The organism is Nocardiopsis sinuspersici, from assembly GCF_001998325.1.
In the GTDB taxonomy this organism is placed as follows: domain Bacteria; phylum Actinomycetota; class Actinomycetes; order Streptosporangiales; family Streptosporangiaceae; genus Nocardiopsis; species Nocardiopsis sinuspersici.
In genome coordinates this window covers 4,236,145-4,351,487 of the sequence record NZ_MCOK01000001.1, presented here as the reverse complement: position 1 = coordinate 4,351,487, position 115,343 = coordinate 4,236,145, and the positions used below count along the sequence as shown (strand labels likewise).

Sequence of the window (115,343 nt, the reverse complement as noted above, 5' to 3'; positions counted from 1 at the left end):
TCGAGGAGATCCTGCCGGTGGTCGACGCCACCCCCGACGACGGCGGCGACTTCGTGGACGCCTGCGTCCGGGCCAACGCCGTGCACATCGCGGACAGGCTCCGCGAGGACGAGGACCTGCGCGGGCTGGTCGAGTCGGGGAGCCTGGACGTCGTCCCGGCCCGCTACGACCTGGAGACCTCCGAGGCCGTCTGGCTCTGACGCCCGGGCCACTCCCGCCCCGCCGTCCACCGCACTCCCGTACCGCCGCACTTTCGCACCCGTCGCCCACCGCACTCCCGTACCGCCGCGCCGCCCACGCCCGGGACTCCTGCCCGGGCTCGGGCCACAGGGCCCGAAAACCCCACACGACGAGAGAGGTGATCGTCCGGAGCGCTCCGGACGATCACTTTTGTCTTCGGGGCGAACCGCGCATTCCACCCATGTTTCCTTTCTGGTGAAAGAAACTCCTTATCCCTGCCAAGCAGGCACAACGGGAAAAGTTAGTGAAAAGCCTGCGGTGCGGCTGCCCCTTCCTTATTCTCGTGATGTCCACAAAGGGCAGTTCGCCTGGTTCGCCAAGGGCCGTTGGAAGACCCGGCCCCGCTTCGCAAAGGATCGCCGTGCGCCTCGACCAGCAGATGCGGGAGATGCTCGAAACGCCCGGTGTGCACAGTGTCTGCCTCGTGGACTGGCGAGGCGGACACATCCTCATGCACGCCGGCGCCGACGACCGTGCCACGGACACGGCGGAGATCGTCCGGGCCATCCGCGGCGGTCCGCTGTGCGCCGCCCAGGCTCTGGAGGACGTGGTCGTCACCGACGCCGACCACCACCTGCTGTTCGCCGTCCTGGAGGACTCCGACCTGTGCGTGCAGGTGCGCATGAGCAGTACGGAGGGAAACCTCGGTTTCGCCCTGCGGGGGCTGCGCCGACTGGCGCGCACGGCACGGGTGCCCCCGCAGCCCCCACAGTCCCCGCAGCCCCGACGCGACTCCGACCACCCGCCCCGCCGCGGCCGGGACCGGCCCCGCCCCGCCGCCCGGGTCGCCGCGCCCGTGGACCGCAGGGTCCTGGAGCGCGTCGTCACCGCGCTCCGCTCGCTGTCCGTCGACGGTTCCCGGTCGGTGTCCGCGTGACCCCTGGCCCGTCCCGACGCGGTGTCGCGGTCCTGCGCCACTGGATGGCCGACAAGGCGTCGCGCCGACGTACCCGAAGGAGAGAGAAGGACATGACCAACATCGAGACCGGACTCAAGGAAATGATGGAGATCGACGGGGCGGTCGGTGCCGCCGTCGTCGACTACAGCAGCGGGATGGCGCTGGGAACCCTCGCCGCGACCAACTCGCTCGACCTCACCGTCGCCGCGGCCGGGAACACCGAGGTGGTCCGCGCCAAGATGCGCACCATGGACCAGCTCGGGCTCAACGACGCCATCGAGGACATCCTCATCACCCTGTCCGGCCAGTACCACGTCATCCGGCCCCTCACCAGCAAGAAGGGGCAGGGGCTCTTCCTCTACCTGGCCCTGGACCGCTCCCGGGGCAACCTCGCCCTGGCCCGGCACCGCCTCAAGGCCATCGAGGAGACCCTGGAGGTCTGACCGGGTGCTCCGCGGGGACCGGGGAGGAAGCCCCGGTCCCCGCGTCCGCGCCCTTCCCGCCGCCGTGCCCGCCTCGCCTCGGAACCCGTTTCCGGGTTCGTGGGCGATGGGGCAGAATGCCGGTGTCAGCCCCCGACGCCGCAGGGAGACCCGGTATGTTCCGGATCGTGATCAGCCGCCTCACCGACGACGGACTGCGCATCACCCCTGAGCGCAGAAGCACCGCCATGTCCGTCGACGAGGCGGTGGGCGCGGTCGAGGAGTACCTGCCCACCGTGGACACCGCGGCCTTCGGAAGCGGCGCCGTGCAGAGTTCCGTCAACCGGGTCAACGACTTCCGCCACGACGTCTCCACCGCGGACGGCGACCACTACCGGGTGGTCATCGCCCCCATGATGTGAGCCCTCGCGCGCCGCTCCCGGACCCGGCCGGCCGGGGCGGGCGAACCGTCGCGCCGGGCGGTCCGCCCGTCCGGGTCAGTCCGAGCCGAAGGCGGAGTCGAAGGAGGCCTCCGGCTGGTCGTAGGCCTTCGACCGGACGAAGTCCACCGCCTCGGCGGCCCCGACCAGCCGGTCCATGCCCGCGTCCTCCCACTCCACCGAGATCGGCCCCTCGTAGCCGATCGCGTTCATCGTGCGGAAGCAGTCCTCCCAGGGCACGTCGCCGTGCCCCGTCGACACGAAGTCCCAGCCCCGGCGGGGGTCGCCCCAGGGCAGGTGGGAGCCCAGCCGCCCGTTGCGGCCGTTGCCCACCCGCTTGCGGGTGTCCTTGCAGTCCACGTGGTAGATCCGGTCGCGAAAGTCCCACAGGAACCCGACCGGGTCGATGTCCTGCCACACCATGTGGCTGGGATCCCAGTTCAGGCCGAACGCGGGGCGGCGGCCCACCGCCTCCAGCGCCTTCTCGGTCGACCAGTAGTCGTAGGCGATCTCGGAGGGGTGCACCTCGTGCGCGAAGCGCACCCCCACCTCGTCGAACACGTCCAGGATCGGGTTCCACCGGTCGGCGAAGTCCCGGTACCCGGCCTCGATGACGTCCTCGCCCACCGGCGGGAACATCGCCACGTACTTCCAGATCGCCGAGCCCGTGAAACCCACCACCGTGGACACGCCGAGCCTCGCGGCGGCGCGCGCGGTGGTGGCCATCTCCTCGGCGGCCCGCCGGCGCACGCCCTCGGGCTCCCCGTCCCCCCACACCCGTGCGGGCAGGATGTCCCGGTGGCGCTGGTCGATGGGGTCGTCGCAGACGGCCTGGCCGAGCAGGTGGTTGGAGATCGCCCACACACCCAGCCCGTGGCGTTCGAGCACGTCCAACCGGTCGCGCACGTACGCGTCGTCGTCGGCGGCCCGGGTGACGTCGAGGTGGTCGCCCCAACAGGCGATCTCCAGGCCGTCGTAGCCCCAGGAGGAGGCCAGTGAGCACACCTCCTCGAAGGGCAGGTCGGCCCACTGTCCGGTGAAGAGGGTGACTGGTCGTGGCATGTCGGTGCCTTCCGTGCTCGGGTTCGGGTGCTCTGGGCTCAGTGGTCGTGGCCGCCTCCCGAGCCCGGGTCCCTCCCGCTCCCGGCCTCGGCGCCGTCGGGTCGGAGGGCCCCGCTGCCGGGTGCGGCGGGCAGGTACAGGTGGACGTGGCCGTGGCCGGTGTCCACGCTGGCCATGTCGAGGTGGGTAGCGGCCACCGACCACGAGTGGACCGCCTGGTCCCGCAGGTCCATGGCGATGTGGAGGACGTCCATGCGCAGGTCCTCGTCCTCGACCAGCGCGGCCCCGGCGTAGGTCTCCACCGACATGGACAGCAGTCGGACGGAGGAGGTCAGGCCCGCCTGGGTGGCCTCGTGGACGGTGCCGTCACCGGACGGCTCGCCGAAGTGCTCCGCGGCCTCCTGGACACTGGTGCGCCAGGAGTAGACCACCGAGGCCTCGGTCAGGTCCAGGGGCGGATGGGAGCCGTCGGTGGGCAGGAACTCCTCCATGGCCTCCACCACGGGAACCAGTTCCTCATGGGCGGTGCGGGTGTGGCCGACGAGTTCGCCGACGCGGTCGGCGTCGGGCCGGTGGGCGGCGGCCGCGCCGGGGGCGGACTCGGAACCGCCCCCCGCGGCGGCCTCACCGCTGAGGAGGACGATGACGGCGCCGGCCATCGTGAGTGAGGCCCCGGTCAGCCACCAGGTGGCCGGGGTGGTCGCCACCGGGTTCCGGTTCTCGGGGGTCCCCGGTGCGGGGTCGGAGGGGGACTGCTGTTGTGCGGACATCGTGACGTCTCCTGTTGGGGAGGGAGCCGCCCGACTTCAGTAGGCGCTTTCCGGTGGGCGCGGGACCGAGCGGGGGGTGCGGACGTTGCCATCCTGGCCTGTCGCCGGCGGTGGTGCGGACACCGCGGCGGGCGTGCCGCCCGGAGTCCGCACGGCTTCACGGAGGGGGCGCCGCCTGGCAAGGGGGTTCCTCCCGTCGGGTCAGGGAACGAAGGAAGGCCAGGCCGTCGACGGCGAGCGCGTCCTGGCTCGCCGCCAGCGGTCGCCAGACGGAGGCCGCCGTGGCGATGCTGGCATTGTCCGCCGTGAACGACTCGATCACCAGGGGGCCTTCGTACCCCGACGCGTCGAGCGCGTCGATGATCCCGGGCCAGTCCAGGTGGTCGGCGCCGGGGGCGCCCCGGTCGTTGGCGCACACCTGCACGTGCTTGACGTGTCCGGCGGCCCGCCTGATCGCCGCCGCGACGTCCCGCTCCTCGATGTTCATGTGGTACACGTCCAGGGCCAGCCCGCAGTGCTCGGCGGGCAGGTCGGCGAGCAGTTCCAGCCCCTGGTCCACCGTGTTGACCACGCTGGTCTCGTACCGGTTGAGCGGCTCCACGGCGAGGGAGACCCCCGCGGACGAGGCGTGCCCGACCACGGGGGCCAGCGCCTCGGTCAGCTCGGCGGCGATCCCCGCCCGCTCTCGCGGGGACATCCGCCAGGTGCGGCCGACCGAGGCGTAGGCCGGACCGGCGATGACGGAGGAGCCGACCGTCACCGCCGCGTCCACGACCCCTCGGAGATAGTCCTGTGTGGCCGACCGGGTGGCCGGGTCGGTGGCGACCAGCTCCCGGCCCGGTCCCATGACCAGTACGACACTGGCCGCCAGGCCCAGCCCGTCCAGCAGGGCCCGGGCGCGCCGGGGGTCCCAGTCACCGGCGTTCTCCACGGGGAGCTCGATCGTGTCGAACCCCCACTCCGCCACGCGGGGCGCGATCCGCTCCAGCGCGGCGTCGGTCAGCGGCGACGTCCACACCCACGTGTTGACCCCCAGCGCCCTCATCTACCTCTCCGTCCACGCCTCGGGGAAGCCCGGCAGGTCCTCGCCGCCGAACTTCGCGTAGTGCAGGGACGGCATGGCCTCGTTGCGCTCCAGGTACTCGTCCAGTTGGTCCTGGCGGACCGGCTCCTGCGGCAGGACCCACTCGGAGGGGACCTCCTCACCGCTGAGGATCATGTCGGCGGCCAGGATCGGGGTCCGCCACTGGAAGTTGGAGTAGACCGGCGCGATCGCGGTGAGGTCCTCCTCCTTCCACTTGCGCATGAAGCTCAGCTCGTCCTCGCCCGAGATCACCGGGTAGGGCTGACCGGCGTCCTCGAAGGCCTCCAGGGCGGCGACGGCGCCGTCCCCGGCGTCCATCCAGATGCCGTCGACCTCGCCGCGCTGGAGGTGCTGGGAGACCAGGTCCTTGATCTTGGCGCCGTCGCCCTCGGTGAACTCGTGGCCGAGCACCTCCAGCTCGCTGTCGGCGAAGATCTTCTGCGCCGCCGCCCAGCGGTGTTCGAGCACGTCCACGCCGGGCAGGATGCGCAGCGCCAGCACGGTCGATCCGGGCTCCAGCTCCTCGACCAGGAACTCGGCCGCGTCCGCGCCGAAGGCGTAGCCGCCGATCGGGTGGATGAAGGTGACCATGCAGTCGGTGTTCACGCCGCGGTCGAAGACCACGACCGGGACGCCGCTCTCGCAGGCGGTCTCCACGGCCGGGGTCAGGGTCGCGGTGGTGGAGGGCGAGATGATGATGACGTCGCAGTCCCCGGAGTCCACGAACGCCTGGATGTCGGAGATCTGCTGGTTGTCGTCGTCGGCGGCGTCGGACACCCGGAACTCACCGATGCGCCCCTCCTCTTTGAGGGCCTCCACCTGCTGCTCCATGGTGATGAAGCCGGTGACGCGCCAGGGGTTGGACACCGAGGCGTTGGAGAAGCACAGCGTCGCGTCCTCGGGCGCGTCGTGGACGAACTCGGAGGTGTCGATCCACTCGGGCTCGATCGCCTGCAGCCAGGGCTGGTCCTCGGGCCCCTCCGGGGTGATATCGCGCTGGGCGAGCTGGGCCTCGAACTCGGCCTCGTCGAACCACTCCTGGTCGGGGGTGAGCCCGGCGCCCTCCACGGAGTCGGTGGGGGTGTCCGTCGTACACGCCGTGAGCATCAGGGTCAGGCCGGCGGCGCCGGCGAGCAGCACGCGGGGGACGCGCATGGATTACCTCCTGGAAGTGCCGAGCGACCGCTCGGTCGGATGGTCCGGTCGCCGTCGCAGGCGCTCCGGCAGTCGAAGGTCGCCCCGGCGGGCGGCGTAGGCCACCGCGGCGATGATGATGAGCCCCTGTACCGAGGGCTGGATCGTCGAGGGCATGTAGAGCTGGTTGAACAGGGTGAACAGGGCCTCCAGCGTCAGGGCGCCCAGGACGGCGGCGACCACGGTGCCGCGCCCGCCGCCCAGTACCACCCCGCCGAGCACGACGGCGGTGATGGCGGTGAACTCCAGCCCGTCACCGACCTGCGCCGTGACACCGGCGTATCCGCCGATGAGGACGGCGGCGACGGTGGCCGTCAGGGAGGAGCCGACGAAGGCCATGGTGCGCACCCGCCACACCCGCACCCCCGAGAACGCGGCGGCGACGTCGTTGTCGCCCGTCGCGACGAGGGAGCGGCCGAAGGGCGAGCGCATGAGGAACACGGCGCCCACCGCCAGTACCAGGGCGATGACCAGCGCCCACGGGAGTTCGCCGAGGAGCGGCACGCCCTCGATCCCGTGGCGCCCGAGGACCCGGAAGGACTCCGAGAGCGCGCCGGTGGGCGCACCGCCCGTCCAGTAGCGGACCGCGCCGAACAGGATCAGCATCGTGCCGAGCGTGGTGATGATCGAGGGCACCCTGAGCAGCGTGGTCACCAGGCCGTTGACCAGGCCCACGGCCAGGCCGAAGAGCATCATGAGGCCGACCACCGGCAGGGTCATGGCCTCCTGGCCGTCGATGAGCCGCGCCGCGATCACCACCTGGGCGCCCACCAGGGATCCGACCGACAGGTCGAACTCCCCGGAGACGATCACCAGGTACTGGCCGATCGCCAGGATCACCAGCGGCGCGGCCTTCTTGGCGAAGGACATCAGCGGCGGACCCTCGAAGAACGACGGGTTCTGGGTGGCGATGACCACGAAGATCAGCGCCAGCAGCAGGGCGACGGTAGCCGTGCCGCCCCGGCCCAGCGCGGCGAGCGCGGCCGGTACGCGGCCGGGACCGCGCGAGCCGCCGGAGCCGCCCGGGCCGCGCACGTCCTGGGTGGGGGTCGGGGTCATCGTCGGCCTCCGAGGGGTTGCGGTGCGGAACCGGGGCCCCGGCCGTGGTCGGGTCCGCGGTCGGGATCGGGTCCGGGGCCCGCGCCGGACCCGGAGCCGGGATCGGACGTGGAACCCGGCTCCGTCCCCGTGCCGGGTCCGGGTGGCGCGGTGCCTCCGGAGGGGAAGCGCACCCTCCTGGCGGGGTGGCCGCGGCGGGCGTAGACCGCCACGGCGGCGATGACGATGACGCCGCGCAGCACGTCCTTGACGAACGGGTCGACCGCCAGCACGTTGAACACCGTGTCGAGCGTGGCGAGGATGAGCACCCCCGCGACCGTCCCGGCCACGCCGCCGCGCCCGCCGAGCAGGTAGGTGCCTCCCAGCACCACGGCCGCGATGGCCTCCAGCTCGTAGCCGCCGGAGTAGACCGTGGCGCTGCCGGTGCCGAACCGGGCGGCCAGCAGCAGGCCGGCCACACCGGCCGTGACCGAGCACAGCACGTGCGCGGTGACCGTGGGCACCCAGGAGCGGATCCCCGAGAGCCGGGCGACCTCGGCGTCGCCGCCCACCGCGTACATGTGGTAGCCCGTCCGGGTGCGCCGCAGGAACAGCACGGCCGCCACCGCCACGCCCAGCATCACCAGGGTGGAGACGGGCAGCACGCCGATCCGGGTGTAGCCGAAGGCCTGGAAGGCGGCGGGGACCGCTCCGGCCGGGCCCTGGAAGTTCGTGTCCAGGTAGCCCTTGATCACCAGCCCCATGCCCAGGGTGGCGATGAAGGGGTTGACCCGCAGCCCGGTCACCACCAGCCCGTTGACCAGGCCGATCAGCCCGGCCGCGCCGAGCGTCGCGCCCACGCCGAGCAGGACGCGGGAGGGGTCCCCCGCCATGGTGGTGGCCGCGATCACGGTGGACAGGGCGGCGACGTAGCCCACCGACAGGTCCAGGGAGCGGCACAGGATGACGAGCGTCTGGCCGATGGCCAGGAACCCCAGCAGGCTGCTGCGGGTGAGCAGGTCGACGGTGTTGGCGGTGGTGAACAGGTTGCCGCCCCGGGCGGCCACGAGGGCCGCGCTGAGCACGAGCAGCAGCACCAGGGCGAGGTAGACCAGGCCGGTGGTGCCCAGGCGCCACCGCGGGTTCCGGGGGAGGGGGGTCGGGGGGCGTGTCACGGGGCGGTCTCCTCCTGCCGTGCCGGGGAACCGCCGCCGCTTCCCCGGGGGGACGGCGCTTCGGGGGACGCGTCGCCGGCGGGCGCCGACGCCCGGGGACCGTGGGCGGCGGGGCCGTCCCCGCCCCCGTGGGGTGATCCGGTGGCCGCCGCCATGACGGCCTCCTCGCTGGACCCGCCGGGCAGCTCGCCCGCCACACGGCCGTCCCGCAGGACGACCAGCCGGTCGGACATGCCGATCAGCTCGGGCAGTTCGGAGGAGATGAGCACGATCGCCACACCCGCCGCCGCCAGCTCGCGCATCAGCCGGTAGACGGCCTGTTTGGCGCCCACGTCGATGCCGCGCGTGGGCTCGTCGAGCACCATCACGCCGGGTTCGGCGGCCAGCCACTTGGCCAGCACCACCTTCTGCTGGTTGCCGCCGGACAGGTAGCGGACCTCCTGGCCGTGGCCGCCGCGCGCGACCAGCTCCACCGAGGAGAGGATGCCCGGGAGCCGCCTGGCCCGCCGGGACGAGCCGAGGGGCCAGACCGCGTCCAGGACCAGGCGCCCGTTGGCCGCGACCGACTGGTTCAGCGCCAGTCCCTGCGTCTTGCGGTCCTCGGTGACCAGCACCAGCCCGGAGCGCACGGCCTGGCGCGGCGAGCGCGGGTCGACCCTTCGGCCGTCCACGGCGACCTCGCCGCGGGTGAAGCGCTCGACGCCGAAGAGGGCGTGGGCGACCTCCGTGCGCCCGCTGCCCTGGAGCCCGCCCAGGCCCAGGATCTCGCCGCCGCGCACCTCGAAGCCGATCCCGTCCAACTGGGTGTTGCCGCCGCCGGCCACCGACAGCCGCACCCTTCCCACGTGTTCGCCGTGCGGCTCCAGCCGCTCGGGGAAGACCGCCGAGACCGGGCGCCCCACCATCTTGCGGACCAGCTCGGAGGGGGTGATCCCGTCGGCGGGGACGGTGTCCACCCGGTACCCGTCCTTGAGGACGGTGACCGTGTCGGCCAGGTCGAAGATCTCCTTCATGCGGTGCGACACGTACAGCACCGCCACACCGCGCTCGCGCAGGCGGCCGATGATCCGGTAGAGCACCTCCACCTCGTGGTCGGCCAGCGCGGCGGTCGGCTCGTCCATGGAGATGATGCGCGCGTCGTGCGAGAGCGCCTTGACGATCTCCACGATCTGCTGCTCGGCCACCGACAGTGACCGCACCCTGGCCCGGGGTGCGATGCCCTCCAGGCCCAGGTCGGCGAGCAGCGCGGCGGTGGCCCGCTCCATGGCCCGGCCGTCCACCAGGCCGCGGCGGAGGATCTCCCGGCCCAGGAAGACGTTCTCGGCGACGGTGCGCTCGGGCAGGAGGTTGAACTCCTGGAAGACCGTGGTCACGCCCGCCCGCTGGGCCTGGACGGGGTGCTCGAAGGAGACCGGCCTGCCCTCCAGCTCGACGGTTCCCGCGTCCGCGCGGTGCACCCCGGCCAGCACCTTCATCAGCGTGGACTTGCCCGCGCCGTTCTCGCCGACCAGCGCGTGCAGCTCGCCGGGACGCAGCTCCAGGTCCACACCGTGCAGCACGCGCACGCCCAGGAAGGACTTGCTGACGCCGCTCATCCGGAGCAGGGGCTCGGTGGTCATCCCCCGTCCACCTCCGGGACGTCGGCCCAGCGGCGCTCGCGGGCCGAGGTCAGCACGGCCTCGGCCAGGACGGCGGCGCGCAGGCCGTCGGCGAACACGGGCAGGCCCTCGGGCGTGCTTCCCGCGATGGCGGCGCCGGTGTCGGCCACCAGCGCGTTGAAGCAGTCCTGGTAGCCCTGCGGGTGCCCCACGGGGGTGGTGGCCAGGCGCGCCGCGTCGGAGCTCAGCTCGGGGTCGTCGCGGGTGATGGTGCCGGTGCGGCCCCGGCTGCCCGCCCAGAGGGTCTCGGGCCGCTCCTGGTCGAAGACCAGGGACCCCTCGGTTCCGGAGACCTCCAGGACCAGGCGGTTCTTGCGGCCGGGGGAGACCTGGCTGATGACGGCTCCGCCGATCACGCCGCCCGCCGTGGCGAACTGGAAGGCCACCAGGTCCTCGGTGGCCACGGGGCGCCCGTCGCGGGTGTCGTTGACGCGGGAGGTCTGGGCGCTGACCGAGGTGATGCGGTCGCCGGTGACGAACTCCAGCATGTCGCACCAGTGGGAGCCGATGTCGCCGAAGGCGCGGGTGGGGCCGCCGAGTTCGGGGTCGACCCGCCAGTTGTCCTCCTCCGGGTACAGGAGCCAGTCCTGGAGGTAGCCGCCGTGGGCGAGGCTCACGCGGCCGATGGAACCGGCGGCGACCCGGGCCCGCGCCTCGCGGGCCATGGGGTGGAACCGGTAGGCGAAGGGGACGACGGCGACCAGTTCGGCCTCCTCCGCGGCGCGGACGAGGTGGCGCGCGGTGTCGGCGTCGGTGGCCAGGGGCTTCTCGCACACCACGTGCTTGCCGGCGGCCAGGGCGGCCAGGCTCAGCGGCGCGTGGAGGTGGTTGGGCGTGCACACGTGGACCACGTCCACGTCGTCGCTGTGGATGAGTTCGAGGGCGTCGGCGTGGGACCGGGCGACGTTGTTGGCGACCCGGAACCGCTCGGCCTTGTCGGGGGAGGAGCCCGTGACCCCGACGACCTCGCCGCCGGCGGCGCGGACGGCGTGGGAGTGGACCCGGCCCATGAAGCCGGTGCCGATCACCGCGGCGCGGTAGGCGTTCGGGGCGGTCGGCCCGGGGTCCGCCACCTCTCCCAGGCTTGTGACCTTCTTCACTGACATGCCGAGAACAGTACGCCGGACTTCTGACGATGGTCAAGCATAAGTTGAAGGGCTGACGCACAGTAGGCTGATGCCGACCGGTCAATAGATCCTGTGCTTCACTGTTCGTATGACGGAAGACGCGCTGACTCGCCCGGGGGGACAAGGCTTGACCGTCGCTCCGACCACCGCACCGGGTGCGGGAACCCTGCTCCAGCTCCTGCGCGACGGCAGGCCGCGCACCCGCTCGGAGCTGGCCTCGGTCACCGGTCTGGCCCGCTCGACCGTCACCCAGCGCGTGGACGCCCTGCTCTCCAGCGGACTCATCGGGCCGACGGGCGAGGCCGTCTCCACCGGGGGCAGGCCGCCCACGACCTTCTCCTTCCGGCCCGACGCCCGCGTGGTCCTGGCCGCCGACCTGGGCGCCACCCACGCCCGGCTCGCCCTCACCGACATGTCCGGGGCGGTGCTCGCCGAGGAGCGCGCCGACCTGGACATCGCTCTGGGCCCCGAGCCCGTCCTGGACTGGGTCGTGGAGAGGGGGCGCGGCCTGCTGGAGGGCGCGCGGCGCCGGGTGGACGAACTGCTCGGCCTGGGCATCGGCCTTCCGGGGCCGGTCCAGCACTCCACCGGGCGCGCGGTCAACCCGCCGATCATGCCCGGGTGGGACGACTTCGACGTCCCCGGCTACGTCCACGACCAGCTCAACGTGCCGGTCCTGGTGGACAACGACGTCAACATCATGGCGATCGGGGAGCACCACACCGCCTGGCCCGCGGCCAGCCACCTGCTCTTCGTCAAGGTCGCCACCGGTATCGGCTGCGGCATCGTCAGCGAGGGCCGCGTCTACCGGGGGGCGCAGGGGGCCGCCGGGGACATGGGGCACATCCACGTCCCGAGCGGAGCCGAGCGGCCCTGCCGCTGCGGCAACACCGGGTGCCTGGAGGCCGTGGCCAGCGGCGCCGCCCTGGCCGCCGCGCTCACCGGGGAGGGCGTGCCCGCGAGCGGGGCCCGCGACGTGGTGGAGCTGTCCCGCAACGGGTCGGTGCCCGCGCTGCGGGCGCTGCGCCAGGCGGGCCGCGACATAGGCGAGGTCCTGGCCGCGTCGGTGAACATGTTCAACCCGTCGGTCATCGTCATCGGCGGCGCGCTCGCCCTGGCCGGGGACCACCTGCTCGCCGGGGTCCGGGAGGTCATCTACCAGCGGTCGCTGCCCCTGGCCACCGAGCACCTGAACATCGTCTCGTCCGTGGCGGGGGAGAGCGCGGGCGTGGTCGGAGCCGCCGTCATGGTGATCGAGCACTGCCTGAGCCCCGAGCACGCGGACGCCCTCATCAGCGGGGCGCTCGTCAACGGGGCCTGAGGTGGTCCATCAGCTCCCGGAACCGGTCCCAGCCGTCCGCCTCCACCCCGTCCCCGATCCGGTACCAGACCAGCGGGGTCATGGGCGAGCCGAAGGCGGTGCCCGCCACCGGTGCGGCCAGCGCCCTCCTCCTGCCGGCCTCCAGCACTCCCTCGGAGCCCACGGCCAGGCCCACGGGGACGGACACACCCGCCCAGCGGGGCGCGTACGCCAGGTCGGCGCGCCCCAGCGCACGGTGCACGGTCATGCTGCGCAGGCCGTCCCGTGAGGCCAGCTCGCGCACGAGGGGTGTGAGGGCCTCCAGGTCCGGCTCCTCCCCGGACCGGTGCCCCACGGAGAACAGGATCCGCTCGCGCACCCCCGACGGCGTGCGCGACACCCTCAGGCTTCCGGCGAAGGGGCGCACCCCCTCCTCCCGGACACCGACGGCCTCCCGGGCGCTTCCGGGGCGTCCGGTGAAGGCCAGCAGGGTCTCGCGCGGGGAGCGGTGCCGCGCCATGGCCGTGACCTGGGCCGCGTCCCAGGCCCGGGACAGGGGTTCGCACACGCCCCACACCGCGGGAGGCGCCCCGGCCAGGTGCTCGGCGAGCAGTTCCACGGTGCCGCCCAGTTCGAGGTGCTCGTCGACCGGGTGGTCGACCCGCAGGTCCACGTGCAGGTGGGTGCCCAGGTCCTCGTCCGCCGACGCCCGGAAGGCCTCGTTCGGGCCCTCCCCGGCGTCCACCCCCGGGTCGGGCACGAACCCGGTAGCCGGGTCCCACACCAGCGGCAGGCCGTTGAAGCCGTCGTAGTGGCGCCCGTCCGGGGCCCGTACGGCCCACGTGGCTCCGGGGCGGCTGAGGAACCAGCGCAGCGCGTGCGTGACGAGGCTCGTGGACGGGGTGACCAGTTGCAGGCCGAGGCCTCGGCGGCCGTGCTCGGCCAGCGCGTCCACCAGCCAGCTGGACAGGGGGACCAGCGGCCGGTCCTGCACGAGTACGGCGTTCCTCGCGGTGAGGACGCTGACCGCCGGGTGGTCGGTGGCCCCGAGGAGGTGCGCGTCGTCCCGGGGCAGGCGGGACTCGGGTTCCCACACCACCCCGCCGTGCCGCTCGACCAGTGCGTGGGCGAACCGCCGTGCCGTCGCCGCCGTGTCGGTGCCGGGCGGTTCCGTCGCCCGGACCTCGACCCACAGGGGCTGGGCGGGAAGGCCGTCGCTGATCCCGTCGGTGAGGAGGCGGTCGGCCTCGGCGGACACCGCGAGCCGCTGCGCCGCCTGCACGGCCAGCACCAGGCGGCCGGATCCGTCACGCAGGTGGACCACGGTGCCCTCGGCGATGAGCCGGACCCGCAGGTCGGGGCCGGCGGCGGCCAGCGCGTCCATCAGGGAGCGGCGGCCGGGGCTCTCGGCGAGCAGGGCGACGACGTCGTGGCTCAAGGGGGTCCTTCAGGAACGAGGATTTTCGTGAGAGGCACGGGAAACGGGGGAAGGGGTGGTGCCCACGTTGTTGGGAGGGCCACCCGAGGAGTGGGAGGAGGACTTTGTCGCCCGGGATGTCTTCACAGGGCCCCCGTGTCCCTTCAGATGGGAAACTCTCCGTACCAGGAGCGTTCAAGGATGTGTTTGGGCAGGTAGCCGGATTCGACGTCGAAGTGGAAGGCGGGATCCTGCCCAGCAGTGTCGTAGGCCAGGCAGGCCAGAGCCAGAAGGGGGATGGAGGTTCCGCCTTCGATTGACTTGGCGCGTTCTTCGTTGGCGGTGCGGAAGGAGCGGAACAACTCCAGTCCTTCTGCCAGGGCTTCGTTGAACTTGTCGCTGTTGCGCCGCACCAGATGCATCAGGGTGTTCAACGGCGGGAAGGTCAGCTTGTTGAGGACCTCAGTGGTACCGATTTCCGCGTTCGCGGGGTCGGACAGTTCCATGGCCTTGAGGAGGTGTTCTCCCAGCCCGGGCCGGTTGAGGACGAAGGCCTGCAAGGCTTCGACCAGGTGGTAGATGTAGGGGTTGTACTGACTTCCCCGGCTCTCCCCGGCCTGGCGCAGGGTCTCGACGGGGATATGGCACAGGGAACGGTAGCGTTCCTGGTCACGGCAGGTCACCGCCAGGTAGAACGCGGTCAGCCAGTTGCCAGCGTTGGTGAAGTAGTCGGGTTCGACCGCGGTCAGGGTGCGTTCCTGGTGGTCGATCATTCGGGTGAGTCTGGTGCCCGGCTCGGTGGTGGAGACGGCGAGAGCGGCCTCGCTCATCTGCATATAGGTGACCCAGGCCTCCCAGGTCTCCAGCTTGTCCACATCGGTGTCCATGGATAGACACAACTCGGCCTGATCTTTAACTCCGCTCAGAGGGCCTCCCGCGTCAAAGGGCGAGTCGATCAGCCATTGCACATAGAATTTACGCCTTTCGGGAACCCTGGCGATGAACTGGGGGTAGTTGGGGTTGCTGATGTCGTGGCGCTCGATGCGGAACGTCAATTTATAGCTCTTCTTCTTGGGATTTCGAAAAGGCCAATGCTGTACCCGGAGTGCTTTTCTCCTTCTTCGGGTTCTTCGCCGAGGGTCTTCTGCTTTTGTTCTGGAGTGATGCCCTTTACTTCTGCATAGTAGAGCTTCCCTTGGGCTCGTGCTGTTTCGATCATTTCTGCTATGTCCAGTTCATTCGGCTCTCCAATCGGTTTCTCTCGGGCTCTCCTCTTCATGTCTTCCGTGGTCGCTTCAAGGTACTCGGGAGTCCCTTGGGAAACTCGCTTGGGCTGGTCGCCTACCGGAATGGTTCTCTCGCCAAGGGAGGTCGACTGGCTGCTCTTGGCCTCGACAATGAGGATACCACCATCCTTGAGGGGCCAAATTTGGTCGAACTGGTAGTTTCCGCTTTTTGGTGCCCCGGGGGTCTTGTAGGGTTCTGTGGCGTCGATTTCAGGAAGGTCAATATTCTTTCCGTCTTTTCCGGGGAGTGAGTGAAGGCCGTCGAACAGGTCCTTGACCGCTACCTTGGCGCCTTCTTCTCCGTACGTCTCGCTATCTTTGGTCATTCTGTTGTGGAGCGGACTGTGTTCTATGTCCGCCTGCAGTACTTCCGGATGGTCGCCAGGGTAGTCCTTGTGCTCCTCCCGCTTATCCTTAAGCTCCTTCTCTGCAACAAGATCCTCCTTGATGGCTTCTCTTCGCCGCTCGGCGTGCTCGTCCATCTCTGAGGTCGTGTTACTGCTGCTCTCGGCTGAGAAATAAACTCTGTCGTTAAGTGTGCGATAGTCGGGCGTGTCTGGCTCGGGCAACGTCTCCATGGCGAACCAGGGAGCAGAGCCGTTGATGCTGGTTAGCTGCGGAATTTTGAATCCGAAAATTTCACGCTGAATCCTGAATCTACTCCCATTGCTGTTGTAAAATTCGAGGAAGTACCTCTCTTCCCCGTTTGCAATTTTCTTGTTGAGGAAGTCTGTAAATCTCTTTGCGAACTCCTTGTGGGGCGTATCTGGCTTCAGTTCTATTTCTTGGGAAATTTCTCTATTGATATCCCTTCTGGATGTTCCGTCGAACTTCCTGGTCTGAAGATCGGCGTCCTTGTCTTCTTTGAACTCACTCTGGGGATATCCGTCTGAGTCCGAGCTGTGGTGCGGCGTTTCCGAGGGAGTGTCGCTGGAGCTGTTGTCGCCGTTGCGGGACACGGAATCAGAGGAGGACGAATCCGTGGTGCGGAGGTCGGTGGAGTCGTCGCGGGCGCTGTCCCGGTCCCCGGGAGTGTCTTCGTCCCGGGAGGGCGTGGTCTCCGTGCGGTTGGTGACGCCGGGCCTGTCGTCGCGCAGGTCGGTGCTGCGGTCATCGTGGTGATCGTCCGGGGTCTCGGGGAACCGTTCGCCGCCGACGCCGGTGAGGTCGAACCTGGCGTCCGGCGCGGAGCCCGGGAGGTCCCGGGAGGCGGCCAGGGTGTCCCCGTCCCCGTCACCGCCGACGCGCGCGAGGGCCCGGTCCGGCTCGTCGGGACCGTGCCCGGTGTTGGCGCGTTGTTCCGGGGTGAGCTCGCCGAGGTCGGGCATGTCCTCGGCGAACCACCCGCCCTCCCAGTCCGCGCCGGGGTCCTTCTTGGCGTCCGGGCTGACATCGGTGGTGTTCTCGGGGTCGTTCCTGACACCGGTCAGCCGGTCGAGCTCGTCCAGCAGTCCCTCGGTGTCGTTGATCTGCTGAACGGTGGGGTCCGTTTCGGCGCCCTCGCCCGACTCGCCCGACTCGCCGGAGGAGTCGCCCCCGACCCCGTTCGGGCGGGGCTTGCGCGCGGGCTGTTCGTCGGAGGTGTCGGAGACCGGTTGGCCCCTGGGGGCCTCGGGAGCCCCACCGGTGGACGGGGAGTCGTGGACGGTGCCGAGCAGCCGGTTGAGGGCGGAGTTCATGTCGGCGAACTGGGCGGACGTGGCGTTGCCGCTGGTGAACAGACCGGGATCCAGGTTGAACACGGGCGAGCCGCTGCCGCCGAAGCCGGGGATGTTCGCGGGCAGTCCCGTGTCCGCGCCGGACACGCCGTCGGATCCGCTCCCGGAGCCGCCGCGGCCGCCCATGCCGTCGAGGATGGCCATCCCGCGCCAGGCCATCAGCGGCACACCGACCACCGAGCCGATGCCCGTGGCCGACAGGGCCGCTCCGGCCGCCATGACGCCGATGTTGAGCACGGCGGTGCCGATCACGTAGCCGGGGCGGTCGCCCCATTCTTCCCAGGGCACGACCGAGTGGGCCAGGTCCTTCCACGCCGAGACGGCCACGTCGCCACCGGCCCAGCCGTAGCTGTCGGACTCGGCGTCGTACATGCCCGCCAGCGACGCCGCGGACTGCATGTTGTCCTCGTGGTACTCAAAGAAGGCATCGCCCCAGGACATCTCGAACCAGCCCTCGGAGCTGTGCGCGCCCACCATCGCGCCGGTGCCCTCGACCGCCCCGACACCGAAGTCCCACACCGCGTCGCCGACGTCCACCGCCCAACTGCTGTCGACCTCGGCCGGGGTGCCCCACTCCATGGGCACGCCGGACAGGTCGGCGTCGAGGCCGTAGACGAACTCGCCCGCGGCCGGGCCGTTCGCACCCACCTCGGAGCCCTCCACGAACTCGGTGCGTCCGTCGATGCCGATGTTGATCTTGTTGGCGCAGGTGCGTTCGGCCTCGTTGTACTCGGCGGTCAACCGGGCGGCCTCTTCGATGAGCGCCGTGTTCTTGTCGACGTTCTCGCTCTGGTCGCCGAAGAAGCCGTCGGCCTCGTCCCAGTCCTCGTCGTCCGCGATCTCGGCCAGGAAAGCCTCGGACCGGGTGGTCAGGCCGTTCCAGCGGATCTTGAGGCTGCGGACGCTCTCGGCGAAGTCCTCGATGGCCCCGGCCACACGGTCGGTGGCCATCTCGATGACGATGCCGCTGCTGGAGACCGGGGACAGGGCGCTGTAGAGGGTCTCTGCCTCGGGAGCGGTGTAGCACTCCGACAACCCGGCCCAGGAGGAGGTGATGTCCTCGCCGCTTCCGGCGACGTCGACTCCGGAGCCGCGCAGGCTGCGGGCCAGTTCCTCCAGTTCGGTGGGCACGGCCTCGGGAACGGCGAACGCCGAGGGATTGATCTTGCCGTCGCAGTCGATGGGAGGGCCGTCGAACACGGTGAGGGGCTCCTGGTGGGGGAGGGGAGGCGGGGGAAGGAGGTCAGCGGATCATGTTGGGGCCGCCGCCGGGCTGGGTCACGGGTTCTGGGACCACGCCCGCGTTGCTCTGGGCCTCCAGCGCCATCTCGTGGTTGCCGTTCACGTAGGCGGTGGTGGCGTCGCCGGCTCCAGTGAGGCCGCTGATGGTCTGGGAGACCATGTCGCCCATGACGCCGAAGTAGTGCCCGGCGAACTCGCCCAGGGCGATGCTGACCGGAACGCTCCTGACCCCGGTGCTGAGGTCGGTGAGGTGTCCCTCGATGTCCTTGATGTGGCCGGTCAGCCCCTCGGTGCCCTCCTCGTCACCGATGTGCGCGGCGGTGCTGGAGAGCACCGCGCCGACGTCTGCGGGCCGGATGTTCCAACCGGACACCTGGATCACTCCTTACGCGGACCGGGGGAGAGGGCTGCTCGCCGTGGGGGCACGGCGCCGTCCTCGCTCCGCGGGGACTCACCTTTGGTCCTGGAAGGTGTGCGGAGAGTAGGACCCGTCCTGATTCTGTCGTCACGTCGGACATTCCGCCCGTGGCGTTTCAGCGCTGGACACGGGGCTGGAGGGTGCTCCCGTGGCGATCGGGGGAGGTCAGGCAGGGTGCGAAGCGGCAGAGGGGCCGGTGTGGCCACATCCGGCCCCCTGGGGTGATCCGGGACACGGGGGTACGTCGCGGGCGCGCCGACTCCGTGACCAGGGGCAGGAGGGCAGGGAGGCCAGAGTGCCAGACTCCGTGACCAGGGAGCCCAGGGGCCAAGGGAGCCAAGGAGCCAGGGAGCTCAGGGGCCAAGGGGCCGAGGGTCAGGGACCAAGCTCCGTGGCCGGGGCCGGGGCACACCGCGGGGAACCGTCGACCGCGGCGCCGTGCCCTGTCCGTATCCCGGGGGCGTCCGTGCCCCGCCGTCCACGGGAACTCGGGGCGGTCCCGCCCGCAGAGGGCGGGGGCCGCGCCTTCACCGCTCCCCGGGGCCCGGACACGCGGAAGGGGGCGGAGCCGCTCGGCTCCGCCCCCCTCTGGCGCCACGGGTCAGGGGGACGCCACGGGTCGCCGGGGTCTCGGGCTACCCGGCGTGCTCGTCGCCCGGAGCCCTTCGGCTCTGCCTGGCCCGCTCCGCCTCCGCGTCCATCTCCTGGGCGCGGACCTGGTTCCTGCGGTACTCGTCCTGCCTGACGTCGGGAAGGATTCCCTCGTGTCGCAGAACGGGGTCCTCACCCTGCGGGGGCTCCTTCGGGTCCACGGGCTGCGTCTCGTCCCTGGGCATCGGCTCCGTCTCCCCGAGTGGCCTGACGTTGGCCTCCGACGCCCGCGCCGTGTGCGCGGGGTCGGTGGCCACCGACCTGCTGCTCAGGGTGGCCGAGCGCGCCACGCTCCGCAGGAGGGTGATGATCGCGATACCCGTGACCAGGTTGATCACGGCCGTGGCGATCTGGCTCGGCGTCCCGGCGGCCTCGCTGAACGGGGCGACGGCGGCGATCGCGGTCGCCAGGCCCAGGATCCAGCCGAAGAACTTCAGCGCCCTCGGTGCGCTGAGCAGCAGCAGGTGCATCAGACCCGTGGCCAGCAGGGCGGCGACGGCGGCCATGAGGGCGTACGCGACGGTGCTCGCGTCGCCCAGGTTCCCGGCGTCCTCGGGGGCGAGCACCGGGATTCCGAACACTCCGCGAAAGACCAGGGTGCCCGCGAAGATCACCAGTGCCGCGACGACGGCCGTGGCCAGCCCCCCCGACCACAGGCGTGTGGTGTTGACAGGTCGTTCATTTCCGATCTCGGTCATGCCAGTACCCCCAGATACTGTGCTTCGAGTTCCGGTACTACCCCGCATGTGTCCATGTACTACGGGTAACCGGGAAAACCCGCGTCGTGCCTGGTCAGCCCGCATGCCCTGGAACACCGGCGAAAGCGGTCACGGCTCCGCCCGCCGTCCCGCCGCCCCGCCCGACCACCTCTGCCGTCCGTCCACTCCCGGTGCTCAGCACGTGGAACACTGGAACCATGTCTCACTTCGCGCACGCCCGCGTCGACCTCGACGCGATCGCCCACAACGCGCGGCTGCTCCGCGAGTGCGCCGGCGGCACCCCGCTCATGGGAGTGGTCAAGGCCGACGGTTACGGGCACGGCATGCTCCCCGCGGCCCGCGCCCTGATCGCGGGCGGCGCGACCTGGTTGGGCACGGCCTTCATCGACGAGGCCCTCGAACTGCGCCGGGCCGGGCTCACCCTGCCCGTCCTGGCCTGGATCATCCCGCCGGGCGAGCCGGTCGCGGAGGCCGTCGAGGCCGACGTCGACCTCGGGGTGAGCGACCGCGCGGTCCTGGACACGGTGATCGCCGAGGCGGTGCGCCTGGGCCGCACCGCCCGCGTGCAGCTCAAGGCCGACACCGGCCTCAACCGCGGCGGGGTCAACCCGGCCGACTGGCGGAACCTGGTGGACGCCGCCGCCCGCGCCGAGGACGAGGGGCACCTGCGCGTCTGCGGCGTGTGGTCGCACTTCGCCTGCGCCGACGAACCCGGCCACCCCTCCATCGCGCTCCAGCTCTCCCGGTTCCACGAGGCGCTGGAGATCGCCGACAAGGCCGGCCTGGACCCCGAGGTCCGGCACATCGCCAACTCGGCGGCGCTGCTCACCCTCCCCGAGGCGCGGTTCGACCTCGTCCGCGGCGGGATCGCCGGTTACGGCCTGTGCCCGATCCCGGACTTCGGTGCGACCGGGCTGCGCCCCGCGATGACGCTGCGCTCGCGGATCGCCCTCACCAAGCGCGTCCCGGCGGGCAGCGGCGTCTCCTACGGCCACCGCTACGTCACCGACCGGGAGACCACCCTGGCCCTGGTGCCGCTCGGTTACGCGGACGGCGTCCCCCGCGCGGCCACCAACAAGGGCCCCGTCCTGCTCGGCGGCCGGTCCCGCGTCATCTCGGGAACAGTCTGCATGGACCAGTTCGTTGTGGATGTGGGCGACGACACGGTGGAGGCCGGGGAGTACGCGGTGCTGTTCGGCGATCCCGGAGAGGACCCGGGCGTCCCGACCGCCGAGGACTGGGCCCGGATCCTGGACACCATCCCGTACGAGATCGTCACCAGGGTGGGCGTCCGGGTCCCGCGTGAATACGTCGGCGCCCCGGCCTGAGCGGAGGCGGTACGCGGGGACACGCGCCGGGTCGGCGTGATCGGGCACGGCTCGGCCTCACCGGGCACGGCTTCGGCACGACCGCCCGACCGATCGCCGCGATCCGGTCACGGCTCCCCTCCGCCCCGCCTAATCTGGACAGGGAACGCGTTCCGACGCGCCCATCGGGACACGCCCGACCCGGCGCGTCCCGCAAGCCACGAACCGTCCACCACATCCGAACGAGCAGCGAGCCGATGACAGACGCGACAGCAACCACTCCAGGTGCGGACACCGTCGGTGAGGTCACCGCCGCCACCGACGAGGCCATGCGCACCCTCGGACGCGACCTCGCCGCACTCACCCGCCCCGGTGACCTGCTGATCCTGTCCGGGCCGCTCGGCGCGGGGAAGACCACACTCACCCAGGGCCTGGGCGAGGGCCTGGGCGTGCGCGGACGGGTCACCTCCCCGACCTTCGTCATCTCCCGGATCCACCCCTCCCTGACCGGAGGCCCCTCCCTGGTGCACGTGGACGCCTACCGGCTCGGCGGGGCCGACGAGATCGACGACATCGACCTGGACATGACCCTCCCCGACTCCGTCACCGTGGTCGAGTGGGGCGAGGGCGTGGCCGAGGGGCTCTCCGACGAGCGGCTGGAGATCCACATCGAACGGCACCCCGACGACACCCGCACCGTCCACCTGCGCGCCGTCGGCGCCCGCTGGACCGGTACCGACCTGCCCGGCACCGCCGCCGGGCGCGGATAGGCGGCCGCCCGTGCTTCTCCTGGCCTTCGACACCGCCACCCCGGCGGTCACCGCCGCCATCGGCGAGAGCGGACCCGACGGGGAGTTCACCCTGCGCGCCACCGCGAGCTCCGTGGACGCCCGCCGCCACGGTGAGCTGCTCAGCCCCACCATCGCGCGGATCGCCGAGGAGGCCGGGATCGCCCTGGCCGACCTCGACCACGTCGCCGTCGGCGTCGGCCCCGGCCCCTACACCGGCCTGCGGGTCGGGCTGGCCACCGCGCACGCCCTGGCCGAGGCCCTCGGCGTCCCCTGCCACGGGGTCGCCACCCTGGACGCCCTGGCCTTCGCCACCGGTCGCACCGAGCCCTTCGTCGCCATGACCGACGCCCGCCGCAAGGAGGTGTTCTGGGCGCGCTACGACGACCACCTCACCCGTGTGGGCGAGGTGCGCGTCGACCGGCCCGCCGAACTGGACACCGGCGGCCTGCCGCTGGTCGGCGGCGGTGCCCACATGTACGCCGACGTGCTCGGCGTCGGATCCGCCCCCGTGGACCCGCTCCACCCGGACGCCGCCGCCATGGCCGAGCTCGCCCTGCTGCGCCTGCGCCGGGGCGAGGAACTGCCCGAGCCCAACCCGCTCTACCTGCGCCGCCCGGACGCGGTGGAGCCCGGTGCCCCGAAGAAGGTACGCCAGTGGGTGAAGTGACCGAAACGACCGGTGTGACCGGTGTGCGCCTGCGTGAGATGACCGACGCCGACGTTCCGGCCGTCATGACCCTCGAACGCACCCTGTTCCCGCTCGACGCCTGGAGCGAGGGCATGCTCCGCGGCGAGCTGGCCGAACCCACCCGCCACTACGTGGTGGCCGCGTCCGGTGACGCGGTCGTGGGCTACGCCGGGCTGCGGTTCGTCCCGCCCGAGGGCGACGTGCAGACCATGGCCGTCTCCGAGCAGGTCTGGGGCAGGGGTGTGGGCGGCGCGCTGCTCACCGAGCTGCTCGACCAGGCCGCCCGGCGCGGCGTCACCCACATGTTCCTGGAGGTGCGCTCGGACAACCCGCGCGCACAGAGGCTCTACGAGCGGTTCGGCTTCGTGCAGATCGGTGTGCGGCGCGGGTACTACAACGGTGCGGACGCCCTCGTCATGCGGCGTGTCGCCGGGGAGGGAAGCCATGAGTGAGCGTGACCTGCCCCTGGTCATGGGGATCGAGACGTCCTGCGACGAGACCGGCGTGGCCCTGGTACGCGGCTGCGAGCTGCTCGGGGACTCCGTCGCCTCCAGCGTCGACCAGCACGTCCGCTTCGGCGGTGTGGTGCCCGAGGTGGCCAGCCGCGCGCACCTGGAGGCGATGACCCCGACCGTGCGGCGGGCCCTGGAACAGGCGGGGGCGAAGCTGTCGGACGTGGACGCGATCGCGGTGACCGCCGGGCCGGGCCTGGCGGGCGCCCTGCTCGTGGGCGTCTCCGCAGCGAAGGCCTACGCCATGGCCCTGGACAAGCCCCTCTACGGCGTGAACCACCTGGTGGGACACGTGGCCGTGGACCAACTGGAGCACGGGCCGCTGCCCAAGCCCGCGATCGCCCTGCTGGTCTCGGGCGGCCACACCTCGCTGCTGCTGGTCAACGACCTGGCCACCGAGGTGGTCTCCCTCGGCGACACCGTGGACGACGCCGCCGGCGAGGCCTACGACAAGGTGGCGCGCCTGCTGGAACTGCCCTACCCGGGCGGGCCGCCCATCGACAAGGCGGCCCAGAAGGGTGATTCCCGGGCCATCCGGTTTCCGCGCGGCAAGTGGGGCGACGGCACCTACGACTTCTCGTTCTCCGGGCTCAAGACCGCCGTGGCCCGCCACGTGGAGGACGCCGACCGCAGGGGTGAGCCCCTCGTGGTCGCCGACATCGCCGCCGCCTTCCAGGAGTCGGTGGTGGACGTTCTCACCCGCAAGGCCGTGGACGCCTGCGTGGAGCACGGGGTGAGCACACTGGTCATCAGCGGTGGCGTGGCGGCGAACTCGGCGCTGCGCGCGCTCGCCGAGCAGCGCTGCCGGGAGGCCGGCGTCGAACTGCGCGTCCCGCGCCCGCGCCTGTGCACGGACAACGGCGCGATGATCGCCGCCCTGGGCGCCGAGGTCGTGGCCGCGGGCCTGCCGCCGTCGGCCCTGGACCTGGCCACGGACACGTCCCTGCCGGTGGAGTCCCCGCTGGCGATATAGCGGATCGGCGTACACGTGCGGGGTGGGGAGCGGCTGCTTCCCACCCCGAGTGGTTCCGGTGCCCGGCGTCAGTCGAAGAGTTCCTCGGGGCTGTCGACCTTGGCCGACCTGTGGACCCGGGTCCTCAGAGTGTCGAGGTCGTCGCAGGATTCGATGCGCTGACGGGTCCTGTCGGAGACCTCGAAGCCTCGTGCGGTGAGGAAGAGGACCACGCCCTGGGCGAGTCCCTCTTCAAGGCCTTCCTCGCGGCCTTCCTCGCGGCCGATGCCGACGTACTTACGCGCGAAGTCGCTCTGCCAGTTGTAGGTTCCCACGGACATCAGGTCCTCTCCTTCTCCCGGACGTGCTGGTGCTCCACCACCACGGCCGGGACCTTCTCGGTGCCGTTGCGCAGTACCACGGCTCCGTCGCTGGTGTAGACGCGCGGTTTGCCGTCGGTGCACTCGGAGGAGGTCATGGAGGCCTCCGTGTGCTCGGGCAGTTCGAAGCCGGCGGCGTCGCGGAGCAGGGGGACGACCACCTCCGGGGCGTTCCGGATGAGTTGCAGGGGTATCTCGTGTTCTTCGCTGGGCACAGCACTCCTTGCTGTTGTTGTGAGGCCGAGGGGAATTCCGTGGCCCCAAAAGGTCAGTGGGTGAAGACGTAGGGGCGCAGACCCTGCGGGACGGTGGCCGGGTCAACGGCGAACTCGGCCCACACGTTGGTGCCCAGGTCGCCCCAGGGGACGAGCGGGTGGTGGCCCCAGGCGCGGGACAGGTTCTGGACCAGGAGCAGGCCGCGCTGTCCCTCCGCCCAGTCCCACTCGTCGCCGTCGCGCTCGACCGGGATGCGCGGGAGGCCGCCACCGCCGCCGGAGTCGCTGACCGAGAGGCGCAGGGCGGCGGGGCCGGGCAGGGACAGGGTGCGGACGACCTCGCCGTGCTCCGTGCCGGAGTCGGTGTACTTGACGGCGTTGGCGAACAGCTCCGACAGGCACAGTTGGAGGGCGGCGACCAGGTCGGGGTCGAACCCGGCGAGGTCGGCGGCCAGGTCGTTCCTGACCTGTGCGAGTTCGCGGAGGTTCCCGGAGTAGACGCGGTGCTCCCAGCGCACGGGGCCGCTCATGCCGGGATCTCCTCGCACCGCCGCCGCTGGTCGAGCCAGATGCGGGTCAGGTCGGCCAGTTCGGCGAACTCACCGGTCGTGTCGGGCCGTGGGGGCTCCGGGGGCCTGACCACCCCGAACCGGGGCGCGGGACCGGAGAGCAGGTCGCCGTCCGGGGCGGCCGACCACTGCTGGAGGATGGCGGCGGCGCGTTCCTGGACCTGGGCGAACCCGCGCGCCACCTCGTCGGTCTCGGGCCCGGGGCGGCGGGGCTGGGGAACGCGGGGCTCTGGGATGCGGGTCTGGGCCGTGCGGAGGCGCTCGTGGGCGGCGAAGTAGGGCCTGACCAGGGCGACGTCCTCGGCCGGAACGACCTCTCGCGGGGCTGCCAGACGCGGTGCGGGTGTGGGCGCGGGAAGCGGCGGGGGAGCGTAGCGGCGCACGCGGGTGGAGCGGCGGCGGCGACCGGCCACCGCGGAGTGGCGTCCGCACGGGGAGGAGAGAAAGGCGATCAGCGGGCCCAGGGCACGGCTGAGGAGGGCAGCGCTAAACTGGCGCATGCTGGCAATCCTTGTGTTTGAAGGGATGGAGTTGCTGGCCACGACCCCGGGCGGATTCCAACCGTCGCGGGGTCATTCGTGGTTTTGGAGAAAAGCGTAAGGCATTTCGAGTGTGGACGGCGCGGCTACCGCGAAGTAACGCGGAAAAGATTCTGGATTGGTGCGTTCTCCCAGGTGAGGTGGCTTGGGAGAATCTTTCTCGCTAAAAACACAAAAGCCTCTATCCGGGCATAGGGCACAGAAATGCCCCCGCTCCCACGACGGGGAACAGGGGCCGGATCGACGCGGTTAGCGGTCGCTCTTGACGGAGGAGAGGAAGCCGGACCAGGCGAGGCCCTCGAAGGCGAGGTGGCCGTGGTCGCGGTACTGCGTGTCGCGGACCAGGGTGTGCTCGGGGCCCTCGGCGACCTCCACACAGTTCTGGTGCGAGCCTCCGCTGTAGCTGCTCTTGTGCCACTGGACGTCACTCATGGCGCAAATCCCTCAATCGTCTCTTCGACCAGCCGCAGCGACTGGCCCGGTGGCATCGCCGCTGCCTGCAAGCGGTGGAACCTCAGCTTGAACTCTCCCACGGCGTCGGGATCGTGGATGAACTGGCCCTTGTGGGCCGATTCCGCGTACACGAGCTCCCGCTCGGGAGGAGGATCGAGCACCGTGAACGGTCCGACCAGTCCGGGATGTAGAGGTTCTTCCGTGATCTGCAAGGTTATCCGCTCACGTTTGGCGAGAGCATGGACGTACTCCAACTGCCCGCGCATGACGGGCCCGTGGTCGATCGGCTCGGTCAGGACCGCGCGGCCGATCACCACCATCATCACCGGGGTGTCCGCGCTCTGGAAGCGCTCTCCCCGGGCGATCCGCTCACGCACGCTCGCCTCGGTCCTCGCCTGCGGCTCCCACGGAGTGACGGCGCGCATGACCGCGGTGGCGTAGTCCGCCGTCTGGAGCAGCGAGGGAACCAGGAACGGGTGGAACTCCAGGATGGAGGCCGCCTTCTTCTCCAGCTCCTCCATCTGGCCCAGCCACGGGATCTTGCCCTCCTTGACGAGGTCCTCCCACAGTTGGGCCAGCTCGTCGCCGGTCCCGAGGGCCTTGTCCAGGGACGCCAGCACATCCCGCGCCGGGGTGGTCCGGCCGCGCTCCAGGTTGGACACCGCGGTGCCCTTCACCCCGAGGGCGCGGCCCAGCGTCTCCTGGGTCATCCCGCAGGCCTCGCGCCGCCGCTGGAGGACGCAGCCCCAGCGTTCCTTGATGTCGGTGCTCACCTTCGCCATGCCTGATATTCGCATACCAGAAATGGACAAAAAGGTACTACCGTTCTTTTCTTTCACGCGATGGATTTTCGCAGGAACTCCATCCGCGTGAATGGGATTTCGCGGAAACTCCATTGGAGGAGGCCGGGAGAGCGGCCTGCGGCCAAGCTGGTCTGCGACGGAGAAGCCCAGGTCGAGGGGAGCGGAAGCGATGCGGGACGGTGGCGGCGTGGGTGGGGAGAAGTGGAGTGCGGAACTCCCGAAGAGGATTCCATCCCGGGTTCCGGGCGTCCGAATGGTGAGTTGGGGATCGCTGCCGCAGCAGGTGGCCTCCGCCCGGCTGTGGTGCTGGCACGGCACCAAGCTCAGCTATGACCGGGCCTATCCCCTCATCGCGGTTCTGTCCGAGCTGCACACGAACGCCCTGCGCCACACCGCCTCCGGGGGTCCCTGCGGTCGCGTCCGCATGGAGATGGAGGGCTACCGGGGCATGTTCTGGCTCGCGGTGACCGACGACGGCGCCCTCCCGGGAGCGGTGCCCACCGTCCCCGACCTGGGGGCGGGCTTCGGCCTGCGCCTGGTCGACCGCCTGGCCGCCGGCTGGGGGTGGTTCGGCCTGCCGGGACACCCGATCACCGTGTGGGCCGTGGTGGACCCGCGCGGGGGTGGGTCCCCGGTGCCCGCAGGTGAGCCGGCGGACACCGCCCGGTTGGAGGTCCCGGTCCGGCTGGAGGTCCCGGCCCAGCGTGCCGCCGGGTGAGCCCTGTTTCCCGCCCTGCGGGTCTCGTGCCGTGGCCGCTTCCGGCCAGGTCCGAAACATCACCCCAGTTCACAGGGGCAGCCCGCCATACGTGTCTTCTTTCCTCGATATCGTCAGTTTCGGTAATCGGGTGAACACCGTGGATACTTCCGATTCTCCGGAACGTATCAGCAGCTCAGATGAGGGAAGCAGGTGAAGCCGTGTCGGATGGCACCGGTGTGAACGTTGACGATGCTCACGCGGGCGGAACGGCGTCGGCGGAGGCGGCGGCACGGCTCCGGGACCTGCCGACGGACTTCGACGAGGCGATCCAGGCTGCGAAGAACGCGGTCAGTGGTGCTCCAGGTATCACCGGGTGGATCGCTTTCGGAACGGACCACGAACAGCACATGATCGACGTCCGCAACCACGCGAGGACTCTGGCAGAGAACATCCAGGCAGGTTCCTACGAGGCCGCCGTGACGGACCTGGAGTCGTCGGAGGAGTACCACATCCCCATCAACGGCGCTCAGCTCTACTGATCACCCTTCCCCCACGTACCTTTCCCCAGGAGCCTCATCTTGTCCGCGCTCAGCTACATCGAATGCGAGATCGACCGCGGCACCGTCGCCTCCGCCAGGGATACCTTCGAGGAGCTCTTCTCCCTGATCAGCGGCCGTTCCGTTGAGTACAACACGATCACCACGTCCGTGGGTTTCGAGTTCTCCGACCTGATCGGTGAAAGCCTCAGAGGTGCCGCGAACGAGAACCAGTTCGCCTGGAGCAGCTCGATGCTGGCCTGTATCCACGCCTACGGCGTCCTCGAGAAGATCAGTACCGACGTCAAGTGGTACGAGGACAGGATCGAGGAGATCAAGGAGAACCTCTCCACGGCCCTCGCGAACTCCGCCGAGCCGGACAACCTCAACATCTCCCAGCGGATCATCGAGTCGCACAACTTCCAGGCCGAGGAGGCGTGGCGGGACCTGGAGACCAGGTGTGACGAGATCCAGGAGAGACTGAAGGAGGGCCCCACTCCTGAGAACATCCGGGCTCTCGCTGACGGGGGTTACTTCGGAGCGAACGAGAACATCGGGTTCTACACGACGGGAGACTTCGAGTACTACCACGTCGATGAGGGCCAGGCCGAGGTCATCGCGACCCATATCGGCGAAGCGGTCCTCAACGGCAACGAGGTCAGTATCGATGCGTTGGAGAACAACCCCGAGTACCTCGCGCTGATCTCCGCTGTGGTGACGCGTGGACTGACGGCCCAGCAGAACGGGGAGAAGCTACTGGGCGGAGAGGTCGAGTTCATGGAAACTCTATTTGGAGATCTCGATGCGGCTTCAGGTAATTCAAGTTTTCTGACATTTGCCAATCAGGTGAGTTCTAGCGAGCATATTAGTGATTCGCTTCGCGAAGAGCTAAACCGTGCCCTATCCAATACCATGCTAGTCCTCTCGGACGAGGATATCGGTGGTGGGATGGAGTATCTTCCCCAGGATGTCCAGGACACTGCCTTTGGAGACAAGGTAGATATGTTCGGGATGCAAGACGAAGGTGATATCGATGCACAGGTTTCAGAGCACGATAGCTGGCGCGATAGCTTCTCCGTACTAGGTGATTTCCTAAGCCACTCAGGGCCAGGGATGAAGGGTGGGACAGAGTTCTCCACTGCTCTCCTCGCATCCAGTGCTGCGGATCTTATTCATGGAGAGGCCTGGAGTAACCCGACTGACGGTGAATATCTCCAGAGCATCATTGAAATTGCCAGTCGGAACCCCGAAGCGAATAACATCATAATTACAGGTGAGGATTTTGAAGGGAGCGAGTATCAGTATCATCCGAATCATGAGCATCTAACGCATGAGCGGATTATCGAGACTCTTTATACGCATTCGTGGCCGGATGACGGAGCTGCGGTTAGCGGCATCACTGACTGGATGGGGGAGCAAGCTGATGGCGATGAAGTCGAGCAAGAACGTGCGGGAGAAGCTATGGTCGCATTGATGGAAATATTTAGTGACCCTTCATTTAGTGATGCCCTTTCGGGAACGGGGCACTCGGTCGAGGGTCAGGTAACAAATCCCGACGGCACTGTGGTTGACATGGAATGGGATAACGTATCAGCGGGGCACTTGAACCCAGAACTTGCCTGGGCATGGTCAGATCTCTTTAGCTCATACATCGATGATTTCGCTAGTGGATACGGCACAAATTCGGGTAGTTCCGGTGTTCCCGAGGGGCAGGACCAGACGAGGTGGGACCCGGACCACGGTCTTCTGCTGGTTCCTTCCGATAGGGCAGATTTTATTCAGCAAATAATGGGAGATGGAAATGCGGCCTCTAGGGTATATGCAGAAACCATGGCCTTTGGTCAAGACAAAATGTATGAATATATTGAAGGCCGGAGCTCTGTTGCAGACGAACTCTCTCTGGGGGGAGCCGAGGAGGCGGGGATTCTTCGAGGTCTTATTGACACTGCCCTGGAAGAAGAGGCTGCTACCCGGACGGTAAATGACGGCAAGGACGCAGATTATAAAAATAGGGTAACCGGATACGGGGCAGATATGTTTGGGGCTGCAATATCGGAAATGCCGTTTGCGGGAAGTAGTGTACTGTCTGAGGGAATCAAAATTGGCATTAAGGAGGGCTTCGATATTGAGTCGTACGAAGCGGAAGAGCGAGAGGAAAACAATCGCGGCGAGTGGGAGGCGGAAGATGATTTTATGTTGGCTGCTCTTCGGGGGATTGCGCATGATGATGAGTCTGTAATGGAAGGGCTTCGAGAAAATATATACAGTCCGGTGGTGGAGGACGAAAGAGGGAACTCATATATTCCTGCTGATACTGCTCAATGGAATGTGTCTCCTGGTGAGCAGGGTACTGCTATTGCGAACGGGTGGAGCGAAATAATTAATAATTCCTGGGGGTCAAGTGAATTTAGCACAGGGCAGGCAATGGAGCAGTACATTGATGAGTATAACAGGGGCCGTGGAGAAATGAATGAAGACAGCGTTAAGTCGGATTCGGATGAAGAAAACCCCGATGATTAGTTTTCGGGGAGTATTTTGGATCATGCGTTGGAAGTGTATGGCTAATTATGAATAGAAAAACCATATGGTCAATATCTGTCATGGCAGTCGTGCTTATTTTGGTGATGGTGGTCGGATTACTCCTGTTGCCTGATTATGACGGCGGGCAGGAGGAATCCCGACAGCTGGCTGATTACGAGATCGTTCATGAGGTAACCGGGGATCAACCTGAGAAGCTCCGGGTGCCGACCACGGTCTCTGAGGCAGCCTGGGTGTGGGAGGGAGCGGAGGACAGCGTGCTTCAGGAAGTCCTTCCCGTGCCCACGGGGGCGGTGTTGCACGTCAATGATGGCGCTGTTGGCCTTGACACCCGGAACGGAGAAGAGGTGTGGAGCTACCGGCTTCTTGAGTCCGAGGCTGAGGTCGCGGTATCTCCGGACGGGTCTTTGGTCGCGGTGAGCGCTGGAGGCTTCCTCGCGCTCCTGGACTCCGGAACAGGCGAGGAGCTACGCGTCATCGAGCACGGCGAAGCCGGAGAGGGCCATCTGTCGCTCCAGGAGGCCGGTCTGGTCGCTGATGAGGGACTCGTCATGGCTGGAAGCAGGGACCCGGAAGGAGTCATTGTCTCCTTCGATCCTTGGGAGGGGGAATCAGGGTGGCACAACGAGGACCTGGAGTGCATCGACGGTTCTGGAAATTCGCATGTCGAAGAAGGCTTTCTTACCCCCAGCGGTGTCGTCGTGGTGTATCGGTGCGGTGGAGCTGATCCGGTAATGGTCAGTCTTGATCTAGCCACAGGCGAGGAGCAGTGGCGCCTCGTGCAAGGTCAGGATTTCAACGGCGATTACGAACACTACGATGAGCCTCCGGACGTAAGGTTTGCTCCGGTCGGTGATGTGGCTGTTCTCCAAAACATGGGGCCGCTCCGCGGGACGGTCGTCATCGATACCGAGAGTGGAGAAGTTCTGTCCGATACATTGCCCAGTGAGACTGACAACCACTTGCTTCGTGTCCTCCCCGACGGCTATCTGGCGGTTCGCACTGAGAAGATTGGAGAAGAAGATTGGGAGGTGCGTTTCGAGGTGCGGAGCTTCTCGGGTGATGTGCGGAGTGAGGTTGTCACTGACGATGAAGACTTGGGTGGGACTCTCTCCAGCCAGCTTCCATTGAAGGATTCTCTGCTGAAGTTGAGGTGGTCTGAGGCAGAGGAGAACATGGAGATCGCCGTATTTGACTGGAGTGGTAAGGGGCATGGAGAGTCGATAACACTACCTGTGGAGATCGATCTCAGCGAGGTGCTTAGTGTTGTGCGCAGTGAGTATCTCGTGGGACCGGGAACCTTCCAGGAAGCTCCGGGGGCTGTGCTTCTGCGTGAGTACCCCAACTCGGGAGTGGCGGCTCGTGTGGTTGGCCTGAACTGAACGGGCGCAGAGGATGGGAAGAAGGCTTTCTTGGGAGCGGTCCGCTGTTGTCGCTTCTGCGGTAGCGCTGGTCGGTGCGGGATGTACAGGATCGAATCGGGAAGAACCTGTCGTTGAACATCAAACCTCCGAGGAGCTCGGTGCGCGTGACGCGGTGGAGGTTTCGGGTCTTCGGGGACTTGCTGGTATCACGCCGGACATCGAGCAGGATGTCCTACGACTGGCTTTGGCTCAGTAGTCCGCGGTCGCGGTGACCCCGGAGGGTGTGGTGGGTATTGACCCCCGTATCGGAGTCGAACGGTGGAGCTACCTGGTGTCCGGTGCGGAAGTCGCCGTGGGTTTTCCCTCAGGGGCTGAGTCCGTACTGGTCATGTATGGAGAGAAGGGCCTTTTCCGGGACCGGGTGAGCGAAGTCGTCCTGGATCCCGAGACCGGCGAGATCGAACACAGCTCCACCTTCACCGCTCCCGAAGCCCCGGGAGGAATCCAGGAGATGGCGGAGCTTGGATTCACCGACACACGCATCGTGGTCGAGGATCAAGTGGTCGGATACCAGCGCGGCGAAGAGGAGGAAGAGCTCTGGCACGTTGACCCGGGTGAGTACTGCGGTGGGGAAGAGCTTTCCCCGGAGGACTTCGACGTCGCTTCCGACTCCGAGCATGTCTACCTGTCTGTGCTGTGTGCCGAGGAATCGAAAGCCCATCTGGTGGCGCTGAGCCCGAGCCAGGGCGATGCCGCATGGCAACAGAGCTTTGGTGCTGGGGAACGGGAGTCACCGCCGCAGATCTCCGTGGTCGGTCACGGCCCCTCCTACGGGGCCGAGGTTCATCCGGTCGCGCGGGCGCTCAACGGAGACCTGGGATCCGACTACCTGTATGTGAACTCCGGGAACGGGAAGGTACACAATCCGGACCTGTTCGACCTGGAGTCCATGAACATGCGCTTTCCCGAACCTGCCGGTGACCAGGAACGAGCACCGGCCGCCATTCTGGTGGGAAGCCCCGACAGAGTCGAGATGATGGTGACGTATCTGGCCGCCGACATGCTTGAGGAGCAGGGCATTGTCTCGGTGGAGGAATTTCACGAGGACCTTCTCGTCCGGGAGGACGACGGCTCCGTGCGGCTGACCGATGATCCCGCCGTATTGTCGAGCCGGAATGTCCGCAACCTGTTGTTGGAAGCCTTGGCCCAGATAGGTTCGTAGGACCATCCCGCCTTTCCCCGTACAAGAGGAAGCGCGGACGTGGTCGGCGTTTCCCCAACCCCTCCGGGGAAGCCGGCCCCTTCCCCGAATCTGACGGCCCCTGCCCTCGTCGGCACGGGCCTCCGTGCTGGAAAACCATTTTCCGTGACGGGGACTCCATGTCCCTTCCCCACCCCCTGACCACGTATTCGGTCTTTGCCTATAACACGTCCGATGGCCGAATACAAGACTGTTGACGTGTCCGTATCGAGCACTTAACGTCCTCCCAAGAAAGCGCTTTCCAGCTTCGGAGCGATGTCCGGCGGTTCCGGTCCGTCCATGCCGCGGTACTCCCCGCGCGACCCTCCGGCCGCCCCCTCATCGACCCCCCGCAACCAATCTGGAGACGAACAATGCAACTGAGACCCGTCATCGCGTCCGCCACCCTGCTGGCCGGCACGCTCGTCGCGCTGTCCGGCAGTGCGGCGCAGGCCGAGTCCACCCGTTACGAGGCCGAGGAATCCCCCGCGGTCTGCACCGGCACCATCGACTCCGACTGGTCCGGCTACTCCGGCGGCGGATTCTGCAACGGCACCAACGAGGACGGCGCCTACGCGCAGTTCACCGTGAACGCCCCCGCCCCGGGCACGGCGACGCTGACGGTCCGCTTCGCCAACGGAACCGGCACGGCACGGCCCGCGGACGTCGAGGTGAACGGTTCGACGGCCACGTCGGCCTCGTTCGAGAGCACCGGCGAGTGGGACGCGTGGACGACGAAGACGCTCACGGTGCAGGTGGGTTCGGGCAGCAACACCATCCGGTTCGACCCCACCAGCGGCAACGGCCTGCCCAACATCGACCGCCTCGACGTCGAGGCGGGCGAGGGCGACGGCGACGGGGACGGCGGCGGTGACACGCCGCCGCCGGGTTCCGCGCTGTACGCGGCGCCGGGCGGCAGCGAGAGCGCGGACGGGACGGAGTCGGACCCGACGACGCTCACCTCGGCGATCGACCGCGTCACCCCCGGCGGAACGATCTACCTGCGCGGCGGGACCTACCGCCTCTCGGAGACGGTCACCATCCCGCAGGGCAACGACGGCACCTCGGGCGACCGCACGGAACTGTCCGCCTACCCGGGCGAGACCCCGGTGCTGGACTTCTCGGCCCAGAGTGAGAACTCGTCCAACCGCGGGCTCGCGGTGAACGGGTCCTACTGGCACGTCTACGGCGTCATCGTCGAGCACGCCGGCGACAACGGCATCTTCGTCGGCGGCAGCGACAACGTCATCGAACGCACGGTGACGCGCTTCAACGCCGACACGGGGCTTCAGATCTCGCGGCGCTCCTCCAGCACCCCCGAGAGCGAGTGGCCCTCGGACAACCTCGTCCTGAGCGCGGAGTCGCACGACAACGTCGACTCCGACGGCGAGGACGCCGACGGCTTCGCCGCGAAGCTCACCTCAGGTCCGGGGAACGTCTTCCGCTACGCCGTGGCCCACAACAACATCGACGACGGCTGGGACCTCTACACCAAGAGCGAGACCGGTCCCATCGGCGCCGTGACCATCGAGGACTCCCTCGCCTACGAGAACGGCACCCTCAGCGACGGATCCCAGGCCGGCAGCGGTGACCGCAACGGCTTCAAGCTCGGCGGCGAGGACATCGGGGTCGACCACGTCATCAGGGGCAACATCGCCTACGACAACGGCAAGCACGGGTTCACCTACAACAGGAACCTCGGCTCGATGACGATCGCGAACAACGTCGGCATCGGCAACGAGGAGCGCAACTTCAACTTCGACGGCGGCTCCTCGGTGTTCCGGAACAACACCTCGTGCGACAGCGGGTCCAACGACAGGATCATCGGCGACGCCGACGGCTCGAACCAGTTCTGGTCGGGCTCCAACGGGTCCCGGTGCTCCTCGTACGACGGCGGCCTGGACTGGTCCTTCACCCAGGACGGCCGGCTCGTCGTGACCTTCGGCGGCAGCCCCGTGACGCCGTAACCGGCCTCGGAGACCGACCTCCTCGACCACCGGTCCCCGCGCCCGGGCGCCGACCCGCACCCGGGCGCCGGGAACGGCGATGACCCTGGCCGGCCCATTCGGACGAACCGGATGGGTCGGCCAGACCACGTACCCCCCGTCCCCGTCCACACCTCTCACATCGCTCACCGGGGGTGTTCTCCGAGAGTGGGCGGGGTAGTCGGGCCGTATGGACGCGACCTCACGGCGCAACGGCGCGCGGACGCCCCTGCCGACCATCACCGGCCTGGCCGAACTGGCGGAGCTCGTCTCCGAGCACGACCGCCTCTACCTGCGCTACTCCGACGGTCCCGACCAGGACCGCCGCTCCGTGAGCAAGGACTACGAGAGCGGGCTCGAACTCCCCGGGCTCTCGGTCACCGTCCTGACACCGGAACCCTGGTGGACCCGCCCGCCGGAGGACTGGCTCGCCCGCCAGGTCCGCAAGTACGCCTCGCTCGTGGAGGAGGACCCGGAGCGGTGCGGGTGGGTGCTCCAGGGGCGCACCGTCGCCCACGGCCCGGACCACGAACCGCTCCTGGACGACGTCCGGCCGATCGCCTACCTCTCCGAGGACGTGATGGAGGAGGCACTGGACAGGTACCGGCGTGACTTCGAGGCGGGGCGCAGGCCGACGGACCCGTAGGCGACCGGACCACCGGACCACTCGGACCACTCGGACCGCCCGGCCGCCCGAACCGCTCGGTCACCCGAACCACCGGACCACCGAACCACTCGGACCGCCCGGACCATCCGGCCGCCCGGGCACGGCCCGGGGGTGGAACCGGGTTCGGTCGCCGTGGTTGGCTCTGGGTATGTTCGCTATCACCGCAGCACGCATCGCGCCCGAGGACCCCGTCTCCGGCCTGGAGGCGGGCGAGCGCCCCGACCCCGAGCCCCGCGAGGGGTGGACGGCGGTCGACGTCAGAGCCGCATCCCTCAACCACCACGACCTGTGGAGCCTGCGCGGAGTCGGGCTCAGCGAGAAGCGCCTGCCCATGGTCCTGGGCTGCGACGCAGCCGGAGTGGACGAGGACGGCAACGAGGTCATCGTGCACGGGGTCGTCGGGGACCCGTCCGCCGGGGGCGGCGACGAGACCCGCGATCCCCGCCGCTCCCTGCTCTCGGAGGTCCACGACGGCACCTTCGCGGAGAGGGTCCTGGTACCCCGCGGCAACCTGGTGCCCAAGCCCGAGGAACTGAGCTTCGAGGAGGCCGCCTGCCTGCCCACCGCGTGGCTCACCGCCTACAGCATGCTCTTCGGCAAGGCCGACCTGCGTCCCGGTTCCACGGTGCTGGTGCAGGGCGCCGGGGGAGGGGTGGCCGCGGCGCTCATCCGCCTGGCGGCCCAGGTCGGCCACCGGATCTACGCCACCAGCCGCAGCGAGGAGAAGCGGACCAGGGCCCTGTCCCTGGGCGCCCACGCGGCGCTGCCCACGGGTGAGCGCCTGCCGGAGAGGGTGGACGCGGTCTTCGACTCGGTCGGCCAGGCCACCTGGGCGCACTCCCTGCGCTCCCTGAAGCCGGGCGGCGCCGTGATCACCTGCGGCGCCACCAGCGGGGACGCGCCCCCTGCCGAGCTCAACCGGGTGTTCTTCCTCCAGTTGAGGGTCATCGGCTCCACCATGGGCACCAAGCAGGAGCTGGACTCCCTGGCCCGGATGTGCGCCCGCACGGGCGTGCGCCCCGAGATCGACCGGGTGCTGCCCCTGGCCAGGGCCGGGGAGGGCTTCCAGGCCATGGCCGACGGAGAGCAGTTCGGCAAGATCGTCTTCACGGTCTGACCTGCTCGGGTACCGCCGGGGCCGGCCGCGCCCCTCCCGGCCCGCCCGGGCACCCGGTGGCCCCGGTTCCCCGTCGGCGTCCACGGAAGACGGGGAACCGGCGGCACGGTGGCGTTCTGGCGCGTGAGCGCCGCTCACCCGTGCCGACGCCTCCGAACACGCGAAGGGGGCCGGGACACCCCGCGGTGCCCCGGCCCCCACCGGTCCGTGTCCGCCCGGCGGTCACCGGGCGGACGGCGTCCTACTCGTCGTCCTCGTCGTCGTCGAGGCGGCGCTTCTTCTTGCCCTCCCGGTTCGGGCGCAGCAGCGCCTCCGCCAGGGCCAGCACGGTCTCCTCCAGGGAGGTGAACCGCTTGGTGATGTCGTCGTGGGAGTTCTCGACCGCCTCGGTGACGGTCTCCTCCATCTCGTGCCGGTCCGGACGCTGCTTGAGCTCGCGCAGCACCGGCGTCACGGACGAGGTGACGTGCTCGTCGATCTCGTCCAGCTTGCTGCTGTGGTCCAGTTGGGGCCGGTCCACCAGCTCGGTCAGGCGGCGGTGCAGCTCGCTGACCTCCATGGTCTGCGGGAGCTGGTTGAGCCGCTGGTTGAGCGCCTCCAGCCGGTCGTCGAGGGCCTCCATACGGCCGTCGACGCCCTCGAAGTGCCCGCTGACGCCCTCGAACTGGCCCTCGACCCCGTTGACCCGGCCGTCCAGGCCGTCCAGGCGACCGTTGACACCGTCGATACGGCCGTCGATGCGGTCGATCTTGCCCTCGACGCTCTCGAAGCTCCCCTCGAAGTGGCCCTCGAAGGTGTCGAAGCGGTCGGTGAGGCGGCCCAGCTCGTGGTCCACCTTGCCGGTGATCTGCGACAGGTGGTTGTCGACCTTGCCGGTGATCGACTCGCGCTGGCGCTCCAGACGCTCGTCCAGGGCCGCCCGGTGCGCCTCCACCTGCTCGGTGAGCGTCTCGGTCAGCGCCTGCGAGCGCTCCTCGGACTCGGTGGAGAGCTTGTCGCCGCTCTCCCGGACGAACTCCCGCAGCTCGGCGAAGTCGGCGGTGACGCGCTCGGCGTCCTCGGCGATCCGGGAGCTCAGGGCGTCGGTGCGCTCGACCATCGCCTCGCGCAGGCGCTCGGAGGTGGCCTCGGCGTGCTCCCGGGTCTCGGTGCGGCCCAGCTCCATCTGCTCGTTGAGCTCGGTCAGGCGCTGGCGCAGGTGGGTGCGCAGCTCGGTGAGCGACGACTCGTGCTTCTCGCGCAGCTTGGCGAGCGAACCGGTGACGTCGGCGACGGCCGCGGTGGTCTCGGCGTTGTTCTCCTCGGCCTGGGTGCTGAGGTAGCCGACGCTCTCGGTGAGCTTGGCGGCGAGGGCCTCGTGGCGCTCGCCCGAGGCGGTAGCCAGGGCGCCCAGCTCCTCGGCCAGGGCCGTGGTGCGCTCGCCCAGCTCGCCGGTGTTCTCCTGCAGCCGGGACAGCAGGGTCTCGTGCTGCTCGGCGGTGCGCTCCTCGAAGGAGGTGCGCAGCCGGTCGGTGCGCTCCTCGACGAGCGTGCTCAGCTCGACGGAGGCCTCCTCCAGCCTGGCGGTGACGGTCTCACTCAGCCGGGTGTCGGCCTCGGTGAGGGCCTCGCGGCTCTCCTGGACGGCGGAGGTGAGGCTCTCGCGGCTGGCGGCGACGGCCTCGGCGAGCTCGGTGCGGCCCTCGGACAGGGCCTCGGAGATCTCCGCCCGCCCGCCGGCCAGGGCCTCGGTCAGCTCGGTGCGGCTCTCGGCCAGCCCGGTGGTGAGGGCCTCGTGGCGGCTCTCCGAGGCCTTCGACAGCGCCGACAGCGACGCCTCGACGGCCTCGGTCTTGGCGGTGAGGGAGGCGAGCGCGGTGTCGAGGGCGTCCAGGCGCTCACCGAAGGTGTCGCTCAGCCCGTTGAGGCGCTCCCCGAGCTCGGTGACCTGCTCGGCGGTGCGGTTCCCGGTCTCGGCCATCCGCTGCATGCGGGTGAGCGCGGTGTCCAGGTGCCCGGCGACGCGGTTGGTGTCCGCGCGCAGGGACGGCAGGTCGGACAGGGGTTTGACCTGCTGGCCGACGACCTCTATGTGCTCGGCCAGGGTCTCGGCCCATTCCGGCGGACGGGCCAGGAAGTCGTCGATACGGCTGTTGGCCGTGGCGACCGATTCTGAGAGGGAGGTGAGTTCACGCTCACGCAGTTCGCGGAGCAGCCATTCCATGCCTTCGAGGCGCTGGCGCATCTCTTCGCTGACCGCGCCCTGCGACTTCTGGTCGGAGACGTGCTCCTGTGCGGCTTGGGAGAGCAGGTCGCGCATCCGGTCGGAGATCCCGGCCTGGCCTCCCCCGTTGAGGAAGTTGTGATTGGTCTGTTCCACCGAGGTGCTCCTTATTTTGCTGGCGCTCCCGTGCCCGTCCGGGGGGAAGGGACGGTGGGTTCCGGGCGGGACGGGTTCTCGATGGTCCCCGGGCGGGCGGCGCTCCCGCACCAATACTGCCTCGTCGTAATTAGAGTGTGACGGTGTGTATACACAAGAGGCGAGGTCCATGTTCTGGTCGAGCCGCGTGGCGGTTCAAACAACCATGGCCTTCCGGGTGAATCCATGAGAAGGGAAAGAATTCAACGGTCGCCAGTTTAACGACACCGACTCCTCCCTCCCCAAGGAGCGGCCAAAGATGTGGGCTCGGAAGGTAACGATCTGGCCCCTGCCCGTGACCCGGTGAGGTGGAACACGGCTCCCGCGCCGCGAATGCTCCCCCCGCTTCCGCACCCAGCCCCGCGTACGGGCTCCTCCTCCCGCGCACCCGCTCAGTCCGCGGCGGGGCCCCCGGCCTCGCGGCACAGCAGGCAGAAGGGCCGGTCGCCGATCCGGGTGAGCACGACCGTCACCGACTCGGGGCCGGACGCCCGAAGGTCCCGGCGCAGTTTCTCGGTGTCCACCGCCGAGCCCCGCTTCTTGACCGTCACCGTCCCGGCGTTCAACTTCCGCACCGCTGAGCGCAGCCGCTTCAGGGAGAACGGCAGCACCTCCAGGACCTCCAGCACCCGCCACAACGGTGAGACGGTCCTCGTGTCCGCCGTGAAGTAGGCGATCCGCTCGTCCAGCAGGGCGCCGTCCACCCGGGCCGCCGCCTCTGCCACCAGGTGCGAGCGCACCACGGCCGGATCCGGGTCGTACAGGTAGCGCCGGGCCGCGGCCACCGGGGCCGGGCCCAGGCCGGGGTCGGCGTCCAGGTGCGCCACCGCGCCCTCGCGGGCCAGCAGCCCCTCCCGCTCGTGCAGCACCGTCGCCCGGCGCCGGGGTCCCCCGGCCAGCGCGCCGAACCACAGCGCCGTCTCCTTCAGCTCCCCGTCCACCGAGATCCACTCGGCCGCCGCGTCCTCGGGCAGCGCCTCGTGGGGGATGCCCGGCGCGGCCTTGAGGCAGGCCGCGCCCGAGGCGGCGGCCAGCCCGGCCGCCACGTCCCACGGCGGGGAGTAGGCCGCCGGGTCGAACACCCGGCCGCGCCCGCCCCGACGCGCGGGGTCGCAGAACAGCAGCGGGTACCGGCCGGGCGCGGCCTCGGCGGCGTCGCCCTCGCGGACCCGGGCCAGGCCGGACAGTCCGAGGGCCTCGATGTTGGCACGCGCCACGGCCACCGTCAGCGGGTCGGCGTCCACGCCCTCCACCGGGACGCCGCGCTCGGCCAGCGCCAGCAGGTCCGCGCCGACCCCGCAGCACAGGTCGCCCGCTGCGGCGCCGTCCAGGACGGAAGGGGCGGCCCGCGCCATCCGCTCCGCGCGGTGGTCGGCCACCACCCGCCGGGTGGACTGCTCCAGGCCGTCGGGGGTGAAGAACATCCGCTCCGCGCGGTCGCCGAACTTGGCACGGCCGCGTTCGCGCAGCAGCACCTGGGTCAGGACCGCGTTTACCAGCTCCGAGACGGGTAGACCGGGGTCGAGATCCGCCACGCGCGGATCGCCGCGCAACCTGGAGGCGGCGGCCAGCCGGTCACGGGCGGCGGCCTTCGGGTCGATCCCCGCCAGCACCTCCCGGCCCGCGTCGGTGAGGAGCGCCTCGAAGGCGGGCACGTGCATGGGTTCCCCCGAACGTGGAAGAGCGGTCGGCGAAGGAGTGTCCGCGGTCGGCGGGTCCGCCTGTTCCGGCTGCTCCGGTCCTCGCGAACGGGCCCGGCCGAAATCCCGACGGATCCGGGCGCCCGGCCGCCGGCACCCCGGGCGGGGCCGGGGTCTCCGACGGGGGGTCACGGTCACGTTTCCATTCTGGCACTCTCGGGGGTAGAGTGCTAATCGCGACGAGGCCGGTCTGGCACCCGCGACGACAGGCCGCCGTGGTCGCCCCTTTTTCGCAACCGGTCCGTGCGCCAGTGCGGGCCGAAGACTGGACACCAAACCTTGAAGGGGGAGGTCACACCATGTCGACCGCCACCAAGACCGTGCTGAAGCCGTTGGAGGACCGCGTCGTGGTCCAGACGCTGGAGGCCGAGCAGACCACTGCTTCCGGTCTGGTCATCCCGGACACCGCCAAGGAGAAGCCCCAGGAGGGCACCGTCCTGGCCGTGGGCCCCGGCCGTCTCGACGACAACGGCAAGCGCATCGCCCTTGACGTGAACGTCGGCGACGTCGTCCTCTACAGCAAGTACGGCGGCACCGAGGTCAAGTACGACGGCGAGGAGTACCTGGTTCTCTCCGCCCGCGACATTCTCGCGGTCGTCGAGAAGTAGGTCCCGACGGGGCCCGGCACTCCGGGCTCGGAGTCATCCGCATCCCGCACCGGTCGGCACATCGCCGGGCGGGCGGGATGCCCGTTTTTTGACCAGCCGAAGAGGAAGTATTCCTATGCCGAAGATCCTGGAGTTCGAGGACGACGCCCGCCGCGCCCTCGAGCGGGGCGTCGACCGCCTCGCCAACGCCGTCAAGGTGACGCTCGGCCCGCGCGGCCGCAACGTCGTCATCGACAAGAAGTTCGGTGCCCCCACCATCACGAACGACGGTGTGACCGTCGCCCGTGAGATCGAGCTGGACGACCCCTACGAGAACCTGGGCGCCCAGCTGGTCAAGGAGGTCGCCACCAAGACCAACGACGCCGCCGGTGACGGCACCACCACCGCGACCGTCCTCGCCCAGGCCCTCGTGCGCGAGGGGATCCGCAGCGTGGCCGCCGGCGCCTCCCCGATGTCCATGAAGAAGGGCATCGACGCCGCCGCCAACAGGGTGTCGGAGATCCTGCTGGAGCGCGCCCGCCCCGTCGAGGAGCGCGAGGACATCGCCTACGTCGCCACCAACTCGGCCCAGGACGCCCAGATCGGCGACATGATCGCCGAGGCGTTCGACAAGGTCGGCAAGGACGGCGTCATCACGGTGGAGGAGGCCCCGACCTTCGGTCTGGACCTGGACTTCACCGAGGGCATGCAGTTCGACAAGGGCTACATCTCGCCCTACTTCGTCACCGACGGCGACCGCCAGGAGGCGGTGCTCGAGGACGCGCTGATCCTGATCCACCAGGGCAAGATCAGCAACCTCAACGACCTGCTGCCCCTGCTGGAGAAGGTCCTCCAGAACAACAAGAAGCCGCTGCTCATCATCGCCGAGGACATCGAGGGCGACGCCCTGGGCGCCCTGGTGCTGAACAAGATCCGCGGCACGCTCGACGTCGCCGCGGTCAAGGCGCCCGGCTTCGGCGAGCGCCGCAAGGCCATGCTCCAGGACATCGCCGTCCTCACCGGCGGCCAGGTCATCGCCGAGGAGGTCGGCCTGTCCCTGGACAACGCCGACATCGACACGCTCGGCAGCGCCCGCCGCATCACCATCACCAAGGACACCACCACCATCGTGGACGGTGCCGGTGAGCAGTCCGAGGTCGAGGACCGCGTTCGCCAGATCCGCAAGGAGATCGAGGCGAGCGACTCCGACTGGGACCGCGAGAAGCTCCAGGAGCGCCTGGCCAAGCTCGCGGGCGGCGTGTCCGTCCTGCGTGTGGGCGCGGCCACCGAGGTGGAGCTCAAGGAGAAGAAGCACCGCCTCGAGGACGCCATCTCGGCGACCCGCGCGGCCATCGAGGAGGGCATCGTCGCCGGTGGCGGCTCCGCCCTGGTGCACGCCTCGACCGCCCTGGACGACCTCGGCCTGACCGGCGACGAGGCCACCGGTGTGGCGATCGTCCGCCGCGCCCTGGTCGAGCCCGCCCGCTGGATCGCCGAGAACGCGGGCGCCCAGGGCTACGTGGTCACCCACCGCGTGTCGGAGATGGAGGTCGGCCACGGCTACAACGCCGCGACCGGCACCTACGGCGACCTGACCGCCGAGGGCATCATCGACCCGGTCAAGGTCTCCCGCTCCGCCGTCCAGAACGCCGCCTCCATCGCGGGCATGCTGCTGACCACCGAGGTGCTGGTCGCGGACAAGCCCGAGGAGGACGAGGACGAGGGCCACGGCCACAGCCACTAGCGCCGGCCGGCGTCGGCGCTGGTAGCCGTCGGGCCGCCGGACGGGCGGGCCGGTCCCCGCACCGGTCTCCCCGTCCGCCGCCGTCGCGGCTGAGGGCCGCGGCGTCGGGCCCGGTGAGGTTCGGTTCGGGGGCGGGACACGATCGTGTCCCGCCCCCGCGCACTACCACGTGGGACCCACGTTTCTCCCGAACGCGCGTGGCGTTTGTGGGTGAATTGCCCAAAACGTGACCATTCTGTAGTTGTCGATCTGAGTGGTTGGGTCCTGTGGTGGGGGCATCATTCGTAGCGTGACGGATGCAGGCGCCCGGGGGGGCGTTACCGCGCAGCGGCCGGGAACGCACGGGGATGCGGACCCCGCCGCGCGCGAAACGGGGTTGAACCACCTGGGGTCTCTCGCGGTCCGAGGGGACGACGGGGCCATGGACTCGCTGTTGCGCGAGGTCCGCCCCATGGTGGTCAGGTACTGCCGTGCCCGCCTCGCCCGGGTCTCGGGACTGGCCCACCACTCCGACGACGTGGCCCAGGAGGTGTGTATCGCCCTGCTCTCGGCGATACCGCGCTACCAGGACCGCGGCCGTCCGTTCGCGGCCTTCGTGTTCGGGATCGCGGCCCACAAGGTGGCCGACACCCTGCGCGTGGCCGGACGGGTGGAGGTGGTCTCCACCGACTCCGTGCCCGAGCGGCCGGACGAGGCCCCGGGGCCGGAGGAGTCGGCGGTGCGGGTCATCGAGGCCCAGCGCGCCAGAGAGCTTCTCGACGAACTGCCCGAGCAGCAGCGCAAGCTGCTGGTCATGCGGGTGATCGCGGGACTTACAGCAGATGAGACGGGACATGTACTTGGAATGTCGGCAGGAGCGGTACGGGTTGCCCAGCACCGAGCTATTGCTCGGCTTCGGCAGGTGGCCGTGGCGAACCGCCTCCTCCCCTGAGCACGGCGGGCGTCCCCGGAGCGGTGGCCGTCCGTGTCCCCGCCGCCCGCGCGTGCGCGGCTACTGCCGTGCGCTGGGCCCGACGAGGCACCGCTCCTCCCAGCACTAGGCCGTGTCTCCTTGAGGCTGCGCTTCGCCTCGTGTTCGGGCGCCGCGGGTACGGGAACCTTCGGATCCTCCGGTATGGCGGCTCGTGCCTCGCGGGCGTACCTGCGGGGCCTCCGGCAGCCCCGTCGGCGCCCTCGCTGTGTCGTCTTTGAGGCTGCGCTGCGCTTCGCCTCGTGTTCGGGCGCCGCGGGTACGGGAACCTTCGGATCCTCCGGTATGGCGGCTCGTTCCTCGCGGGCGCACCTGCGGGACCTCCAGAACCCCGTCGGCGCCCTCGCTGTGTCGTCTTTGAGGCTGCGCTGCGCTTCGCCTCGTGCTCGGGCGCCGGAGGTACGGGAACCTTCGGATCCTCCGGTATGGCGGCTCGTTCCTCGCAGCCCCACCTACGAATCCTCCAGAACCCCGTCGGCGCCCTCGCCCCCGGCGGAACAGGACCGAGTCCACCGAACAGGACCCAGGACGCGTTCGCTGCGGACCCTCCCACCACACCGGCGACGTTTCCGGCCGGCCCACGAGCCGCCCAACGCCCCCTCGGAGGACCATGTGCTCCCATCGGGAAGAACCGGGGGCCGTGTGCCCGTTGGAGGAGGTGGGGCCCCTGCGGAGACCACGCCGAGGACGTGGGCCAAACCGTGAGTCTGGTCACTTTCAGGCCGTGGTGACGGGGCGAACAGTCCGTTTCACCGGGTACGCACGGGGCCACGGCCTAGGATGAGACGACACGCGGGGGCGAGACCGCGCAGGTGTGCCGGCGAAGCGGAGGTTGTGTCATGGGCCAGGAGTACAGCGAATACGGGGACAAAGTACTACCGCCGGGGTTGACCTACGACGACGTGCTCCTCGTACCGGCCTACTCCGACCTCCAGCCCGGCGAGGTGGACACCACCACCCGCCTGTCCCGCAACATCACCCTGAGCATCCCGCTGCTGTCCGCGGCGATGGACACCGTCACCGAGGCGCGCATGGCCGTGGCCATGGCCCGCCAGGGCGGCGCGGGCGTGCTGCACCGCAACCTCTCCGTCGAGGACCAGGCCAGCCAGATCGACCTGGTCAAGCGCTCCGAGGCGGGCATGGTCACCGACCCGGTCACCTGCCAGCCCGAGGACACCCTCGCCGACGTCGAGCGCCTGTGCGCCCACTACCGGATCTCCGGCGTCCCCGTCACCGACGGCTCGGGCGTCCTGGTCGGCATCGTCACCAACCGGGACATGCGCTTCGAGAGCGACCGCGACCGCCTGGTCCGCGACGTCATGACCACCGAGAGCCTGGTCACCGCCCCCGTCGGTGTCAGCCGCGGCCAGGCCTTCGAGCTCCTGCGCAGCCACAAGGTCGAGAAGCTGCCCCTGGTCGACGGCCAGAACCGCCTGCGCGGCCTGATCACCGTCAAGGACTTCATCAAGAGCGAGCAGTTCCCCAACGCCACCAAGGACGCCGACGGCCGCCTCGTCGTCGGCGGCGCCGTGGGGGTGGGCACCGAGGCCGAACAGCGCGCCAAGCGGCTCGTGGAGGCCGGCGTCGACTTCATCGTCGTGGACACCGCCCACGGCCACTCCGCCGGGCTCGCGGACATGATCGCCAAGCTCAAGGCCAACTCCCGCGCCGACATCGTCGCGGGCAACGTCGCCACCCGCGCCGGTGCCCAGTTGCTCATCGACGCCGGGGCCGACGCCGTCAAGGTCGGTGTGGGGCCGGGCTCCATCTGCACCACCCGTGTCGTGGCCGGCGTGGGCGCCCCGCAGCTCACCGCCATCCTGGAGGCCTCCAAGGCCTGCGGCCCGGCCGGCGTGCCGCTCATCGCCGACGGCGGGCTCCAGTACTCCGGGGAGATCGCCAAGGCCATCGCCGCCGGTGCCAGCACGGTGATGCTCGGCAGCCTCCTGGCCGGTGTGGAGGAGAGCCCGGGCGAGCTGATCTTCATCAACGGCAAGCAGTTCAAGGCCTACCGCGGCATGGGCTCGCTCGGCGCCATGCGCGGCCGGTCCTTCTCCAAGGACCGCTACGCGCAGGCCGAGGTGTCCTCCGAGGACAAGCTGGTCCCCGAGGGCATCGAGGGCCAGGTCCCCTTCCGCGGCCCGCTCCAGGCGGTCGCCCACCAGCTCGTCGGCGGGCTCCACCAGTCCATGTGGTACGCCGGTACCCGCACCGTGGACGACCTGCGCGAGCGCGGCCAGCTGATGCGCATCACCAGCGCCGGGCTGCGCGAGAGCCACCCGCACGACATCAAGATGACCGTCGAGGCGCCCAACTACAACGCGCGCTGACGGACACGGCACCGCAACGTCACCGCCACGGGCCGCCCGGGTTCTCCGGGCGGCCCGTGGCGGCGTTTCCCCCCTCCGTGAACCGTGCAGGGGCGGAGGGGCCGATGCTGGAAAGCGTTTACCATTCCAAGGGGGGCGACGACGAGACGCATCGCTCCCCGGTCCCCGCCCTCCACGAGGGGGAGCGCCCGCCGGGAGGGGCGGTACCCCCGCCCCGGGTCGATAGACTCTCGACGGCAGGGAACGCGCCGGTAGACCATCCGGTGAGGCACGTCAGAGGGGATCGAAACGTTGGCTCAGGTGGAGATCGGGCTGGGCAAGAACGGGCGCCGCGCCTATGAGCTCGACGAGATCGGGATCGTGCCCGCCCGTCGGACGCGGGACCCGGAGGAGGTGTCCATCGCCTGGCAGATCGACGCCTACCGGTTCGAGACGCCGCTGGTGGTCAGCCCCATGGACAGTGTGGCCTCCCCCAAGACGGTCGTGGCCGTGGGCGAGCAGGGCGGTCTCGGCGTGCTCGACCTCGAAGGGCTCTGGACCCGCTACGAGGACCCGGAGCCGCTGCTCCAGGAGATTCGCGAGCTCGACGACGTCGCCGCCACCAAGCGGCTCCAGGAGATCTACGCGGCACCCATCCAGGAGGAGCTGATCGGCCGCCGGATCGAGGAGATCCGGGACGCGGGCCTGGTCACCGCCGCGCGGCTGTCGCCGCAGCGCACGGCCCAGTACCACAAGGCGGTCGTCGACGCGGGCGTGGACATCTTCGTGATCCGCGGCACCACGGTCTCGGCCGAGCACGTGTCCGGCCGCGCCGAGCCGCTCAACCTCAAGCAGTTCATCTACGAGCTGGACGTGCCGGTCGTGGTCGGCGGCTGCGCCACCTACACCGCCGCCCTGCACCTGATGCGTACGGGCGCCGCCGGTGTGCTGGTCGGCTTCGGCGGCGGCTCGGGACACACCACCCGCTCCGTCCTGGGTGTGGCCGTGCCGATGGCAAGCGCCGTCGGCGACGTGTCCGCGGCCCGCCGCGACTACCTGGACGAGTCCGGCGGCCGCTACGTGCACGTCATCGCCGACGGCGGCATGACCAGCAGCGGCGACATGGCCAAGGCGCTGGCCTGCGGCGCCGACGCCGTCATGGTGGGCTCCCCGCTGGCGCGCGCCACCGAGGCGCCCGGCGGCGGCTACCACTGGGGCAGCGAGGCCCACCACGGCGAGCTGCCGCGCGGTGAGCGGGTCCACGTGGGCACGATCGGCGACCTCAAGTCGATCCTGCACGGCCCCGCCTCCAGCAGCGACGGCTCCATGAACCTCATGGGGGCCCTGCGCCGCACGATGGCCACCTCCGGCTACACCGACCTCAAGGAGTTCCAGCGGGTCGAGGTCGTGGTCAACCCGCACCACTAGGGGACGCCTCTGACCAGGGGGCCGTTCCGGCGGGCGCCGGTGCGGCCCCCCGCGTGTGTCCGGGACCCGGCGCACGTTCGGGGATCCGTGCCCGGGGGCCGCTGGAACGTACTGTCTCCGGTCGCGTACTTTGGTGGCGGCGTGATCCGGGAGTGACGTTTTCTTGACGAGGGGAGCCTATGGGTAAGCGGCGTGCGTCCGGTGCCGAAGGGCGCCGGAATCGTGGCCCGGTGGTCGCCGTCTGTGTGACGCTGGCGGTGTGCCTGCTGCTGACCGGGGGCGTGGTCCTCCTGGTCAACCGGGTGTCCGACGCGTTCAACGAGTGGTCCCCGCCCGGCGCCTCCGATGTCGAACCGCCCGTGGGCACGATCCAGACACCGCCCCCCGGCGAGCTCACCGGTCCGCCGGAGCTCTCGGAGGTGTCCCCGGTCGAAGAGGGGCCGGAGGCCGACCGGACGGGCGCCGACGAGCGCTCCACCCCCGCGGCCCCGCACCCCAGCGCCGCGTGGCTCGACCGGGTCGCGGAGTCGACCGGCATCCCGCGCCGCGCCCTGGAGGCGTACGCCAGCGCCCAGTTGGTGCTGGCACGGGAGCAGCCCGGCTGCCGGCTGTCCTGGCCGACCCTGGCCGGGATCGGGTACGTGGAGACGCACCACGGCACCTACGCCGGGGGCGAGATCGGCTCGGACGGGGTCACGACCGTCGACATCATCGGCATCCCGCTGGACGGCACGAACCAGACCCGGGCGATCCCCGACACCGACGGCGGCCGGTACGACGGCGACGCGCAGTGGGACCGGGCGATCGGTCCGATGCAGTTCATCCCCCACACGTGGGCGCAGTGGGGCGACTCGCTGTCCGGGGACGACCCCGACCCGCACGACATCGACGACGCCGCGCTCGCGGCGGGACGGTACCTGTGCGCGGAGGACCGCGACCTGACCGTCGCCGCCGACTGGGAGTCCGCGATCCTGACCTACAACCGCTCCAGTACCTACGTCGCGGACGTCCTGGCCTACGCGCACGCCTACGCCGACGCGGCCTGACGCGGGCGGACCGACGGGAGCCGGGCCGCCGGGAGGCGGCCCGGCTCCCGTCCCGCGTGGCCCGCGGGCCACGCGGGACCGGCCGACCGCGCGGTCGGCGTCAGCTCTCCAGCCAGTTCCAGGCGGTCTCCTCGTCCTCCGGGGCGAAGTGGCGCCCCTGGGCGCTGACGACCTTGTCGCTCGCCTTGACCAGGACTTCGAGCAGCTTCTGGTCGCCGACGACGGCGAAGCGCTCGATGTCGCCGAGGTGCTCCTTGGCGAACCGGAAGTCGTCGTCGAGCGCCGAGAACTCGGCGGTGGGGAAGCCGTGGGTCCGCATGAGCAGGCGCACGCTCCCGTGCTCGCCGATCCTCGCGCGCAGCTCCCCGGCGATCCGCTGGTACTCCTCCTCGGTGATCCTGTCCGTGAACTCGTATCCGACGATGTTGCCGTGGCTTCGCGCCAGCCGCTGGTACATGGTGTCTCCAGGCGTCGGTCCGTTCGGTCCACCTCCGCTACCCAGGCGGGTCGGGACGCAACCCGGGGACCCGCTCAGCCGCGCGGGGCGGACTCCCGGCGGGTGGGGGCGCCCTCCCCGGCCGGGGGAGCGGCCACCATGGCCGCCGCCCTGCTGGGCCCTGGCGCTCCGGCGTCCCCCGCCGGCCCCGTGACACGCCGGTGCGGAGGCGGGCGCCCGGTGTGCCCGCCGCCGCACCGTTAGCCTGGGCCCTCTCCGATGGACACGGGTCCCCGGCGGGTATGCGCCTGGGAGAGAACCCATCGAGACGGAGGAGACGAATGGCTACCACCTGGCTGGGACCCGAGGGGCGCACCGCGGCGCTCGCGTCGATGGCCGACAAGGAACTCGACGTCCTCGTGGTCGGGGGAGGCATCGTCGGGGCGGGAATCGCCCTGGACGCCGTCTCGCGCGGTCTGTCCACCGGACTGGTCGAGGCACGCGACTTCGCCTCCGGCACGTCCAGCCGCTCCAGCAAGCTCGTCCACGGCGGGCTGCGCTACCTGGAGCAGTTCGACTTCGAGCTGGTCCGCGAGGCACTCCACGAGCGCGGGCTGCTGCTGACCACCATCGCCCCGCACCTGGTCCGCCCGGTGCCCTTCCTGTTCCCGTTCGCCCACCACTGGGAGCGCGCCTACATCGGCGCGGGCGTCACCCTCTACGACGCCCTGGCCATGGCCTCGCGCAACAACCGCGGCCTGCCCTCGCACCGCCACCTGACCAGGTCCGGCGCTCTGCGCGTCTTCCCCGCGCTCAAGCGCAGCGCGCTGGCCGGGGCCGTCCAGTACTGGGACTGCCAGGTCGACGACGCCCGCTTCGTCACCACCGTGCTGCGCACCGCCGCCGGGCTGGGCGCCAGCATCGCCTCCCGCGTCCAGGCGGTCGGGTTCCTGCGCGAGGGCGAGCACGTCGTCGGCGCCGACGTCACCGACCTGGAGAGCGGCGAGGAACTGGGCATCCGCGCCCGCCAGGTGGTCAACGCGACCGGGGTGTGGACCGACGACATCCAGGAGATGGTCGGCGGCCGGGGCCAGATCCACGTCAGCGCCTCCAAGGGCGTCCACCTCGTCGTGCCGCGCGACCGCATCCAGGCGTCCTCCGGCATGATCCTGCGCACCGAGAAGAGCGTCCTGTTCGTCATCCCCTGGGGCCGCCACTGGATCATCGGCACCACCGACACCGCCTGGGACCTGGACAAGGAGAACCCGGCCGCCAGCCGCGCCGACATCGACTACGTCCTCGACCACATCAACCAGGTGCTGCGCACGCCCCTGGGCAGGGACGACGTGGAGGGCGTGTACGCGGGCCTGCGCCCGCTGCTGTCGGGGGAGTCGGAGGAGACCTCCAAGCTCTCCCGCGAGCACACGGTCGCCCACCCCGTGCCCGGCCTGGTCCTCATCGCCGGGGGCAAGTACACCACCTACCGCGTGATGGCCAAGGACGCGGTGGACGCGGTCGCGCACGGCCTGGGCGGGAGCCTCCCGGCCTCGGTCACCGACCGTCTGCCCCTGGTGGGCGCCGACGGCTACTGGGCCCTGTACAACCAGCGGCACCGGCTGGCCCGCGACTCGGGGCTGCACGTCTCCCGCGTCACCCACCTGCTGCGCCGCTACGGCTCCTCGGTCCGCGACCTGCTCGACCTGGTCCGGGAGCGCCCCGACCTCGGCCGCCCGCTCACGGGCGCCGACGACTACCTGCGCGCCGAGGTCGTCTACGCGGCGAAGGCCGAGGGCGCCCGGCACGTGGATGACGTGCTGTCCCGGCGCACCCGGATCTCCTTCGAGACCTGGGACCGGGGCATCGCCGCCGCGGACGAGGCGGCGCACCTGCTCGCGGGCTGCCTCGGCTGGGACGAGGAACAGGTCCGGCGCGAGGTCGAGTACTACCGCAAGGGCATCGAGGCCGAACGCGCCGCGCAGGAGCAGGACACCGACCAGGAGGCGGACGCCATCCAGCACGGCGCCCCGGAGATCGTCCCGGAGGCGCACATCACGCGTCCCTGAGCGCACCGCCGCCACACCCCGGGCCGGCGCCGCCACCCGGCGCCGGCCCTGGGTGTGGCCTGGAGCACAGCGCCTGGTTAGGGTGCGGCTAGGGTGCGGTACCCCCCGCACGCACACCCCGAAGGACGCGAACCCATGATCAAGGTGCTGCTCGTCGAGGACGACGTTCGGCTCGCCGACGCCCTCGCCGGTGCGCTGGAGGCCAACGGGTACACGGTCGACCAGGTGCGCACGGCCGAGAGCGCGCTCGCCGCGGCGCCCGCCGACATCGTCCTGCTGGACCTCGGCCTGCCCGACATGGACGGCATCGAGCTGTGCGCCCGCCTGCGCGAGCGCCACGACGTCGGCGACACGGCCGTCATCATGGTGACCGCCCGGGGCCGGCAGCGCGAGCGCGTCCGCGGGCTGCGCGCGGGCGCCGACGACTACGTCGTCAAACCCCTGGCCATCGAGGAGCTGTGCGCGCGGATGGAGGCCGTCCTGCGCCGCACCCGCAGGCGCGCCGACACGCCTCTGACCGCGGGACCCCTGCGGATCGACCCCGCCACCCGTGCCGTCACCCGCGGGGGACGGCCGGTCGAGCTGACCCGCAAGGAGTTCGACCTGCTCGTCGCCCTGGTCCGGGAGGCGGGGACGGTCGTCTCCCGTGAACACCTGCTGCTGCGGGTGTGGCAGACCGCCTGGCCGGGGACCCTGCGCACCCTGGAGGTGCACGTGGGCACCCTGCGCGCCAAGCTCGGCGTGCCCGGCCTCATCGAGACGGTGCGCGGCGTCGGCTACCGGCTCGCGGTGGACGAGGGCACGTCCGCCACGACGACCGGGCCCGCCGCCGCGGCCCGCCGGCCCTGACCCCCTCCCCCGGAACACCGCCATGCGCCAACGCGTGCTGACCGTGTACGTGACCCTCCTGGTCACTGCCTGCCTCGGACTGGCCCTGCCCCTGTGCGGGAGCATCGCCGCCCGGGGCACCTCGGACATGCTCCTGGACCGGATCAACGACACCGCCCGCTTCGCCGGACTCGCCGAGCCCAGCGTGCTCACCGGAGTGGAGGGCACCCTGTCCGGCGAGCTGACCGCCTACGACCGGCTGTACGGCATCACCGCCGTCGTCGTCGACCGGGACGGAGAGGTCGTGGCCGCCTCCCGCGAGGGCGTCACCCTCGCCGGCCTGGACCCCCGGCGCTCCGGCGGCGAACTCCCCAGGGCGGTCCGTTCGGCGCTCGCGGGCAACCGGATGGGCGCCGACACGGTCGTCTACCCCTGGCAGGGCGGTCCGCTGATCGTCGCCGAGCCCATCGGCCGCTCCGGCGAGGTCGTGGGCGCCGCCGTCACCGCCTCGCCCACGGGGGCGCTGCGCCGCGCCACCCTCGCCCAGTGGTGCGTGGCCTGGGCCGCCGTCGCCGCGCTGATGGTGGCGGGCACCGCCGCGGCCGGACCGCTCACCCGCTGGATCCTGCGCCCCATCGACGACCTCGACGAGGCCACCCGCGCGGTCAGCGGCGGCAGCCTGGACACCCGGGTGCGCACCGCCGCCGGCCCGGTCGAGCTGCGCCGCCTGGGGGAGTCCTTCAACCGGATGGCCGACACCATCACCTCGATGATGGAGAGCCAGCGCACCTTCGTCGCCTACGCGGGCCACCAGGTGCGCAACCCGCTCGCCGCCCTGCGGCTGCGCGTGGACGCCCTGTCCCGCCACCTGACGCCCGAGGGCGCGCAGGGGCACCGGCTGGCCCTGGACGAGGTGGACCGCCTCACCCGGATCTGCGACAGCCTGCTCACCCTGGCCCGCACCGAGGACGCCGAGCACTCCATGGTCTGGGAGGACGTCGCGGAGGTCGCCGAGGACCGCGTGGTGTCCTGGGCGCCGATCGCCGAACGCGCCGGCGCGGTCCTGGTGTGCGAGGGCGACGCGGGCGCGCGGGTCCGCTGTGTGGAGGGCACCCTGGACCAGGCGCTGGACGCGCTCATCGACAACGCCCTGAAGTTCGGCGGGACGGGCGTGCGGATCACGGTGCGCGTCCACCGGGTGGAGGAGGGGCCGGACGGGCCCGGGTACGTGGACGTGCACGTGGTGGACGACGGGCCCGGACTGCCCGGGAGCCGACTGGACCAGGCCACCCGGCCGTTCTGGCGGGACGGGCACGACGGGGTGGGCGGCTCCGGACTCGGGCTGTCCATCGTCGTCACCCTGCTGGAGCTCCAGGGGGCCCGGCTGTCGCTGCGGCCGGCGACACCGCACGGGATCGACGCCCGGATCCGCCTCCCGGTGTGAGGACCCGGCCTCAGCCGTCTCCCTCGTCGTTCGCGTACTTGACCTCGCGGTAGTAGGCGGCAGCCCCCGGGTGCAGCGGCACGGGCAGGGTGGCGATCGCCGAACGGGGGTGCAGGTGCAGCGCCACCGGGTGGAAGCGGACGAGCTCGGCGCGCGAGTCGAACAGCAGCCGGATCAGGTCCCGGGCCACGTCGTCGGGCATGGAGGCGTTGACCACCAGCAGACTCGGCACGCCGATGGTGCGCACGGCGGGCACACCGGAGTAGGTGCCCGCGGGCACGGGCAGCTCGGAGAAGTACTCGCCGTACCCGTCGATCAGCTCCGGAACGTGGTCGGCCAGGTCCACCAGCCGGACGGGGACGCGCTCGGCCAGGTCGGCGACGGCCTGTGTGGGCAGGCCCCCCGACCAGAAGAACGCGTCGATCCGCCCCTCCTCCAGGGCGCGGGCCGAGGCGCCGATGGGCATCCGCAGCCGCGTCACGTCCCGCTCGCCGGTCCGGGCGCCGGGCGCGGCCTCCCCCGCCCCGGCCAGGTCCAGGAGCCGCTCGGCCATCATCTCGGTGCCCGACCCGCGCGCTCCCACGGACACGGTGCTCCCGGCCAGGTCGGCGACGGTCTCGTAGGGGGAGTCCGCGCGCACCACCAGGTGGGTGTGGTTGTCGTACAGGCGGGCGATCGCCGAGACGGGCAGCGGCTCCCCGAAGGGGGGATCGCCCGCGACCGCGAGCGCGGCGACGTCGGCGAGGGTGAAGGCGGCGTCCACGTCCCCGGCCGCGACCAGGCGGTTGTTCTCCACGCTCGCGGCCGTGGTGAGCGCGACGATCTCGGTGCCCGGGTAGGCGGTGGCGGCCTGGGCCAGGCCCGCGCCGTAGACGTGGTACACCCCGCCGGTACCGCCGGTTCCGACGGACAGGCGGAGGGGCTCGGGGGACCGGGGCTGTGACCAGGTGAGCAGGGAGGCGGTGGCCAGGAGCGCGAGGAGGGCTCCGGAGACCGTCCCCGGCCATCGGGTGGGGGGCCGCACCATGGGCGAACAATAGCAAGGAGGGCGCAACCTCAGGAGAGGCTCAAATCCGGTGCGAAGGGCTACGGGTTCCGCGGGGGCGGTCACTACGTTGGACAGCGGAGTGGCGCAGGCCACACACCGCGGACCGGAGCGCTCCCCGCTTCCCGCTCCGGACCGGTCCCCCGAAACCCCCGAGAGGACGCCCGACCGTGCGACGCCCGACGCTGTCCCTGGCCGCCATCCCCCTCAGTACCCTGCTGCTCACCAGTTGCGCCCAGCCGGCGGAGACCGGCGGCGGCGAGGAGGCCGGGGTCGGCGGCGGCCCCGCCCAGAACCAGCTCAGCATCGTCACCGGCGGCACCGCGGGCGTGTACTACCCGATCGGCGGCGCCCTGAGCGGCATCATCGGCGACCACCTCGAAGGCCAGACCGCATCGGTCGAGTCCACCGGCGCCTCGGTGGAGAACATCCGACTGCTCGACTCCGGCAGCGGCCACCTGGGCATCGTCCAGGGCGACGCCGCCGACCAGGCGGCCACCGGCATGGCCGACTTCGAGGGCGCCCCCGTCCAGACCTACTCGCTGGCCGTGCTCTACCCCAACGTCTTCCACGCGGTGACCCTGGACTCCATCGCCCGGGATCAGGGCTTCGAGTGCTTCTCCGACGTGGTCGGCACCCGCTACTCCATCGGCGACGTCGGCAGCGGCAACGAGGCCACGACCAGGCAGGTCTTCGAGTCCCTGGGGATCGCCGAGACCGATGTCGAGGCGGACCAGCTCGGCTACGCGGAGACCGCCAGCGCGCTGAAGAACAACCAGTTGGACGCGGGCTCCTGGGTGGTCGGCGAGGGCCACGCCGGCATCACCGAGCTAGGCACCACCGACGACGTCCACCTCATCCCGATGTGCGACGAGGAGCGCTCCGCCGTCGTCGACGGCTACGGCGGCTACACCGAGCACGTCATCGAGGCCGGGACCTACCCGGGCGTGGACGAGGACGTGCCCACCATCGCGGTGTGGAACGCCCTGGTCGTGACCGGCGGGTTCAACGAGGACCAGGCCTACGACATCACCTCGGCCATGTTCGAGCACATCGACCAGGTCGTCGACGTGTACGACCCGGGCGAGGAGTACCTGGTCCCCGAGACCATCCTCAACAGCCCCGTCCCGGTGCACCCCGGCGCCCTCCGCTTCTACGAGGAGCAGGGCGTCGAGATCCCCGAGGACCTGCGTCCTTAGGGCATGTACGGCGAATACCCACCCTGCTGCGCGACGCCCCGGCGGCACCCACCACACACGCCCTAGGGGCTCCCCGATGGATACACCCTCCGCGGCGGACGGCCGGCGGCCGACGGGCGCGGGAGGGGGCACCCGGCGCCCGCGGGCCGCGGCGCCGGCCCTGTACGGCACGGCCCTGGCCCTGGCCGTGGCCCTCACCGCCCTGCTGCTACCGGTCCGGCCCGCCCTCAGGCTGAGCGACGAGGGGGACACGATCGGCCACCTGCCCCTGGCCGAGGGCGAACGGTTCACCATCGCCTACGTCCACTCCATCGACGGGCTGCCGATCGAGGAGGACATCGGGGTCCGCGACGGGCACCTGGTCGTCGAGGCCACCCGGCTCCGGCAGTTCGGCGCCGGTATGGGCCACATCCCCGGTGAGGGGACCGGCCACGCCGAGGGCGAGTGGTGGGTCATCGAGGGGATCGACCGCGACATCGGCACGGAGCTGGTCCTCAGGGTCGGCTCCCCGGCCGTGGACCACCGGATCCGCACACCCGGCGACGAGGTGCGGCTGTCCCCGTGCCTGGCCGCCCGCCCGGTGACCGTCGAACCGGTCCGGGTGCCCGTCCTCCACCTGCTGCTGGGCGGCGACCCCGAACCGGAGTGCTGACCCCGGGGCCCGTCCGGTCCCGCCGAGACCAACCGAGGAAGAAGCATGGCTGAGAACCCGTCCCGGGGGCGGAGCGAGACCTCCGGCCCGCAAGAGCACGACAGGCCCGCCGACGCGCTCCCCGACGTGGAGGCCGACGGGTCGGCGGAGCCCGTGTGGAGGCGGATCGCCGCCGAACGCTGGGGCGGGGGCCGCACGGCCTCAGCCGTCGGCGTCGTGATCCTGGTCCTCTCCGCCGCCCTGACCCTCTTCCAGCTCTACGTCGCGCTCCGCGCCGGGTTCGACGCCCAACAGCAGCGGCTCATCCACCTGATGTTCGTCATGGTGCTGGTGTTCCTGGCCAAACCGGCCCTGCCCGGCAGGGCCGGGCGCTCGGTCCCCGCGCTGGCGCTCGACCTGGTGCTGATCGCCGCCACCGTGGCGGTGAGCTTCTACCCGATGGTCCTCCAGGCCGAACTGGCCTCCCGGGCGGGCGCCTACACCGACACCGACTGGATCATGGGCCTGACCACGATCGTCCTCCTGCTGGAGGCGACCCGCCGGTCGGTCGGCATGGTCATGGTCGTGATGGTGTCCGGGTTCGTCTTCTACGCGTGGATCGGCCCTCTCATCCCCGGCCGGTTCGGGCACTCCGGCGCCACCATCCAGCGCATCGCCACGCACAGCTACCTGGGCGACGGCATCTACGGCCTCACCCTCGGCGTGGTCGTCACCTTCGTGTTCGTGTTCATCCTGTTCGGCGCGCTGCTGTCCAAGACCGGGGGCGGCAACTTCTTCGTCGGCCTGGCCTACGTGCTCACCGGGCGCATGGTCGGCGGCCCGGCCAAGGGCGCGGTGCTGGGCAGCGCCCTGATGGGCTCGGTGTCCGGCAGCGCCATCGCCAACGTGGTCAGCACCGGGCCGTTCACCATCCCCCTGATGCGCAGGGTCGGCTACAGGAGGCACGACGCGGCGGGCGTGGAGGCGGCGGCCTCCACCGGCGGCCAGATCCTGCCGCCCATCATGGGCGCGGGCGCGTTCATCATGGCCGAGCGCACCGGTATCCCCTACGTCGACATCGTCAAGGTCGCGATCATCCCGGCGCTGATGTACTTCGGCGTGATGTTCCTGTTCGTGGACATCCTGGCGCGCAAGCACGCCGTCGGACTGGCGAAGGACTCCGAGCTGCCCACCATGCGCGCGGTCATGGGCGCGGGCTGGCACTTCCTCGCCCCGCTGGTGCTGCTCATCGTCTTGCTGCTCAACTACGTGCCGCCCACCCAGGCGGGCCTGTACGCGTGCGGAGCCCTGCTGCTCGTGGCCATGCTGCGCGCCGGGAGCCGCCTGTCGCCCCGGGACTTCCTGGAGGTGTTCGTGCTGGCGGCGCGCAACACCATGCCGGTGTCGGTGGCCTGCGCGGTGGCGGGCGTCATCGTCGGCATGGTCGGCCTGACCGGACTGGGCCTGGTGCTCGCCGACGTCCTGGTCACCGCGTTCGCGGGCAACCTGCTGCTGACCCTGATCATGGTCGCGCTCACGTCGCTCATCATGGGCATGGGCCTGCCGGTCACCGCCGCCTACGTCGTCCTCGCGGTCCTGGCGGTCCCGGCCCTACAGGAGCTGGGGCTGGCCGTGATCGTCGCGCACATGATCGTGTACTGGTACAGCCAGGACTCCAACGTGACGCCGCCGGTGGCCTTCGCCGCGTTCGCCGCCGCCGGTATCGCCAACGCCAGGCCGATGCGCGCGGGCCTGTCCGCGTGGAAGTTCGCCAAGGGCCTGTACCTCATCCCCATGCTGATGGCCTACACGGCGCTGATGGCCGTCGGGGGACCGGTGACGGACCTGGTCGCGGCGGTGGTCGGCGGCTGTGTCGCGCTCGCGGCGTCGGCGATCGCGCTCGAGGGCCACTTCCTGCGCCGCACCGTGCTGGGGGAGAGGCTCGCGTTCGCCCTGGCCGCCGCGCTGGTCCTGGTCGCCCCCGAGTGGAGCGGCCTGCTCCGGTGGGCGCTGTCGGCCTCCGTCGACCCGGGCTGGTTCACCCTGGCCGGTTCGCTGCTGGGCGCCGGGCTCATCGCCCTCCAGGTGGTCGGCCACCGGCTCTCCCGGGGAAGGGGGAGGGCCGCGGAGCCGGCGGACCCCGCCCCCGGGGCCGGACGGCGGGACGAGGCGGCCGCGGGAAAGTAGACGGCCGGGCCGACTACGCTCTGCTGACATGTGGCGATTCGGACGCAGACCAGGCAGGGCGTCGCGCGGCGCCGACATCGGAGCGCTCCTGGTGCCGGAGGCCTTCGGCGCCGACCCCGTGCTGCGGACCGCGTGCGAGGCGGTGCGCGAGGGCGAGGTCGAGTCCGGCCTGCCGCTGCTGGCGGAGAGCCGGGAGGCCCCCGAGCTCCGCGTGCTGCGGGCCGTGGAGCTGGGCCGGGCCGCCGCGGACCGCCCCGGAGGCGTCGCCGCGCTCGTCGAGTCCGGCGCCGACCGGGCCGACGCCGTGCTGTGGCTGGGCTACGCGCTGCTGGCACGGATCCCGGCGGGGGCCGTCGGGGGCGCCGGAGCCTCCACGGCCGAGCGGAAGGCCGCCTCCGCCGCCCTGCACGAGGCCGGGGACGCCCTGGAGGCCGCCGCGGGTATGCGGCCCGACGACGCGGCGCCCTGGGAGGGGCTCCAGGCCGTCGCGACGGGCCTGGACGCGGACCGGGAGGACAAGGACCGGATCTGGCGCGAGATCATCGCTCGGGCACCCCACCTGTTCCCCGCCCACATGACCCGTGTCCGGGCCCTCCGCCCGCCCCCGGGCGAGTCCGCCGGGCCCGGCGCCGCCGAGGAGATGTTCGCCTTCGCGGGGTCCGTCGCCGACACCGCGCCCGAAGGCAGTCCGCTGCCCGCCGTGCTCGCGCTGGCGCACGCCGAACACCTGCGCCGTGAGCGCGACCGGCTGCGCGGGGAGGGCAACATGGACTTCATCGTGGACGGCGCCATGGGGCGCCTGTACGGCGAGGCCGCCCAGGAGCTGTTCGCCTTCGCCCGCGACTGGGTCGCCCGGGCGGTTCCCCACCTGCGGGACGCGCAGGCCCACCACCTGTTCGGATGGGCGTTCCACAAGGCGGAGATGACCGAGGCGGCACGCTGGCACCTGAGCGCCGTGGGCGGCCTGCGCTGCGACCTGCCGTGGTCGCTCTTCGGCCGCGCCTCCACCGAGGCGGGCCGGGCCATGGCCGAGCTGGGGGTGGATCCCGCCAGGGATCCCGGGGCCTGAGTACCGCTACTCAGGCGGAGGGGACGCGCGCCGGGCACTCTGTGAGCATGACCTACCGCCCCCAAGCCCCCGTTCCCCTGCCGCGCGCGATCCTGCTCGCCACGGCCGCCGCCTTCGCCGCGGTGGCCCTGTCCCACCTCGTCGGATGGGCGGTCAGCCAGTACCTGGAGGCGCTCCACACCACCCCCGACGCCAACATCGGCGCGGGGCTGGCCCTCCTCCTGCTGCCCGTCCCCCTCGCCCCCGTCCTGGTCTGGCCGCTGGTCCGGATGGTCCGGCTGCCCTATCCGGCGCTCACGGCACTGGCCGTCGCACTCCCGTACCTGCTTTCGGCCATGGGGGTGTGGCAACTGTGCATGTCCTTCACGGACCCTGCCCCTCCCCTGGTGTCCGTGGGGTTCCTGGCCGTGGCCGACGCGTTGGCGCTCACAGTGGTGCTGGCCGCCACGGCCGTGCTCACCACCCGCCACCACGCCCGCGCGCTCCGGGACCGCTGAACCGCGGGACGGCCGAAAAACCCTCGCCATGCGGGCGGCGCTCGGACACAATGCACGGGTGCTACTGACGATCACGACCACGGCGAACCCGGCGACGGACCTCGGTTTCCTGCTGCACAAACACCCCGACAGGGCGCAGAGCTTCGGGCAGTCCTTCGGGACCGCGCACGTCTTCTACCCCGAGGCCACCGAGGAGCGCTGCACCGCGGCGCTGCTGCTGGACGTCGACGCGCAGGCGCTGCTGCGTACGCGCACGTCGGTGCGCACCCCCGACTTCGCGCTCTCCCAGTACGTCAACGACCGCCCCTACGCGGCGTCGTCGCTGTTCGCGGTGGCACTGGGCAGGGTGCTGCGGTCCGCGCTCCGCGGCACCTGCGAGCAGCGGCCCGAACTGGCGCGCACGCCGATACCGCTGGAGCTGCGCATGCCCGCGGTGCCCTGCCGCGCCGGAGCCGACCGCGTCCGCGCCCTCTTCGAGCCCCTGGGCTGGACGGTGGAGGCCGAGCCGGTCCCGCTCGATCCCGGGCTGCCGGGGTGGGGCGACTCGCACTACCTGTCGCTCACCCTCACCGGCACCCTGCGCCTGTCCGAGGCGCTCAGCCACCTGTACGTGCTGCTGCCCGCCATGGACGGCGACAAGCACTACTGGGTGGACCGGAGTGAGGTCGACAAGCTCCTGCGCGCCGGCGGGCTCGCCGTGGACACGGCCGGGGACGACGGCTCCGCCGAGACCGCCGTACCCGCTGCGACCGACGGGGACGACGGGGAGGACGGCGGCGCCGGGACCGGCTGGCTCGCCGGGCACCCCGAGCGCACCTGGATCACCCGCCGCTACCTCAGCCGGCGCGACGGCTACGTGCGGACCGCGCTGGCACGCCTGGCCGAGGCCGACGACGTGGCCGAGGGCGAGGACGTGGACGACCCGGGGTTCGAGGAGGCCTCCGCGGCGCCGCCGCACGAGGAGCGCGGGCCCAGCCTGGCCGAACAGCGGGCCGGTGCGGTCCTGGCGGTGCTGCGCGCCGAGGACGCCACCAGCGTCATCGACCTGGGCTGCGGCTCGGGGCGGCTGCTGGAGCGGCTGGTCACCGAGCCCTCCCTGGGCCGGATCACCGGTGTGGACGTCAGCGTCGTCAGCCTGGAGCGCGCCCACCGCAGGGTGTGCCGGGGCTGCGAACCGGGCGGGCGCGGACGCCACCGCCCCCTGTTCGCCGACACCCGTGAGGGCCGCGGCCGCGGGGGAGGCGCCGCCGCGAGGCCGGACCTGCTCGTGGGCTCGGTGGTCTACCGCGACAGGAGGTTCGAGGGCTACGACGCCGCCGTCCTGATGGAGGTGGTCGAGCACCTCGACCCGTCGAGGCTGCCCGCGATGGAGGAGAGCGTGTTCGGTTCGGCCCGGCCCCGCGTCGTCGTGGTGACCACGCCCAACGTCGAGTACAACACCCACTACGAGGGACTGCCCGAGGGCTCCCTCCGGCACGGCGACCACCGCTTCGAGTGGACGCGCGCCGAGTTCGCCCTGTGGTCGGGCCGGGTCGCCGAGAGGTACGGCTACCGCGTCCGCCACCTGCCGGTCGGGTCCGAACACCCCGAGACCGGCGCTCCGACCCAGATGGGAGTCTTCGTCAGATGAGCACGAACGAGAAGGCCGGGACCGCCGCTGCGCGCGTGCTCGGCGTGCCCGAGATGGGGCTCGTCGTGCTCGTCGGTGTGTCCGGCGCGGGCAAGTCCACCTTCGCCGCCAAGCACTTCGCGTCCACGCAGGTGATCAGCTCCGACCACTGCCGCGGCCTGGTCAGCGACGACGAGAACGACCAGTCCGCCAGCGCCGACGCGTTCTCGCTCCTGCACACCGTCGTGGACATACGGCTGCGGCGGGGCCTGCTCGCGGTGGTCGACGCCACCAACGTGCAGGCCGGGGCGCGCCAGGACCTGCTGCGCGTGGCCAAGGCCAACGACGTGCTGTCCACCGCCATCGTGCTGGACGTGCCCGAGGCCCTGGCCCGGGAGCGCAACCGCGACCGGCCCGACCGCGACTTCGGCGACCACGTCATCCGGCGCCAGCGGCGCGACCTTCGGCAGAGCGTCAAGCGGCTGCGGCGCGAGGGCTTCCGCAAGGTGTACGTGCTCAGCGGCCCGGAGGAGATCGACGCCGCGACCGTCGAGCTGGAGCGCGCCTGGCCGGACCGCAAGGAGCTCACCGGCCCGTTCGACGTCGTCGGCGACGTGCACGGCTGCCGCGAGGAGCTGGAGGAGCTGCTCGGCGACCTCGGCTACGCGTTCTCCCGGGACGGACTGGGGCGCCCGGTCGGCGCCCGCCACCCCGAGGGCCGCACGGCGGTGTTCGTCGGCGACCTCGTGGACCGGGGACCCGACAGCCCCGGCGTGCTGCGCCTGGTCATGGGCATGGTCGCCGACGGCGACGCCCTCTGCGTGCCCGGCAACCACGAGAACAAGCTCATCCGCGTGCTCAGGGGAGGAAGGGCCCGGCTCACCCACGGCCTCGCCGAGACCATGGAGCAGTTGGGCCGGGAGAGCGAGGAGTTCCGCGAACGCGTGCTGGACTTCTGCGACGGACTGGTCAGCCACCTCATCCTGGACGGGGGCAGGCTGGTCGTCGCGCACGCCGGGCTCAAGGAGGCCTACCACGGGCGGGCCTCCGGCCGCGTGCGCTCCTTCGCCCTGTACGGCGATACCACCGGCGAGACCGACGAGTACGGGCTCCCGGTGCGGCTGCCGTGGGCGCGCGAGTACCGGGGCCGGGCCGCCGTGGTCTACGGGCACACGCCGATGGTCGGGGCCGAGTGGCTCAACAACACCCTCTGCCTGGACACCGGCTGCGTGTTCGGCGGCAGGCTCACCGCGCTGCGCTACCCCGAGCGCGAGCTGGTCGACGTGGCCGCCCACCGCACTTGGTACGAGCCCGCGCGACCGCTGGGCGGCGAACCGGAGAGGGCGGCGAAGGCCCGCCCGGACACCGTCGTGGACATCACCGACGTCGGTGCAGGCGACCTCGGCTCCGGCATGTTCGTGGAGACCGAGCACGGCCGGGTACGCGCCGGCGGCGGCAGCACCCTGGCCGCGCTGGAGGTCATGAGCCGGTTCTCCGTGGACCCGCGCTGGCTGCTGTACCTGCCGCCGACCATGGCCCCGGCGCCGACCTCGGCCGAACCCGGCCTGCTGGAGCACCCGAACGAGGCCTTCGCCTCCTTCCGCGGTTCGGGGATCGGGGAGGTCGTGTGCGAGGAGAAGCACATGGGGTCGCGGGCCGTGGCCGTGCTGTGCCGGGACGGGGACGCCGCCGAGCGCAGGTTCGTCCCCGGTGAGCTGGGCACCGTGTACACCCGGACCGGCCGGCCGTTCTTCAACGACCCGACGCTCCAGGCGGAGGTGGTGGACCGGTTGCGGAGGGCGGTCACCGACGCCGGGCTGTGGGACCGGCTGGGCACCGACTGGATCGCCCTGGACGGGGAGATGCTGCCGTGGTCGGCCAAGGCCCGGTCGCTGATCCGCGAGCGGTACGCGTCGGTGGGCGCCGCCGCCCGCGCGGCACTGCCCGCCGCCGGAGCCGCGCTCGCCGCCGCGGCCGGGCGCGGTGTGCCGGTGGGCGGCCTGGCGGACGGGGTGGCGCGCCGCACGGAGCAGATCGAGGAGTTCAGCCGGGTCTACCGGCGCTACTCCTGGGACACCGACGGCGTCGCCGGGCTCCGGTACGCGCCGTTCATGGTGCTGGCCTCCGAGGGGCGGGAGTACGGGGACGCCGACCACCTGTGGCACATGGCGGTCGCCGAGCGGCTCGCCGAGGCGAGCGGCCTGGTCCGCTCCACCCGCTACCGGGTGGTGGACACCACCGACCCGGCCGCGTGCGCCTCGGCCGCCGGCTGGTGGAGCGAACTGGTCTCCACCGGCGGTGAGGGCATGGTGGTCAAGCCGGTCCTGGGCGCCCGCGCCAGCGGCCGCAAGGGCCTGGCCCAGCCCGGGCTGAAGGTGCGCGGTCCCGAGTACCTGCGCATCGTCTACGGCCCCGACTACACCGATCCGGAGCGGCTGGAGGTCCTCAAGGACCGCGACGTGGGCCGCAAGAGCGGCCTGGCCATGCGCGAGCACAAGCTGGGCCTGGAGGCCCTGGCCCGGCACGCCCGGCGCGAACCGCTCTGGCGCGTGCACGAGCCGGTGTTCGCGGTGCTGGCGCTGGAGTCGGAGCCGGTCGACCCGCGGCTGTGACGCGCGCCGGACGATCTTGCTCCCAGCGGCACTGTGGGGCACCGACAGTGCCACTGGGAGCAAGATCAGCAGCGGGGAGGTCCCGCCCGTCACACCGTCAACGTTTCCGGCCAGCCCGCTGGCCGTCGGTATTTGGGGAATCGCACGAGGGCCGGGTTACCGATAGGTAGTCCGTTTGCACCAACTGTGTACCGCTTCGCCTCCTTTTCACGTCGTCTCTTTCGGTCGGACATCCACAGAGGTCATGATGTGCACGCCCCCGACCCCCAGTCACTTCCGGAGAACACGTGTCCCCCACCCGACCCGGACGCCTGATCGCGTCCACGTCAGCCGCGGCGGCGGTGCTCCTGGGCGTCAGCCTCGGAGCGGTACCGGCCGCCCTCGCCGACACCACCACCCCGGTGATCAGCGAGGTGTACGGCGGAGGCGGCAACAGCGGCGCCGAACTGCGCAACGACTTCGTCGAACTGGGCAACCCCACCGGCGGAGCGGTCTCCCTCGACGGCTGGAGCGTGCAGTACCTGCCCGCCAGCCCTTCACCGAACACCCGGGTCCAGGTCACGGAGCTGGGCGGCGAGGTCGGCGCCGGAGAGCACTACCTCGTGCGCCAGGCGGCCGGCTCCGGGGGCAGTGTGGAACTCCCCGCCCCCGACGCCACCGGCGGCGCCAACATGTCCGCCTCCGCCGGCGCCGTCCTGCTCGTGCGCGGCACCGACCCCGTCACCTGCCGCACCGCCGCCACGTGCGCCGAGGACGGAGACGTCGTCGACATCGTCGGCTACGGCGACGCCGTCGTCCACGAGAACGCGCCCGCGCCCAGGCTGAGCAACACCACCTCCGCCTCGCGCGACGCCGACCTCACCGACACCGGCGACAACGCGGCCGACCTCACCGCCGGAGCCCCCACCCCCGCCAACACGGCGGGCGAGACCCCGGGCGGCGGCGACGGGGGCGGGGACGGCCCCGAGGAGCCCGTCGAGCCCGGCGACCTGCGCGTCCACGACGTCCAGGGCACCACCCGCACCTCCCCGCACGTCGGACAGCAGGTCACGGGCCTGCCCGGCGTGGTCACCGCGGTCAACGCCTTCGGCGGGGCCCGGGGCTTCTGGTTCCAGGACACCGAGGGCGACGGCGACCCGCGCACCAGCGAGGCGCTGTTCGTCTTCACTGGCTCCACCACCCCCGACGTGGCCGTGGGCGACGAGGTCCTGGCCGCCGGACGGGTCAGCGAGTACCGGCCCTCCTCCGGAGCGCAGACCATCACCCAGTTGAGCCAGGCACGCTGGACCGTCCTGTCCTCGGGCAACGCGGTACCCGGCTCCGTCCTGCTGGACGGGGACGCGATCCCCGAGGCGTACGCGCCCGAGCCCGGCGGGGACGTCTCCGGCCTCACGCTGGAGCCGCAGGCCTACGCCCTGGACTTCTGGGCCGCGCACGAGCACATGCTCGTCCGCGTGGAGGACGCCCCCGTGGTCGGCGCCACCGACGACTACGAAGCCCTGTGGGTGACCACCAAGCCCGAGCAGAACCCCACCGTCAACGGCGGCACCCGCTACGGGTCCTACGACCAGCCCAACTCGGGCCGGGTCAAGATCGAGTCGCTGCTCGACCGCGCACGGCACCCGTTCCCCGACGCCAACGTGGGCGACACCCTCGCCGGGGTCACCGAGGGCCCCGTCTACTACAGCCAGTACGGCGGCTACCTCGTCCGCGCCACCACCCTGGGCGAGCACGTGTCCGGCGGCCTGGAGCGCACCGGCGTCCGCGACGCCGAGCGCTACGAGGTCAGCGTCGCCACCTACAACGTCGAGAACCTCGGCGGGCGGGCCGACCAGGCCAAGTACGACGAGCTGGCCTCGGGGATCGTCGAGTCCCTGAACTCGCCCGACATCATCGGCCTGGAGGAGATCCAGGACAACACCGGCCCGACCGACGACGGCGTCGTGGACGCCGACGTCACCCTGGACCGGCTGGTGGCCGCGGTCGAGGCCCGGGGCGGCCCCTCCTACGAGTGGCGGCAGATCAGTCCGCAGGACAAGCAGGACGGCGGACAGCCGGGCGGCAACATCCGCAACGCGTTCCTGTTCGACCCCGCGCGCGTGCGGTTCGTGGACCGCGAGGGCGGCGACGCCACCACCGCGGTGGAGGTCGTGGAGGGCAGGCGCGGCGCCGAGCTGTCGGTGTCCCCGGGCCGGATCGACCCGGAGAACGAGGCCTGGAAGTCCAGCCGCAAGCCGCTGGTCGGCCACTTCCGCGCCCTGAACCGGGACGTCTACGTGGTCACCAACCACTTCAACTCCAAGGGCGGCGACCAGTCCCTGCACGGCGTCAACCAGCCGCCGGAGCGCGGCAGCGAGACCCAGCGCCACGCCCAGGCCGAACTCGTGCGCGGGTTCGCGGAGGAGCTGCTGGCCGTGGACCCGCAGGCCAACCTGGTGGTCATGGGCGACCTGAACGACTTCCAGTTCTCCCGGACCCTGGAGATCCTCACCGTCGACGGGCCCCTGGACAACCCGATGGCGGACCTGCCCGAGGGGGAGCGCTACAACTACGTGTACGACGGCAACTCCCAGGCCCTGGACCACATCCTGGTCAGCCAGGCGATCGCGGGCCGGGTCGACTACGGGATCGCGCGGCTCAACTCCGAGTTCCACGACCAGGTCAGCGACCACGACCCGCAGGTGCTGTGGCTGGACGTCCGCCGCGGCACCCCGCCGGGACGCCCCTGACCCGGGCCCGGCCCCGCCGGGACGCCCCTGACCCGGGCCCGGCCCCGGCGGCACGCGCCGCCGGGGCCGGGCACCCGCGTGTACGGGCGCGGGGGCGCGCTCCGCGCGTTCCCGCGGTGACGGCCGGCCGGATCTCCTCCGGCCGGCCGTTCCCGTTCCGGGGCAGGCGCTCAGCGCACGTCCCTGCGGCTCAGCACCGCCGCGGCCAGGCCCCACAGGACGAGGGTGAGCGAGGCCGCGGAGAGCACGACGGCGGCCGCCGCCGGCAGGTCGACGGCCCCCGCGTCGGCGACGGCCGTGCTGCCCAGGCTGAGCGCCGTGGTGACCAGGGCCTGGGGCAGGAGGTGGGAGACCGCTCCGCCGCCCCCGGAGTAGAGGACGCCGACCCCGGCGACGCAGCCCAGGAGGCCGAGGGCGACGGGCGCGGCGAAGGAGCGGACCAGCATCGACAGCAGGGACTGCAACGCGATGACCGGCAGCGCGGCGACGACACCCAGCAGGGCCGCGGCGCCGCTGTGCCAGTGCGGCCAGCCGTCCAGGCCCAGGACGAACCTTCCGGTCAGGACCACCAGCACGAGCAGGACGAGCTGCATGACCGCGACCACCAGGGCGAGCGCGGCGAGTTTGGAGCCGATGACCGAGAGGGCCCGGGCGGGCGTGGCCATCAACAGGTTCCAGTTGTGGCCGCGGTGCTCCATCCGCCACGCTGCCGACGCCATCACAGCGATCCCCATCGACATGAACAACATGCCGTAGAAGATGACGACCTGCGACCAGTAGGACGCCCATCCGACCGAGAGGGTCTCCGTGTTGCCGCCGTAGTTCACGGATCCCGTGACGACCGCGAGCAGGGGCAGCACCACGGCCACGATCCACAGGGCCGACCGGCGCAGCTTGGTGAGTTCGGCGAGGACCATCCTCCTCACGCCTCCGTCCGGTCGAAGCGGTGGCCGGCCACGGCGAACAGGACCGCCACGACCGCCAGGAACACGGCCAGCCAGCCGTACCCGGGAGTGAGGGCGGCGAAGCCGTCGTCGCCCATCCTCAGCGGGGAGACGACCGCGTAGTAGCCCCAGGGCAGCACGCGCGCCAGAGCCGGCGGCATCAGCAGGGAGAACACCCCGCAGAACGCGCCGAGCAGCCCCACCCCCATCCCGACGAGCTGGTTCTCCACACGGGCGGCCAGCCACACGTGCAGGCACAGCAGTGCCAGGTCCACCAGGAGCAGACCGACCGCGTACTGGACCCACACTCCGGGGGACAACGGAACGGTGATCCCGGCGGCCAGGCCCGCCATGACGACCAGGGCGGTCTGTACGGGCACCGCGACCGCCAGCAGCGCTCCCAGCACCGTGGCCTTGGCGCGGCACAGCCGCCCCGGGCGCAGCCCGGCCACCTGCGACAGCATCCAGCCCTGCCCCTGGTGCTCGATGTCGACCTGCCTGCTGGCCAGCACCGCGACCAGGAGGGGGGAGGTCATGGCCGTGACCATGACGTAGCTCATGAGGAGGCTCTCCCACGGCTGGGCGCCGGGGTCGTCGAAACCGGCCCGCGCGGAGTCGGACATCAGGTTCGCGCACGTCAGGGCGACCACCGCGGCCACCATGACCGCGCAGACCAGCACGACCCGGAGCCTGCGCGTCTTGCGTAGTTCGAGGTTCACCGCCGTCAGCGTCACAGGAGCCCCTCACGGCCGGTGAGGTCCATGAAGACCTCCTCCAGGGACTGCTGGACACGCCGCACCCCGTGGACCGGTACGTCCGCGCCGACGAGGCGCCGCACGAGGGCGGCCGTGTCGTCGTCGCCGAGACCGGACAGGCGCAGGCCCCGCTCCGAGCGCACGGCGGGGACGCCCAGGGCCAGGGCCCGCCCGGGTTCGGGTGTGTCGACGAGCAGGTCCGGCGTGCTGCGGTCGAACAGCTCGGCCCGCGTGCCCTGGAAGACCAGCCTTCCCCGGCCGAGGATGCCCAGGACCGAGGCCATCCTGTCGATCTCGTCGAGCAGGTGGCTGGAGACCATGACCGTGACGCCGTCCTCCGCCAGCGACACCAGCAGCCCGCGGATCTCCTCGATGCCCGCGGGGTCCAGTCCGTTGGTGGGCTCGTCGAGGATGAGCAGGCGCGGCTCCCGGGCCAGGGCCATCGCGATGCCCAGGCGCTGCTTCATCCCCAGCGAGTACGCGCGGACGAGCTTGTCCATGTGCTCCTGCAGGCGCACGGTGGCGACCGCCCGGGAGACCTGCCGGTCGCTGAGTCCGAGCATCCGCTGGACGATCACCATGTTCTCCCGCCCGGTCAGGTGGGCGTATCCGGGAGGCGCCTCGACGAGGGAGCCGATCTCCCGCAGGAGGGCGGGGCGCGTCTCACGGTTCATCGGTCGGCCGAGGAGGGTGATCTCGCCCCGGCTGGGCCGGGCCAGCGACAGCAGCATCTTCATGGTGGTGGACTTGCCCGAGCCGTTGGGGCCCAGGAAGCCGTACACGCAGCCCTGCGGCACCCGCAGTTCGAGGTCGTCGACGACGGTGCGCGGACCGTAGGTCTTCGTCAGGTGGTGTGTGGTGATGACGTCGTTCATGGAACTCCTTCCACCGAGGAGGCTCCACCCCGGCACCCGAGGAGGGCATCGTGCCGCGGGACGAGGAACGCGCCCGCCGAAAGTAGGTGCCGCCGCAGGGCGCGGTGGGGCGTGCCGCTTCGGAGGGCGAGGGTGGAGCGCGCGGCCGAAGGGGCGCGGGGAGCGCGTGCCGTCGGAGGGTGCGGCCGAAGGGACACGGGGGGCGGCCGCAGGGGTGCGGGGGAGCGCGCCGCTCAGGCCTCCCGGAGCAGGTCCTCCCGGTCCACCAGCCCGGCGCGGAACGCGAACAGCACCGCCTGGACCCGGTCGCGTGAGCCGGTCTTGGCCAGGACGTGGCCGACGTGGGTCTTCACGGTGGGCATGGACAGCACGAGGCGCTCGCAGATCTCCGTGTTCGTGTGTCCGAGCGCCACGGCGACGAGGACCTCCTGCTCGCGCGGGGTCAGCGACGCGACGGCGCGGCGGGTGTCCCTGTCGAGCGGGGCCGACCGGGAGGGCGGGCCGCCGAGCAGGGGGCGCACGTGCCCGAGCAGCCTCCGCGTGGAGCGCGCGGAGATGACGGAGTCGCCGCGGTGCACGGTGCGCACGGCCTCCAGGAGCTCCTCGGGCGGGGTGCTCTTGAGCAGGAAGCCCGCGGCGCCGGCCTCGACGCCCTCGACCACGTACTCGTCGGTGTCGAAGGTGGTGAGGATGACGACGCGGCAGTCCGCCCCCGAGGAGACGAGGGCGCGCGTGGCGCTCAGCCCGTCCGTGCCGGGCATCTGGACGTCCATGAGCAGGACGTCGACGGGGTCGGACCGCTGACGGGTGACGGCCTCGGACCCGTCGGCCGCCTCCCAGGCGACGGTCAGGTCCGCCTGGGAGTCGATGACCATGGCCATCCCGGCCGTGAAGAGCCGCTGGTCGTCGGCCAGCCCCACACGGATCACGTCCGCTCCCAGGGGACCACCGCGCGCACCCGCCAGGTGCCGGTCGCGTCGTCGGCGCCGGCCTCCAGGGCGCCGCCGTGCAGGCCGACGCGCTCACACATGCCGACCAGGCCGTGGCCGGGGCCCCCTCCTCGTCCGGGACGTCCCCGGACGGCGGCGGTCGGGGCCGCGGCCACGGCCTCGCGCACGGGGTTGGCCACGGCGACCTCGACCCGTCCGGGAGACCACGTGAGCCCGATCCGGACGTCGACGGGCCCCGCGTGCTTCAACGCGTTGGCGAGGGACTCCTGCACGACGCGGTAGACCGTCAGGGACGCCGTCGCCGGCAGGGCCGGCGGCGCCTCCGGACCCGTCCGGCCGCCGCCCGGAGCGGGCGGGGTGCCGTGCTGGACCAGGCGGATCCGCAGACCGGCGCGTCGGTACTCCTCGACGAGGCCGGGCAGGTCGCCGACCCCGGGGGCCGGGGCCGCACTCCGGCCCTCGCCGTCGCGCAGGACGCCCAGGAGCTGGTGCAGCTCCGCCGCGGACTCGCGTCCCACCTGGGAGACGGTGGCCAGGGCGGTCACCGCGCGCCCGGGATCGGCCCTCGCGGCGTAGCGGCCCCCGTCGGCCTGGGCGATGATGACGTTCAGCGAGTGCGCGAGGATGTCGTGCATCTCCCGGGCGATGCGGGTCCGCTCGTCGAGCGCGGCCAGCCGCACCTCCTGGGCCCGCTGGGTCTCCAGCAGCCGTGCGTGCTCGACGACGCGGGCGAACTCCTCGCGGCTGCGCCTGCGGAACGTCCCGAGCAGGGAGAACAGCGCGATCGCCGTCCAGGCCGAGAGGACACTGTTGAGGCGCGGTTCCAGGTCCGCGGAGAGCTCCTCCGGCGGCATGGACAGAACGGCCCAGGCCGCTCCGGCCAGGAGCAGGCCGAAGCCCACGGCGCGCCACGCACGCGAGAGCTCGGACTGGGCCGTGTAGGCGGCGACCAGGGCACTGATCCCCGTGATCGCCGTGAGGTGGTCCAGCCACAGGATCTGGAGTGACAGCAGCACCGCCAGGGCGGCCAGGGCCGGGAGCGGACTGGTGCGGCGCAGCGCCAGCGCGGTGCAGCACGCGGCGGTCAGGGCGAGGTAGGTCCACGACTCGGCCGTACGGAACCCGGACACAGGATGGGACACCGCGGACAGGACGAACCAGAGAAGGGCCCAGCACGTGTCCACGGCGAGCACGTGGCCCCGGGCCCAGAGCGTCGCCCGGTCCAGGAGCGTGCGTGCGGACAGGTCGGCCATGCCTCCACGATAGGAGCGCGCGGGCCGGGGAACCTCATGCCCCGGTATGAGGCCGGTGCCGCGCAGGGGCGTGCCGGAGACGCTTCGGGGCGCGTCGGGGACGGGCGGCGGCTCCGGGACACGGTGGCGTCCGTCACCGTCCACGTGCCCGGCGGTCCCCTATTCTGGGGAGCGCCCGCGAGGCGGCGGGCGCACTCCACCCAGGGAAGCGAATGATGAACGTCCTGCTCACCGGCGGTGCCGGGTACATCGGCTCCCACACCGCGGTCGAACTGCTCGAAGCCGGGCACGGGGTCGTGGTCGTGGACTCCCTCGCCAACAGCCACGCCGAGGCCCTGAGCCGCGTCGAGCGCATCACCGGGCGCACCGTCGCCTTCCACGGGGAGGACTGCACCGACCCCGCCGCGCTGCGCCGCGTCTTCGCCGGGCACCGGATCGACGCCGTCATCCACCTGGCCGGGTTCAAGGCCGTGGGCGAGTCGGTGGAACAGCCGCTGCGCTACTACCGCAACAACCTGGACGCCCTGCTCTCCCTCGTCGAGGTGATGGACGAACACGGTGTGCGCGACCTGGTGTTCAGCTCCTCGGCCACGGTCTACGGCGACCCCGAGCAGGTGCCCGTCACCGAGGACGGCGGCCTGTCCGCCACCAACCCCTACGGCGCCACCAAGCTGTTCGCCGAACAGATCCTGCGGGACGTGGCCGCCTCCGACCCGCGCTGGCGGATCACCTCCCTGCGCTACTTCAACCCCGTCGGCGCCCACCCCAGCGGACTGATCGGGGAGGACCCCCAGGGCGTGCCCAACAACCTGTTCCCCTACGTCGCGCAGGTCGCCGCCGGGCGCCGCGAGCGCCTGAACGTGTTCGGCGACGACTACGACACCCCCGACGGCACCGGCGTGCGCGACTACCTGCACGTGGTGGACCTGGCCCAGGGCCACCTGGCCGCCGTGGACCACATCGCCGACGCCGCCGGGTACCGCGTGTACAACCTGGGCACCGGACAGGGCACCTCGGTCCTGGAGGGCCTGCGCGCCTTCGAGCGCGCCACCGGGTCGACCATCCCGTACACGGTGGTCGAGCGCCGCCCCGGCGACATCGCCGTGTGCTTCGCCGACCCCTCCGCCGCCGCCCGCGACCTGGGCTGGAAGGCCGTGCGCACCGTGGACGACGCCTGCCGCGACGCCTGGCGCTGGCAGTCCGCCAACCCCGGCGGCCTCGCGGGCTGAGCGAAGCCGCGTGTCCCGCGTATCGCGCGGGACACGCCGGTCCCGCGAAGGGCCCGGGGCGTGTCCGGCGGAGGCCGCCCGTCGCGCAGCGGGGGGCGAGTGCCCGTCACGCACGCCCTAGACTGGGCGGACATCCCTTTACTCCTGCGGAAGGTCCTCCGTCGTGTCCGTTGGTGCTGAGAGCACGTTCGACACCGTTCTCGTCGTCGACTTCGGCGCGCAGTACGCGCAGCTGATCGCCCGGCGCGTTCGTGAATGCCACGTGCACAGTGAGATCGTGCCCTCGACCATGCCCGTCGAGGAGATGCTCGCCAAGAAACCCAAGGCCGTCATCCTCTCCGGCGGACCGTCGTCGGTCTACGCCGAGGGCGCCCCGAACCTGGGCCCCGAGCTGTTCGAGACCGGGGTCCCCACCTTCGGCATCTGCTACGGCTTCCAGGCGATGACCCGGGCCCTGGGCGGCGTCGTGGAGAGGACCGACCTCAGTGAGTTCGGCCGCACCGAGCTGTCGGCGGTCCCCGACTCCCTGCTGTTCGCCGGAATGCCCGTCGAGCAGCAGGTGTGGATGTCGCACGGCGACTCGGTGGTCGGCGCCCCCGAGGGGTTCGCCACGACCGCCAGCACCGCGGGCGCGCCGGTCGCCGCCTTCGAGGACACCGACCGCCGCCTCTTCGGCGTCCAGTTCCACCCCGAGGTCATGCACACCGAGCACGGCCAGGAGGTGCTGCGCCGCTTCCTGTACGAGGGCGCGGGGTGCCGCCCCACCTGGACGATGGTCAACATCGTCGAGGAGCAGTTGGAGCGCATCCGCGAGCAGATCGGCGACAAGCGCGTCATCTGCGGGCTGAGCGGCGGCGTGGACTCCGCCGTGGCCGGCGCCCTGGTGCAGCGCGCCGTCGGCGACCAGCTGACCTGCGTCTTCGTGGACCACGGCCTGCTGCGCAAGGGCGAGGCCGAGCAGGTGGAGAAGGACTTCGTCGCCATCACCGGGGCCAGGCTCAAGGTCGTGGACGCCGAGGAGCGGTTCCTGTCCGCGCTGTCGGGCGTCACCGACCCCGAGGAGAAGCGCAAGATCATCGGTCGCGAGTTCATCCGCGTCTTCGAGCAGGCGGCCCGTGAGGTCGTCACCGAGAGCGGCGAGGCCGGGGCCGAGGTCGAGTTCCTGGTGCAGGGGACCCTGTACCCGGACGTGGTGGAGTCCGGCGGCGGCACCGGTACCGCGAACATCAAGTCGCACCACAACGTGGGCGGCCTGCCCGAGGACCTCCAGTTCACGCTGGTGGAACCGCTGCGCGAGCTGTTCAAGGACGAGGTGCGCAAGGTCGGCGAGGAGCTGGGCCTGCCCGCCGAGATGGTGTGGCGCCAGCCGTTCCCCGGCCCCGGGCTGGGCATCCGCATCATCGGCGAGGTGACGCACGAGCGCCTGGAGATCCTGCGCGAGGCCGACGCGATCGCCCGCGAGGAGCTGACCCGCGCGGGGCTGGACCGCTCCATCTGGCAGTGCCCGGTGGTGCTGCTCGCCGACGTGCGCTCGGTGGGCGTGCAGGGCGACGGCCGTACCTACGGCCACCCCGTGGTGCTGCGCCCGGTCAGCAGCGAGGACGCGATGACCGCCGACTGGTCGCGCGTGCCCTACGACGTGCTGGCACGGATCTCCAACCGGATCACCAACGAGGTGCGCGAGATCAACCGGGTGACGCTGGACGTGACCAGCAAGCCCCCGGGCACCATCGAGTGGGAGTAGTCCTCCCCGCGGCTTAGGACGGGCCCGGCACACGACGCCTCGGCGGGTGTGCCGGGCCCGTCCGCGTCCGGGCTCAGTCCACCATGGGCTCGATGTTGATCTGCGTGGGGTCCGCGTTGAGCTTGTGGCTCAGGAGGAGCGTCTTCGGGCTCTCGCCGTCGCGCAGGATGAACACCAGCTCCCCGCTCGCCGTGGCGCCGGGGCCGATACCGGCCTGGTCCCACAGCGGCTGCTCGACCTCGCGCCGGGACGGCTTCTCGGCTTCGCGGGTCTCCTCGAAGCTGGTCGACATGCGCTGCTCCTGGTAGTCGAACGCCAGCAGCTCGTCGCTGACGTTGGACATCTCCAGCTCCACCACGCAGTACTCCGCGTTCGTCTGGAGCTCGGAGCGGATGTTGTGCTTGCGCAGACCGCAGGTGACCTCGTTGACGTAGTACTGGACCATGCGGTCGGACGACGCCCCCGACACGTCGTCGGGCACCCCGGTGGACGCCGAGTCGCCGGGGTCGCCTGCCCCGGCCTCGCCGTCGGGCTCGGAGTCCTGGGCGTCCGGCTGCGTCTGCTCCGCGGTGTCCCCCTGGGAGCCCCCGTCGTTCCCGGAGAAGGGGGATCCGCTGAAATCCATCAGCACGCCCATCAGGACCACCAGCGCCACCAGCAGGGCCACGGCGCCCAGCACCATGGCGACGATCACGCCCCTGCGCCGGTTGGGCGCGGCGGGCCGGTGCGGAGGCGGCGGCACCGGAGGCACGTACGGCTGCGGGCCGGGCCTGTTCGCCTGCTGGTCGGACGGGGGGACCATCGGGATCGGCCCGGTCGAGGCCGGGTGCTGTCCCGGGGGAGGGATGGAGGCGGACCGGGGGTGCTGGATCTGGCCGCCCGGTGGCGGGCCGCCCTGCACCTGGCCGCCCTGCATGTGGCCACTCGGCGGCGGACCGCCCGGGTGGGCGCTCTGGTGGCCCGGCGGCGGCCCCTGCGGGCGCGGGAAGTTGCCCGTCTGGTGGGCGGGCGGAGGCATGGGCGCGGGCGGCGCGGCCTGGTACTGGCCGGGGCCCGGCCGACGCATGTCGTTCCTGACCTGGTGCGCGGGCGGTCCCTGCTGGGGATAGGGCATCCCGGGCGGCATGGGGGGCAGGTTCGGCCGCCACGACTGGTGCAGCGCGTTCGACACCATGTCGTTGGGGTTGGTGTTCTCCTCCCCGCCCGCCAGCTCCAGCAGCAGGTCCTGCGCGGTGGGGCGGCGGCCCGGCTCCTTGGCCAGCGCGCGCAGCACAAGGCGGTCCAGCGGACTGTCCAGGGCGCCGATCTGCGGTTCGGCGAACAGCACCCGCTTGCCCAGCGTCATGGCGTCGCCGTTGCCGAAGGGGTGCGTGCCGTTCCCGGCGAAGGCCACCAGGCAGCCCCAGGCGAAGATGTCCGCCGAGGTGGTGACCTGCTCCTCCAGCAGTTGCTCGGGCGCCATCCACCCGGGGCTCCCCATGACGATGCCGGTCTGGGTGTGGTTCGTGGCGGTGTTCATGGCACGGGCGATGCCGAAGTCGATCACCCGGGGTCCGGAGAGCGACAGCAGCACGTTGGCGGGCTTGAGGTCGCGGTGGACCAGCCCGGTGCGGTGGATGGCGGCCAGGGCTGCGGCCACGCCCAGCGCGAAGCCGTGCAGGGTCGAGGAGTCCAGCGGTCCGTGCTCGGCGATGTGCTCGGCCAGCGCGGTGCCCGCGATGTACTCGGTGACCATGTAGGGGCGGTTCTCGAACGTCCCGTGGTCGAGCACCTTGGCCGTGCAGAAGGAGGCGACCTTGCGGGCGTTCTCCATCTCGTCGCGAAAACGCGCCCGTGTCGCCTCGTCGAAGGCGAGCTCGGGGCGGATGACCTTGATGGCTACCTGGTTGTTCTTCTCCGGTGTACTGCCGAGGTAGACGGTGCCCATGCCGCCGCTCCCCAGCTTCCCGGACAGCACGTAGGGACCGATGGTCGCCGGATCTCCGGCGGCCAGCGGTTCCAGGTTCTTCGGGAGCCCATCCGACGGCAAGCGACCCTCCCCGACGGTGTCCAAACTCCGCCTTGCCCCAAGGTAGCGGTGTTTGTGCCCGGTTTCCCACTCACAGGCCTGGTTGGGCCGTTCTGGGGGCGGGCGGTGACTGACATGACAGTGGTAACGATCCCCGGATCGCGGTGGTGGTTCCCGATTCCCTCCGGCGACGGTGTCGGCGCTGGTAAGGAGTGGTGAACACACCGGCGCACCCGGTGGGGTACGTGTTCACGCAAGGTGGGGGTTCCTTTACGATTGGGGACTCGTGACCGTTAATACCACCGTAACCGTGCGGGTCCCCGCGAAGGTGAACCTCCAGTTGGCGGTGGGGCCCAGACGTGAGGACGGGTTCCACGACCTCGTCAACGTGTTCCACGCTGTCTCGTTGTTCGATGAGGTTACCGTCCGGGAGGCCCCGCCGCGTCAGCCGAACCCCTCCGGCGCCGGAGAATCCGCGTCATCGGGGGCGGACACGGGCGTGTCCGTGACGGCGGCCGACCCGCCGGAGGCGTCCGCCTGCGCCGGGCTGACCGCGGGCGGCGGCCTGGGGTCCCACCTGGCCCGTGTGCCCCTGGACGAATCCAACCTGGCCGCGCGCGCCGTGGCCCTGCTGGCGGAGCGGACCGGCCGGGGCTCCCCGGTCACGGTCCACCTGGACAAGCACATCCCGGTGGCGGGAGGCATGGCCGGGGGGAGCGCGGACGCCGCGGCCGCCCTGCTGGCCTGCGACCGCCTGTGGGGCTGCGACCTGCCGCCGCGGACCCTGGCCGGGTACGCGGCGGACCTGGGCAGCGACGTGCCCTTCGCGCTGATGGGAGCCACCGCGGTGGGCATGGGGCGCGGGGAGATCCTGCGTCCGCTGGCGGCTCCGGGGAGGCTGCGCTGGGTCTTCGCGCTGTCGCCGCACGGGCTGTCCACGGCCAGCGTGTTCGGTGAGTACGACCGCCTCCGTCCGGACGCCCCCGAACCCCGTCTGGACCCGGCGCTGGCCACCGCGCTCGCCGGCGGCGACCCCGCGGCCCTGGGGGCCGCGCTGACCAACGACCTCCAGGAGGCGGCGCTGTCGCTGCTGCCGGAGCTGGAGCGGACCCTGAAGACGGGCAGCGGCGCGGGCGCCCTGGGCGCGCTGGTGTCGGGGTCGGGGCCCACCTGCGCGTTCCTGGTCGGCGGCGTGGACGAGGCCGAGGCCGACGGGCGCGAGGCCGCCGTGGTGGCCGAACTGGAGGGCAGCGGCCTGTGCGAACAGGTCGTTTCGGCGTACGGGGACGTCCCCGGAGCCACCGTTCTGTGAGGTAAATCACCCCGGGTCCTCCCGTGGCGCGGGCGCTTCCGCCCATTGACCTCAATCTTTGTTGAGGTTGAACACTGAGGGGCATGACGACAGCAGCCGCCCTCTCGCGCTACGCCGACCTTCCCGCCCTCATCGGACTCATGGAGGGTGACGAGAAGCACACGGAGGCCGCCCACTCCACGCTCGACGTGGTGTGGGTGCTCTACGACCGTGTGCTGGCAGTCACCCCCGACACGGCCGAGGCCCCTGACCGCGACCGGTTCCTGCTCTCCAAGGGCCACGGGCCCGCCGCCTTCTACGCCGTGCTCGCGGCCAAGGGCTTCCTGGACGTGCCGACCCTGCGGAGCTGGGCCGCCTTCGACTCCCCGCTCGGCCACCACCCCGACCGGGTCCTGGTGCCCGGCGCGGAGATCGGCAGCGGGTCCCTCGGACACGGGCTGCCCCTGGGCCTGGGCACGGCGCTCGGCCTGCGCGCCCAGCGGATCCGCCGGCCCGACGGCGCCGAGCCCCGCGTGGTGGTGCTCGTGGGCGACCGCGAACTCCACGAGGGCAGCAACCACGAGGCCATCGCGGTCGCCGGCCGCATGGGCGCGGACAACCTCACCGTCGTCGCCGTGGACAACGCCTCCTCCGGCCACGGGTGGCCCGGCGGGATCGGCGCGCGCTTCGGAGTCGAGGGCTGGGAGGCCCGTGACGTGTCCGGACGCGACCACGACGCCCTGTACGAGGCACTCACCCGCCCCCACGCCGGACGGCCGCTGGCCGTCGTCGCCCGCGTCCGTCCCTAGGAGAGCTTCCGATGAACATGCGTGAGACCTTCGCCGCCACCGTCGACCGGGCCATGGACGAGGACCCGCGGGTCGCCGTCGTGCTGGCCGCCATCTCCACGGAGATGTTCCGTGCCCCCGCCTCCCGGCACCCGGGCCGGGTGATCGACGTGGGCATCCGGGAACAGGCCATGATCGGCGTGGCCGGAGGACTGGCCCTGACCGGGATGCGGCCGATCGTGCACAGCTACGCGCCGTTCCTGGTGGAGCGGCCCTTCGAGCAGGTCAAGCTGGACCTCGGCCACCAGGACGTCGGCGCCGTCCTGGTGAGCATCGGCGCCTCCTACGACGCCTCCGGGGCTGGACGCACGCACCAGGCCCCCGGTGACGTGGCCCTGTTCGACAGCCTGCCGGGGTGGACGGTGTACGCGCCCGGCCACCCGGACGAGGTGCGCGACGCCCTGGCCGCCGCGGTCCCGGGGGAGCACCGCGTGTACGTGCGGCTGTCGGAGGAGGCCAACCGGGCGCCGATGCCCGTCAGCGGGCGCCTCAGCGTGCTGCGGACGGGCTCGCCGCGCTCGGCCGGGGTGGTGGTGGCCGTCGGTCCGATGCTGGACCGGGTGCTGGAGGCGACCGCGGACCTGGACGTGACCGTCGCCTACACGGCCACCGTGCGCCCGTTCGACCGGGAGGGGCTGAGCGCGCTGGCCGGGGCGGCGGGCAACGCCGACGTGCTCGTGGTGGAGCCCTACCTGAGGGGAACCTCCGCGCACGAGGTGGCCGGGGCGCTGGCCGACCGCCGCCACCGCCAGTTGGGGCTGGGGGTGGCCCGGGAGCACGAGGTGCGCTCCTACGGGACCCCGGCCCGGCACGCGCGGGTCCACGGGCTGGACGCGGAGGGGATCGCCAAGGCCGCCAGGGACTTCTTCCTGGTCTAGGGGCTGCCCGGATCCGTTGCTGGTGTGGCTGGAGTGCTCCAACCCCGGATGATCTTGTACTTATAGCGAGGTTCGACGGTCGAACCTCGCTATAAGTACAAGATCACGGCGGGTGAGGGCGGGCCGGTGCACCCTTTCCGGTCACCGCACTGAGGGGAAGGTCCTGCCAGACCCGCCCGGGGCCTTGCGCGGTGCGGCCCCGGGCGTCCTCGTGTCCGGCCGCGCGTTACTTCACAGCGCCCATCGACAGGCCTCGCACCAACTGTCGTTGGGCCGTCCAGCCGACCACCACGATGGGCAGCGACGCCATGACGGCCGCCGCCGAAAGCTGTGCCACGAACAGGCCCTCACTGGTGATGAAGCCGGTCAGGAACACCGGGACCGTGGAGGCCTGGGCGGCGGTGAGGTTCACCGCGAAGAAGAACTCGTTCCAGGCGAAGATCATGCAGATCAGAGCGGTCGCCGCGATTCCCGGGGCCATGACCGGCATCATCACCGACCACAGGACACGCGGCAGGCCCGCGCCCTCCACCCTGGCGGCCTCCACGATCGCCTTGGGCACCTCCAGGAAGAACGAGCGCAGCATCCACACGGCGATGGGCAGGTTCATCGCCGTGTACAGCACGACCAGGGTCCACACGTTGTCCAGCACCGAGAGGTAGGCCGCCGCGACGTAGATCGGCAGCACGACCGCCACCACCGGCAGCATCTTCGTCGAGATGAAGAAGAACAGCACGTCCTGGGTGCGCTTGACCGGGGCGACCGACAGCGCGTAGGCGGCGGGCAGGCCGAGCGACAGCACCAGCAGCGTGGACGCCAGGGTGGCGATCAGCGAGTTGCCCAGGTACGGAAGGAAGTCGGCGCCCAGGACGGTGGAGAACCGGTCGAGCGTCGGCTGGAAGAAGAGCGTCGGCGGATCGGTCGCGGCCTGGTTCTCCTCCTTGAAGGCGGTCAGCACCATCCACAGCACCGGGGAGACGAACAGCAGGCCGATGGCCCAGGTGAGCACGGTGAGGACGGTGCCGCCGGCCCGGGGACGGCGCTTCCGGCGCGGCGTGTGCCCGGCGGGGGCGGCTCCCGCTTCCGCGGGGCGCCGGGGGGCTTGGGCGGTCACGATCGCGCCTCCTGTGCGTTCATGAACGTGCGGAAGATCAGCCGCAGGGCCAGCATCGCCAAGATGATGGTGCCGACCACCACCACGACGCCCATGGCCGCCGACTGGCCGATGTCGAACCCGAGGAAGGTCCGCTGGTAGATGTAGAAGGGCAGGTTGGAGCTGGCGGTGCCGGGACCGCCCTGGGTCATCATGTAGATCGTGTCGAAGGTGTTCACCACGTAGATCGATCCCAGCAGTACACCCAGCTCGATGTAGCGGCGCAGGTGCGGCAGGGTGATCCAGGCGAACATCTGCCACCGGGACGCGCCGTCGACCTGGCCCGCCTCCAGCACGTCGGCGCTCTGGCTCTGCAGACCCGCCAGGACCAGCAGCATCATGAACGGCGTCCACTGCCAGACCAGCGCGACCACCACCGACAGCAGCGGCGCCTGTGAGATCCAGTCGAACGTGTCGATCCCCAGCGGCGACAGCAGGAAGTTCACCAGGCCGAACACCGGGTTCAACATGATGTGCTTCCACAGCAGCGCCGTGGCCACGGGCAGCACCAGGAACGGGGTGACGACGAGCGTGCGCACCACGCCGCGCCCCCAGAACCTCCGGTCCAGCAGCAGCGCCAGCCCGGTGCCCAGCAGCATCGCCACCACGACGCAGGAGGCGGTGATCAGCACCGTGTTCCCCGCGGCCGCGAGGAACTGCCGGTCGGTGAACACCGACACGTAGTTGGCCAGGCCCACCCACGCCTGGGAGTCCGGCCGCAGCAGGTTCCACGACCGCAGTGAGTAGACGATCGTCGCCAGGAACGGCAGTTGGGTGACGACCAGCATGAACACCAGCGCGGGCAGGAGCGGCGCCCGGCGCGCCCATCCGGCCGCGCGTGCGCTCCGCCTCGGCCGCGGGCGCGGGGACGGTGCCGTGGGCGCCTCGCGCGCGGGCGCGGTCGCAGCACTCATCGGTTCTCCTCCTTGTAGGCCTCACCGACGGTCTCGGCGTACTCCTGGCTCTGTTCGAGGGCCTCCTCGACGGTGATCTGTCCGGCCACGGCCGCGCTGAGCTGTTGGCTGACCCGCGTGCCCAGGTCCTGGAACTCGGGGATGGCGAGGAAACCGATGCCCTCATAGGGGACCGGGCGCGTACCCGGATCCTCGGGGTCGGCCCGGCGGATGCCTTCGAGCATGGGCTCGGCGTAGGCCTCCGAGACCTCCTGGTACCCGGGAGCGTCGAACGTGGAGAGCCGGTTGCCGGGCGGTACCCGCTCCCAGCCGTACTCCTCGGCGACGGTGCGGACGTACTCCTTGTCGGTCATCCACTCCAGGAACTCCCATGCCTCCTCCTTGTGCTCGGAGGTGGAGGGGATCGCCAGGGACCAGGTGTAGAGCCAGCCGCCGTAGCCGGTCTCGGCCACCGGGGCCGGGGCGTAGCCGTTGAGCCCGGCCACGACACTCGCGCCCTCGTCCTCGATCGTGCTGACCATGGCGGTGGAGTCGTAGAACATGGCGGCCCGGCCCTGCGCGTAGTGGTTCAGGCAGTCACCGAACCCGCTGTTGGCGGCGCCCGGCTGGCCGTGCTCGCGTGCCAGGTCCACGTAGAACTCGGCCGCGCGGTGGAACTCGGGGGAGTCGAGCTCGGCGTTCCAGTCCTCGTCGTACCAGCGGCCGCCGAAGGTGTTCAGGAGGCTGTTGAACGGGCTGAGGACCTCGCCCCAGCCCGCGAGGCCGCGCAGGCAGATCCCCGAGACGCCGGGTTCCACACCGTCGAGCTCGGCGGCCAGCCCGGCCACCTCCTTCCAGGTGGGGTTCTCCGGCATCTCCACACCGGCCTTCGCGAACAGGTCCTTCCTGTAGGCGAGGAAGGAGGACTCGCCGTAGAAGGGCACCGAGTACATGTGGCCCTCGTAGGACAGGTCCTCCCGGATGGAGGGGATGAAGTCCTCGTGGTCGTAGCCCTCGGAGGAGTCGATGAGGGGCTGCAGGTCCGTCAGCCAGCCGTACTCGGCCCACTGGCGGGTCTCGTAGTTGCTGATCATGACGACGTCGAACGCGTCCGAGCCGGTCGCCACGGAGACGGTGATCTTGGCGCGGGCCTCGTTCTCCGGCAGGGACACGAAGTCGACCTCGATGCCGGGGTGCTGCTCGAGGAACTGCGACTGGAGGGAGATCGCGTCCTGCATCTGGGGATTGGACACGATCGCGACGGTCAGGTGGGCGGCGCCTCCCTCGGAGAGGGGGGCGCCGGCTCCGGCGCACCCCGTGAGCAGCAGTCCGGTGGCGGCCACGGCGGTCGTGCGGGTGATGGAGGTGGTGTGCACGATGCTGTCTCCCGGGGTTCAGGCGGTCGCGTCGGGGACGACCTGGATCTTCACCCCGGCACCCGAGCGCATCATGGACAGCGCCTCGGGGAACTTCTCCAGTGACAGGGCGTCCGTAAGCAGCGGAGCCGTCTCCACCGCTCCGGTGCTGATGAGGTCCACGGCCGCGCCGAAGCTGTTCAGTACGGCCATGGAGCCCACGATGGTGACCTCGTCGTTGTAGACGCGAAACGGCGAAAGCGACACCCGGGCCTCGGCGTCGGCGACCCCGAAGACCAGCAGGCGCCCTCCCCTCCTCAGGGAGGTGAAGGCCGCCTCGATGGCCTGGGGAGCGCCCGTGACGTCCACCGCGGCGTCGAAGCGCTCGTCGGCCAGGTCGGCCGTGTCGGTCGCGGTGGCGTGGGCGCCCAGGTCGGCCGCGATGGCCAGGCGGCGGGTGTTGCGGTCGACCACCGTGACGCGCGCGCCGGAGCGCTGGAGCAGTTGCTGGAGGAGCAGGCCCATGGTTCCGGCACCCACCACCAGGAAGCGCTCGCCGACCTCCACCCCGATGCGCCGCACTCCGTGGACCGCGCAGGACAGCGGCTCCGCGAGGGCGCCCTCGCGCATGCTCATCGAGTCGGGCATGCGGTGGCAGTTGGCGGCGGGGACGGCCACGTACTCGGCGAACGCGCCGTCGACGGTGTCGCCGATCGCACCCCAGTGGGCGCACAGGTTGCCGCGTCCGGCGCGGCAGTACCCGCAGTACCCGCAGAACAGGGAGGGGTCCACGGCTACCCGGTCGCCCGGTCGCAGGTCCCCCGGAGCGTGGTCGCCGACGGCGGTGACCGTTCCGGCGAACTCGTGTCCCGGTACCAGCGGGTAGGGGCTGGGCGGGAACTCCCCGTCGGCGATGTGCAGGTCGGTTCCGCAGATCCCGCAGGCGCCGACCCGGACCACCACGCCGTCGGAGGCGGGGCGGGGATCGGGGCGGTCGCCCACGGCGAGGGAACCCGGTTCGGTGATGATGGCGGCACGCACGTCTGGGACTCTCCTGGAGGGTTTGTTTGCTCGTTTGAGCGGTGATGATCACATATGTTCAGCTCATTGAAAGCCCAAGGGGAACACGGTGTCAATGGAAGGAGCACAATCGAGTACACTCCTGCACATATGAGCGAGCGGCGTGGTGACGTTCAGGAGACGGGCCCGAGCGGCCCCGCGGAGATGGTGCGGCTCGCCGCGATCGCCCGCAGGTTCTACCTGGACGGGCGGTCGAAGGTGGAGATCGCCGAGGAGTTCGGGCTGAGCAGGTTCAAGGTCGCCCGGGACCTGGAGGCCGCGCGCGCCAGCGGGATCGTGCGTATCGACATCCGGTTGCCCGCGCGGCTGGACGGGGACCTGTCCGAGCGCATGAGCGCGGCCTTCGGCCTGCGCCGGACGATCGTCGTGGAGGCCTCGGAGGACTTCCTGGAGACGCGCCGGGCACTGGGGTCGGTGGTGGCGCGGCTGCTGTCGGAGATCGTGCGGCCCGGCGAGGTGCTGGGGCTCGCCTGGAGCAGGGCGCTCCAGACGATGGGCGCCGACATGGTCGAGCTGCCGCGGTGCACGGTGGTGCAGTTGAACGGGGTGCTCTCCGAACACGCCGAGGGAGGCGGATCGGTCGAGACGGTGCGCCGGGCGGCGGCGCTGGCGGGCGGGCCGGCGTACCCGATCTACGCGCCGCTCATCCTGCCCGACGCCGCGACGGCGGCGACCCTGCGGGCCGACCCGGGCATCGCGTCGGCGTTCGCGCACTACGACCGGCTGACGACGGCCGTGGTGGCGATCGGCGGCTGGGACGAGCGGAACTCGACCGTCTTCCAGGCCCTGGACGCGGACTCGCGTGCCCGGTACACGGAGCTGGGCGTGTGCGCGGAGATGTCGGCTCAGCTCTTCGACGCCGAGGGACGGCAGGTGCACAGCGACCTGGACGAGCGCGTCATCAGCGTCCGCGCGGAGCAGTTGCGCGAGGTGCCGGAGGTGGTGGCGGTCGCGGGGGCCGGGGACGAGGCGAAGGCCAGGGCCGTCGGCGCGGCGCTCAGGAGCGGGCTGGTCTCGACGCTGGTGACGGACAGCGCGGTGGCCCGGCTGCTGCTCGACGAGGAGCCGCCGGGGTAGGAGCGGGCGAGGAGACCGTGAGCAGGGCGGTCCACGGGTTCTCATGGCCCCGCACGAGGTGGCCGGGGGCCGGCCGACCGCCGCCACCGCCGGCTGGGGCCGGGGCGGCCCGGGAACACGGGGTGCGCGCCCACGGACCCCGGCCCGGCACGCGCGGGTCCACGGGCTGGACGCGGAGGGGGTCGCGGGACCGCCAAGGCCGCCGGGGACTTCCTCCCGGTGCGGTCCCCGGTCCGGGGAAGCGGGGCGCCGCCCCCCCGCGAGGGGCTACGGTTTCCCCATGAATCATCGGCAGGACCTCGCGGCGCGTCACCCCGACGTCCGGTTCGTCCGTATGGCGCCCGGAGAGCACGGGCGGGGCGCGGTCTGGAAGATCACCCCGAAGGGCGCGGACAGCCCCGTCATGTACGCCCGCACCGACGAGCAGGCCGACCGGTACGCCGAGACCCTCACCCGGCTGCCGCAGCCCTGACCCCGGCGCTCCCGCCCGTCGGCGCCGACGCGTTCGGCGACCCCTGGACACGGGGACGGACACCGGGGCGGCCGGGACGCGCGGAGGCGTGCCCACGGGGTGGGGCGGCCCCGGCGCACGGTCCGCCGGGCACGGCGACGGTCCATGCACCACGGCACTGCCGCCACAATGGATACTGATGAATCTGGTCAATCTTCAGGACGTGTCCCTGGCCTACGGGCCGCTCGTGCTCCTCGACAAGGTGTCGCTCGGTGTGGAGGAGGGTGAACGCATCGGCGTGGTCGGCCGCAACGGCGGCGGCAAGTCCACGCTGATCTCCGTGCTCGCCGGCATCACCGCACCCGACTCCGGGCGGGTGGTGCACAACCGCGGACTGCGCGTCGGCTTCCTGCACCAGCGCGACACCTTCCCCGACACCACGGTCGGTGAGTTCGTCCTGGGCGACCGCGCCGAGCACGAGTGGGCGGGCGACGCCCGCATCCGCGACATCCTGCGCGGCCTCCTCAGCGGCTGGGAACTGGACACCCCCATGAGCGGCCTCTCCGGCGGAGAGCGCCGCCGCTCCGGCCTGGCCAGGCTCCTGGTCGACGACCACGACCTCATCATCCTGGACGAGCCCACCAACCACCTCGACATCGAGGGCATCGCCTGGCTCGCCGAGCACCTGCGCGGCCGGCCCGAGTCGCTCGTGGTCGTCACACACGACCGCTGGTTCCTGGACGCCGTCACCGTCCGCACCTGGGAGATCGTGCGCGGCACCGTCGAGCGCTACGAGGGCGGCTACGCCGCCTACGTCCTGGCCAAGGCCGAGCGCGAGCGCCAGGCGGCCGCCGCCGAGGAGCGCCGCCAGAACATCATGCGCAAGGAGCTGGCCTGGCTGCGCCGCGGCGCCCCGGCCCGCACCTCCAAGCCCAAGTTCCGCATCGAGGCGGCCAACCAGCTCATCGCCGACGAGCCGCCGGTCCGCGACACCGTCGAACTCGTCCGCTTCGCCAGCTCACGGCTGGGCAAGACCGTCATCGACCTCAAGAACGTGTCGGTGTCCGTCCCCGACCGTGTCCTGCTCGACCACCTCACCTGGCAGCTCGGGCCCGGCGACCGGGTCGGCCTGGTCGGGGTGAACGGCGCGGGCAAGTCCACCCTGCTCAAGATCCTCGCCCGGGAGCGCGAGCCCGACTCCGGCGGTGTCCGCACCGGCCGGACCGTCAAGCTCGCCCACCTGTCCCAGAACATCGTCGAACTCGACCCCACGCTCCGCCCCCTCCAGGCGGTCATGGAGGTCCGCGAGCACATCACCATCGGCAAGCGCGACTACACCGCCAGCCAGATGCTGGAGCGGTTCGGGTTCCGGGGCGAGCGCCAGTGGACCCCGATCGGCGACCTGTCCGGCGGCGAGCGCCGACGGCTCCAGTTGCTGAGGCTGCTCATGGACGAGCCCAACGTGCTGCTGCTGGACGAGCCCACCAACGACCTGGACATCGAGACCCTCACCGAGCTGGAGGACCTGCTCGACGGCTGGCCGGGCTCCCTGGTGCTGGTCAGCCACGACCGCTACTTCCTGGAGCGCATCACCGACCGGGTGATGGCCCTCATGGGCGACGGCAGCCTGGCGTTCCTGCCCGGCGGCGTGGACGAGTACCTGGAGCGACGCGCGCGGAGCGCGGGAGGGGACACCCTGCCGCAGGGCGCCTCCGAGGCGTCCGCGTCGGACACCGCGCCGGAGCGGCCCGCCGTGTCGGCGGCCGAGCGTCGCGCCGCGCAGAAGGAGTTGCAGCGCGTCGAGCGGCGCATGGACCGCATCGCCAAGCGCGAGGCGGAGCTGCACGAGCTGATGGCCGCCGCGGCCGACGACTACGCCAGGCTCGCCGAGCTCGACGCCGAGGCCAAGACCCTGGCCACCGAACGCGGTGAGCTGGAGGAGGTCTGGCTGGAGCAGGCCGAGGTCGTGGACGAGTAGACGGCCCTTCGCGCACGAACAAGACCTGTCGGTTCCGGCATGGGGGATCGTTCGGTCGGGGTCGGCGAAAACGGCCGGCCCCCTTTCGCGCGCCCCGAGGACCCTTCGACTGACACGGTCCGGCCTGTGGCGGCCCCGGCACGCGTCCTCGCCCGCCGGGGCCGTGGCACGTGTGATCGAATCCGCTCTTCCGGGGGAGAATCCCACCACGGACGCGTGTGCTTCCCGACACCCCGGCGGAAGCGCCGCGCGCCGAGTGGAGCATCCCCGAGAAGGCAGGAAGTGAACGCGATGATCCCCCCGAGCCTGGACGAGATCCCCGTGACGCTGATCGACGGGCGTCAGACGACGTTCGGCGAGTGGTCCGGCAAGGTGAGGCTGGTGGTCAACGTCGCCTCGCGCTGCGGCCTCACCCCGCAGTACGCGCGGTTGGAGGGGTTGCAGCACCGGTACGGCGGGAGGGGCTTCACCGTGCTCGGCTTCCCCAGCAACCAGTTCCTCCAGGAGTTCGGCAACGAGAGGAAGATCGCGGCGTACTGCGCGACCACGTGGGGCGTCACGTTCCCCATGATGGCCAAGGTGAAGGTCAACGGCAGGAACCGCCACCCCCTCTACGCCGCGCTCGCATCGGTCCCCGACGGCGAGGGCAGATCCGGGAGGGTGCGGTGGAACTTCGAGAAGTTCCTCGTCCTCCCCGACGGCACCGTCCACCGCTTCCACCCCGGCACGGTGCCGGACGATCCCGGGATCGTCGCGCTCATCGAGGAGTCGCTCCCCGGGGGGAGGGAGTAGCCGGTCGTCCGGGCGCGCCCCGGCGGCCCGGTCCGGTACGGGCCGCCGGGCCCGACACCGCCGGTCAGTCCACCTGGTCGGCGAAGACACCCGCGATCTTCCGGGCGCCCTCCTCGTTGGGGTGGATGTCCGGGCCGCGCTCGCCGTCGCACATCCACGTGTGGTCGCAGATGTTCTGGAGGTTCGCCGGCATCCCGGTGCCACTGCCCTCGGGCACCTCTCCGTTGGTCGACTCGAAGGCGGCGCCCACGTCCGCGACGTCGATCCCCTCGGCCTCGTAGGCCTCGGTGAGGATCTCGTTGACCTCGGTGAGGGTCTGCACCGACTCCTCCGCGAGCCCGCTCCGCGCCTCCTTCTCGGGGAAGACCTCCTTGGCCTCCTCGGCGGCGGCCGACGCCTGGTGCGCGGGGTCCTCGTCCAGCAGGAGGAAGGCCAGGAACGGGTTGTAGTAGGTCATCCCGACGATCTGCGTGTCGGGGCCGGCCGCCGTGCGCAGCCGCTCGGCGATCACGGGGGCCTCCTTCTCCAGCCGGTCCAGGCCCTCGTCCACGCACTCGGAGTCGATGTCGACGTCCTCGGAGTCCGGGGCCCTGCCGTCGGGGGAGTTCACGCCCCGCACGCAGTCGGTGAAGTTGTTCGCGCCGATGGTGAGGGTCACCAGGTCCACCTGGCCCTCGTGCCCGGCGAGGAAGGCCTCGGCCTCCTCAAGCTGTGAACCGTGCTCGTAGCGCTTGTCGCACTTGGGGATGCCGCCCTCGATGAAGGTGGTCGTGTCCTCGCCGCCGCAGCCCATCCGCTCGTGCCGCAGCCCGGGGTCCTCCTCGCGCAAGGTGCGGTACAGGAAGTCGGTGTACCCCTCCGAGGTCTGCCGGGGGTGGCCGTTCTCGTCGGGCTGCACGCCCACGGCCAGCGAGTCGCCCAGGGACAGGTAGTGGTCCTTCCCGCCGCCGTCCCCATCGCCCCCGCCGCCGCCACCGCCGGAGCCGCCGTCACCGCCGCCCGCGCCGCACCCCGCCGCCAACACGGCCGCGGCCGCCGCCGCCACCCACCGGACTCGCACGTGTTCCCCCCACGGATCGACTGCGCGTACCGGGGTTGGGACTACCCAGGGGCGCGGTCCCCACGCGAGGCGGCCGTGCGTCGTACGGCACACGGCGGCCCCGCCTCCCGCCGAACACGCGGGGACGGGGTGGGGGAACGGGTGGGAGGGGAGGTGCCCCCAGGCCGGGGACGGCGCCGGTCAGCGGACCTGTTCGGCGAAGACCTCCGCGATCTCCTTCGCGCCCGCCTTGTTGGTGTGGATGTCCGGCCCCCGGTCGGTGTCGCACATCCACGTGTGGTCGCAGATGTTCTGGAGGTTCACCGGCATCCCGGTGTCGCTGTCGGCGGGAACCTCCGCGTTGGTCGACTCGAAGGCGGCGCCCACGTCCGCGACGTCGATCCCGGCCGCGGAGTAGGACGCGGTGAGCGACTCGTTCAGCCGTGTGAGGGTGTCCACCGCCCGCTCCGCGAGCTCGTCGCCGCCGGTCGCCTCGGCGTCGGGCCCGGCCGTCGCCCCGGCGGACCCGGCGGGTTCCCCGTCCAGCAGCAGGAGCGCCAGGAACGGGTTGTAGTAGGTCATCCCGACGATCTGCGTGTCGGGGCCGGCCGCCGCGCGCAGCCGCTCGGCGATCACGGGGACCTCGGTCTCGACGCGCTCCAGCCCGTCGGCCACGCACTCCTCGTTGATCCCGACGTCCTCGGGGAGGTCGGCCCCGCCGCCGGGGTCCCGTACGCCCTCCACACAGCTGGTGAAGTTGTTCCCGCCGATGGTGAGGGTCACCAGGTCCACCTGGCCCTCGTGCCCGGCCAGGAACGCCTCGGCCTCCTCAAGCTGTGAACCTTGCTCGTAGCGCTTGTCGCAGTCGGGGAGCCCGCCCTCGACGAAGGTGGTCGTGTCCTCGCCGCCGCAGCCCATCCGCTCGTGCCGCAGCGTGGAGTCGGAGTCGTACAGGGTGCGGTAGAGGACGTCGGTGTACCCCTCCGAGGTCTGCCGGGGGTGGCCGTTCTCGTCGGGCTGCACGCCCACGGTCAGCGAGTCGCCCAGGGACAGGTAGTAGCCCGGGGCGGCCGCCGCCTCCTCGCCGTCGCCACCGCCGCACCCCGTGGCCAGCACGACCACGGCCGCCGCGGCCGTCCACCTTCTCATCAGTGATCTCCAAAGCCCGGAAGTGGTTCGCGCCCGGACGCGGGCCCGGTGAGGGACGGGTACCGCCCGACTACCCTTGCGGACCGCCGGGACCCCTGTCGAGGGGCACCAGAAGGCATCTCAGTAACGATGCCAGCCGCTCACGGTCCTCGTCGGGCATCGGGGCCAGGAGGCTCTCCTCGTAGCTCACCAGGGACGCCAGGGCCGCGTCGATGCGCTCGGCGCCCTGCCCGGTCAGCCGCACGAGCACCCCGCGCTTGTCCGCGGGGTCGGGGCGCCGCCGCACCAGCCCGGCCGCGGCCAGCCGGTCCACCCGGTTGGTCATGGTCCCAGACGTCACCAGCGTGGCGCGCAGCAGCCGACCGGGGCTCAGCTCGTACGGGGGCCCGGAACGGCGCAGCTCGGCCAGCACGTCGAACTCCCACGGTTCCAGGGAGTGCTCGGTGAAGACCGTGCGCCGGGCACGGTCCAGATGGCGCGCGAGCCGGGACACCCGGCTGAACACCTCCAGGGGTGTCACATCCACGTCCGGGCGTTCGGAGCGCCACGCCTCGATCAGCCCATCCACTTCATCGCGCATGGGGACAGCATATCTCTTGACATCAAGATAGTGGGGCGGGTATGCGCACATACCCGCCCCACCGTCGGCGGAAGCCGGAGGGTCAGCCCGACCTGCGCCTCCTGTTCTGCTTGTTCTGCAACCTGGGCTTGGGCTCCAGGCTCGACAGCCCGTTCCAGGCCAGGTTGACCAGGTGCGCCGCGACCACCTCGCGCTTGGGCTTGCGCACCTCCAGCCACCACTGGCCGGTCAGCGCCCACATGCCCACCAGGGCCTGGGCGTACATGGGCGCGAGTGCCGGGTCATAGCCCCGCTCGGCGAACTCGTCGACCATGATGTGCTCGACCTGGCTGGCGATGTCGTTGATCAGACTGGCGAAACTCCCCGTGCCGGAGGCCACGTGGGAGTCGCGGGTCAGCACCCGGAACCCCACCGTGTTCTCCTCCACGTAGCGCAGCAGGGCCAGGGCCGCGTTCTCGATCTTGTTCCGCGCGCTGTCGGCGGTGAGGGCCTCGCCCATCATCCCCAGGAGGACGCGCATCTCACGGTCGACCACGACCGCGTAGATGCCCTCCTTGCCGCCGAAGTGCTCGTACACCACGGGCTTGGACACACCGGCCCGTGCCGCGATCTCCTCGACGGAGGCCGCGTCGAACCCGCGTTCGGCGAACAGCTCCCGGCCGATCTCCACAAGCTGTTGCCGACGCTCCTTGCCCGTCATGCGCTTGCGGCGCACGCGGACCTTGTGATCGCTGTCGGCTACTCCCATGATGGCTACCGATCCTAGGGGCTGACCCGCTTGGCGGCGAGTCGCTCGTTGTTGGGCCAGCGGACCTTGGAGGCCCAACCGAACTTCTCGAAGAACCAGATGACGCGGGCGGAGATGTCGATCTGCCCCTTGAGCACGCCGTGGCGCGCGCAGGTGGGGTCGGCGTGGTGCAGGTTGTGCCAGGACTCGCCGAAGGACGGGATGGCCAGCCACCACACGTTGCGGGAGCGGTCGCGCACCTCGAAGTTCTCCTCGCCGATGGTGTGGCAGATGGAGTTGATCGACCAGGTGACGTGGTGCAGCAGGGCGACGCGGACCAGGCTCGCCCAGAAGAACGCGGTCAGCGCGCCCCACCAGGACATGGTGACCAGTCCGCCGACGAGGGCCGGAGCGCCCAGGGAGAAGAGCACGATCGGCAGGAACAGCTTGTCGACGAGGACGATGTCCTTGTCCTTGAGCAGGTCGGGGGTGAAGCGGCGCGGCGAGGTCTTCTTCTCGTCCAGGTACATCCACGCCATGTGCGCGTAGTACAGGCCCTTGGCCACCGACTTCCAGTCGTCGCCGAAGCGCCACGGCGAGTGCGGGTCGCCGTCGGCGTCGGCGTACTTGTGGTGGCGGCGGTGGTCCGCGACCCACTTGATGACGCTGCCCTCGATGGCCAGGGAACCGGCGACCGCGAGAGCGATGCGCAGCGGGCGCTTGGCCTTGAACGAGCCGTGGGTGAAGTGCCGGTGGAAGCCGACCGTGATGCCCAGTCCGCTGATCACGTAGAAGACCGCGGCGATGGCGATGTCGGTGAGGCTCAGTCCCCAACCCCAGAAGAAGGGCACCGAGGCCAGGAGCGCGATCAGCGGCACGAACACGAACGCGAAGACCGTGTAGCGCTCGGCCCTGCCCCGCGGTTCGGGCTCGTACTCGGGGATCGGTTCGCGCTTTCTCTCACTGTTCATGGTCGGCAACTCGGGAGCAGCGGTCATGGGTTCTTCCTCGCCATCAAGCCGTCAGGCAGCGTAGTCGCGGTCAGGACGGCGTCCGATGGGGTGCGTGGGCACCCGTCGCGACGACCCAACCTATTCCTACGTAACCGTAACCTACGACCCCGTAGGTTTGGCAAGCTCCACACGAGAGGCGCTATCTTGGTTGCTGGCGTACGGGTGAGGCACGTTCCCACCCAACGCGTTCCCGGATGATGTAATCGGCAGCATGTGGGGTTTTGGTCCCCATCGTCCAGGTTCGAGCCCTGGTCCGGGAGCCCTGACGGCTTCGCGTTCGCGCAGGTGAGCGGCCGCGACGCGTGCGAGGAGCGAAGACGAGGCCCCGCGCGGTCGGACCGCGCGCGTGGGCGGCGCTTCGCCCGCCCCCGCCGTACCGGCCCGGGGCCGGCGGCGGGCCCCTCGCCCCGGCGCGCGCACGGGCGGCGCGTCCCATCTCACACACTTCCCACCTGGCGGCCCGGAAAGCCGGAGCCACCGGCGGACGGGCCCCTCGGCCCCGGTCCGCCCCGGCGCGACGCGCCCGCTGAGCGCGGGTGACGCACATGTATCCTTCCCATGTCGGCCGCTGGTCATCCGACGGCCGCCCGTGCGGCATGCCGGGTCGCGCCGCCGAAGGGCGAGCCGACAGTTCAGTCACCAGATATTCACGAGGGGTCCCCTTCTGTGAGCGTGAACCGTCCGGCTGCCGTCATCGTCCTCGCGGCGGGCGAGGGCACCCGAATGAAGTCGAAGCTTCCCAAAGTTCTTCACGAGCTCAACGGCCGCAGCATGCTCGGCCACGTGCTCGCGGCGGCGCGAGAACTCGACCCCCAGAACTCGGTCGTGGTCGTAGGACACGCCCGCGACCAGGTCAGGGCACACCTGGAGGTGGTCGCCCCCGAGGCCACCACCACGGTCCAGGAGGAACAGAACGGCACCGGACACGCCGTGCGCATGGCGGTCGAGGACCTGGCCGCCAGAGGCACCGAGCTCAGCGGCACCGTGGTCCTGACCTGCGGTGACACCCCGCTCCTGCGCGGCTCCACGCTCTCCGAGCTCGTGGCCGCCCACGAGAAGGAGGGCAACGCCCTCACCGCGCTCTCCGCACGTGTGCCCGACCCCCACGGCTACGGCCGCATCGTCCGCGACGAGGACGGCGACTTCACCGAGATCGTCGAGCAGGCCGACGCCACCCCCCGGCAGCACGCGATCGACGAGATCAACTCGGGCATGTACGCCTTCGACGGCGCGCTGCTCTGCGAGGTCGTCCAGCGCCTGTCCACCGACAACGCCAAGGGCGAGGAGTACGTCACCGACGCCGTCGCCCTGCTGCGCGGTGACGGGCACCGGGTCGGGGCCTGGGTCGCCGAGGACTGGCACGAGGTCCAGGGAGTCAACAACCGCGTCCAGCTCTCCGAGGCCCGCCGCGTCCTCAACGACCGCCTGCTCGCCGAGCACATGCTCGCCGGGGTCACCGTCGTCGACCCCGCCACCACCTGGGTGGACGCCCAGGTCACCATCGGCCGCGACGCCGTGCTCGAACCCGGGACCCGGCTGCTGGGCGCCACCGCCGTCGGCGAGGACGCGGTGGTCGGCCCCCGCGCGGACCTGAGGGACACGGTCGTCGGCGCGGGCGCCACGGTGAGCGAGACCACCGCGGACCGGGCCGAGATCGGCCCCGGGGCCACGGTCGGCCCCTACACCTACCTACGGCCGGGCACCCGCCTGGCCGAGCGGACCAAGGCCGGTGCCTTCGTCGAGGTCAAGAACTCGAACATCGGCACCGGATCCAAGATCCCGCACCTGACCTACGTCGGGGACGCGGACATCGGCGAGAGCAGCAACATCGGCTGCTCCTCGGTGTTCGTCAACTACGACGGGGTCAACAAGTCCCGGAGCGTCATCGGCGACCACGTCAGGATCGGCAGCGACAACACCATCGTCGCCCCGGTCCGCGTGGGCGACGGCGCCTACTCCGGTGCGGGGACCGTGGTCCGCGACGACGTGCCGCCAGGCGCGCTGGCGATCTCCGAGGGACACCGCCAGCGCAACGTCGAGGGCTGGACCCGGCGCAAACGCCCCGGGACGGCCTCCGCCGAGGCGGCGGACAAGGCCGATCGGCACAGAGCCGACGAAGAGCAGTGACTGTGGGGGAGAAACACGTGACCGGGATGAAGGCCACCGGCCAGAAGAACCTGATGCTGTTCTCGGGGCGCACGCACCCGAGCCTGGTCGAGGAGGTCGCGAAGGAACTGGGGATCGACGTGGTCCCCACCCGGTTCGACACCTTCGCCAATAGCGAGATCTTCGTGCGCTACCTGGAGTCGGTGCGCGGCTGTGACGCCTTCGTCATCCAGCCCCACTTCGACCCGGTCAACGAGTCCATCATGGAGCACCTGATCATGGTGGACGCGCTCAAGCGCGCGTCGGCCAAGCGGATCACCGTGGTCACGCCGTTCCTCGGGTACGCACGCCAGGACAAGAAGCACCGCGGCCGCGAGCCGATCTCGGCCCGTCTGGTGACCGACCTGTTCCGGACCGCGGGCGCGGACCGGATGATGGCCGTCGACCTGCACACCGACCAGATCCAGGGCTTCTTCGACGGGCCGGTGGACCACCTGTTCGCGCTGCCGATCCTGGCCGACCACATCGCGGGCCGGGTCGACCCGTCCGGGATCACCGTGGTCTCCCCGGACGCGGGCCGTGTGCGCACCGCCGACCGCTGGGCCGACCGGCTCGGCTCGCCGCTGGCGATCATCCACAAGCGCCGTGACCCGGACGTCGCCAACCAGGTGAAGGTCCACGAGGTCGTCGGCGAGGTCGAGGGCCGCACCTGTGTGCTGGTCGACGACATGATCGACACCGGCGGCACCATCGTGAAGGCCTCCGAGGCGCTGTTCGAGCAGGGCGCGTCCAAGGTCCTGGTGGCCGCCACGCACGGCGTGCTGTCGGGGCCGGCGGCCGAGCGCCTCCAGAACTCGCGGATCTCCGAGGTGATCATCACCAACTCGCTGCCCGTCCCCGAGGAGCGCTCCTTCGAGAAGCTCACCCAGCTCTCGATCGCCCCGCTGGTGGCCCGCGCCATCAGCGAGGTCTTCACGGACGGCTCCGTGACGAGCCTGTTCGAGTAGGTCCGACGGGCGGGGCGGGCGCCCCGCCCCGGGCCGTACGGGCCGGGTTCCGCCGGTGCGTCCCGCCTGCGTGGACCCCCTCCGGCCTCGCCCCGCGGCGGGCCTCCCCGCCCTGTTGCTCCGTGGCTGCCCAGGCGTGCCTGTGCACCGTCTGCGTACGGGCGGAGGACCTGGCGCCGGGGTCCGTGCTGCTTCCGGCCGGGTGCGCCGAGTACGTGCACTGACCGCGGGCGGACGGGCCCGCTCGGCCGGGGCCCTCCGAGCGGGGGAGGGGGAGAGTACGCGGGGGGTGTTCGGAGTCGTCAGCGGAGCCATTAGACTTGGCCGAGTGTCCCCGTGCCCAGGCGGAGTCCGTGAGGCTGCGTGTGAAAGTACGGGCAGGGGTGCGCGACGAGCGTTCCCGGGCCGGGCGGGTCCGGTGGCGGCTCGCCGGGCACGCCTGGAACCAGGACGGTTGCGTCCCCCGAACCGCGGGGTGACCCCGCCGCATTCCCCGCCGAGGGCGGGAATCGTTCGTACTACTGGAGTCGTGTTCCCCGTGCTGCGGGGTTGAACCCGAGGAGTTTTGTCGTGTCCGAGGTACGTATCGCTGCCGAGCCCCGCACGGAATTCGGCAAGGGCGCCTCCCGGCGCGCCCGCCGCGCGGGTAAGGTGCCGGCCGTCCTCTACGGCCACGGCACCGAGCCCCGCCACCTGAACCTGCCGGGCCACGAGCTCATGCTCGCCCTGAAGACCCCCAACGTCCTCATCCGTCTCGACGGTGTGGACAAGGACAACCTGGCCCTGCCCAAGAGCGTCCAGCGCGACGCCATCAAGGGCTTCCTGGAGCACGTCGACCTGCTGGTCGTGTCCAAGGGCGAAAAGGTTGAGGTCGAGATCCCGGTCCACCTGACCGGTGAGGTCAAGGCGCCGGGTGTGCTCACCCAGGAGCTCGTCACCGTGGCCGTCGAGGCCGAGGCCACCCACATCCCCGAGGGTGTGGACGTCGACGTCGAGGGTCTGGAGGTCGGCACCACGAAGACCGCCGCCGACATCAAGCTGCCCTCCGGCACCGTTCTGGTCACCGACCCCGAGACCATCCTGCTGACCGTCTCCGCGCCGCGCGTCTCGGACGAGCCGGAGACCAGCGAGGAGGCCGCCGAGGGCGAGGCCACCGAGGAGGCCGCCGCCGAGTAGGGCGGTCGCGTCCCCAGATCGCACGAACGCGCGGTTCCCGTGGAGGGGCCGCGCGTTCGGCGTGTCGGTAGCCGTGTCGGTAGGGTCGTGTCCCATGGGGAACTGGTGGAGCAGGCTGTTCGGCGGCGGCGCGGGCGGAGGAGAGGCCGGCGGCGAGAACGCCGGTGGGAAGAACGAGGACATGGCTGAGACCGAGCGCTGGCTCGTCGTGGGACTGGGCAACCCCGGGCCCAAGTACGCCGGGAACAGGCACAACGCCGGCTTCCTGGTGGTGGACGCGCTCGCCGGGGGTGAGCGCTGGAAGGCGCACAAGGCGCACGCCGAGGTGGTGGAGACCCGCCTGGACGGTGTGCCGGTGGTGCTGGCCAAACCGCGGAGCTTCATGAACCTGTCGGGCGGCCCGGTGGCCGGGCTGGCCCGGTTCTACAAGGTGCCCGTCGAGCGGATCGTCGTGGTGCACGACGAGATGGACATCGACTACGGCGCGCTCAAGCTCAAGAAGGGCGGCGGCCCCGGCGGGCACAACGGCCTGAAGTCGATGACCGCGTCCCTGTCCAGCCCCGACTACGTCCGGGTGCGCTTCGGTGTGGGCCGCCCGCCGGGCCGGACGGACCCGGCCGCGTACGTGCTCAAGGACTTCTCCTCCGCCGAGCGCGCCGAACTGGACCTGAACGTCGAGCGTGCCGCCGACGCGGTCCGCACCGTCCTCACCGAGGGCCTGGGCCGGGCGCAGAACATCTACCACACCGTCGCCTGAGCCGTCCGGACCGGGAGGGACGGTACTCCCGGCCCGGACGGGGCCGTGCCCGCCGACGGCGGGCACGGCGGGCCGCTCTCAGCGCGGGGCCGCTCGGCTACCAGTCGCGACCGGCCCAGGGCGGGGGACCCCACCCGTGGTCGTCCCCGGCCTCCAGGAGGGTGGACTTCAGGGCGAAGTAGGAGGGCTTGGGCGTGAACTGCCCGTCCATGATCGTCGCGGAGCCCTCGCCCTCGAAGAACACCGGCACCCAGGAGTACTTGTCGGTGAAGCCCCAGATGGTGAAGGAGCCGCAGCCCTCCACGCCCAGGCACGCCGAGAGCGCCTGCTCGTAGTAGTCGGCCTGCTGCTCCAACTGCTCCGGGGTCGGCTCCCCGCTCTCCGGAAGCCGCATGCGCACGTCCACCTCGGTCAGGGCGGTGCCCAGGCCCAGGTCGTCGAAGCGCTGCAGGTTCTCCTCAAGACTCCCGGGGAAGCCGTACTGGGTGCTCAGGTGCACCTGGGCGGAGAACCCGTGCACCGGCACGTCGTCCGCGAGCAGTTCCCGGATGAGCTCGTAGTAGGCGTCGCTCTTGGCGTTGACGTCCTCGACGCCGTAGTCGTTGAAGTACAGCTCGGCCGACGGGTCGGCCTCGTGCGCCCAGCGGAAGGCGTCGGCGATGATCCCCGGGCCGAGCTCGCGGATCCAGATGTTCTCCTCGGTGCGCAGCTCGCCCGACGAGTCGAAGATCTCGTTGGCCACGTCCCACTGGTCGATCCGGCCCTCGTAGCGACCGACGACGGTGGTGATGTGGTCGTGCAGGATCTCGCGCAGCTCCTCGTCGGTGAAGTCGCCCTCCTCCAGCCACGCGGGGTTCTGGCTGTGCCAGAACAGCGTGTGCCCGCGCACGTCCTGGCCGTGGCGCTCGGCGAACTCCACGATGGCGTCGGCCATCCCGAAGTCGTACTCGCCCCGTGCGGGGTGGATGTACTCCCACTTCATCTGGTTCTCGGCGGAGACCGAGCTGAAGTGGCGTGCCAGGAGTTTGCGGTACTCCTTGTCCGAGGTGAAGGGGTCGGGGTAGTCCTGTTCGAGGTGGTGCCCGCCGCCCGCGACGGCGGTGCCGATGACGAGGTCGTCGGGCGCGGCCCAGCGCAGTGTGCCGGGCTTGGCGTGCCCGGGGTGGTTGTGGCCCCGGTGGTCGGGGGCCGGGTCGGCGGACGCCGGAGCGGCCAGGGGTATCGACAGCGCCGCCGCGGCGAGGGTGGCGGTGATGAGGCGGACCGGCTTCATGGGGGGCTCCAGTTCTCGCATCTACGGAAGTTCCGGAAGATTCCGTAACATGTGGGAAATGGACACTAGGCTGTTGACGTGCGAAGCGTCAAGGTCCGGCCGTATCGGTGTACCGGCCCGCCGCCCGTGCTCGTACCCTGAGTGAGTACAAGGGAGGACCAGTGGCCGACAGCCCGTCACGAGACGTCACCATCTCCGCCATCGCCGCCGAGGCAGGCGTGTCCGCGCCGACGGTGTCGCGCGTCCTCAACGGCCGGGGCGATGTGGCCCCCGCCACGCGAGAACGCATCGAGACCCTGATCAGGGTCCACGGCTACCGGCGCCGCGGCAGCCGCCCCCGGGAGCGGATCGGCCTGCTCGACCTGGTCTTCAACGACCTGGACAGCCCGTGGGCGGTCGAGATCATCCGCGGCGTGGAGGACGCCGCACACACAGTGGGCACGGGCATCGTCGTCTCGGCCATACACCGCAGGGCCAGTTCGACACGCCAGTGGCTGGAGAACGTGCGCTCGCGAGCCAGCGACGGCGCCATCCTCGTGACCACGGACTTGGACCCCGCCCTACAGGCGGAGCTGGGGGAGCTGCACGTGCCCGCCGTGGTCGTCGACCCGGTCGGCGTCCCGGACCTGGCCACGCCCACGATCGGCGCCACCAACTGGGCCGGGGGCCTGAGCGCCACCGAGCACCTGATCCACCTCGGGCACCGCCGCATCGCCCTCGTCGCGGGCCGCCCCGAGCTGTGGTGCAGCCGCGCCCGGCTCGACGGGTACCGGGCCGGGCTGGAGACCGCGGGACTGGCCGTCGACGACGAGCTGGTGATACCGGGGGAGTTCGGCTACGAGTCCGGTTTCCGGGCGGGGGAGCGACTGTTCGACCTCGCCGATCCGCCCACGGCCGTGTTCGCGGCCAGCGACCAGATGGCCCTCGGCGTCTACGAGGCGCTGCGGCGGCGGGGCCTGCGGGTCCCCGGCGACGTCAGCGTGGTGGGTTTCGACGACCTGCCGGAGGCGCGCTGGTCCTCGCCGTCGCTGACCACGGTGCGCCAGCCGCTGTCGGACATGGGCCGGCTCGCGGTGCGCACCGTGCACAGGCTCGTGCAGCACGAGACGATCGAGAGCCCGAGGGTCGAGCTGGCGACCGAGCTCGTCGTCCGGGACAGCACCGGACCGCCGCCGTGAACCGCCGCCCACGGCGGCGGTGAGAGGGCGACACGGTTCGCACGGGTTCGTTGACACCGCGCCGCGGTGCTCTTTAGGCTGCCTTTACCTTCCGGAAGCTTCCGGAACAACCCCCCCGCTCTCCGTGGCCAAGGAGACCTGTGTGACCATCCCTCGCGGACGTTCCCGAACACGGGGCCGCCTTCTGACGACCCTGATCACCCTCGGACTCGCCTTGTGCGTCGCGACTCCGGCAAACGCCCTCCCGTCACCCTCCACCACCCTCAACGGTCGCGCTCCGCGCGCGGAGTCCCCCTCTTCGTCGCCCTCCACCTCCAAGGGTCCCGCCACCCCCGACATCGTCGACTCGACGCGGCGGGGCGGCCGGGCCGTGGCGCTCACCTTCGACGACGGGCCCGACCCCCGCAACACGCCCCGGTTGCTCGACGTGCTGCGCGAGCACCGCGTCAAGGCCGTGTTCTGCCTGTGGGGAGACCACGTGCGCCAGCACCCCGACATCGTCCGGCGGATCGCGGCGGACGGGCACACGCTGTGCAACCACACGATGAGCCACGACGACATGAGCACCTGGTCGGCGGAGGACGTCCGCGCGGACCTGCTGGAGACCAACGCGGCGATCCGTGAAGCGGTGCCGCACGCCCGCGTCCCCTACTTCCGGGCGCCCTACGGAGCCTGGGGCCGGACCCCGGAGGTGGCCGCGGGACTGGGCATGCAGCCGCTCGGCTGGAGCCTCGCCGTCGAGGACTGGGTACCGCCCGGAACCGACGTACTCCTCCGGCGCCTGGAGGAGGGCGTGAGGCCCGGGTCGGTGGTGCTCCTGCACGACGGAGGAGGCGACCGCGGCCAGACGGTCGCCGCCGTGGCCCGACTCATCCCGGCCCTCGAATCCGACGGCTGGCACTTCACCCGCCCCGCGCGGCGCGGGTAGTCCCCGCGGACCGAGGAGATGACATGCCGTACACCCCCCTCTGGCGGCGCCGCGCCGCCGTCCTGGTGAGCGCGCTGGTCCTGCTCTCAGGCTGGACCGCGACCTCCGCCTCCGCCGATCCCGCGAAGCCCTCCGCCGGCGGCGGGCCCGACAACTGGGTCGGCACCTGGGCGTCCGTACCGACCGCCACACCGGCCACGGCGACCCCGGTCCTGCACGACCAGACCATCCGGCAGGTCGTCCACACCAGCATCGGCGGCGACCAGTTGCGCCTGCGGCTCACCAACGAGTTCGGTGAGACGCCGCTGCGCCTCGGAGAGGTGCACGTGGCGCTCCGGGCGGGCGCGTCGGGAACCGACATCGACCCGTCCACCGACCGCACCGTCACCTTCGGCGGACGCACGTCGGCGACCGTTCCGGCCGGTGCTCCGATGATCAGCGATCCGGTGCCGCTGGCGCTGCCCCCGCGCTCCGACCTGGTCGTGAGCATCCACGTTCCGGACAGGACCCCGGTGAGCACCCTGCACGCCTTCTCCTACCAGGAGAACGTCGTGGCCGAGGGCGACGTCACCGGCGACAGGACCGTCGAGGCGACCGAGACGCTCACCCAGTGGCACTTCCTCTCCGGGGTCGGCGTGCGTGCCCGCAGCAGGGTCGCCGACTCGGTGGTGGCCCTGGGCGACTCCATCACCGACGGCTCCGAGACCGAGGTGAACGCCAACCACCGGTGGCCCGACCTGCTCGCCGAGCGCCTGGGACACACCGGCGTGCTGAACCTGGGGATCGCCGGCAACCGGCTCCTGCACGATCCCAACCCGCCCGAGGGCAGCGACGCGGAGGACTACGCGGCCTTCTTCGGGCAGAGCGCCCTGCGCCGCTTCGACCGGGACGTGCTGTCACAGCCGGGAGTGGGCCACGTCATCGTCCTGCTCGGTGTGAACGACCTCGGCCACCCCGGCACGACGGCGCCGATCTCGGAGACCGTCACGGCCGAGGAGATCATCGGTGCGCACCGCCAGCTCGTCACCCGGGCGCATGCCGCCGGCCTGCGTGTCTACGGCGGCACCATCCTGCCGTTCAAGGGCGACTCGCTCGGCTTCCACACCGAGGAGAACGAGGCCAAGCGGCAGGCGGTCAACGAGTGGATCCGCACGAGCGGGGAGTACGACGCCGTCATCGACTTCGACGAGGCGCTGCGCGACCCGGAGGACCCGCTGCGCCTGCGGCCCGACTACGACAGCGGTGACGGCCTGCACCCCAACGACGCCGGTATGGCGGCCATGGCCGAGGTGATCCCCTCCCGGCTGTTCCGCCCCGGAGCCCACGGATAGGAAACGACGGACCGGCGGAAGCCGGCGGGGCGGCCACCCGGTCGTGGCCGCCCCGCCGGGCTCCGGAGGGAGTCGTGACGCTGTGTAGCGGGTTTCGGTCAATCTCTTTACTCAGGCTCATGTGTCCCTAACGGTCCACACCTTGCGGCTGGACCCGGTTCCGACACGGACACATTTTGGGTCGACCGGGTCTTCTTGACCAACAAGCCGCAACGCTACGCGACTTTCTCGACACTTTTGGTTACTGTTCGGGGCGTCGGTCCATGCCCGCGCTCGACGTGCGCCCCGTCCACACACGCAGACCTGGGTTCCCTGTGCCGGGGCGGTGACTCGAAGTGAGGCTTCCAGAGCCGTGGTCCTGGGGGGATATGTGGTCACAACCAGCCGGATGAAGACCGCCCGCGAACAGTCGGCGCGGACCACCGCCGGCCCCGTCCCCTCCGGCGCGACCGGCGGAGCCGGGCTCGGCGGCCCGGGCGCCCGTTCCGGCGCCTGGGTCCGCCCCTACGTGGTGAGCCTGGTCTGCCTCGACCTGGCCGCCGCGCTCGCGGCGACCCTCAGCGGCACGGCCGTGCGCTTCCACGCCGTCCTCGGCGCGGCCACCACCCTTCCCTACCTCCTGCTCTCCCTCCTGCTGCCCCCGCTGTGGGTCCTGTCCGTCTGCCTGGGCGGCGGCTACGCCCGCCGCTTCCTCGGTGTGGGCACCGAGGAGTACCGCCGCGTCGCCACCTCCGGGCTCATGCTGGGCGCGGCGGTCGCCGTCGGCGCCTACGCCGTCGGGTTCGACCTGGCGCGCGGCTACGCGCTCGTCGCGCTGCCGCTCATCCTCCTGATCAGCCTCGGCCTGCGGTACGCGCGCCGCAAGGCCCTCCACCGGAGCCGCCGCTCCGGCCGGTGCATGAGCGGCGTCGTGGTCGTGGGCTACCGGGTGGCCGCCCGCGACCTCATCCGCCGGTTCCGCGGGGAGGTCTACCACGGCATGCGCGTCGTGGGCGTGTGCCTGCCCGGGGACGAGGCCGCTCCCGGCGCCGATGAGGTGGAGGACTGCCCGGTCCTGGGCACCTTCACCGACGCCGCGGACGCCGCCGCCCTCGTCGGCGCCGACACGGTCGCGGTCCTGGCCTGCCCGGAGATGGACGGGGCGGAACTGCGCCGCCTGGCGTGGCGGCTGGAGAAGACCGACACCGACCTCATCGTCGCCTCCGCGCTCATGGACGTGGCGGGGCCGCGCACCTCCATCCGCCCGGTCGCCGGGCTGCCCCTGCTGCACGTGGAGCACCCGGAGCTGGTGGGGGCCCGCCGCGTCCTCAAGGGCGCCTTCGACCGCTGCGCCGCGGCCCTCGCGCTGGCCCTGCTGTCCCCGCTGTTCCTGGTGCTGTCCGTCCTCGTCCGCGCCGAGGGCGGCGGACCGGTCCTCTTCACCCAGACGCGCGTGGGCAGGGGTGGCCGCGAGTTCACCGTCTACAAGTTCCGTACGATGGTGGCTGGGGCCGAGGCGCTGAAGACGGTGCTCCGGCCCCGCAACGAGCACGACGGTGTGCTCTTCAAGATGCGTCGCGATCCCAGGGTGACGCCCGTGGGTGTATGGCTGCGCCGGTACTCGCTAGACGAGCTCCCCCAGCTCGTCAACGTGGTACGGGGGGAGATGTCGCTCGTCGGCCCCAGGCCGCCGCTGCCGGAGGAGGTCGCCCAGTACGGGGACGACGTCCGCCGCAGGCTGGTGGTCAAGCCGGGGATGACGGGCCTGTGGCAGGTCAGCGGCCGTTCCGATCTCTCTTGGGAGGAATCGGTCCGCCTCGATCTGCGGTACGTGGAAAACTGGTCGCTGACGTTGGACATCCAGATCCTGTGGAAGACGTGGTCAGCGGTGATCCGTGGGGCGGGAGCATACTAGCCGGTGAAGAGCATCCGAAACGATCATGAGGTGGCCCGCGACCTGGCGAGCGAGGCGGGGCAGCTACTGCTGCGCCTGCGCGCCCGGCACGGCTTCGACGAGCCCGACGTACTGCGTACCCTGGGCGACCGCACCTCCCACGAGTTCCTGTTCTCCGCGATCGGGCGGCTGCGGCCCAGCGACGCCGTGCTCTCGGAGGAGGGCGCCGACGACCCCGCGCGGCTGAGGGCGCGCCGGGTGTGGATCATCGATCCGCTCGACGGCACCCGCGAGTTCGCCGAGGCCGGGCGTACGGACTGGGCGGTGCACGTGGCCCTGTGGGAGAACGGCGACCTGGTCGCGGGCGCGGTGGCGCTGCCCGCGCAGGGCAGCACGGTCTCCACGGTCGATCCGCCGTGGCTGCCCGAGGAGCGGCCCTCGAACCAGCGGCTGCGCATCACCGCCAGCCGGACCCGGCCGCCCGCGTTCACGCAGCGGATGGCCACCCAGCTCGGCGCCGAGGTGATCCCCATGGGTTCGGCGGGCGCCAAGATCTGCGCGGTGCTGCTCGGGATCGCCGACATCTACGTGCACGCCGGCGGCCAGTACGAGTGGGACAGCGCCGCACCGGTGGCCGTCGCCCAGGCCGCGGGTCTGCACGCCTCCCGGATCGACGGCTCCCCGCTGCGCTACAACATGGCCGACCCGCTGCTGCCCGATGTCCTTGTATGTCGACCGGAATTGTCGGGTATGTTGTTGGCAAGCATCCGCGACGGCGCGGACCTGGACAGCGCGGGTCCGCACGCGGGGGGCTGAGCGAACCACCCCCCGCCGTCGGCCCTGTCGATACTTACGAAGGCGGGTTCATGGGTCAGGCGAGTCAGCAGGCACCCGGGCGCTACCAGCTCTCCCAGCTGGACGTTCTGGAGGCCGAAGCGATCTTCATCATGCGCGAGGTGGCCGCGGAGTTCGAGCGGCCGGTACTGCTCTTCTCGGGCGGCAAGGACTCCCTTGTCATGCTCCGCCTCGCGGAGAAGGCCTTCTGGCCCGGTGCCATCCCCTTCCCGGTCATGCACGTGGACACCGGCCACAACTTCCCCGAGGTCATCGAGTTCCGCGACCGCCGGGTCGCCGAGGCCGGAGTCCGCCTGGTCGTCGCCTCGGTGCAGGAGCAGATCGACGCGGGCAAGGTCACCGAGCCGACCGGCCGCTGGGCCAGCCGCAACCGCATCCAGACGGGCGCCCTGCTGGAGGCCATCGAGGAGCACGGGTTCGACGCGGCCTTCGGCGGTGCCCGCCGCGACGAGGAGAAGGCGCGCGCCAAGGAGCGGGTCTTCTCCTTCCGCGACGAGTTCGGCCAGTGGGACCCCAAGAACCAGCGCCCCGAGCTGTGGAGCGTGTTCAACACCCGCATCGACCGGGGCGAGCACATCCGGGTCTTCCCGATCTCCAACTGGACCGAGCTGGACGTGTGGGACTACATCCGGCGGGAGCGGCTGGAGCTGCCCTCCATCTACTTCGCCCACGAGCGCGAGGTCTTCGAGCGCGACGGCATCCTGCTCGCGAACTCGCCCCTCATCAACCGCGACGAGACCGAGGTCCCGTTCACCGAGACCGTCCGCTACCGCACGGTCGGCGACCTGACCTGCACCGGAGCGGTCAAGTCCACGGCGGCGGAGATCGACGACATCATGACCGAGATCGCCGCGACACGGGTGACCGAGCGCGGACAGACGCGGGCCGACGACCGCGCGAGCGAGGCCGCGATGGAGGACCGCAAGCGCGAGGGCTACTTCTAGCGCCGGTCTGTGCCCCGTCGGCCGCATCCGCCCCTCGCAGACCACCCACTCCACATTGGACCAGGCAAGCATGAAGAACGACATCCTGCGGTTCGCGACGGCGGGCTCCGTCGACGACGGCAAGAGCACCCTGATCGGCCGACTGCTGTTCGACTCCAAGTCCATCTTCGAGGACCAGCTCGACGCGGTGGAGCGCACCAGTGTCGCGCGCGGCGAGGAGCAGACCAACCTGGCGCTGCTCACCGACGGCCTGCGCGCCGAGCGCGAGCAGGGCATCACCATCGACGTGGCGTACCGCTACTTCGCCACCCCCAACCGCACCTTCATCATCGCGGACACCCCCGGGCACATCCAGTACACCCGGAACATGGTCACCGGCGCCTCCACCGCCGACCTCGCGATCATCCTGGTGGACGCGCGCAAGGGCCTCCAGGAGCAGAGCCGCCGCCACGCCTTCCTCGCCACCCTGCTCCAGGTGCCGCACCTGGTGCTGGCGGTCAACAAGATGGACCTGGTGGACTACTCCCAGGAGCGCTTCGACGAGATCAGGGCCGAGTTCACCGACTTCGCCTCCAAGCTGGACACGCGCGACCTGACGTTCGTGCCGATCTCGGCCCTGCACGGCGACAACGTGGTGAGCCGCTCGGAGAACACGCCCTGGTACACCGGGCCCTCCCTGCTCCACCACCTGGAGAACGTGCACATCGCCTCCGACCGCAACCTGATCGACGCGCGCTTCCCCGTGCAGTACGTGATCCGGCCGCACAAGTCGGCCGACCCCGAGCTGCACGACTACCGGGGCTACGCGGGCCAGCTCGCGGGCGGCGTGCTCAAGCCGGGCGACGAGGTCACCCACCTGCCCTCGGGGCTGAACACGCGGATCTCCAGGATCGTCACCGCGGACGGCGACGTGGCCGAGGCCTACTCGCCGATGTCGGTCACCCTCCTGCTGGAGGACGACATCGACATCTCGCGGGGCGACATGATCTGCCGTCCCAACAACGCCCCGGAGGTCACGCAGGACCTGGAGGCGATGGTGTGCTGGATGACGGACGCGCGCAAGCTCACGCCGCGCTCCAAGCTCCTCCTCAAGCACACGACCCGCAGTGCCAAGGTCGTGGTCAAGGACCTGAGGTACCGGCTGGACGTCAACACGCTGCACCGTGACGAGCAGGCCGAGCACCTGGCGCTGAACGAGATCGGCCGGGTGCGGCTGCGCTCCACCCAGCCCCTGTTCGTGGACGAGTACAACAAGAACCGCCAGACGGGCGGCTTCATCCTCATCGACGAGGCCACCAACGCCACGGTCGGCGCGGGGATGGTCGTCAGGACCGACTGATCCCGCCCGCCCGGCCGCGGCGGGACACGGGGCCTTGGGGGCCGCCCGCGGGCGGCCCCCTCGTGCTGTCCGCCGCGTGCCGGGGGAGGGCGGGCCGGGGCGCGGCGTTCCCGGCCGGGGAGTGCCTCGCCGGAGCGGGTCGAAACACCCGGTCGGCACCCTCCGTGCCCGCGTCGTCGCCACAGGTAATAGCCTGGCCGTGTGGACGACGGTTATCGACTGGTGTTCGTCGGTGGGATGGGCCGTTCCGGCTCGACCCTCATCGAGCGCCTCCTCGGCGAACTGCCCGGGTTCTCCTCGGTCGGCGAGACCGTGCACCTGTGGCGGCGCGGACTCGTGGAGGACGAGCGGTGCGGCTGCGGCCGGCCGTTCTCCGAGTGCGGGTTCTGGACCGACGTGGGCAAGGAGGCCTTCGGCGGCTGGAGCCGCCTGGACGCCGGGCGGGTGGCGCGGCTCAAGGGCGGCGTCGACCGCACCCGCTTCCTGCCGCTGCTGCTCAACGGCGCGTACGAGGGTCCGCTCGCCTCCCGCTGCGAGCGCTACACCGAGCTCTACCACCGGCTGTACTCGGCGGTGTCCCTGGTCAGCGGCGCCCGCGTGGTCGTCGACGCCAGCAAGCACGCCTCCCTGGCCGCCTGCCTGCGCCGGCGCTACGGCGCCCGGATGCGCCTGCTGCACGTGGTGCGCGACCCGAGGGCGGTGGCCCACGCCTGGGCCAAACGGGTGGCCCGTCCCGACGCCTCCCCGGGCAGCGGCGAGCCGGAGATGGCCCGCTACTCGGCGGGGCGGGCGGCGGCGCAGTGGATGGCCCAGAACGCGTGCCTCGACGCGCTGGCCCGGCGCGGCACCCCGACCCTGCGGGTGCGCTACGAGGACTTCGTCGCCGACCCGGGCGGGGAGTTCGCCCGGATCTCGGAGTTCGCGGGCTACACCGGCGACCCTCCGGACATGGCGGAGGGCCGGGTGGAGCTGTCGGAGGGGCACGCGGTGTCGGGCAACCCGATGCGGTTCACCACCGGTCGGATCGGGGTGCGCGCCGACCACGGCTGGCGCGAGGCGATGCCCTCCTGGCGGCGGCACCTGGTGGCCGCCGCGACGACGCCGCTCCGTGGGCGTTACGGATACTGACGCCGCTGGTGTCCGTTATGCCGGCTCGGAGCTGTTGCCCGCCCCAAATATGACCTATGGTGTCCATGTGAATACGTTGGGTGATATTCTGAAGAGCTAGGGGGAGTGCGCCGTGGGCAAGGGACCGGTACGGGCGGTGGCGACGACGGGGGCGATGGTCCTCGCCCTGACACTGGCGGGAGTGGGGGACGCCCCCGCGGCCCCCCTCTCCCCACGGCAGGACCCGCCGAACGGCTCCGACTCCGATGGATACGGCCCCGACTCCGGGCCCCTCCCGGACGGGTACGGCTCCGACTCCGGGCCCCTCCCGGACGGATACGGGCCCGCGGACGGACACGGATCCGACGAGGACTGCACGGTCTCGGAGATCCTCGAACCCTCCTGCGGGGTCTGGTGGGGCGCCAGCCCCTACCAGAGGCGGGTCGAGCCGCTGGAGGAGGCGGTCGACCGGCGCATGGACATCGTCTACACCTGGCACGGCATCGACCAGGCCCACATTCCCGGCGAGCGGGAGAAGAAGCTGATCGCCGAGGAGCGGTTCGTGCACACCAACATCGAGGCCCGCCGGTTCACGCGCTCCGGACACCCGCCCGTCTCCTACCGGTCCATCATCGACGGTGAGTTCGACCGGTCGCTGCGGTCGCAGGCCGGCACCATCGCGGAGCTGGGGGTGCCCTACTTCGTCACCTTCGACCACGAGGCCGACGCGAACAAGCGCTACAACAGGCGCGGCACGCCCGAGGAGTTCGTGCAGGCCTGGCGGCACATCGTGGACCTGTACCGCGAGGAGGGCGCCGACAACGCCATCTGGGTGTGGAACGTGACCGGGTGGAAGGGCAACTTCGAGCGCCTGCCGAAGCTGTGGCCGGGCAACGACTACGTCGACTGGCTGAGCTGGGAGGCGTACAACATGACCGGCTGCGACATCCACCCGCACTGGACCGAGGTGTACTCCTTCGAGGAGGCGCTGCGCCCGGCCTACGAGTGGATCCAGACCGAGGGGCCCGAGCACGGTATCGACCCGGACAAGCCGGTGATGATCGGCGAGATGGGCACCACCCACATCGGTGCGCGGGAGACGCGGGAGTGGTACTCCGAGATCCCCGACGTGCTGCGCCGCTACGAGCGGGTGCGCGCGGTCAAGGTGTGGGACAACCGGGTCTCCCCCGGCTGCGACTTCCGGATCGGGGCGAACCGGCACGCCCGGAAGGGCTTCGAGGAGGCCGGGCACGACCCGTACGTGAAGCTGCCCGAGTGGGTGCGCCGCCTGGTCGAGTACGCCGAGCGGCGGGGCTGACGGACGTTGCCCCCGCCGGCGGTCCTGCTCCCGGCCACCGGGAGCAGGACCGGTCCGGGGCGGGTCTCCTCACACGCCCCTGCCGCGCAGGTGGAGTACACGGATGATCCACCCGGCGGGTACCCCGCACACCACCATCAGGGCCAGGTAGGCGCGTCCCTCGGCGGGCCGGTTCCGGACGGTGGCGCCGATCCACCGCAGAGCCGTGCGGCGGCGCCCGGCCGAGGCCTCGGCGAAGGCGATCTGTCCGGCCACCCGGGCGTAGCCGCGCGGCACCAGCGCGAACTCGGGGTAGCGGTCCAGCAGCCAGCGCAGGGCGGTGGAGATGGTCCGCCAGCGGCCCGAGAAGTGCGAGCGGTGGTGCCACAGCACCCGCACACCCGGTTCGGGGACGTTGCGGATGGGGCCGCGCCGGGCCAGGCGCAGCAGCAGCTCGTAGTCCTCGGCGTAGCTGCCGGGGATCTCCTCGCTGACCGTTCCGCAGCCGCCGATCATGGCCCGGCGCCGGATGAGGAACGTGGACGGGTGCAGCTCGGTCAGCCTCGACCCCAGGAGGTCGCCGAAGGTGACGCTGGTGCGGTCCAGGGTGCGGACCGCCTCGGTCCTGTCGTAGACCACCCGGATGCCGCAGCACACCATCTCGGTACCGGGTTCGTCGAGCATGACCGCGACCTGGGCGATGAGCTTGCCGGGCAGCCAGGTGTCGTCGTCGTCGCAGAAGGCGACGAGGTCGGTGTCGGCGGCGAGCACCCCGGTGTTGCGTGCCCCGGCCAGGCCGGGGGTGAGGGTGTTGGTGACCACACGCACGGGCCGGTCGCCCCCGGCGCGGGCCAGCGATGGGTCGGGCTGGTCGTTGTCGAAGACCACGATCGTGGTGATGCGGCCCGGGTAGTCCTGCCCGGCGACCGCGCGCAGGGTGCGGCGCAGCAGCTCGGGCCGGTCCCGGGTGGGCACCACCACGGTCACCTCGGGCCAGGTGTCGACGGTGCGGTCCCCGGCGGTGGCGGTGGCGGTGGCCTCGTCCGGGGTGGCGACCTTGGTGGAGGCGGCGGTCTCGGTGGAGGCGGTCTCGGCGGCGCCCCCCGCACTCGTGAGCAGGTCGATGAGCTCCCCGGCGCGCAGCGCGGCCCGCTCGGCGCCGTCGTCCTCGGAGGGACGCACCCGGAAGCCGTCGGGTGAGGCGAGCGCCTTGTCGATGAGCTCGGACAGCTGCTGGGGGCTGACGCAGGAACGCACCCGGTCCGCCTCCTCCAGACGCCGGACGAACCGGAGCTGGTGGTCGTCGACGTGCTCGTCCAGTTCGGGATCGCGCGGGACGACGATGGGCAGGCGACCGGCCCCGCGGGCCTGGACGATGGTGCCCGGCCCGCCGTGGGTGATGACCACCCGGGCCCGGCGCATGTGCTCCCCGAGGTCCTCGCCGGTCAGGAACGGGGTGCCCTCGGCCACCGCGGGTGCGGCGCTGTGCCCGTGCTGGACCAGGAAGCGCAGGTCGCGGCGGCGGCGCGCGCAGTCGTCGACCCAGCGGACCAGCCGGTCGAAGGCGTGGTGGTCGGTGCCGAGGCTGACCACCACGTCGGGGTGGTCGCTGTCGTGGGAACGCGGGACGGGACGGGTGGTCTGTTCTGTCACAGAAGCGGTCCTACCGTGATGGCGGTCGGCATGAAGGCTCTCTGCTCCTCCCACTGGGCGAGGAACAGACGGGTGAAGGGACGGCACAGACGGGCGGTGAGGGTGGGGGTGTCGATGCGGTCGTAGACCTCGATGTAGACGGTCGGGATCCGCAGCAGCCAGGCCAGGACGAAGAACGGCAGGGCCACCCCCGCACCAGTGGTGACGACCGCGGAGGGGCGCCGTTCACGCAGGACACGGGCGGCCAGACGGGTGTTGCGCAGCAGGTTGCCGACGTGGCGGGTGGTGGGGTGGAAGGCCCATCGGACCTGTTCTCCGTCGAGGGCGGCTTCGGCGTCGGGGGTCCGGAAGGTCACCCACAGGCGTTCCCGGCCCCGCCACCAGGGGCGCAGGGAGCACAGCTGGGCGAGGTGTCCCCCGCTGGAGGCCACAAGAAGAACCGGTTGTGGAGGCATAAGGCCATCATTCCATAACACACGGTAATCAAAGGTGATCACGTGGGTCGCCGTATGCCGTGTTGCGCGGTGCCCCGGTCGTCCGCGGGGGCGAAAGGCGCCCACCGCCCCAGGAGGCGGGGCCTCCGGCGGGCCCCGGCCAGGCGCACCCGTAGACCCCGGCCGGGCGAGCGGCCACGCACCCGTGCGGGTTCGGCGGCGGACTCCCGGCAGTGGGCCTTCCTCAGCGGCGGACGCCCGGCGGCGGGCTTCCTCAGCGGCGCAGGCTCAGGCCCAGCGGGCCGCGCAGCGACCACACCGCCGCCAGGTGTCCCGCGGAGCCCGCCGCCACCGCCACCGCCAGGGTCGTGGGCCCGCCGCCCAGCACCGCCTCCGCCGACAGCGGCAGCGCGCCGAACCACACCAGCGCGTTGGCCGCCGCGACCGCCACCGGCCGGCTGAACGGGTGCAGCACCACCCGGGTCCGTAGCTGCCACAACGGCAGCAGTTTGCGCACCAGCATCGCGGCCACCAGTGCCACGGCCGCCCCCGTCGCTCCGGCCGCGGGCACCAACAGCACGCACACCAGTACGTTCGCCGCCAGCGACAGCACGTTGTTCAGCAGGTTCAGCCCGGTCCGCCCGGTCATCGACAGGATCAGGTCGCTCATCCCCAGCGCCGCGGCCAGCAGTTGCCCGGCGCACACCACGGCCAGTGCCGCCGCACCCGCCGCGTAGTCCGGTCCGAACAGCAGCATCACCTCGGGAGCGAACACCAGCGCCGACAGGTACAGCGGCCACGTCAGACACACCAGCCATGCCGCCCCCGCCTGGTACAGGCCCCGGACCCCTGCGTGGTCGTCCGTCGCCAACTGCTCGGCGAACCGGGGCTGGGCCGCGTACAGCACCGCCTGCGTGCCGAACTGGCCGACCACCATGATCCGCGTGGCCGCCGTGAACACCGCCGCGCCGGTCAGTCCGCCCAGCAGCGCCACGATCACCACGCCGCCGCGCTGCACCCCCAGTTGCGCGGCCCCGGCCACCGCGCGGGGCAGCGCGAACGACCAGAACGTCCACCGGTCGACACGCTCCTCGGACCCGGTGGCCGACGGCGTCCCACCGGCTCCGCCCGTGCCGCCGGCTTCGCCGGTTCCGTCGGTCCCGGCTCCGGCAGATCGCGCGGCCCCCTCCGCGGCTTTCCCCGAGGCTCCCACCGGTTCCGGAGCGGCCCCGCCCGCCGCCTCCCGGCCGTCCTCCCCGGAGGCGGCCCGGCGCAGGATCCCGCCCAGCCAGAACCACGCCAGCACCGCCGCGGGCAGGTACGGCCCCGCCCACGCCAGCGCCAGCAGCCCCGCCGACCCGGTGACCGCGATCGCCCCCACCAGCGCCAACTGCGCCAGGGGCCGACCCACCTTGTCCACCAGCACGGTCCCGGCCATGTCGTGGTGGGCCCGTGTCGCCGCCAGGGCCGTCTCGGTCAGCACCGCGAACGGCAGGAACACCGCGAGCAGCCGCAGGTAGACGTCCGCCTCCCCGCCGTCCAGCACCTCCCCGTCGCCCAGCGCCTCCGCCAGCGGATCGGCGAACACCAGCAACAGCACGGCCAGGGCGCACGCCACCGTCACCGCCGGGCCCGTGGCCAGCCGCAGCAGCCGGGGCACACCCCCCGGCCTTCCGAACACGCGCATCCGGGCGACGAAGTACACCAGCCCGTCCGACACGCCCAGGTTCGCCACCGCCGCCGCGATCAGGAACACCGACGTCGCGGAGAACAGCAGCCCCGCCGTCTCCTGGGAGAAGGCCCGGGTGATCGCCACGACCAGCGCGAGGTTCAGACCCGCGCCGACCACGGCCCCCGCCATGTTGACCACCCCGCCGCGCAGCACGCGGCGCAGCCCCGGGCCCTCCCCCTCCACCGCGACGGTCACGCACACCACGAGGGTGTACGCCCCCACCAGGCCGCCAGCCGCGCGTCGCTGTCGGCGAACCCGGCCGCCAGTTCCGCGCGCAGCCCCTCCGGCATCCCCGACCGGGCGCGCGCGTTGTGCCGCCCCGGAACGATCCCGGGCCCGGGCGGCAGGCCCAGGAACCGCTCGATCCCGGCCAGCGCCCGCGCCGTGCCGTCGAACAGGTCGGCGTGGTCCACCACGTGCACGCGGTCCCGTCCCAGGTGCTTCTCCAACCGGACCAACTGGTCCACGTAGTGGCCGCGTGCCAGGTATCCGTGGTGCTGGTGGGAGTAGGAGAGGTACTCGGGATCGGCCACCATCCGCTCCTC

General features: G+C 71.3%; 100 protein-coding genes (2 of these 100 only partly in view). 57 read left to right on the top strand and 43 right to left on the bottom strand.

The genetic code is table 11. The features are described 5' to 3' along the window. From NOSIN_RS18805 to NOSIN_RS18790, 4 genes are all read left to right on the top strand, one after another. Positions 1 to 200, top strand: partial view of a carbonic anhydrase gene (locus NOSIN_RS18805; protein WP_077692013.1) — the 3' end only. 499 nt of this gene lie to the left of the window's left edge; only the last 200 of its 699 coding nucleotides appear in the window; its start codon lies off the left edge, out of view; its stop codon occupies positions 198 to 200. A gap of 401 nt (positions 201 to 601) precedes the next feature. Next, positions 602 to 1,117, top strand: coding sequence for a hypothetical protein (locus tag NOSIN_RS18800; protein ID WP_077692012.1), 516 nt, complete (start codon positions 602 to 604; stop codon positions 1,115 to 1,117). A 92-nt stretch (positions 1,118 to 1,209) separates the two neighbouring features. Further along, the gene (locus NOSIN_RS18795; protein WP_077692011.1) at positions 1,210 to 1,581 is read left to right on the top strand and encodes a hypothetical protein; all 372 of its coding nucleotides are present in this window, start codon (positions 1,210 to 1,212) and stop codon (positions 1,579 to 1,581) included. A gap of 155 nt (positions 1,582 to 1,736) precedes the next feature. Continuing rightward, positions 1,737 to 1,982, top strand: coding sequence for a hypothetical protein (locus NOSIN_RS18790; RefSeq protein WP_077692010.1), 246 nt, complete (start codon positions 1,737 to 1,739; stop codon positions 1,980 to 1,982). Between the two features lie 75 nt (positions 1,983 to 2,057). Here NOSIN_RS18790 and NOSIN_RS18785 read toward each other — a convergent pair whose 3' ends face one another. The 8 genes from NOSIN_RS18785 to NOSIN_RS18750 all read right to left on the bottom strand — a co-directional run bounded on the left by NOSIN_RS18785 (position 2,058) and on the right by NOSIN_RS18750 (position 11,081). Beyond that, positions 2,058 to 3,062 carry a sugar phosphate isomerase/epimerase family protein gene (locus tag NOSIN_RS18785; RefSeq protein ID WP_077692009.1) on the bottom strand — a complete coding sequence of 335 codons (1,005 nt, stop codon included), beginning with the start codon at positions 3,060 to 3,062 and terminating at the stop codon, positions 2,058 to 2,060. A 38-nt stretch (positions 3,063 to 3,100) separates the two neighbouring features. Continuing rightward, positions 3,101 to 3,832 (bottom strand): hypothetical protein, encoded by a 732-nt coding sequence (locus tag NOSIN_RS18780; protein WP_077692008.1) that lies wholly within the window; start codon positions 3,830 to 3,832, stop codon positions 3,101 to 3,103. 157 nt (positions 3,833 to 3,989) lie between these two features. Next, a complete protein-coding gene (locus NOSIN_RS18775; protein WP_077692007.1) occupies positions 3,990 to 4,877 on the bottom strand; it encodes a sugar phosphate isomerase/epimerase family protein in 888 nt (295 codons plus the stop codon). Further along, complete coding sequence (locus NOSIN_RS18770) at positions 4,878 to 6,071, bottom strand: substrate-binding domain-containing protein (protein WP_077692006.1); 1,194 nt, start codon at positions 6,069 to 6,071, stop codon at positions 4,878 to 4,880. 3 nt (positions 6,072 to 6,074) lie between these two features. Further along, positions 6,075 to 7,169, bottom strand: coding sequence for an ABC transporter permease (locus NOSIN_RS18765; RefSeq protein ID WP_077692005.1), 1,095 nt, complete (start codon positions 7,167 to 7,169; stop codon positions 6,075 to 6,077). Next, positions 7,166 to 8,323, bottom strand: a complete 1,158-nt coding sequence (locus tag NOSIN_RS18760) for an ABC transporter permease (RefSeq protein WP_077692004.1) — start codon at positions 8,321 to 8,323, stop codon at positions 7,166 to 7,168. The genes NOSIN_RS18765 and NOSIN_RS18760 overlap by 4 nt, the downstream gene beginning before the upstream one ends. Beyond that, positions 8,320 to 9,942 carry a sugar ABC transporter ATP-binding protein gene (locus NOSIN_RS18755; RefSeq protein WP_077692003.1) on the bottom strand — a complete coding sequence of 541 codons (1,623 nt, stop codon included), beginning with the start codon at positions 9,940 to 9,942 and terminating at the stop codon, positions 8,320 to 8,322. Before NOSIN_RS18755 ends, NOSIN_RS18760 begins: the two co-directional genes overlap by 4 nt. Continuing rightward, positions 9,939 to 11,081 (bottom strand): Gfo/Idh/MocA family protein, encoded by a 1,143-nt coding sequence (locus tag NOSIN_RS18750; RefSeq protein WP_077692002.1) that lies wholly within the window; start codon positions 11,079 to 11,081, stop codon positions 9,939 to 9,941. Before NOSIN_RS18750 ends, NOSIN_RS18755 begins: the two co-directional genes overlap by 4 nt. A 115-nt stretch (positions 11,082 to 11,196) precedes the next feature. Between NOSIN_RS18750 and NOSIN_RS18745 the strand changes: the two genes are divergently transcribed. Further along, positions 11,197 to 12,429, top strand: coding sequence for an ROK family transcriptional regulator (locus NOSIN_RS18745; RefSeq protein ID WP_077692001.1), 1,233 nt, complete (start codon positions 11,197 to 11,199; stop codon positions 12,427 to 12,429). On the opposite strand, the gene NOSIN_RS18740 is transcribed toward NOSIN_RS18745, so the two are convergent. From NOSIN_RS18740 to NOSIN_RS18720, 5 genes are all read right to left on the bottom strand, one after another. Then, positions 12,416 to 13,846 carry a DUF6177 family protein gene (locus NOSIN_RS18740; protein ID WP_077692000.1) on the bottom strand — a complete coding sequence of 477 codons (1,431 nt, stop codon included), beginning with the start codon at positions 13,844 to 13,846 and terminating at the stop codon, positions 12,416 to 12,418. The two genes, NOSIN_RS18745 and NOSIN_RS18740, sit on opposite strands and share 14 nt — an antisense overlap. 143 nt (positions 13,847 to 13,989) lie before the next feature. After that, on the bottom strand, positions 13,990 to 14,880 hold the full coding sequence (locus NOSIN_RS18735) for an immunity 49 family protein (protein ID WP_077691999.1): 891 nt from the start codon (positions 14,878 to 14,880) through the stop codon (positions 13,990 to 13,992). After that, complete coding sequence (locus tag NOSIN_RS18730) at positions 14,877 to 18,029, bottom strand: hypothetical protein (protein ID WP_077691998.1); 3,153 nt, start codon at positions 18,027 to 18,029, stop codon at positions 14,877 to 14,879. Before NOSIN_RS18730 ends, NOSIN_RS18735 begins: the two co-directional genes overlap by 4 nt. A gap of 43 nt (positions 18,030 to 18,072) precedes the next feature. Next, positions 18,073 to 18,444, bottom strand: a complete 372-nt coding sequence (locus NOSIN_RS18725) for a DUF6507 family protein (protein WP_077691997.1) — start codon at positions 18,442 to 18,444, stop codon at positions 18,073 to 18,075. Positions 18,445 to 19,124: 680 nt separating this feature from the next. Next, positions 19,125 to 19,838: a DUF6069 family protein gene (locus NOSIN_RS18720; protein WP_077691996.1), complete on the bottom strand. Its 714-nt coding sequence runs from the start codon at positions 19,836 to 19,838 to the stop codon at positions 19,125 to 19,127. A 218-nt stretch (positions 19,839 to 20,056) separates the two neighbouring features. Between NOSIN_RS18720 and alr the strand changes: the two genes are divergently transcribed. The 5 genes from alr (at position 20,057) to tsaD (ending at position 24,130) form a co-directional block, all read left to right on the top strand. After that, positions 20,057 to 21,187: an alanine racemase gene (gene alr, locus NOSIN_RS18715; protein ID WP_077691995.1), complete on the top strand. Its 1,131-nt coding sequence runs from the start codon at positions 20,057 to 20,059 to the stop codon at positions 21,185 to 21,187. A 236-nt stretch (positions 21,188 to 21,423) separates the two neighbouring features. After that, positions 21,424 to 21,936, top strand: a complete 513-nt coding sequence (gene tsaE, locus NOSIN_RS18710) for a tRNA (adenosine(37)-N6)-threonylcarbamoyltransferase complex ATPase subunit type 1 TsaE (RefSeq protein ID WP_077691994.1) — start codon at positions 21,424 to 21,426, stop codon at positions 21,934 to 21,936. A gap of 10 nt (positions 21,937 to 21,946) precedes the next feature. Next, a complete protein-coding gene (tsaB, locus tag NOSIN_RS18705; protein ID WP_077691993.1) occupies positions 21,947 to 22,624 on the top strand; it encodes a tRNA (adenosine(37)-N6)-threonylcarbamoyltransferase complex dimerization subunit type 1 TsaB in 678 nt (225 codons plus the stop codon). 38 nt (positions 22,625 to 22,662) lie between these two features. Further along, complete coding sequence (gene rimI / locus NOSIN_RS18700) at positions 22,663 to 23,097, top strand: ribosomal protein S18-alanine N-acetyltransferase (RefSeq protein ID WP_171986676.1); 435 nt, start codon at positions 22,663 to 22,665, stop codon at positions 23,095 to 23,097. Next, complete coding sequence (gene tsaD, locus NOSIN_RS18695) at positions 23,090 to 24,130, top strand: tRNA (adenosine(37)-N6)-threonylcarbamoyltransferase complex transferase subunit TsaD (protein WP_077691991.1); 1,041 nt, start codon at positions 23,090 to 23,092, stop codon at positions 24,128 to 24,130. Before rimI ends, tsaD begins: the two co-directional genes overlap by 8 nt. Positions 24,131 to 24,198: 68 nt before the next feature. On the opposite strand, the gene NOSIN_RS28120 is transcribed toward tsaD, so the two are convergent. The 6 genes from NOSIN_RS28120 to NOSIN_RS18670 all read right to left on the bottom strand — a co-directional run bounded on the left by NOSIN_RS28120 (position 24,199) and on the right by NOSIN_RS18670 (position 27,047). Next, positions 24,199 to 24,450, bottom strand: a complete 252-nt coding sequence (locus NOSIN_RS28120) for a hypothetical protein (protein WP_309232771.1) — start codon at positions 24,448 to 24,450, stop codon at positions 24,199 to 24,201. Then, entirely contained in the window at positions 24,450 to 24,704 is a 255-nt protein-coding gene (locus NOSIN_RS28115) for a hypothetical protein (RefSeq protein ID WP_309232770.1), read from the bottom strand. Before NOSIN_RS28115 ends, NOSIN_RS28120 begins: the two co-directional genes overlap by 1 nt. Positions 24,705 to 24,757: 53 nt before the next feature. Then, positions 24,758 to 25,234: an ATP-binding protein gene (locus NOSIN_RS18685; protein ID WP_077691990.1), complete on the bottom strand. Its 477-nt coding sequence runs from the start codon at positions 25,232 to 25,234 to the stop codon at positions 24,758 to 24,760. Continuing rightward, complete coding sequence (locus NOSIN_RS18680) at positions 25,231 to 25,773, bottom strand: hypothetical protein (RefSeq protein ID WP_077691989.1); 543 nt, start codon at positions 25,771 to 25,773, stop codon at positions 25,231 to 25,233. Before NOSIN_RS18680 ends, NOSIN_RS18685 begins: the two co-directional genes overlap by 4 nt. A gap of 288 nt (positions 25,774 to 26,061) precedes the next feature. After that, positions 26,062 to 26,244: a DUF397 domain-containing protein gene (locus NOSIN_RS18675; RefSeq protein WP_077691988.1), complete on the bottom strand. Its 183-nt coding sequence runs from the start codon at positions 26,242 to 26,244 to the stop codon at positions 26,062 to 26,064. Beyond that, entirely contained in the window at positions 26,241 to 27,047 is an 807-nt protein-coding gene (locus NOSIN_RS18670; protein WP_077691987.1) for a helix-turn-helix domain-containing protein, read from the bottom strand. Before NOSIN_RS18670 ends, NOSIN_RS18675 begins: the two co-directional genes overlap by 4 nt. A 274-nt stretch (positions 27,048 to 27,321) precedes the next feature. Here NOSIN_RS18670 and NOSIN_RS18665 point away from each other — a divergent pair, with 274 nt between their 5' ends. The 8 genes from NOSIN_RS18665 to NOSIN_RS18630 all read left to right on the top strand — a co-directional run bounded on the left by NOSIN_RS18665 (position 27,322) and on the right by NOSIN_RS18630 (position 37,215). Then, a complete protein-coding gene (locus NOSIN_RS18665; RefSeq protein ID WP_193371937.1) occupies positions 27,322 to 27,786 on the top strand; it encodes an ATP-binding protein in 465 nt (154 codons plus the stop codon). Positions 27,787 to 28,004: 218 nt separating this feature from the next. After that, a complete protein-coding gene (locus NOSIN_RS18660; protein WP_077693655.1) occupies positions 28,005 to 28,307 on the top strand; it encodes a hypothetical protein in 303 nt (100 codons plus the stop codon). 39 nt (positions 28,308 to 28,346) lie between these two features. Beyond that, positions 28,347 to 30,824, top strand: coding sequence for a TPR repeat region-containing protein (locus tag NOSIN_RS26860; RefSeq protein ID WP_143832955.1), 2,478 nt, complete (start codon positions 28,347 to 28,349; stop codon positions 30,822 to 30,824). An 80-nt stretch (positions 30,825 to 30,904) separates the two neighbouring features. After that, positions 30,905 to 32,224: an outer membrane protein assembly factor BamB family protein gene (locus tag NOSIN_RS18650; protein ID WP_170293655.1), complete on the top strand. Its 1,320-nt coding sequence runs from the start codon at positions 30,905 to 30,907 to the stop codon at positions 32,222 to 32,224. A 268-nt stretch (positions 32,225 to 32,492) separates the two neighbouring features. Then, the gene (locus tag NOSIN_RS18645) at positions 32,493 to 33,428 is read left to right on the top strand and encodes a hypothetical protein (protein WP_170293654.1); all 936 of its coding nucleotides are present in this window, start codon (positions 32,493 to 32,495) and stop codon (positions 33,426 to 33,428) included. Positions 33,429 to 33,820: 392 nt separating this feature from the next. Then, entirely contained in the window at positions 33,821 to 35,413 is a 1,593-nt protein-coding gene (locus NOSIN_RS18640; protein WP_077691983.1) for a carbohydrate-binding protein, read from the top strand. Between the two features lie 208 nt (positions 35,414 to 35,621). Next, positions 35,622 to 36,077 (top strand): DUF6098 family protein, encoded by a 456-nt coding sequence (locus NOSIN_RS18635; RefSeq protein ID WP_077691982.1) that lies wholly within the window; start codon positions 35,622 to 35,624, stop codon positions 36,075 to 36,077. Positions 36,078 to 36,246: 169 nt separating this feature from the next. Beyond that, positions 36,247 to 37,215 (top strand): zinc-binding dehydrogenase, encoded by a 969-nt coding sequence (locus NOSIN_RS18630; protein ID WP_077691981.1) that lies wholly within the window; start codon positions 36,247 to 36,249, stop codon positions 37,213 to 37,215. Positions 37,216 to 37,456: 241 nt separating this feature from the next. Here the strand turns inward: NOSIN_RS18630 and NOSIN_RS18625 are convergent, their stop codons facing one another. Then, positions 37,457 to 39,574, bottom strand: a complete 2,118-nt coding sequence (locus NOSIN_RS18625; RefSeq protein WP_077691980.1) for a hypothetical protein — start codon at positions 39,572 to 39,574, stop codon at positions 37,457 to 37,459. Between the two features lie 431 nt (positions 39,575 to 40,005). Further along, on the bottom strand, positions 40,006 to 41,274 hold the full coding sequence (locus NOSIN_RS18620) for a class I SAM-dependent methyltransferase (RefSeq protein ID WP_077691979.1): 1,269 nt from the start codon (positions 41,272 to 41,274) through the stop codon (positions 40,006 to 40,008). 338 nt (positions 41,275 to 41,612) lie between these two features. On the opposite strand from NOSIN_RS18620, the gene groES reads away from it, so the two are divergent. The 6 genes from groES to NOSIN_RS18590 all read left to right on the top strand — a co-directional run bounded on the left by groES (position 41,613) and on the right by NOSIN_RS18590 (position 49,397). Next, the gene (gene groES, locus NOSIN_RS18615) at positions 41,613 to 41,921 is read left to right on the top strand and encodes a co-chaperone GroES (RefSeq protein WP_077691978.1); all 309 of its coding nucleotides are present in this window, start codon (positions 41,613 to 41,615) and stop codon (positions 41,919 to 41,921) included. A gap of 115 nt (positions 41,922 to 42,036) precedes the next feature. Beyond that, entirely contained in the window at positions 42,037 to 43,644 is a 1,608-nt protein-coding gene (gene groL / locus NOSIN_RS18610) for a chaperonin GroEL (RefSeq protein WP_077691977.1), read from the top strand. A gap of 289 nt (positions 43,645 to 43,933) precedes the next feature. Further along, complete coding sequence (locus tag NOSIN_RS18605; RefSeq protein ID WP_375539658.1) at positions 43,934 to 44,575, top strand: sigma-70 family RNA polymerase sigma factor; 642 nt, start codon at positions 43,934 to 43,936, stop codon at positions 44,573 to 44,575. Between the two features lie 878 nt (positions 44,576 to 45,453). Further along, a complete protein-coding gene (guaB, locus tag NOSIN_RS18600; protein ID WP_077691975.1) occupies positions 45,454 to 46,944 on the top strand; it encodes an IMP dehydrogenase in 1,491 nt (496 codons plus the stop codon). Positions 46,945 to 47,244: 300 nt separating this feature from the next. Beyond that, positions 47,245 to 48,351, top strand: coding sequence for a GuaB3 family IMP dehydrogenase-related protein (locus tag NOSIN_RS18595; protein WP_077691974.1), 1,107 nt, complete (start codon positions 47,245 to 47,247; stop codon positions 48,349 to 48,351). Positions 48,352 to 48,530: 179 nt separating this feature from the next. Beyond that, entirely contained in the window at positions 48,531 to 49,397 is an 867-nt protein-coding gene (locus tag NOSIN_RS18590; protein WP_077691973.1) for a lysozyme family protein, read from the top strand. Positions 49,398 to 49,497: 100 nt separating this feature from the next. Here NOSIN_RS18590 and NOSIN_RS27295 read toward each other — a convergent pair whose 3' ends face one another. Beyond that, a complete protein-coding gene (locus NOSIN_RS27295) occupies positions 49,498 to 49,854 on the bottom strand; it encodes a SpoIIAA family protein (protein WP_170293653.1) in 357 nt (118 codons plus the stop codon). Positions 49,855 to 50,174: 320 nt separating this feature from the next. On the opposite strand from NOSIN_RS27295, the gene NOSIN_RS18580 reads away from it, so the two are divergent. The 3 genes from NOSIN_RS18580 to NOSIN_RS18570 all read left to right on the top strand — a co-directional run bounded on the left by NOSIN_RS18580 (position 50,175) and on the right by NOSIN_RS18570 (position 54,168). Then, positions 50,175 to 51,896, top strand: a complete 1,722-nt coding sequence (locus NOSIN_RS18580) for a glycerol-3-phosphate dehydrogenase/oxidase (RefSeq protein ID WP_077691971.1) — start codon at positions 50,175 to 50,177, stop codon at positions 51,894 to 51,896. Between the two features lie 135 nt (positions 51,897 to 52,031). Further along, positions 52,032 to 52,745, top strand: coding sequence for a response regulator transcription factor (locus NOSIN_RS18575; RefSeq protein WP_077691970.1), 714 nt, complete (start codon positions 52,032 to 52,034; stop codon positions 52,743 to 52,745). A gap of 22 nt (positions 52,746 to 52,767) precedes the next feature. Beyond that, positions 52,768 to 54,168, top strand: coding sequence for a sensor histidine kinase (locus NOSIN_RS18570; protein WP_077691969.1), 1,401 nt, complete (start codon positions 52,768 to 52,770; stop codon positions 54,166 to 54,168). Between the two features lie 10 nt (positions 54,169 to 54,178). Here NOSIN_RS18570 and NOSIN_RS18565 read toward each other — a convergent pair whose 3' ends face one another. After that, positions 54,179 to 55,195, bottom strand: coding sequence for a TAXI family TRAP transporter solute-binding subunit (locus NOSIN_RS18565; protein WP_077691968.1), 1,017 nt, complete (start codon positions 55,193 to 55,195; stop codon positions 54,179 to 54,181). A gap of 188 nt (positions 55,196 to 55,383) precedes the next feature. On the opposite strand from NOSIN_RS18565, the gene NOSIN_RS18560 reads away from it, so the two are divergent. From NOSIN_RS18560 to NOSIN_RS18525, 8 genes are all read left to right on the top strand, one after another. Then, the gene (locus NOSIN_RS18560) at positions 55,384 to 56,412 is read left to right on the top strand and encodes a TAXI family TRAP transporter solute-binding subunit (protein ID WP_077691967.1); all 1,029 of its coding nucleotides are present in this window, start codon (positions 55,384 to 55,386) and stop codon (positions 56,410 to 56,412) included. A gap of 76 nt (positions 56,413 to 56,488) precedes the next feature. Further along, entirely contained in the window at positions 56,489 to 57,064 is a 576-nt protein-coding gene (locus NOSIN_RS18555) for a DUF1850 domain-containing protein (RefSeq protein WP_077691966.1), read from the top strand. Between the two features lie 45 nt (positions 57,065 to 57,109). Continuing rightward, positions 57,110 to 59,230, top strand: a complete 2,121-nt coding sequence (locus NOSIN_RS18550; protein WP_077691965.1) for a TRAP transporter permease — start codon at positions 57,110 to 57,112, stop codon at positions 59,228 to 59,230. 28 nt (positions 59,231 to 59,258) lie between these two features. Beyond that, complete coding sequence (locus NOSIN_RS18545; protein ID WP_077691964.1) at positions 59,259 to 60,299, top strand: hypothetical protein; 1,041 nt, start codon at positions 59,259 to 59,261, stop codon at positions 60,297 to 60,299. Positions 60,300 to 60,346: 47 nt separating this feature from the next. Further along, positions 60,347 to 60,796: a transporter gene (locus NOSIN_RS18540; protein ID WP_077691963.1), complete on the top strand. Its 450-nt coding sequence runs from the start codon at positions 60,347 to 60,349 to the stop codon at positions 60,794 to 60,796. Positions 60,797 to 60,854: 58 nt separating this feature from the next. Next, on the top strand, positions 60,855 to 62,426 hold the full coding sequence (locus NOSIN_RS18535) for a 3' terminal RNA ribose 2'-O-methyltransferase Hen1 (RefSeq protein WP_077691962.1): 1,572 nt from the start codon (positions 60,855 to 60,857) through the stop codon (positions 62,424 to 62,426). After that, entirely contained in the window at positions 62,423 to 65,017 is a 2,595-nt protein-coding gene (locus NOSIN_RS18530) for a polynucleotide kinase-phosphatase (RefSeq protein ID WP_077691961.1), read from the top strand. The genes NOSIN_RS18535 and NOSIN_RS18530 overlap by 4 nt, the downstream gene beginning before the upstream one ends. A gap of 287 nt (positions 65,018 to 65,304) precedes the next feature. Beyond that, the gene (locus NOSIN_RS18525; RefSeq protein ID WP_077691960.1) at positions 65,305 to 67,746 is read left to right on the top strand and encodes an endonuclease/exonuclease/phosphatase family protein; all 2,442 of its coding nucleotides are present in this window, start codon (positions 65,305 to 65,307) and stop codon (positions 67,744 to 67,746) included. Between the two features lie 170 nt (positions 67,747 to 67,916). Here the strand turns inward: NOSIN_RS18525 and NOSIN_RS18520 are convergent, their stop codons facing one another. The 5 genes from NOSIN_RS18520 to NOSIN_RS18500 all read right to left on the bottom strand — a co-directional run bounded on the left by NOSIN_RS18520 (position 67,917) and on the right by NOSIN_RS18500 (position 72,523). Beyond that, positions 67,917 to 68,663 (bottom strand): ABC transporter permease, encoded by a 747-nt coding sequence (locus tag NOSIN_RS18520; protein WP_077691959.1) that lies wholly within the window; start codon positions 68,661 to 68,663, stop codon positions 67,917 to 67,919. A 5-nt stretch (positions 68,664 to 68,668) separates the two neighbouring features. After that, positions 68,669 to 69,424, bottom strand: coding sequence for an ABC transporter permease (locus tag NOSIN_RS18515; protein ID WP_077691958.1), 756 nt, complete (start codon positions 69,422 to 69,424; stop codon positions 68,669 to 68,671). Beyond that, positions 69,421 to 70,320 (bottom strand): ABC transporter ATP-binding protein, encoded by a 900-nt coding sequence (locus tag NOSIN_RS18510; RefSeq protein WP_077691957.1) that lies wholly within the window; start codon positions 70,318 to 70,320, stop codon positions 69,421 to 69,423. Before NOSIN_RS18510 ends, NOSIN_RS18515 begins: the two co-directional genes overlap by 4 nt. 233 nt (positions 70,321 to 70,553) lie before the next feature. Beyond that, positions 70,554 to 71,249 carry a response regulator gene (locus tag NOSIN_RS18505; protein ID WP_077691956.1) on the bottom strand — a complete coding sequence of 232 codons (696 nt, stop codon included), beginning with the start codon at positions 71,247 to 71,249 and terminating at the stop codon, positions 70,554 to 70,556. Further along, entirely contained in the window at positions 71,246 to 72,523 is a 1,278-nt protein-coding gene (locus NOSIN_RS18500; protein WP_077691955.1) for a sensor histidine kinase, read from the bottom strand. Before NOSIN_RS18500 ends, NOSIN_RS18505 begins: the two co-directional genes overlap by 4 nt. 215 nt (positions 72,524 to 72,738) lie before the next feature. On the opposite strand from NOSIN_RS18500, the gene galE reads away from it, so the two are divergent. Together galE and guaA are read left to right on the top strand one after the other, a co-directional pair. Beyond that, positions 72,739 to 73,752, top strand: a complete 1,014-nt coding sequence (galE, locus tag NOSIN_RS18495) for a UDP-glucose 4-epimerase GalE (protein WP_077693654.1) — start codon at positions 72,739 to 72,741, stop codon at positions 73,750 to 73,752. Positions 73,753 to 73,915: 163 nt separating this feature from the next. Further along, positions 73,916 to 75,496 carry a glutamine-hydrolyzing GMP synthase gene (gene guaA, locus NOSIN_RS18490; RefSeq protein ID WP_077691954.1) on the top strand — a complete coding sequence of 527 codons (1,581 nt, stop codon included), beginning with the start codon at positions 73,916 to 73,918 and terminating at the stop codon, positions 75,494 to 75,496. Positions 75,497 to 75,569: 73 nt separating this feature from the next. Here guaA and NOSIN_RS18485 read toward each other — a convergent pair whose 3' ends face one another. Continuing rightward, positions 75,570 to 77,525: a serine/threonine-protein kinase gene (locus NOSIN_RS18485; protein WP_077691953.1), complete on the bottom strand. Its 1,956-nt coding sequence runs from the start codon at positions 77,523 to 77,525 to the stop codon at positions 75,570 to 75,572. Positions 77,526 to 77,814: 289 nt separating this feature from the next. On the opposite strand from NOSIN_RS18485, the gene NOSIN_RS18480 reads away from it, so the two are divergent. From NOSIN_RS18480 to NOSIN_RS18470, 3 genes are all read left to right on the top strand, one after another. Further along, entirely contained in the window at positions 77,815 to 78,816 is a 1,002-nt protein-coding gene (locus NOSIN_RS18480; RefSeq protein ID WP_236743394.1) for a 4-(cytidine 5'-diphospho)-2-C-methyl-D-erythritol kinase, read from the top strand. An 83-nt stretch (positions 78,817 to 78,899) separates the two neighbouring features. Then, positions 78,900 to 79,604 (top strand): transketolase, encoded by a 705-nt coding sequence (locus NOSIN_RS18475; RefSeq protein WP_077691951.1) that lies wholly within the window; start codon positions 78,900 to 78,902, stop codon positions 79,602 to 79,604. Positions 79,605 to 79,621: 17 nt separating this feature from the next. Continuing rightward, positions 79,622 to 80,521, top strand: a complete 900-nt coding sequence (locus NOSIN_RS18470; RefSeq protein WP_077693653.1) for a transketolase family protein — start codon at positions 79,622 to 79,624, stop codon at positions 80,519 to 80,521. 226 nt (positions 80,522 to 80,747) lie between these two features. Here NOSIN_RS18470 and NOSIN_RS18465 read toward each other — a convergent pair whose 3' ends face one another. From NOSIN_RS18465 to NOSIN_RS18450, 4 genes are read right to left on the bottom strand one after another with little or no spacing between them, the layout of a single operon-like run. Continuing rightward, positions 80,748 to 81,635, bottom strand: coding sequence for a carbohydrate ABC transporter permease (locus tag NOSIN_RS18465; RefSeq protein ID WP_077691950.1), 888 nt, complete (start codon positions 81,633 to 81,635; stop codon positions 80,748 to 80,750). Continuing rightward, on the bottom strand, positions 81,632 to 82,588 hold the full coding sequence (locus NOSIN_RS18460) for a carbohydrate ABC transporter permease (protein ID WP_077691949.1): 957 nt from the start codon (positions 82,586 to 82,588) through the stop codon (positions 81,632 to 81,634). The genes NOSIN_RS18465 and NOSIN_RS18460 overlap by 4 nt, the downstream gene beginning before the upstream one ends. Further along, positions 82,585 to 83,943: an ABC transporter substrate-binding protein gene (locus NOSIN_RS18455; protein WP_077691948.1), complete on the bottom strand. Its 1,359-nt coding sequence runs from the start codon at positions 83,941 to 83,943 to the stop codon at positions 82,585 to 82,587. The genes NOSIN_RS18460 and NOSIN_RS18455 overlap by 4 nt, the downstream gene beginning before the upstream one ends. 18 nt (positions 83,944 to 83,961) lie before the next feature. Continuing rightward, positions 83,962 to 84,963, bottom strand: coding sequence for a zinc-dependent alcohol dehydrogenase family protein (locus tag NOSIN_RS18450; RefSeq protein WP_077691947.1), 1,002 nt, complete (start codon positions 84,961 to 84,963; stop codon positions 83,962 to 83,964). Positions 84,964 to 85,146: 183 nt separating this feature from the next. Here NOSIN_RS18450 and NOSIN_RS18445 point away from each other — a divergent pair, with 183 nt between their 5' ends. The 4 genes from NOSIN_RS18445 to NOSIN_RS18430 all read left to right on the top strand — a co-directional run bounded on the left by NOSIN_RS18445 (position 85,147) and on the right by NOSIN_RS18430 (position 89,300). Then, entirely contained in the window at positions 85,147 to 86,079 is a 933-nt protein-coding gene (locus NOSIN_RS18445) for a sugar-binding transcriptional regulator (RefSeq protein WP_077693652.1), read from the top strand. A gap of 280 nt (positions 86,080 to 86,359) precedes the next feature. Then, the gene (locus NOSIN_RS18440) at positions 86,360 to 86,551 is read left to right on the top strand and encodes a hypothetical protein (protein ID WP_077691946.1); all 192 of its coding nucleotides are present in this window, start codon (positions 86,360 to 86,362) and stop codon (positions 86,549 to 86,551) included. A 178-nt stretch (positions 86,552 to 86,729) separates the two neighbouring features. Continuing rightward, entirely contained in the window at positions 86,730 to 88,508 is a 1,779-nt protein-coding gene (locus tag NOSIN_RS18435; protein WP_077691945.1) for an ABC-F family ATP-binding cassette domain-containing protein, read from the top strand. Between the two features lie 291 nt (positions 88,509 to 88,799). Next, positions 88,800 to 89,300 carry a glutathione peroxidase gene (locus tag NOSIN_RS18430; protein WP_077691944.1) on the top strand — a complete coding sequence of 167 codons (501 nt, stop codon included), beginning with the start codon at positions 88,800 to 88,802 and terminating at the stop codon, positions 89,298 to 89,300. Positions 89,301 to 89,364: 64 nt separating this feature from the next. Here the strand turns inward: NOSIN_RS18430 and NOSIN_RS18425 are convergent, their stop codons facing one another. The 5 genes from NOSIN_RS18425 to NOSIN_RS18405 all read right to left on the bottom strand — a co-directional run bounded on the left by NOSIN_RS18425 (position 89,365) and on the right by NOSIN_RS18405 (position 93,793). Further along, positions 89,365 to 90,345, bottom strand: coding sequence for an SGNH/GDSL hydrolase family protein (locus NOSIN_RS18425; RefSeq protein ID WP_077691943.1), 981 nt, complete (start codon positions 90,343 to 90,345; stop codon positions 89,365 to 89,367). Positions 90,346 to 90,540: 195 nt separating this feature from the next. Beyond that, positions 90,541 to 91,488, bottom strand: coding sequence for a GDSL-type esterase/lipase family protein (locus NOSIN_RS18420; RefSeq protein ID WP_077691942.1), 948 nt, complete (start codon positions 91,486 to 91,488; stop codon positions 90,541 to 90,543). A 70-nt stretch (positions 91,489 to 91,558) separates the two neighbouring features. Continuing rightward, entirely contained in the window at positions 91,559 to 92,068 is a 510-nt protein-coding gene (locus NOSIN_RS18415; RefSeq protein WP_077691941.1) for a MarR family winged helix-turn-helix transcriptional regulator, read from the bottom strand. An 82-nt stretch (positions 92,069 to 92,150) separates the two neighbouring features. After that, positions 92,151 to 92,816 (bottom strand): TetR/AcrR family transcriptional regulator, encoded by a 666-nt coding sequence (locus NOSIN_RS18410; protein WP_171986608.1) that lies wholly within the window; start codon positions 92,814 to 92,816, stop codon positions 92,151 to 92,153. 14 nt (positions 92,817 to 92,830) lie between these two features. Next, positions 92,831 to 93,793, bottom strand: a complete 963-nt coding sequence (locus NOSIN_RS18405) for an acyl-CoA desaturase (protein WP_077691940.1) — start codon at positions 93,791 to 93,793, stop codon at positions 92,831 to 92,833. Positions 93,794 to 94,474: 681 nt separating this feature from the next. On the opposite strand from NOSIN_RS18405, the gene glmU reads away from it, so the two are divergent. The 4 genes from glmU (at position 94,475) to pth (ending at position 98,854) form a co-directional block, all read left to right on the top strand. Further along, entirely contained in the window at positions 94,475 to 95,935 is a 1,461-nt protein-coding gene (glmU, locus tag NOSIN_RS18400) for a bifunctional UDP-N-acetylglucosamine diphosphorylase/glucosamine-1-phosphate N-acetyltransferase GlmU (RefSeq protein ID WP_077691939.1), read from the top strand. Positions 95,936 to 95,952: 17 nt separating this feature from the next. Continuing rightward, positions 95,953 to 96,921 carry a ribose-phosphate diphosphokinase gene (locus NOSIN_RS18395; RefSeq protein WP_077693650.1) on the top strand — a complete coding sequence of 323 codons (969 nt, stop codon included), beginning with the start codon at positions 95,953 to 95,955 and terminating at the stop codon, positions 96,919 to 96,921. Positions 96,922 to 97,491: 570 nt separating this feature from the next. Beyond that, positions 97,492 to 98,097: a 50S ribosomal protein L25/general stress protein Ctc gene (locus tag NOSIN_RS18390; protein WP_077691938.1), complete on the top strand. Its 606-nt coding sequence runs from the start codon at positions 97,492 to 97,494 to the stop codon at positions 98,095 to 98,097. Between the two features lie 94 nt (positions 98,098 to 98,191). Then, positions 98,192 to 98,854 (top strand): aminoacyl-tRNA hydrolase, encoded by a 663-nt coding sequence (gene pth, locus NOSIN_RS18385; RefSeq protein ID WP_077691937.1) that lies wholly within the window; start codon positions 98,192 to 98,194, stop codon positions 98,852 to 98,854. Positions 98,855 to 98,951: 97 nt separating this feature from the next. Here pth and NOSIN_RS18380 read toward each other — a convergent pair whose 3' ends face one another. Next, a complete protein-coding gene (locus tag NOSIN_RS18380) occupies positions 98,952 to 100,127 on the bottom strand; it encodes an endo-1,4-beta-xylanase (protein ID WP_077691936.1) in 1,176 nt (391 codons plus the stop codon). Between the two features lie 161 nt (positions 100,128 to 100,288). On the opposite strand from NOSIN_RS18380, the gene NOSIN_RS18375 reads away from it, so the two are divergent. The 9 genes from NOSIN_RS18375 (at position 100,289) to NOSIN_RS18335 (ending at position 111,000) form a co-directional block, all read left to right on the top strand. After that, entirely contained in the window at positions 100,289 to 101,305 is a 1,017-nt protein-coding gene (locus NOSIN_RS18375; protein ID WP_077691935.1) for a LacI family DNA-binding transcriptional regulator, read from the top strand. A 142-nt stretch (positions 101,306 to 101,447) separates the two neighbouring features. Next, on the top strand, positions 101,448 to 102,233 hold the full coding sequence (locus tag NOSIN_RS18370; protein ID WP_236743393.1) for a polysaccharide deacetylase family protein: 786 nt from the start codon (positions 101,448 to 101,450) through the stop codon (positions 102,231 to 102,233). A gap of 23 nt (positions 102,234 to 102,256) precedes the next feature. Continuing rightward, a complete protein-coding gene (locus tag NOSIN_RS18365) occupies positions 102,257 to 103,564 on the top strand; it encodes an SGNH/GDSL hydrolase family protein (protein WP_077691934.1) in 1,308 nt (435 codons plus the stop codon). Between the two features lie 388 nt (positions 103,565 to 103,952). Next, a complete protein-coding gene (locus NOSIN_RS18360) occupies positions 103,953 to 105,458 on the top strand; it encodes a sugar transferase (protein WP_077691933.1) in 1,506 nt (501 codons plus the stop codon). Positions 105,459 to 105,461: 3 nt separating this feature from the next. Beyond that, positions 105,462 to 106,253, top strand: coding sequence for a 3'(2'),5'-bisphosphate nucleotidase CysQ (locus NOSIN_RS18355; RefSeq protein WP_077691932.1), 792 nt, complete (start codon positions 105,462 to 105,464; stop codon positions 106,251 to 106,253). Positions 106,254 to 106,303: 50 nt separating this feature from the next. Continuing rightward, positions 106,304 to 107,236: a sulfate adenylyltransferase subunit CysD gene (gene cysD / locus NOSIN_RS18350; RefSeq protein WP_077691931.1), complete on the top strand. Its 933-nt coding sequence runs from the start codon at positions 106,304 to 106,306 to the stop codon at positions 107,234 to 107,236. Positions 107,237 to 107,291: 55 nt separating this feature from the next. Next, the gene (gene cysN, locus NOSIN_RS18345; protein ID WP_255528217.1) at positions 107,292 to 108,575 is read left to right on the top strand and encodes a sulfate adenylyltransferase subunit CysN; all 1,284 of its coding nucleotides are present in this window, start codon (positions 107,292 to 107,294) and stop codon (positions 108,573 to 108,575) included. Between the two features lie 237 nt (positions 108,576 to 108,812). After that, complete coding sequence (locus NOSIN_RS18340) at positions 108,813 to 109,703, top strand: sulfotransferase (protein ID WP_077693648.1); 891 nt, start codon at positions 108,813 to 108,815, stop codon at positions 109,701 to 109,703. A gap of 112 nt (positions 109,704 to 109,815) precedes the next feature. Next, positions 109,816 to 111,000, top strand: a complete 1,185-nt coding sequence (locus NOSIN_RS18335) for a glycoside hydrolase family 26 protein (protein WP_077691929.1) — start codon at positions 109,816 to 109,818, stop codon at positions 110,998 to 111,000. A 69-nt stretch (positions 111,001 to 111,069) separates the two neighbouring features. On the opposite strand, the gene NOSIN_RS18330 is transcribed toward NOSIN_RS18335, so the two are convergent. The 4 genes from NOSIN_RS18330 to NOSIN_RS18315 all read right to left on the bottom strand — a co-directional run. Beyond that, on the bottom strand, positions 111,070 to 112,632 hold the full coding sequence (locus NOSIN_RS18330; RefSeq protein WP_077691928.1) for a glycosyltransferase: 1,563 nt from the start codon (positions 112,630 to 112,632) through the stop codon (positions 111,070 to 111,072). After that, the gene (locus NOSIN_RS18325) at positions 112,629 to 113,087 is read right to left on the bottom strand and encodes a glycosyltransferase family 28 protein (RefSeq protein ID WP_077691927.1); all 459 of its coding nucleotides are present in this window, start codon (positions 113,085 to 113,087) and stop codon (positions 112,629 to 112,631) included. The genes NOSIN_RS18330 and NOSIN_RS18325 overlap by 4 nt, the downstream gene beginning before the upstream one ends. Positions 113,088 to 113,340: 253 nt before the next feature. Continuing rightward, complete coding sequence (locus tag NOSIN_RS18320; protein ID WP_077691926.1) at positions 113,341 to 115,020, bottom strand: lipopolysaccharide biosynthesis protein; 1,680 nt, start codon at positions 115,018 to 115,020, stop codon at positions 113,341 to 113,343. Then, positions 114,990 to 115,343, bottom strand: partial view of a sulfotransferase domain-containing protein gene (locus NOSIN_RS18315; RefSeq protein ID WP_077691925.1) — the final stretch only. Its footprint extends 528 nt past the window's final position; the window shows 354 of its 882 coding nt (coding positions 529-882); its start codon lies off the right edge, out of view; its stop codon occupies positions 114,990 to 114,992. Before NOSIN_RS18315 ends, NOSIN_RS18320 begins: the two co-directional genes overlap by 31 nt.

Coding starts and splice junctions, on each gene's coding strand:
- NOSIN_RS18795 (WP_077692011.1), top strand. CDS start 1,210: ATGACCAACATCGAGACCGGACTCAAGGAAATGATGGAGATCGACGGG.
- NOSIN_RS18790 (WP_077692010.1), top strand. CDS start 1,737: ATGTTCCGGATCGTGATCAGCCGCCTCACCGACGACGGACTGCGCATC.
- NOSIN_RS18785 (WP_077692009.1), bottom strand. CDS start 3,062: ATGCCACGACCAGTCACCCTCTTCACCGGACAGTGGGCCGACCTGCCC.
- NOSIN_RS18780 (WP_077692008.1), bottom strand. CDS start 3,832: ATGTCCGCACAACAGCAGTCCCCCTCCGACCCCGCACCGGGGACCCCC.
- NOSIN_RS18775 (WP_077692007.1), bottom strand. CDS start 4,877: ATGAGGGCGCTGGGGGTCAACACGTGGGTGTGGACGTCGCCGCTGACC.
- NOSIN_RS18770 (WP_077692006.1), bottom strand. CDS start 6,071: ATGCGCGTCCCCCGCGTGCTGCTCGCCGGCGCCGCCGGCCTGACCCTG.
- NOSIN_RS18765 (WP_077692005.1), bottom strand. CDS start 7,169: ATGACCCCGACCCCCACCCAGGACGTGCGCGGCCCGGGCGGCTCCGGC.
- NOSIN_RS18755 (WP_077692003.1), bottom strand. CDS start 9,942: ATGACCACCGAGCCCCTGCTCCGGATGAGCGGCGTCAGCAAGTCCTTC.
- NOSIN_RS18745 (WP_077692001.1), top strand. CDS start 11,197: ATGACGGAAGACGCGCTGACTCGCCCGGGGGGACAAGGCTTGACCGTC.
- NOSIN_RS18720 (WP_077691996.1), bottom strand. CDS start 19,838: ATGACCGAGATCGGAAATGAACGACCTGTCAACACCACACGCCTGTGG.
- alr (WP_077691995.1), top strand. CDS start 20,057: ATGTCTCACTTCGCGCACGCCCGCGTCGACCTCGACGCGATCGCCCAC.
- tsaE (WP_077691994.1), top strand. CDS start 21,424: ATGACAGACGCGACAGCAACCACTCCAGGTGCGGACACCGTCGGTGAG.
- rimI (WP_171986676.1), top strand. CDS start 22,663: ATGACCGACGCCGACGTTCCGGCCGTCATGACCCTCGAACGCACCCTG.
- tsaD (WP_077691991.1), top strand. CDS start 23,090: ATGAGTGAGCGTGACCTGCCCCTGGTCATGGGGATCGAGACGTCCTGC.
- NOSIN_RS28120 (WP_309232771.1), bottom strand. CDS start 24,450: ATGTCCGTGGGAACCTACAACTGGCAGAGCGACTTCGCGCGTAAGTAC.
- NOSIN_RS18685 (WP_077691990.1), bottom strand. CDS start 25,234: ATGAGCGGCCCCGTGCGCTGGGAGCACCGCGTCTACTCCGGGAACCTC.
- NOSIN_RS18680 (WP_077691989.1), bottom strand. CDS start 25,773: ATGCGCCAGTTTAGCGCTGCCCTCCTCAGCCGTGCCCTGGGCCCGCTG.
- NOSIN_RS18675 (WP_077691988.1), bottom strand. CDS start 26,244: ATGAGTGACGTCCAGTGGCACAAGAGCAGCTACAGCGGAGGCTCGCAC.
- NOSIN_RS18670 (WP_077691987.1), bottom strand. CDS start 27,047: ATGGCGAAGGTGAGCACCGACATCAAGGAACGCTGGGGCTGCGTCCTC.
- NOSIN_RS18665 (WP_193371937.1), top strand. CDS start 27,322: ATGGTGAGTTGGGGATCGCTGCCGCAGCAGGTGGCCTCCGCCCGGCTG.
- NOSIN_RS18650 (WP_170293655.1), top strand. CDS start 30,905: ATGGCAGTCGTGCTTATTTTGGTGATGGTGGTCGGATTACTCCTGTTG.
- NOSIN_RS18640 (WP_077691983.1), top strand. CDS start 33,821: ATGCAACTGAGACCCGTCATCGCGTCCGCCACCCTGCTGGCCGGCACG.
- NOSIN_RS18635 (WP_077691982.1), top strand. CDS start 35,622: ATGGACGCGACCTCACGGCGCAACGGCGCGCGGACGCCCCTGCCGACC.
- NOSIN_RS18630 (WP_077691981.1), top strand. CDS start 36,247: ATGTTCGCTATCACCGCAGCACGCATCGCGCCCGAGGACCCCGTCTCC.
- NOSIN_RS18620 (WP_077691979.1), bottom strand. CDS start 41,274: ATGCACGTGCCCGCCTTCGAGGCGCTCCTCACCGACGCGGGCCGGGAG.
- groES (WP_077691978.1), top strand. CDS start 41,613: ATGTCGACCGCCACCAAGACCGTGCTGAAGCCGTTGGAGGACCGCGTC.
- groL (WP_077691977.1), top strand. CDS start 42,037: ATGCCGAAGATCCTGGAGTTCGAGGACGACGCCCGCCGCGCCCTCGAG.
- guaB (WP_077691975.1), top strand. CDS start 45,454: ATGGGCCAGGAGTACAGCGAATACGGGGACAAAGTACTACCGCCGGGG.
- NOSIN_RS18590 (WP_077691973.1), top strand. CDS start 48,531: ATGGGTAAGCGGCGTGCGTCCGGTGCCGAAGGGCGCCGGAATCGTGGC.
- NOSIN_RS27295 (WP_170293653.1), bottom strand. CDS start 49,854: ATGTACCAGCGGCTGGCGCGAAGCCACGGCAACATCGTCGGATACGAG.
- NOSIN_RS18580 (WP_077691971.1), top strand. CDS start 50,175: ATGGCTACCACCTGGCTGGGACCCGAGGGGCGCACCGCGGCGCTCGCG.
- NOSIN_RS18575 (WP_077691970.1), top strand. CDS start 52,032: ATGATCAAGGTGCTGCTCGTCGAGGACGACGTTCGGCTCGCCGACGCC.
- NOSIN_RS18570 (WP_077691969.1), top strand. CDS start 52,768: ATGCGCCAACGCGTGCTGACCGTGTACGTGACCCTCCTGGTCACTGCC.
- NOSIN_RS18565 (WP_077691968.1), bottom strand. CDS start 55,195: ATGGTGCGGCCCCCCACCCGATGGCCGGGGACGGTCTCCGGAGCCCTC.
- NOSIN_RS18555 (WP_077691966.1), top strand. CDS start 56,489: ATGGATACACCCTCCGCGGCGGACGGCCGGCGGCCGACGGGCGCGGGA.
- NOSIN_RS18550 (WP_077691965.1), top strand. CDS start 57,110: ATGGCTGAGAACCCGTCCCGGGGGCGGAGCGAGACCTCCGGCCCGCAA.
- NOSIN_RS18545 (WP_077691964.1), top strand. CDS start 59,259: ATGTGGCGATTCGGACGCAGACCAGGCAGGGCGTCGCGCGGCGCCGAC.
- NOSIN_RS18540 (WP_077691963.1), top strand. CDS start 60,347: ATGACCTACCGCCCCCAAGCCCCCGTTCCCCTGCCGCGCGCGATCCTG.
- NOSIN_RS18530 (WP_077691961.1), top strand. CDS start 62,423: ATGAGCACGAACGAGAAGGCCGGGACCGCCGCTGCGCGCGTGCTCGGC.
- NOSIN_RS18520 (WP_077691959.1), bottom strand. CDS start 68,663: ATGGTCCTCGCCGAACTCACCAAGCTGCGCCGGTCGGCCCTGTGGATC.
- NOSIN_RS18510 (WP_077691957.1), bottom strand. CDS start 70,320: ATGAACGACGTCATCACCACACACCACCTGACGAAGACCTACGGTCCG.
- NOSIN_RS18500 (WP_077691955.1), bottom strand. CDS start 72,523: ATGGCCGACCTGTCCGCACGCACGCTCCTGGACCGGGCGACGCTCTGG.
- galE (WP_077693654.1), top strand. CDS start 72,739: ATGAACGTCCTGCTCACCGGCGGTGCCGGGTACATCGGCTCCCACACC.
- NOSIN_RS18475 (WP_077691951.1), top strand. CDS start 78,900: ATGACGACAGCAGCCGCCCTCTCGCGCTACGCCGACCTTCCCGCCCTC.
- NOSIN_RS18470 (WP_077693653.1), top strand. CDS start 79,622: ATGCGTGAGACCTTCGCCGCCACCGTCGACCGGGCCATGGACGAGGAC.
- NOSIN_RS18460 (WP_077691949.1), bottom strand. CDS start 82,588: ATGAGTGCTGCGACCGCGCCCGCGCGCGAGGCGCCCACGGCACCGTCC.
- NOSIN_RS18445 (WP_077693652.1), top strand. CDS start 85,147: ATGGTGCGGCTCGCCGCGATCGCCCGCAGGTTCTACCTGGACGGGCGG.
- NOSIN_RS18440 (WP_077691946.1), top strand. CDS start 86,360: ATGAATCATCGGCAGGACCTCGCGGCGCGTCACCCCGACGTCCGGTTC.
- NOSIN_RS18435 (WP_077691945.1), top strand. CDS start 86,730: ATGAATCTGGTCAATCTTCAGGACGTGTCCCTGGCCTACGGGCCGCTC.
- NOSIN_RS18430 (WP_077691944.1), top strand. CDS start 88,800: ATGATCCCCCCGAGCCTGGACGAGATCCCCGTGACGCTGATCGACGGG.
- NOSIN_RS18420 (WP_077691942.1), bottom strand. CDS start 91,488: ATGAGAAGGTGGACGGCCGCGGCGGCCGTGGTCGTGCTGGCCACGGGG.
- NOSIN_RS18415 (WP_077691941.1), bottom strand. CDS start 92,068: ATGCGCGATGAAGTGGATGGGCTGATCGAGGCGTGGCGCTCCGAACGC.
- NOSIN_RS18410 (WP_171986608.1), bottom strand. CDS start 92,816: ATGGGAGTAGCCGACAGCGATCACAAGGTCCGCGTGCGCCGCAAGCGC.
- NOSIN_RS18405 (WP_077691940.1), bottom strand. CDS start 93,793: ATGACCGCTGCTCCCGAGTTGCCGACCATGAACAGTGAGAGAAAGCGC.
- pth (WP_077691937.1), top strand. CDS start 98,192: ATGGGGAACTGGTGGAGCAGGCTGTTCGGCGGCGGCGCGGGCGGAGGA.
- NOSIN_RS18380 (WP_077691936.1), bottom strand. CDS start 100,127: ATGAAGCCGGTCCGCCTCATCACCGCCACCCTCGCCGCGGCGGCGCTG.
- NOSIN_RS18365 (WP_077691934.1), top strand. CDS start 102,257: ATGCCGTACACCCCCCTCTGGCGGCGCCGCGCCGCCGTCCTGGTGAGC.
- NOSIN_RS18360 (WP_077691933.1), top strand. CDS start 103,953: ATGAAGACCGCCCGCGAACAGTCGGCGCGGACCACCGCCGGCCCCGTC.
- cysD (WP_077691931.1), top strand. CDS start 106,304: ATGGGTCAGGCGAGTCAGCAGGCACCCGGGCGCTACCAGCTCTCCCAG.
- NOSIN_RS18340 (WP_077693648.1), top strand. CDS start 108,813: ATGGGCCGTTCCGGCTCGACCCTCATCGAGCGCCTCCTCGGCGAACTG.
- NOSIN_RS18325 (WP_077691927.1), bottom strand. CDS start 113,087: ATGCCTCCACAACCGGTTCTTCTTGTGGCCTCCAGCGGGGGACACCTC.